A 109,654-nucleotide genomic window follows, 5' to 3' on the forward strand; every position below is an offset into this window, starting at 1 on the left:
GCGACGCGAGTACAACGAGGAGCGACCGAAGAAGGCGCTGGGCGGGCTGACACCTGCCGCCTATGCGAAGCAGTTACAGTGAACCCGGACTCTAAACCGTCCCGCTACTCAAAGCGGGGGGACGTCGCAAGGAAACCAACGAGCGAAATTTGGTTGGTGTGGCGCTGAACGTCAAGGCCACGCGGATACTGCCCAAGCGTTACAAGAAGTAGTGACGCACGCCCGAGGTTGAACAGGATGAGCGACCAAATGATGTAGTACGCGATGAACTTGGCGACAGAGACGAAGCCCTTAGCGATTTCTTCTTGCTTGGGGTACGGTGCCTAACGCTGGAGTTAAGCGGCGGCGAAGCCGTCCGCCTTGAACGAATTGTTAGGCACCAACTTACAGACCAAGCTCTAGCTTCGCTGTTCGCGTGTTGTCGTTAACAAGCACGAAAAAAACATTGCCAATGTCCGGTTTGATGCCTTCGTAGGAAACAGACCACGTACAGTCCTTGGGAATGTATTCGTAGTGTGCCTCGGGAGCATGATATTTGGACAGATCAATTCCTGAAGTCTCAGCCTTGCGGTTGGCGATAGCTAACACTTCGGTTTCAGTGAGACGTGCAGTCGGACATGCGGCATAACCAGAGCTTGCAAAGAGGATAGTGATGACAAGAGTTTGCAGGCAGGCAGCATGATTTGGAATTTTCATTGGCGCCTAACGCTTGAGTTAAGCGGCGCGCGGTACGCGCGTCCGCTTGAATGAGATGTTAGGCCCACGCAAGCTCATTGCGCACCATAGTCAGAGAGCCAAAGGGCAATCTTGTTGCTACTGAGTCGTGCCATTAGCTCGATGCTAATGGTGTACCCAGCAACGGCTACGTTAGGGCGAGAACAAAAACCTACATCCACGATCCATGTGCCCGAAGAGAAATCAAAGCCTGGGTTTGCGCGCAACCAAGCTAGAAGCCGGTCGAGCTGCCGATCTAGATCACACTCGTCTGCGGCGATGTTCACTACGGCGTCGCTGCTAGTGGCGCTACTGTTCTTTAGATACGTGCCCATCGATGCCTAACGCCCGAATTAAGCGGCGGCGGAGCCGTCCGCTTGAATGAAGAGTTAGGGGCTTGCGCCGCGCCATGCTTGGGCGACTGTGCCGGTGCAACCGCGAACCCCACCAAGCGCAACGCTAGCAGCTTTGGATGCCTGGAGCTTGCCGCAGCGCTGCAAAGGCGATGGCCAAGTGCGGAGGACTGAGCACTGGCGAAGGCTTGGCAAGCACACGCTGCGGGAGAACAACCAAGCAAGGGCCTAACGCTGGAGTTAAGCGGCGCGCGGTACGCGCGTCCGCTTGGACGAGTGGTTAGGCCCAAGCCCGAAAGTTGACGGTGTTGTATTCATTGGTCTTGGACCTTGCCGAGAACGTGCTTGGGCTGCTGCGATCATAGCTACCCTTGAGCAAGAAGCCGCTGTAGCCAGACGGATGGGTGATTCTCAGCCTTGCCTGTACTTGAACAAGCACCCGGTTGGGAGCATGCGCGGCCCTGAAGATGACCCGGACCGCCCAGCAAGCCGTGGAAACGCCAAACAGCAGCGACTCTTTGCCGTGAGCAAAGGCATGAGCAGAGTAGGAGCTGTCGACCTCCAGGTCCTCCGATGCACGGACAATCTCGGGAGCAGCGGCTACTGCCAGAAGCGCTTGCAACTCGGAAACGTCGGGGATGTATTCGTCGGACGCCGTCATTGGCCTAACGCTGGAGTTAAGCGGCGCGCGGCTTTTCGCGCGTCCGCTTGGACGAGGTGTTAGACGGCAGCACGCTGCGCCGCCGCTGGAAGGAACCATAGCGCTGCCCAGGAAGCGCCACAACGACCGGAGAGGCGAGGGCCTGCGTGCCGCATGCGAACCGCCTGCGAGAAACGCCGTGCGACCCGCGAACCGCGCGCCCGGGTAGCAGAGGAAGCGCGACGGGCAACTGCGCGCGCCCGTTGCCAAAGCCGAGCCAAGCGCCGGCGAGGTTGGAACGCAGGCCGGCGTGATGCGAAACGAAGTGCGACGCGCATGAGCGGAGCCAGCCGCCGAACGCAAACCGGGAAATGCCTTGCCGCCTAACGCTGGAGTTAAGCGGCGCGCGGCACGCGCGTCCGCTTGGACGAGTGGTTAGGCATCAGTCAAGAGCGGGCGAAGGGAAGCTTCTGCTTCTTTGTATGCCCGCAACAAGTGGCGCCTAAAATACAAACGTTGAGGGCCGAAGAAAAAAGCAATGTCGTCTCCGTACTCGGACCCGATGCGAACGCCGTTTATTTCGGCCAGGCAAGCTTTGCCGAAGACGACATTGAAGCTAACCCTCGCTTGTACTTCGTCGTGATCGTGTTTGCCGGAATCAATGTGGCAGACAGCATCTCGAACGAACGCTACCAAGCCGGTGACATCGTTGACCTTACCTTTGACAGTGACGTCGTCCGTGAAAGAAACACGCTGGGCGTGCTTCTCCGCTTTCGCTAGTAGATCGCGAACACGAATCAATATTTCCGTTAGCGCCGACAGAAATAGGGGGTCGGACGCTCTTCCTGCATCAAATATCCCGGATCTCAGGACGGTTTCCACGCGATGTATGTCGGAGCGGATTTCTGATTGGGCTGTATGGTCGATGGACATAGGCCTAACGCCGGAGTTAAGCGGCGGCGAAGCCGTCCGCCTTGAACGAGTTGTTAGGCATGCGCCAACGCTAGCGCGATGCCGAAAGGAACAAGAATCAGTAGGGCGACCACGCCCAAGCAGCCTGAGTTACGAGACCTGGACGAAGTGACTTGCTCTTGCGAGGGCCGCGACTGCAACCATTTGGCATGGCAGGTCTGACAGAAGAACGTGGTCTTGCCGTTGCGCCAAGCCTCGATCGTGCGGCTCGTGTGCCGAGCGGTTGTGTTGCAGCGAGCACACTTGAAGAACTGGATGGGAGGCTGGCGCTTTGAGCCCAACTTGGTGAGTAGCGAGAGCACGACAGCCAAGATTACGGCCGCACCGAAAAGCACCTCCAATGTCATGAGACTTTCCCTGTTGCCTAACACCTGAATTAAGCCGAGCCGCGAAGCGGCTTCGGCTTGAATGAATTGTTAGGCCGCGGCCCGCAGCAACGCAAACGTGCAAACGGGCAGGGATACGAGAAATAGCAGCCAAGACACAAAATATATGACAACGAGAGCTCTGTCCGCTGGAGAAGCTAGCGGGACAAGAACTGCGCGTGCGGGGAGAGCGTCGGCCATGAAGAGCGTCCGAGGCGCTCCCAGAGAGTTGAACTTGCCGATCCGGTGAAGCAACGAAATTACCAAGGGGCGGGCAGCGAAGTTGACGCCGCCGGCCACAAGACAATTGCAGCTGAGACATCAAGCAAGTCCAACGATCATCTCCATCAGCGGCCTAACGCCCGAATTAAGCGGCGGCGGAGCCGTCCGCTTGAATGAAGAGTTAGGGGCTTGCGCTGCGCCATGCTAGGCCTGGACCGGCACAAGCGCGAACCCCCACCAACCGCAACGCTGCAGCTTTGGATGCCTGGAGCTTGCCCCGGTGCTGCAAGGGCAGCGACCAAGTGCGGGGGGCCGCAAGCTGGCGAAGCTTGGCCGAAGCCACGCTGCGAGAGAACAACCCAGCAAGGGCCTAACGCTGGAATTAAGCGGCGGCGAAGCCGTCCGCTTGGATGACTGGTTAGGGCTCAAGTGCCTTGAGCCTGCTGGTGATGCTTTGCTTGTTGATATGTGGGCTGAGCACGGGCCAACCCTTGGCAGCGGATGCTCGAAGCCAAGTGTATGAGCACAAGAAGCCAAAAAGTACGAAAGAAAAGGCTGATGCGAATTGGCCGATGAGCGGGCCTATTGAAAGTAGGAGCAATGCCAAGACAACCAAGCCAAGCCACGCAAGTGGAAGGAACCAGCGGGACGAGAAAACTGGAACCACTGGGCTGTTTGCGCGCCTCAAAGTATGGGTTAAGAATTTTCTTTCTGCGCGTGAATCCATGGCCATGTCCAATTGAGCCCTAACGCTTGAGTTAAGCGGCGGCGAAGCCGTCCGCCTTGAACGCACTGTTAGGCGCGTGGAGCACGGTCACGGGGTCTGTAGCTTTACGGCAGACTCCCTTTGCGTGACGCCAAAGAAGTTGCCCGAATTTAGGTACGTAACGTTGACCACGACGCCGCCTTTAACGATGTAGGTGTACTCGATGACGCCGCTGCCGCTCTTAGGCTCGATGTTATAGGTAAGGTAGTCCTGGCCAGCAATGCTCATGGATTTATCTGGCGTGCCGACGTACTGAACAATCTCGTCTACGGCCACCTTGTTGAGTGGAAATTTCTTGAGATACGACTTTGCGCGAGTGGCTAGCGTCGGGCGATAGACACCGTTCGGACTCTTGTCCGCTGCGCTCGCGTTGCCTATGCCGACGAAAATTAGCGCGAAAAGTAGTACGGCCTTCTTCATGGATGTCCCCTGTTTGATGCCTAACGCTTGAGTTAAGCGGCGGCGAAGCCGTCCGCCTTGAACGAGTTGTTAGCCGCCACCGAGCACCTGGCAGGAGCCGCTGCCAACCGAAGTAGCAACCCAGGAACCGCCGCCAGATGTGGAGAGCGAGGCGTGGAAGACGATGTTTGGTGCGACCGTGAAAGAGACTTGGCAACCCGACTCCGACGAAGCAACGTGCGCCCGGAACTCTACGCGTCTGAAGTCTTGCAGGAAGCTGGTGACGGGCGAGGCCCCTAACATTGGTAGAGCCATGAACAAGACGTCTCGCTCACCTGCGCTAGCTACGCTCTCGTCCCCGGCGAGGAGCAAGAAACCGACATCTTGGTGTTCGTGGTCACGTAAAACGATGGTCGGCATAGAAGGCTAACGCTGGAGTTAAGCGGCGCGCGGCTTTTCGCGCGTCCGCTTGGACGAGTAGTTAGAGCACACCTTATGGCTCCCGAGCGCGCTTGTCGCTGACCTTGAGAACTTGACTGACCGTTAGGAGGAACTTTGAGGCCCCCATGTTGCAGTAGTGGCCCGGAGGGCTGAGCGTGCCACGCACGACGACGTGCGCCGTGCCCCATGAGCCGCTTGCGCCTTTTGCTGGCAACTCTGCCTCTTCCATGTTGCCACTGAGGCACCAAGCTCCGTCGCCGCCGTCGGGCGTGAACGACGACGACTCGAAATTGTAGAAATAGGTGCCGCTGTACACCTTGCCTGGATCGGGACGCTTGGCCGTAGCGCAACCACCGCACAAGAGAACGGTCGCGATACCGATTACGAAGAGGAGTTTCATGCGCTCTAACGCTAGAGTTAAGCGGCGGCGAAGCCGTCCGCCTTGAACGGGTTGTTAGCTGTTGTGGCTAGAGGTTGCAACAATGACCAGCCACACGAAGCCTGCCAAGTGCAGTGGAAGCCACACGCGCATCACGTTGACCTGGAACAGTAGAGAGGAATCGTTGAGCGTCTCAGGTGCTCTAGTGAACAGAAACTTGAGCAAGGCCCAATTTGTACGAGCTGTGTTGTTGGAAAACAACGAAGGCTCGCCCATCTCCTCGTACTTCTGAGAGTGGTTTTCTTCGAGCGATTCGAATAGGGAGCGCACCATGGCCAGCCAGCCAAGCGACATTGCGAACAGTATGAAGAAGAGGACGCTTGTGTAGGGCGGATTCATAGGCTAACGCTGGAGTTAAGCGGCGGCGTAGCCGTCCGCCTTGAACGAGATGTTAGGCAACAACCCAGCGTCCTGCCACCTAGGAAATGGAAACGTCTGGAGTTGACCCGCACGAGTTGCACTTTGCCGAGCTGATGGTTGGACCGATTGCGCCGTCCGGCCCCCAAGTTACGCTGAACTGGTTGAAAGGTTTGCCGGCTTGCCATGAGCCGCCGTACGCGGAGCCGTGCTGAAGAATTTTTACGGATTCCGTAGCGCCACATGTACAAGTGAGCGTATGCGTTGCCTCGTCTATGACTCCCACGGACTTCTCCCTTGTTGCCTAACGCTGGAGTTAAGCGGCGCGCGGTACGCGCGTCCGCTTGGACGAGTGGTTAGGCCCAAGCCCGAAAGTTGACGGTGTTGTATTCATTGGTCTTGGACCTTGCCGAGAACGTGCTTGGGCTGCTGCGATCATAGCTACCCTTGAGCAAGAAGCCGCTGTAGCCAGACGGATGGGTGATTCTCAGCCTTGCCTGTACTTGAACAAGCACCCGGTTGGGAGCATGCGCGGCCCTGAAGATGACCCGGACCGCCCAGCAAGCCGTGGAAACGCCAAACAGCAGCGACTCTTTGCCGTGAGCAAAGGCATGAGCAGAGTAGGAGCTGTCGACCTCCAGGTCCTCCGATGCACGGACAATCTCGGGAGCAGCGGCTACTGCCAGAAGCGCTTGCAACTCGGAAACGTCGGGGATGTATTCGTCGGACGCCGTCATTGGCCTAACGCTGGAGTTAAGCGGCGCGCGGCTTTTCGCGCGTCCGCTTGGACGAGGTGTTAGACGGCAGCACGCTGCGCCGCCGCTGGAAGGAACCATAGCGCTGCCCAGGAAGCGCCACAACGACCGGAGAGGCGAGGGCCTGCGTGCCGCATGCGAACCGCCTGCGAGAAACGCCGTGCGACCCGCGAACCGCGCGCCCGGGTAGCAGAGGAAGCGCGACGGGCAACTGCGCGCGCCCGTTGCCAAAGCCGAGCCAAGCGCCGGCGAGGTTGGAACGCAGGCCGGCGTGATGCGAAACGAAGTGCGACGCGCATGAGCGGAGCCAGCCGCCGAACGCAAACCGGGAAATGCCTTGCCGCCTAACGCCCGAATTAAGCGGCGGCGAAGCCGTCCGCTTGAATGAAGAGTTAGGGGCTTGCGCCGCGCCATGCTTGGACGACTGTGCCGGCGCAACCGCGAACCCCACCAAGCGCAACGCTAGCAGCTTTGGGTGCCTGGAGCTTGCCGCAGCGCTGCGAGGGCAGCGACCAAGTGCGGCGAGCTGTAAGCCGCGCCGACCTACCCGTTGGGCATGTTGCGAGAGAACAACCAAGCAAGGGCCTAACGCTGGAGTTAAGCGGCGGCGGTACGCCGTCCGCTTGGACGAGTTGTTAGGGGACAACAGCCGCGCCCTCGAAGTATTGACGAGTCTTGGAGCTGAGCAGCGCCCATAGATTGATTGTGAGCTCGAATGAAGCACGTACAGCGTTTGCGACGACCTTGGGAGCTGTACCTTGACCAAGCGCACTATTGGCACTGCCGATGAGCTGGACATTTTGAATGATGAGCGTGCCAAAGAAGACAAGTGCAGCCAGAAGCATGAGATACCGTCCGTAAGGCTTGCCAAGCAGGGCGATGACGGACGCAACGATGAGAAAGCCCGGAGCGCCGAGTGCTGAGACGGCCGCCACACCGCTAGGGCGAAGTGCGACTGGCACCCGCGCGGATGCTAGAAGGAACACGATCAGACCAATGGCGAGGACACCAGCCAGCATGTTCAGGACAGCCGCGACCCAAAGGCGCTTTGGCCGCTTGCGCACACTAGTGTCCATCATTGCCGCCTAACGCTCAAGTTAACCGGCCGAAAGTGAGCCAGGATAAATGGTTGTCGCAGGAGCCTATCCGAACGAGGTCCGGTTGAACGCGTGGTTCGGGAGCGAGAGGGGCGGACGGCGCGCTCATTGCTCAGAGCGCGCAGCTTTTGAAAGCGGGCCGACGCGACGAGGCGTCGTGACCGAAACCAGCAAAGCGCCCGCGGCGCCCGGATCAACACAGTTATCCGGGCGCCGCGGGCGCTTTGCTGAGTATCCGTGGCCACGATGGCTCGTCAATCAGGGTGCTCCGCTTACTTACGTAGGGACTTCCCATCGAGCCAGGTCCGCCGCTCTCGATGCCGAACGCTTAGTAGACCCCGGATCGGGGCATATGCACCGATCGTGACCTCGCAGGTGTGCTCGGTCAAGTCGGGGGAATCCTACGTAGGATCAAGAGCCTGGCTGCTGCCGGGCGATCGGGCGACCCGCCAGCATGTCGGTGCATATTTGCGTATCCGGGGCGCTATGACTTATTCGGGCGGAAGCGGGGAAATAAACCGTATGGTGGGCGCAGCACGGGCGCCGCGGTTGCTGGATGAGGTGCGGCGGGTGTTGCGGGTCAAGCACTACAGCTTGCGTACCGAGCACGCCTACGTGGGGTGGATACGGCGGTTCATTCTGGCGAATGGTAAGCGCCACCCGCGAGACATGGGGGCGGCGGAGGTGGAGGCGTTTCTTTCCGCCTTGGCCGTGCAGGGCGGGGTGTCGCCCAATACCCAGAACCAGGCGCTTTCGGCGTTGCTGTTTCTCTATCGCGAGGTGCTCGCGGTGGAATTGCCCTGGCTGGATGGGGTCGTGCGGGCGAAACGCCCGCAGCGGGTGCCGACGGTGCTCTCGCGGGAAGAGACGGTCCGGTTGCTGGCCCACATGGATGGGCGTCCCTGGCTGTTGGCGAGCCTGCTGTATGGGACCGGGATGCGCTTGATGGAGGCGCGCTGCGGTTGCGGGTGAAGGACGTTGATTTCGACCGTCGCGAAATCACGGTCCGCGATGGCAAGGGCGGCAAGGATCGCCACACCATGCTTCCTGGCACGCTGATCGATCCGATGCGGCGCGAGATCGAACGCGCGACGCAGATGCATGCGCTTGATCTGGCGGAGGGCTTTGGCGCGGTGTGGTTGCCCCATGCGCTGGCGCGAAAGTATCCGCGGGCGGCGCGGGAGGCTGGGTGGCAGTACGTGTTCCCGTCGACGAAGCGTACGCGCGATCCGCGGGACGGAACCGAGCGGCGCCACCATTTCGACGATGCGATGCTCAGCCGCGCCTTGAAGCGTGCCTGTCGCCAGGCGGGCATCCTCAAGCCGGTCAGTGCGCATACGTTGCGCCACTCATTTGCCACACATCTGCTGGAGGCGGGGCAGGATATCCGCACGGTGCAGGAGCTGCTCGGCCACAAGGATGTGGCGACGACGCAGATCTATACGCATGTGCTCAACCGGGGCGGGCTGGGGGTGGTCAGTCCGTTGGATCGTGGGAGTTGAGTAGGAGTTTTCCGCAAGCCCCGGCCCCTCACCCCAGCCCTCTCCCCGGCGGGTAGAGGGCGCGGATCAGGCGGTTTGGACACTCGCTCAGGCGGGCCGGCGGGCGCCGAGCTGGACGAGCACTTCCTGGGCCGCGCGGATGCGTTCGGCGGCGCCGGGGAGGTCGAGGGTGATCTTCAGTTTGTCCTGGCCGTCGAGCTTGTAGACGCGCGGTTGGCTCTGGATCAGGCGGATGATGGCCATCGGCTCGATCTCGGGCTTGTCGCGGAAGGTGATGCGCCCGCCGTTGGCGCCAAGGTCGAGCTTGCGGATGCCGAGCGGAGTGGCCATCAGCTTGAGGCTGGACAGCGCGAACAGCGTCTTGGTCGGTTCGGGCAGCAGGCCGAAACGGTCGATCATTTCCACTTGCAGGTCGCGCAGGTGATCCTCGTTCTTCGCGCTGGCGATGCGCTTATAGAGGGTCAGGCGTGTGTGGACGTCGGGCAGGTAGTCGTCCGGGATCAGTGCGGGCAGGTGCAGTTCGACTTCCGTCTCGTGTTCGGAGGAGAGGTCGAAGTCGGGCACCTTGCCGCTCCTCAAGGCGCGCACAGCGCGATCGAGCAGTTCGGTGTAGAGGCCGAAGCCGATCTCCTGGATCTGGCCGGACTGCTCCTCGCCGAGCAGCTCGCCGGCGCCGCGGATTTCCAGGTCGTGGGTCGCCAGGGTGAAGCCGGCGCCCAGTTCTTCCAGCGAGGCGAGTGCTTCGAGCCGCTTTTCTGCATCGGCCGTAATCGCCTTGCGGTCGGGCACGATCAGGTAGGCGTAGGCGCGGTGGTGCGAGCGGCCGACGCGGCCGCGCAACTGGTGTAACTGGGCCAGGCCGAAGCGGTCCGCGCGGTTGATGATGATCGTGTTGGCGGTCGGAATGTCGATGCCGGTTTCGATGATGGTGGTGCACACCAGCACGTTGAAGCGCTGGCGGTGGAAGTCGGCCATCACCCGCTCGAGTTCGCGCTCGGGCATCTGGCCGTGGGCGATGCCGATGCGGGCTTCGGGGATGAGTTCTTCCAACTCGCGCGCGGTGCGTTCGATCGAGTCGACTTCGTTGTGCAGGAAATACACCTGGCCGCCGCGCGAAAGCTCGCGCTGGAAGGCTTCGCGGATGGTCGCCGGGTCCCAGGTGCTGATGAAGGTGCGCACGGCCATGCGATGCGCCGGCGGGGTCGTGATCAGCGAGAGGTCACGCAGGCCGGACATCGCCATGTTGAGCGTGCGCGGAATCGGCGTGGCAGTCATCGTGAGCAGGTCGACTTCGGCGCGCAGCTTCTTGAGCTGCTCCTTCTGGCGCACGCCGAACCGTTGTTCCTCGTCGACGATGACCAGGCCCAGGTTCTTGAACTTGATGTCCGGCTGCAGCAGCTTGTGGGTGCCGACGATGACGTCGATCTGGCCGTCCGCCAGGCGCTTGAGCGCCTCGGTCACCTCCTTGGACGACTTGAAGCGCGAGAGCACGTCGACCTTGACCGGCCAGTCGGCGAAGCGGTCGGCGAAGTTGCGGTAGTGCTGCTGGGCGAGCAGGGTGGTGGGCACCAGCACGGCCACCTGTTTGCCTGCGGTGGCCGCCGCGAAGGCGGCGCGCAGCGCGACCTCGGTCTTGCCGAAGCCGACGTCGCCGCAGATCACGCGGTCCATCGCGCGCGGCGCGGCCAGGTCCTGCAGCACCGCGTCGATTGCCTGTTCCTGGTCGGGCGTTTCCTCGAACGGGAAGCTGGTGCCGAATTCCTCGACCATGCCGCGGTCGATGTTGATCGATTCGCCGCCGCGCGCTTCGCGCTGAGCGTAGATGGCAAGCAGTTCGGCGGCGACGTCGCGCACCTTCTCGGCGGCTTTCTTGCGGGCGCGCTCCCACGCGTCGCCGCCGAGCGAATGCAACGGTGCCAGCTCCGGCGCGGTGCCGGAGTAGCGGCTGACCAGGCCCAGTTGCGCCACCGGCACGTAGAGCTTGTCGCCCTTGGCGTACTCGATGACCAGGAACTCGCCTTCCATGCCGCCCAGTTCCATCGACACCAGGCCCTGGTAGCGGCCCACGCCGTGGTCGACGTGCACGATCGGCGCGCCGACCGAGAGTTCGGTGAGGTCGCGGATGATTGCGTCGGGGTCGCGTGCGGCGCCACGGCGGCGCTTGCGGTCGGTACGCACGCGCTCGCCGTAGAGCTCGCGCTCGGTGAGTACGGTGATCGTGGGCTGCTTGAGGGCGAAGCCCTGTTCGAGCGGGGCGACCGTGATGGCCAGGCGCGTTGCGCTGGTCTTGAGGAAGCCGTTCCAGCCATCGACCGCGTCGGGTTTGACGCCCGCGGCGGCCAGCGTTTCGGCCAGGGCTTCGCGACGACCGGCCGAGTCTGCCGCGATCAGCACGCGGCCGGGATAGCTTTCCAGGAAATGGCGCAGCGAGGTGCCCGGCTCCTCGCCCTTGCGGTTGAGCGGTACTTCGGGCGCGGGCAGGGTGCCGGAGTCGACCGCGTGTTCGTGGCCGGAGGCGACCACTTCCACGCGCAGGCGGCGGTTGAGCTGTTCGCGCAATTGCTCGGGCGAGAGGTAGAGCTCGGCCGGCGGCAGCACCGGTCGCTCGATGTCGTGCGCGCGCTGGTCGTAGCGCTCGGCGGTGTGGGTCCAGAACTGGTCGGAGGCCTCGCCGGCGCCTTCGCCCAGCACGAACAGCGCACCCTCGCCCAGGTAGTCGAACAGCGTGGCGGTCTGCTTGAAGAACAGCGGCAGGTAGTACTCGATGCCGCCGGGCGTCACGCCTTCCTTCATGTCCTGGTAGAGCGGGCAGCGACGGATGTCGATCGGGAAGCGCTCGCGCAGGGCGGTGCGGAAATCCTTGGCCGCCTCCTCGGTGAGCGGGAACTCGCGCGCGGGCAGCAGTTCCACTTTGTCCACCGGCTGCTGCGAGCGCTGGGTTTCCGGGTCGAAGCTGCGAATGGAGTCGACCTCGTCGTCGAACAGTTCGACGCGGTACGGCTCGGCGGTGCCCATCGGGAAGATGTCGATCAGTGCGCCGCGCACGGCGTAGTCGCCAGGCTCGGCCACCTGTGGCACGTGGCGGTAGCCGGCCGCCTCCAGGCGCCGCTGCTCGGCGGCGAGGTCCAGCTTCTGGCCCTTGGATACGACCAGGCCGGAGCCGGTGATGTGCGAGCGCGGCGCGATGCGCTGCATAAGCGTCGCCACCGGCACCACGAGCACGCCGCGGGTGACGCCCGGCAGGCGATAGAGCGTGGCGATGCGCTGGGAGACGATCTCCGGATGCGGGCTGAAGATGTCGTAGGGCAGCGTTTCCCAGTCGGGGAAATGCAGCACCGGCAGGTCACCGGCGAACATGCGCAGCTCGTCCTCCAGCGCCGAGGCGCGTTGGGTGTCGCGCGTGACGGCCACCAGCAAGCCGTCGTGGTCGCGCGCGGCTTCGGCGATCAGCAGGGCGCGCGAGGAGCCGTGTGGCGGAGTCCAGAAGCGGCGCTGCTTCGGGGTGGTGGGGAGGGGCGGGTGGGGAATCTGGGGCATCGGGGTCGCTTGTCGCGCGGCGTCTGGCTGCGCGGGGAAAGCGGAGGAGTTTAACGCGGCGGGGAGTGAGCGCTCCGGGTGGCCCCCATCCGCCCTTCGGGCACCTTCTCCCGTGGAGCGGGGGAAGGCTTACTCGGTGACTTCACGCAAGATCCGTTCCCCGCGAGCGGCCGAAGCCGGGCGGGGGAAGGCGTGCCTCAGCGCCCCATCACAGGCGCAACGTGATCTGCGCCACGCCCGGTTCGTCCGGCACCATGCGCGAGGTGAAGCCCAGTTCGCTGCACAGACGCAGCATCGGGCGGTTTTCCACCAGCACGTAGCCCCAGAGCTCAGCCAGCCCGCGCTCGCGGCAGGCGGCGACCAGCCGGCGCATCAGCTCAGCGCCCAGGCCCAGGCGCGTCCATTCGCGTTCGACCAGCACCGAGAACTCCGCGGTGTCCGTCGCCGCGTCGATGAACACGCGGCCGACGCCGCGTAGTTCCGCCGGCGACACGTTGTCGTCGACCAGCACGAACGCCGCTTCGGTTTCCTCGTCGATGTGGCACAACCGGCGCGCCATCGGTTCGGGGAGTTCGGTCAGCGTGTGCATGAAGCGTCGGCGGATGTCTTCGGCCGGCAGGCGCGTGAAGCAACGGCGCAGGGCGGCCACGTCGCCCGGCTCGATCGGACGCAGGTGCAGCACACGGCCGTCGCGCGTGACGACTGGCTCGCCGGTGGTCGGCAAGGCCTCGGCGCGGGCGAAACGCTGGCTGGCGGGTGGGGGCAGCGGGGTGCTGCGGGTGGGGCTGGCGAAGTCGATGGCGGGTTGGATGGTCATGTCCATACTGTAGCGTATTTTTGCGCCGCAGCATGTCCTGCGCAGCGCCCGGAAGGCGCTGTTATGGGCCAAACAGTGCGCAGCCGGCGTGAACAGACAGGCGGGTGCCTAGGTGCTGCTTGCGGCGTTGCGACAGGGGTGCAGACGGCTCCTGTGCGCGACCGCGGGGGGCGTGATGCCTTCGCGATCGCGCACAGGGTGCGCTCCTACAGGGGCCGGGCGGTGGGTACGCCGCCGGTCGTCAAAGTGCTTCGGAAGCGAAATCGGCGAGCCGTGAGCGCTCGCCACGTCGAAGCGTGATGTGCGCCGAGTGTTCCCAGTTCTTGAAGCGATCGACCGCGTAGGTCAGACCCGAGGTGGTCTCGGTGAGGTAGGGCGTGTCGATCTGTTCGACGTTGCCGAGGCAGACGATCTTGGTGCCGGGGCCGGCTCGGGTGATCAGCGTCTTCATCTGCTTGGGCGTGAGGTTCTGCGCCTCGTCGATGATCAGGTAGCGCGACAGGAAGGTGCGCCCGCGCATGAAGTTGAGCGAGCGGATCTTGATGCGCGAGGCGAGCAGGTCGTTGGTCGCCTGGCGACCCCACGAGCCACCTTCCTCGGGATTGGCGAGCACCTCCAGGTTGTCGGTGAGCGCGCCCATCCACGGCGTCATCTTCTCTTCCTCCGTGCCGGGCAGGAAGCCGATGTCCTCGCCGACCGAGACCGTGGCGCGGGTCATGATGATTTCCCGGTAGCGCTGCTGGTCCATCACCTGCGCCAGACCGGCGGCGAGTGCGAGCAGCGTCTTGCCGGTGCCGGCCGTGCCGAGCAGGGTGACGAAGTCGACGTCCGGATCCATCAGCACGTTGAGCGCGAAGTTCTGTTCGCGGTTGCGCGCGGCGATGCCCCAGACGCTGTGGTTGGGATGGCTGTGGTCGTCCAGCAACACCAGCGTGGCGTGCTGCTCGTCGACCTGCAGCACGCGCAGTTCCACGCTGTTGTCGCCCGGCAGGAACAGGCACTGGTTGGGATGCCAGTCCTCGTCCTCGCGACGGTCGACCTTGTAGAAAGTACGGCCGCGCTCGGACCAGGATTGCACCTCCGGATGGCGATCCCAGAAATCTTCCGTCAGCCCGGTCGAGCCGGTGTAGAGCAGCGCGAAGTCGTCGAGCGCGCGATCGTTCTCGTAATCCTCCGCATCGATGCCGTAGATCTTGGCCTTGATGCGAAGGTTGATGTCCTTGGTGACCAGGATCACCGGGCGGTCCGGGTTCTGGTCGCGCAGCTCGATCACCGCCGCGAGAATCAGGTTGTCCGCCTTGCCGTGCCCGTTGGTGGCGCGCTGCTGGAAGTACAGCTTGCCCACCGCCTGGCCGCGCTTGAGGCTCACCCCCTGGGGGTTGGACAGGTCCAGCCCGTTGCTGATGCCGTGCCCGTTGCCGCGCTCGATCAGTTCGTTGATGAAGCGGCTGACCTGGCGACCGTTGCGCGAAACTTCCGACCCACCCTTTTTCTTTTCGTCCAGCTCCTCCAGCACGGTCATGGGAATGAACACGTCGTGTTCCTCGAAGCGGAACAGCGAGGTGGGGTCGTGCAGCAGCACATTGGTGTCGAGTGCGTAGATACGCTTGCTTCCGGTCATGCGGAAGGGGCCTCGCTTATGGTCGGACCAAAGAAAAGCGGCCTGGACCGAAGGGTCACAGGCCGCCGGATGACACGGTTCAGCACCGTGCAAAGGGAACGCTCGAAGGTCTGGAGGGGCTTCACTTGGCGGGAATGGCGTCCAGTACAGCCTGGGCATGGCCCGGGACTTTCACGCCGCGCCATTCCTGCGCGAGATGGCCTTTGGGATCGATCAGGAAGGTGCTGCGCACGATGCCCAGGTGGGTCTTGCCGTAGAGCATCTTCTCGTGGATCACGTCGAATGCCTTGCACCAGGTTTCATCGGTGTCGGCGATCAGCGGGAAGGGCAGGGCCTGCTTGTCGGCGAAGTTGGCGTGCGAGGTCACCGAGTCGCGCGAGACGCCGACGATCTCGGCGTTGCGTTTCCTGAAGTCGTCGTAGAGGTCGCGGAAGTCCTGCGCCTCGGTGGTGCAGCCGGGAGTGGAATCCTTCGGGTAGAAGTAGATCACCACCCAGCGGCCTTTGAGTTCGGAAAGCGCGAGCTCGGTGTCGTCGCCGGTGGTGCCGATCAGTGGGGGAATCGGTTTGCCGATTTCGGGCATGGGGTCTCCGCGAGGTCGGTCGAAGAACAGGCGCACCGCGCGCCTTGTGGCGAAGACTAGCGCGCCCGCGCTGGCATGCAACAGGGTTGTCGACGAAGGCATCTCGCGCGATGCTTGGCGCTTCCCGCGACGACACGGCTGCGCGCGATCGGGCGGGTCATCCACCCCGGGGTGGCGTACAGTTTTCGTAGGGTGGGCTTCAGCCTACCGGCGCTCCGCGAAACGTTGAAATGGTGGGCTGAAGCCCACCCTACGCGCGATCGTCGCGGTTGCGCAGACTGCTCGACGCAAGCGAGCTACCGGCGAGCCTAGAACTTGACCGGGTCCATGATCGCGTCGAGGTTGAGCCCGTCGCACAGCTCCAGGAAATCGTCGCGCAAGGTGGCGAGGTGGATCTGGGAGGGAATGCCGATGGTGATCTGCGCCTGGAACATCTGCGCCCCGGTCTGCATGGCCTGGTAGCGCATCGAGCTCAGCTGTTCGACGCGGATGTCGTGACGGCTGAAGAACTCCACCACCTTCACCAGGATGCCGGGGCGGTCGGCCGCCACCACTTCGACCAGGTAGGGAAGCAGCGAAGCGTTCTGCTCGCGCGGGCCGGTGCGGTAGTGCGACAGGCGCAGTTCCTCGTCGCGGCCGAGCTTGGCCAATGCGGTTTCCAGCTTCGCGATAGCGTCCCACGCGCCAGCGGCGAGCATCAGCAGCGAGGTGTCGTTGCCGATGGTCGACACGCGTGCGTCGGCCAGGCTGCAGCCGGCGTCGGCGATGCGCTTGGTCAGCGTGAGCAGCGGCGCGCGCGACGCCGGAGTAAGCGTGTGGATCAGCAGCTGGTTGTCGTTGCCGGCGCGCGCGGAGGGACGGTTCAAGGGAGGGCTACCTGTCAGGGGTTTCCGCCATGCGGAACCCGATCAGCTTAGCTCAGGACATCTCAGAAAACGCAGGGGGGCCGGTGGCTCGCGGCCTGTCCCTTCCCCTGCGCACGGGCCGCCGGTACCATCCCCTGCTTGCCTTCAAGCCGGAGTCGCGTCTTGGATATTCGTGGAAGCATCTGCGCGCTGGCGACACCGTTTGCCGCCGATGGCTCGCTCGATCTGACGGCCTTCGGGCGGCTGCTCGACTACCAGCTCGCCGGGGGCACCCAGGCGGTGGTGGTGGCCGGCTCGACCGGTGAAGCGCACATGCTCCAGCACGACGAATTCGACCGCTTGCTGGCGTTCGTCGTCGAGCGGGTCGCCGGCCGCGTGCCGGTCATCGCCGGCACCGGTGAGGCCGCCACCGCAAGCACCGTGGCGCAGACGCGCAGGGCCGCTTCGCTGGGTGCCGACGCGGCGCTGGTGGTCACGCCCTACTACGTGCGCCCGACCCAGGAAGGGCTGCGCCGGCACTTCCTGGAAGTGGCCGAGCACGGCGGCCTGCCGGTAGTGCTTTACAACGTGCCCACGCGCACCGGTTGCGACTTGCTGCCGGAAACCGTGGCGCAGTTGCGCGACCATCCGGCCATTGTGGGCATCAAGGAGGCGGTCGCCAGCGACGAGCGCATCCACGCGCTTGCGGAACTTGCGCGCACGGATTTCGTCTACCTGTCGGGCGACGACGGCACGGCAGGCAAGGCCATGCTCGCCGGCGCGGCCGGTACCGTTTCGGTGGTGGTCAACCTGGTGCCGCAGGCGTTCCGAGCGCTGTGCGATGCGGCCACGGCAGGCGATCGCGAAGCGACCGGGAGCGCACACGACCGGCTCGATCCGCTGGTGCAGGCGCTCAACTGCGCGCCCAACCCGATCGCGGTGAAGGCCATGCTGCCGGCGCTGGGGCTCGGTTCGGCGCGGCCACGGCTGCCGCTGGTCGAACTGGCCGATGGTGCGGACCGCAGGCGCCTGCACGAAGCGCTGTCCGCTCTGGCATCCTTGGTGGCCGCCGCCTGATCCTCCGGCTGCCGCTTGATCCCTCTACGGAAAAACATTCCATGAAGAAAAGTTCGCTCGTCGTCACCCTGCCGGCCCTGGTCCTGAGCGGCCTGCTGCTTTCCGGTTGCGGCATGCTCCGCTCGCACAAGGCCTGGGAGACGGCGCGTCAGGAATCGCCGCTGGAAATCCCGCCGGGCCTCGACACACCGCCGGCAAGCGATGCCCTGGTGATCCCGCCGCAGGGTGCGAACAACCCGACCTCCGAGGGCGTCACCGCTGACGTCGGTGGCATCGGCGGCACGATCGCCGATGGCTTCGTGATGCCTGACAGTGCCGACAACGCCTATCGCCGGGTCGGCGAAGTGCTGGGTAGCCTGGGGCAGGTCACCGCGAAGGACGATGCCGCGCACACGTACACGGTCAACGTGACCGCGGCGCCGGCCAAGAAGCGCGGCTTCTTCAGCCGCCTGTTCCATCGCAACGGCAAGGGCGACGCCGCGACGGCCGGCAAGGCCTCGCGCCAGGTGCAGGTGAGCGTCACTGCCAGCGGCGGAAACGCCAGCGAAGTGCGTGCGCAGGGGCAGGCCGCCGCCGTGGCAAAGGTGGTCGATACGTTGAAGGCGAAACTCGGCGGTTGATCGCCGGTTCATCCGCTCCGACACAGACGCCGCCCCAGGGCGGCGTTTTTACGTGCGAGCCCTGCTCCTGCAAGGCGAGCGCGACCGGCACGAAAACGCCGCCCGAAGGCGGCGTTGATGGACACGCTTGCGAGCAGCTCAGCGCTCCAGCAGCTTGAGCTTGTCCGGCTTGGCTTCCCACTCCTTGGCGTCAGGAAGGCCGTCCTTGCGTTCGGTGATCACCGGCCAGTCGCGCGACAGCTCGGCATTGATCGCCACGAACTGCTCCTGCCCGGCCGGCACGTCGTCTTCCGGATAGATCGCGTTGATCGGGCACTCCGGCTCGCACAGGGTGCAGTCGATGCACTCGTCCGGATTGATCACCAGGAAATTCGGGCCTTCGTGGAAGGCGTCGACCGGGCAGACCTCGACGCAATCGGTGTACTTGCACTTGATGCAGTTGTCGGTAACGACGAAGGTCATGGGAGCGGCTTTGGTCGGCTTGTAGAGAAGTACGCCAGGCGGCTCTGAGAGTACCAGCCAGGGCGCGGCTCTTGTGAAGAGTGCGGCCATGGATGGCCGCTTCTGATCTGGCCGGAGATGGCCAAACTACAAGTTACCGCTCGCTGGCCCGACTGCGGCAATCATGGACGATTGCATGAATTAATGGCGCTCCCTACGAGGTTCGAACTCGTGTTCCCGCCTTGAGAGGGCGGTGTCCTAGGCCACTAGACGAAGGGAGCGCAGAGCTGCGAGGCGCGCTAGTATAGCGGAATTGTTTCGCCCGGCAATGCCTCGTGAAGAGTTCTTCGCGCGCCGTCCGGAACAGCCGCGCCGGCACCCGAAGCCGCCGCGCGGACGGACCGCAGCGCGTTGCGCGGCGATTTGTGCATCGGCGCCGTGCGCCGCCAAGGACCCAGACCGCTTGAACCCAGAAGCAAGGACTTCCGTCACGCCCGTGCCCGCGATCGTTCCCCGCGAGCAGCACGTGATTTCCCGCAAGAACATCAGCAAGGCCGCGCTGCGCGTGCTCTACAGGCTGCACGACGCCGGCTATGACGCCTTCCTGGTCGGCGGCGCCGTGCGCGACCTGCTGCTCGGTGGCCATCCAAAGGATTTCGACGTGGCCACCAATGCCACGCCGGACGAGGTAAAGAAGCTCTTCCGCAATTGCCGCCTGATCGGTCGCCGCTTCCGCCTGGCACACGTGGTGTTCGGACCGGAAATCATCGAAGTGGCTACCTTTCGTGGCACCGGCGAGGACGATGCGTCCGAAGGCGACCGCCACATCGTGGATGGACTGATCGTACGTGACAACGTGTGGGGCAGCATCGAGGAGGACGCGGTGCGCCGCGATTTCCGAGTCAACGCGCTGTACTACGACATCAGCGACTTCTCGGTGCGCGACTACGTCGGCGGCATGCAGGATCTGCAGAACCGCGTGCTGCACCTGATCGGCGACCCGGCCACGCGTTATCGCGAAGACCCGGTTCGCATGCTTCGCGCAGCGAGGTTGGCGGCCAAGCTCGGTTTCACCATCGACCCGAAGGCGTCCGCACCGTTCGAGGAGTTGGGCCCGCTGCTGTGCGACGCGGCGCCGGCACGCCTGTTCGACGAGTCACTCAAGATGTTCCTGGCCGGCAACGGCTTGAAGAGCTTCCGCATGCTGGAAAAGTGCGGCCTGCTGAAGTTCCTTTTTCCGGCCACCGCGCGCGCGCTCAGGCGCGGCGACGAGGCGTTGCGTTCGCTGATCGAGCAGGGGCTGGCCAATACCGACCAGCGCATCGCCGAAGGCAAGTCGGTGACGCCGGCGTTCCTGTTCGCGGTGCTGCTGTGGGGCGAGGTGCGCGACCTTGCGCACGCCTGGATGGCCAAGGGCGCCGATGGCAGCGAGGCCTGGTCGCGCGCTGCCGCTCAGGTAGTGGGCGAACAGTGCCAGCGCGTGGCGATTCCGCGCCGTTTCACCATCACCATGGAAGAGATCTGGTCGTTGCAGCCGCGCTTCGAAGAAGTCCACCGCAAGCGCGTGTTCAGGCTGATGGCGCACCCGCGTTTCCGGGCCGCGTTCGACTTCCTGCTGTTGCGTGCGTCCGAATCCCCCGCACTGCGCGAGCTGGGTCAATGGTGGGCGCACGCGCAGCAGTTGCCGCAGGACATGTTGGCGGCCGCCCTGCCGGCCAGCAACGGCAAGGCGGCCAGTGTGCCTGGCGCCGCGCCGCGCAAGCGTCGGCGGCGCAAGCCGTCGGGCAAGTCGGGCTCGGCCTGATCCGACGCGCATGACGCGGGCTTTCGTCGCGCTCGGCGGCAATTTGGGCGACACACGTGCTGCCTTGCGCAAGGCGCTCGATGCGCTGGACGCGCTGCCGCACACGCGGCTGGTGGCGTATTCGCGCTTTTACCGCACGCCGCCGTGGGGGCTGCGCGAGCAGCCAACGTTCCTCAATGCCGCGGCGGAGCTGGAAACGGGGCTTGCGCCGCACGCGCTGCTCGATGCACTGCTGGAGATCGAGCGCGGCGCCGGCCGCGTGCGCGATGGCGAGCGTTGGGGGCCGCGTACGCTGGACCTGGACCTGTTGTACATGGAAGGCGCGGCGGTGGACGACGAGCGCCTGACCCTGCCGCATCCCCGGATCGCCGAACGCGCCTTCGTGCTGTTGCCGTTGGCCGACCTGGCGCCCGGCCTGGAATTGCCGGGGCAGGGCAGGGTGGAAGCCCTGCTGGCCGCCATCGACGGGTCCGGCTGCACCGTCGACCCGTAGGATGGGCTTGAACCGAGCCTTCCACAGTGGAAAACCAACCCGCGCCGGTGGCGCGGTTCCGCTGGTGGGCCGAAGCCCACCCCGCCGTTTCCGGTGCCCGTGCTTGGCCTGCCGGACCGGGGGCCGGATAATCGCCTGCTCGCCCATCCCAAAGGAACTGCCGTGTACGTGGACAACGCCAGCGTGCCCGCTCGCAAGCCGGTGACCGTGCCGGGCCTGCGCGCGATGAAGGCGCAGGGACGCAGGATCGTGATGCTGACCGCCTACGATGCCAGTTTAGCCTGGCAGATCGAAGCTGCAGGCGTGGATATCGCGCTGGTCGGCGATTCGCTGGGCATGGTGGTGCAGGGTCACCGCAGCACGCTGCCGGTGACGCTCGATGACATCGCCTATCACACCCGCTCGGTGGCGCGCGGCCTGCAGTCCACGTTGTTGATTGCCGACCTGCCATTCATGGCCGACCGCGACGTGGCGCATGCGCTGGAAGCGGCCGCACGGCTGGTTGGCGAGGCGGGCGCGGCGGCGGTGAAGATCGAAGGCGCGGCACCGCATGTCCTCGATGCCATCGCCACCCTGGGTGCGCGCGCCGTTCCGGTGTGCGCGCACCTGGGCCTGACGCCGCAGTCGGTGCACAAATTCGGCGGCTTCCGCATCCAGGGTCGCGAGCAGGAGGCCGCCGATCGCGTGCTTGCCGAGGCGCTCGCCGTGCAATCGGCCGGTGCCGACCTGCTGGTGCTCGAGGGCGTGCCCAGCGCGTTGGGTGAACGGGTCACCCGTGCCGTGGACATTCCCGTCATTGGTATCGGCGCCGGTCCGCACTGCGACGGCCAGGTGCTGGTGATCTACGACATGCTCGGCATCACGCCAGGCAAACGACCCAAGTTCAGCAAGGATTTTCTCGCCGGCCGCAATTCTGTGGCCGACGCCATCACGGCCTTCGCGGCGGATGTGCGCAGCGGTGCCTTCCCGGCGCCGGAACACTGCTTCGATTGATCCTTTCGGGAGCGCACGCCATGCAGACAGTGCAAGACGCCGCCGGTTTGCGCGCGACCATCCGCGGCTGGCGAGGCCAGGGCCAGACCGTAGGCTTCGTGCCCACCATGGGCAACCTGCACGAAGGGCACCATTCGCTGATCAAGCTGGCGCGGGCTCGCGCCGATCGCGTGGTGGCGAGCGTGTTCGTCAACCCGACCCAGTTCGGACCCGGCGAGGATTTCGAGCGCTACCCGCGCACCCTGGCGCAGGACCAGGCCGGCCTGGCCGAGATGGAATGCGACCTGCTGTTTGCGCCGGATGTCACCACCCTCTACCCGTTCGGTGCGGAGCAAAGCGTGCGCGTGCACGTGCCCGGTGTCACCGACACCCTGGAAGGGGCGCACCGGCCCGGCCATTTCGACGGCGTGGCCACCGTGGTATGCAAGCTGTTCAACCTGGTGCAGCCGGACGTGGCCGTGTTCGGCCAGAAGGATTTCCAGCAGCTGAAGGTGATCGAGCGGATGGTGCGGGACCTGGCGTTGCCGCTGAAGGTGGTGGGCGCGCCCACGCTTCGTGCGGACGACGGCCTGGCGCTCAGCTCGCGCAACCAGTACCTGTCCGTGGGCGAGCGCGCGCTGGCACCGCAGATCCACCAGACGCTGCTGAAGATGCGCGAGCTGCTGGAGAAGGGCCACGCGCGCAAGGTGATCGAGCAGGTCGCCACCTCCACGCTGGAGCGTGCGGGGTTCGACCCGGACTACGCGATGATCCGCCGCGCCGAGGACCTTTCCGAACCGGGCGACGACGAGCGGCAGGGCCTGGTGGCGCTGATCGCAGCGCGCCTGGGCAACACGCGGCTGATCGACAACCTGCTGTTTGATTGACATGCCATGTCACGTGTAGGAGCCCGCTTGCGGGCGACGCGCTTCTCGCGGGCGTGCCAAGGGCATCGTCCGCAAGCGGGCTCCTACCGGTTGCGACCTTACTCCTGCCGCTCCCACACCTGGCTGCGGCCGAGCAGGGCGAAGCCGATGTAGCCGTGCACGTCGAGCTTCTGCCCGCCGTCGAGCATGCTCAGCTTGACCTTGTATGTCTTGCCGTTGTGCGGATCGAGGATCTTGCCGCCGTCCCACACATCGCCGTCGCGGGTGACGCCCCACATGATCACCATGCCTTCGACCGGCTTGTCCTTGCGCTCGCCGTCGCACTTGCGGCAGGTCGGGTTCGGGCCCTCGTCCGACTGGAGCACCTTGAGCACCTTGGCCTGCAGCTCACCGTTCTGCTCGGTGATTTCCACGATGGATTTGGCCTTGCCCGTTTCGTCGTCGATGGTTTTCCAGGTGCCGACCGGGGTGTCGTTGGCGGCGTAGACGGCGGCGCTGCCGAACAGCAGGCCGGCGGCCAGCGCAAGGCGGAACAGTTGCTTCATGGTTGCCCTCCCGTACGAAAGCGTACGGTGCGCAGACTGGCGAGCCGCCGCGGGGCCGTCAAGCTGCGTTGCGCAACGCCTGCCGGCTGACCTGCATCAGCCGGGGCAGGGGCCGCGGCTGGCATAATGGGCGGCCTGCGAATCCTAGAAGTTTTCCCCATGAACGAAGTGAACGAGACGCGCGTGCGCCAGTTGCTGGGCGACCTGGTCGACCCACATACCGGCGCACCCGTGGCCGATGCGGTGCGAGCGGTGGGCATCGACGGTGCACGGGTGTCGGTGGACATCCAGCTGGGCTACCCGGCCGCCTCGGTGGTCGACGAACTGGCCGCGCGCGTGCGCCAGGCGCTGGAAGCCGACCCGGCGATCGAGGCGGCCAGCGTGTCGATCGCCAGTCGCATCCACCCACACAAGGTGCAGGGCGTGCTGGCGCCGCTGGCGAACGTCAAGAACATCATCGTGGTCGCCTCCGGCAAGGGCGGCGTGGGCAAGTCGACGGTATCGGCGAATCTCGCGCTGGCGCTCAAGGCCGAGGGCGCGCGGGTCGGTGTGCTGGACGCGGACATCTACGGGCCAAGCCAGCCGCGCATGCTGGGCATCGAGGGCAAGCCGCAGTCGCCCGATGGCAAGAGCATCACGCCGATGGAAGCGCACGGCTTGCAGGCGATGTCGATCGGCTTCCTGGTCGATCCGGAGACGCCGATGATCTGGCGTGGACCGATGGTCACCCAGGCGATGATGCAACTGCTCAACGACACCCGCTGGGACATGCTCGATTACCTGGTGATCGACCTGCCGCCCGGCACCGGCGACATCCAGCTCACGCTCTCGCAGAAGGTGCCGGTGGCCGGCGCGGTGATCGTCACCACGCCGCAGGACATCGCGCTGCTCGACGCGATCAAGGCGCTGAAGATGTTCGAGAAGGTCGAAGTGCCGGTTCTGGGCCTGGTCGAGAACATGTCCACCCACGTGTGCTCGCACTGCGGCCACGAGGAGCACGTGTTCGGCGCAGGCGGTGGCGCGCGCATGGCCGACACCTATGCGGTGCCGTACCTCGGCTCGTTGCCGCTGGACATCCGTATCCGCGAACAGGCCGACGGCGGCACGCCGACCGTGGCGGCCATGCCCGACTCGGACCTGGCCGCGCGCTACCGCGAGATCGCGCGCAACGCCGCCGGCCGGCTTTCGCGCCAGCCGCGCAACAAGTCGCTGGGGCTGGGCAAGATTGTGGTGCAGAACGCGCCGTCGGCATGAACACACCCCGCAGGCGGGTGCTGTGTTTTTCGGGAAGCCTGCGCCGGCGCTCGACCAACACCGCGGCGTTGCAGGCGGCGCAGGTGCTGGCGCCGGCCGGGCTCGAGCTGGTGTTCTACGGCGGCCTGGGCGGTTTGCCACTGTTCAATCCGGATGTCGAGGCGCTTGCCCTGCCGCCCGAAGTGCTGGCGCTGCGTGAAGCGGTCGGGCAGGCCGACGCGCTGCTGATCGCCTGCCCGGAATACGCCCATGGCGTCCCCGGCGCCTTCAAGAACCTGCTCGACTGGCTGGTCGGTAGCCTGGAATTCCCCGGCAAGCCGGTGGCACTGCTCAATGCGTCCGGGCGCGGTTCGCACCATGCGCAGGATGCGCTGGAGGAAATCCTGCGCACGATGTCGGCGCGCGTGCTTGGCGGCGCGTGCGGCACGGTGGCGCTGCCGGGCGCCGGTTGCAATCGTGGCGATGTATTGGCAAGCCCGGAGCGCTGCGCCGAGTTGCGTTCGCTTCTGCTGGCACTGGAGCACGCGCTCGCCGTCGGAGCGCCCAGGTAGCGCCGGGGTTGGCGGTCGCGCACAGGTGCGCTCCTGCAAATGGCTTCCGCTGGTCGTGGGTTCCCTGTAGGACCGCAGCTGTGCGCGACCGCCATGTCCAGGCTGGCACCGGCCCTGCCAACCGCCGGGGCAGGCTGGCGCCCGCGCCGTCCAACCGTGTATTTTCCCCGCTTTGCGCCCGGCAGCCGGGCGACCGATGGAGCGCCGCGTGAGCATCAAGTCCGACAAGTGGATCCGCCGCATGGCCGAAGGGCACGGCATGATCGAGCCGTTCGAGCCAGGCCAGGTGAAGGTGCGCGAGGGCAACAAGCTGGTGTCCTACGGCACGTCCAGTTACGGCTACGACGTGCGCTGCGCGCGCGAGTTCAAGATCTTCACGAACATCAACTCGACCATCGTCGACCCGAAGGCGTTCGATCCGACCAGTTTCGTGGACATTGAGGCGGACGTGTGCATCATCCCGCCCAACTCATTCGCGCTGGCGCGCACGGTCGAATATTTCCGCATCCCGCGCAAAGTGCTCACCATCTGCCTGGGCAAAAGCACCTACGCGCGCTGCGGCATCATCGTCAACGTGACGCCGCTGGAGCCGGAATGGGAGGGCCACGTGACGCTCGAGTTCTCCAACACCACGCCGTTGCCGGCCAAGATCTACGCCAATGAAGGTGTTGCGCAGATGCTGTTCCTCGAGTCCGACGAGGAGTGCGAAACCAGCTACAAGGACCGCGGCGGCAAGTACCAGGGCCAGCAGGGCGTGACCCTGCCGCGTACCTGAGCGGCCGCCTGAATCGCGCCGGCCAGGAGCGGCCGGGGCCTCTTTGCCCGGCGCTACACTGCGCCTGTTCCCAGGTTCGACCCAGGAGATCCCCATGACCCGCTTTACCACGATGTTCCACCGCGCTGGCGCCGCGCTCCTGCTGGGCAGCCTGCTGGTGCTGGGCGGCTGCCACGGCAACAGCGTCAAGGAACAGGCCGCCATGGCCAAGGCGCAGAACGAGTTCGATACCACCCTCAAGGCTTACAAGAGCGGCCAGTTCCTGGTTGACGGCGCGGTGCTTTCCGCGCTCGATACCGGCAGCCACTTCGCCTACCTGAAGGATGTCGGCAAGCTGCCCAAAACCGTGCTGCTGCTGCCGAGCGACGATTCGAAGATCCGCAAGGCGCACCTGCAGTTCATGGCGCGCATGGTGCTCGACTACGGTTTCGCCGTTTATTACGACGACGATGGCGAGCTGAAGAAGATCAATCCGGTCGAGACCAAGGCCCGTGCGCTTGAGGACTACCACGCCCCCGTCAAGATGAACGACGAACTTCAGGGCAAGGACGCGTCCGGTCGTACCGACCAGCAGTACTGAAGCCACGTGCCGGCTTTGCCTGTAGAGGCCCGTAAGTGGGCTTCTACAGGCCTGTCGGGGTCAGCAGGACAGTGTCTCGCGCAGGCGGTCGAGCAGGGCGTCCCGCCTGTCCTCTGCATAGGGAACGGCGGGGCCGCTGCCCCACACCGGCCCTGGCCACGCGGCATCGCCTTCGCAACGCGCCACCACATGCACATGCAACTGGCGCACGATGTTGCCCAGTGCGCCCAGGTTGAGCTTGTCGCACGGAGCCACCACACGCAGGGCAGCACCCGCGCGGTCGGCTTCATGCCACAGCAGTGTCCGTTCCGATGGCGTGAGATCGGCGATTTCCACCAGCCCCGCGCGCTGCGGTACCAGTACCAGCCAGGCGAAGCGAGCGTCGTTCACCAGCCGCACCTCGCACAGGTCCAGTCGAGCCACCGGGACGGTGTCGGCCGCAAGGCGCGGGTCGAGCTCGAATCCGATGCTCATGCGCCTGCCAGTTCCTTGTCGAAGAAGGCCATCGTGCGCTGCCAGGCCAGCTTGGCGCTGGCTTCTTCGTAGTGCGGATCATGGTCACGGTTGAACGCGTGCCCTGCCGGGTAGGTAAAGACGTCCATCTGCGGCAACCGTTCGCGGTGCTTGGCCACGGCTTCGGGCGGAATGCTCCTGTCGCGCTCGCCGAAGTGGAACATCACCGGTGCTTTGGGCGTTTCGCCCAGGAAGGGCAGGTTGCGCGCGCCGTAATAGCTCACCGAGGGCAACCCCAGCCGCAGCGCCGACAGCAGCGCCACGGTGCCGCCCCAGCAGAAGCCGACGGTGCCGATACGCCCGGCCGAGGCGATCGCCTCGGCGGCGCTGGCGACATCCTCGACCGCACGCTCCAGCCCCAGTTCGGTGACCAGCGCCTTGCCGCGCTGCATGCCGCTGTCGTCGTAGGCAAGCTCCAGGCCGCTTTCCAGGTGATCGAAGAACGCCGGCGCGATCGCCGTGTAGCCGGCCGCCGCGAAGCGATCCGCCAAGTCGCGGATGTGCGCGGTGACGCCGAAGATCTCCTGGATCACCACCACGCCGCCCTTGGGCTTGCCCTCCGGCTTGGCCAGATAGCCGCCGATGCATTGCGTGCCGCTGGTAGGGATGTTGATGGACTGGCCCATGGTGGTGCTCCTGTGGGGCGGCGGCGAGTGGGTGGGGCCGAATTGTATCGGGCAGGGAACGGAGAACAGGGAACATGTAGATTGCCGCGGGGCTGGTCGTCGTCGTGTTGAAGGGGCATGGCGGCTGTTTCGATCCTTCCCCGTCCACGGGGGAAGGATCGAGTGCGTGATGCCACCCGACGAGTCGGGCCTTTCCTCGGCGTCTGCGGTGCATCGTGATCCCTCCCCCGTTGACGGGGGAAGGTGCCCGCAGGGCGGATGGGGAGGTCTTGCGAAAGGCTCATCCTGTGCATCGCGCCCAAAAGCGCCCCCATCCGCCTGTCGGCACCTTCCCCCGCGTTCGCGGGGGAAGGCTCGGGTGTGCGATGCACGCGACGTGTCGGGCATTTCATCTGCGTCTGCGAGCGCCGTGATCCTTCCCCCGTTGACGGGGGAAGGTGCCCGAAGGGCGGATGGGGGAAGCCTTGCGGGAAATCACCCGGATATCACGCCCAAAAGCGCCCCCATCCGCCTGTCGGAACCTTCCCCCGCATTCGCGGGGGAAGGTTCGGGGACGTGGCATCCCGCCGTTCCCGTTCCCCTATAATTGCCTGTTTACCCAGCACTCTCCCGGTAGCACTCCATGTCGCAGGCTTCTCCCAAGATCGGTTTCGTCAGCCTCGGCTGCCCCAAGGCGCTGGTCGATTCCGAGCGCATCCTCACCCAGCTGAAGGTCGAGGGCTACGAGATCGTGCCCAGCTACCAGGCGGCCGACGCAGTGGTGGTCAACACCTGCGGCTTCATCGACGCGGCGGTGCAGGAGTCGCTGGATGCCATCGGCGAGGCGCTGCACGAGAACGGCAAGGTGATCGTCACCGGTTGCCTGGGCAAGCGCTCGGAGCTGATCCGCGAGGCCTATCCGGAAGTGCTCTCGATCAGCGGCCCGCAGGACTACGCCAGCGTGATGAGCGCAGTGCACACGGCGCTGCCGCCGCAGCGCAATCCGTTGCTGGACATCATTCCGGACACCGGCATCAAACTGACGCCCAAGCACTACGCGTATCTGAAGATTTCCGAAGGCTGCAATCACCGCTGCAGCTTCTGCATCATCCCCTCGATGCGCGGCGATCTCGTCTCGCGCCCGGTCGACCAGGTATTGCTCGAAGCAGAGAAACTCGTCAAGGGCGGCGTGAAGGAACTGCTGGTCATCTCGCAGGACACCAGCGCCTACGGCGTGGACCTCAAGTACGCCGAACGCGAGTGGCGCGGCAAGGCCTACCGTACCCGGATGACCGAGCTGTGCCAGGGATTGTCCGAGCTCGGCGTGTGGACGCGCCTGCACTATGTCTACCCGTACCCGCACGTGGACGAGGTGATGCCGCTGATGGCCGAGGGAATGATCCTTCCCTACCTGGACATCCCGTTCCAGCACGCCAGCCCGCGCATCCTCAAGCTGATGAAGCGGCCCGGCAACATCGACAAGACGCTCGAGCGCATCCGCAACTGGCGCGCGGCGGTGCCGGACATCACCCTGCGCAGCACCTTCATCGTCGGCTTCCCCGGCGAGACCGACGCCGAGTTCGAGGAACTGCTCGACTTCCTGCGCGAGGCCGAGCTCGATCGCGTGGGCGCGTTCGCCTACTCGCCGGTCGAGGGCGCCCGGGCAAACGAATTGCCCGACCCGGTGTCCGAGGAACTCAAGGAAGACCGCCTCGAGCGCTTCATGGCCGTCCAGGCGGAGATCTCCGCGGCCAAGCTGCAACGCAAGCTCGGCCGCACGCTGACCGTGCTGGTCGACGAGGCCGGCGCCGAGGGCGCGGTGGCGCGCTCGGCGGCCGATGCGCCGGAAATCGACGGCGTGGTGCACATCGCCGACGGCCAGGCGCTCAAGCCGGGCCAGTTCGTGCAGGTGGTGGTCGAGGGGGCGGACGAGCACGACCTGCACGCGCGCCTGGCGCAGCCACTGCTGAAGGTCGTGTAGCCGTCCATGCGCTACGTTGCGCCGGCGCGCGAGGCGGTCGACCCGGCCGTGTTCGGGCGGCCGCCGTTGACCGGATGGGCCGAGTTCGCAGAGCTGCTCCATGGAACAGACTGGCCCACGCTCGACGCCTTGAATGCGCGCTGGCCCGCCAGCTCGCGCGAGCGCTTCGTGGCGCAGACACACGAGTTGCTGGCCGATGGCCGTCACTACGAGCAGCGCATTGCCGAAACCGGCGTCATCGCCACCCGCGAGCGCAACTGGCACGACCTGTTCAATGCACTGGCGTGGCTTCACCACGCCCCGCTCAAGCGGGCGCTCAACGCGCAGCAGGTGATCGAGATCGCGCGGGTCGGCCCAAAGAGCCGCACCCGTCCGCAGTGCGCGCTGACGCATTTCGATGAGGCGGGCGTGATCCTTGCGCTGCGCGATCCCACGCTGTTGGCCTTGTGGGATGCGCACGACTGGCACGGCCTGTTCTGGCGCCGTCGCGACGCGTGGCTGGACGGTTCGCTGGAGCTTGTGGTGTTCGGGCATGCGTTGCTCGAACACGCGCTGACGCCGGACCGCCTGCTGGTCGGCAAGGCGATCGCGGTGATCGGGCAAGGGCCGTCCTGCGAGCGGGTGGCGCAAGCGATCGCGCAGGGGCGCCTGTTGCGCGATCCGCAGGAGCTGCGGCCGTTGCCGTTGTCGGGGATTCCGGGCTGGCACGAGGGGAACGCGAGCGAGGCGTTTCATCGGGAAGCAGCCTGTTACCGGCCCTTGCGCGTGGGACGGGTGTATCCAGAGCCGCTGAGGGAATAGGAGCATGGACTACCATCGCGCGGCCCACTCCCACGCGACTCGTGCCCCACGGCCCCTTGACGCCCCTGCCGGCACAGTGGCGCTCCCGCACGGTGGAGCGCCCGCGTGATCCCACGCTTCAACGACCACGCCGCCAACGAACGCACCTACCTGGCATGGGTACGCACGGCGATCGCGGTGATGGCGTTCGGCTTCCTGGTCGAACGCTTCGATCTGTTCATCACCTACGCCTCGCAGAACGCCTCGCGTGCGGCGCACAAGCTGCATCTGCACCTGCGCCTGACCGAGTGGGTCGGCCTGCTGCTGATCGTGTTCGGCGCGCTGATCATCCTGCTCGCCTCGGCGCGCTTCCTGCGGAACCGCCGCGACATCGCGCACGAGCGCATGGAGGATTACGCCGGCCCGGTGGGCGAGAAGCTGCTGGCGGCGATCCTGGTGCTGCTCGGCCTGTTCCTGGTGGTCTACGTGGGGCAGGAACTGGCGGCGCTCAGCTCTCAGCCGGACGTGTAATCCACCGCGACGACGGCGAAGCGCGTGGGGCCTGCAGGCAACTCGGCCTCGAACTCGTCGTCGAGCTTTTTCTTGATCAGCGCGCGGGCCAGCGGTGAATCGATACTGATCCATCCGCGCTTGGCGTCCGTCTCGTCCGGCCCGACGATGCGGTAACGGACGGTATCGCCGCTGTCGATATTTTCAAGCTCGACGCACGCGCCGAAGAACACGGTTTGCCGATCGGCCGGCGCGCCCTCGGCGACCTTGAGTTGCGGGATGCGCTTGCTGAGGTAGCGCACGCGCCGGTCGATCTCGCCCAGTTGCTTCTTGCGATAGGTGTACTCGGCGTTTTCCGAGCGGTCGCCCTCGGCCGCGGCGGCCGCCAGCGCCTTGACCACTTCAGGCCGCAGCGTGTGCCACAGGTGATCGAGTTCGGCCTTGAGCCGCTCGAAGCCTTCGCGGGTCACGATCGCCGTGGAAGACGGCGCGGGTGGACGCCAGCGGCTCATGCCGCGCCCGCCGTCTGGCGCAGTTGTGCGGTGAGCGTTTCCACGTCCGGTCGGAGCGGATGGTTGTCCGGAAGTTCGCCCAGGCGACCAAGCAGAACCAGCGCTTCCACCGGTTGGCCGAGCGGGCCGGCGAGCAGTCGGGCACCCAGCAGGGCGCAGGCCGCCCCGCGGACGTCGCGCGGCCAGGCCTTGAGGAAGCCGCGGCACAGTTGCACGGCCATCCGGTTCAGTCCGTGCCGGGCGGCCGCTTCGGCGAGCGCGCCGGCATTGGCCGGGTCATCGGGCAGGAACGCCGGATCGAGCTCGCTGCATTCCTGCACCAGACGCAGCGCCTTGCGCGCGTCGCCGCCGGCCACCAGCGCGGCGATCCAGACCTGTCCATGCACCAGCAGACCCTCGCGCATGCCCTGCTGCCGCATCAGGTCCCGATAGGTTTCGTGCAGCACCGGCGGCGCGACGCGGTCCTGCAGCCGGCCGGCGAGCAGCCGCAAGGCAGCTTGCGGGTCGGTGGCGGCCAGCTCGCGGGCGTGCACGGCGAGCCGGCTGTCGTCGTCCTGTCCGGCCTCGTTGGCCAGCGCCTCGGCATGCGCCTCGATGCCGAAGTGCTCGCTGCGCTGGTGCAACATGCCCCCCATCAGATGGAACGCCAGCACGACCAGATAGGTGCAGGCGAAGGCGAACAGCGGCACCGCCAATACCCGCGGCAGCATCGCCGTGGTCACCGATGCCACCACCACCAGCACGCCCAGCAACAGGTTGATCGCCACCGGCACCAGGTAGGCACTGCCAAAGCCAGCCACGACGCGAGCCAGATGCAGCGGGTTGAGCGCCAGCGCGAGGTTGGCGTCGAAGGCGAGGGTCATGTCCACCGCGGGCAGGATCAGCGCAAACACCACCACCACCGGCCACAACATCGACGGGAAGAACACGCCCGCCACCACGCCGCAGGCGACGGCGAACAGGTGGATCGCCGTCAGCGCCCAGCCGGCGGTGTCGCTGCCGTCGATGCCGACGTCCGGCGGATCGGCGTAGCCGTGTGCCGTGTGCTGCATGCAGTCGGCCGCGTAGCGCCAGGTGGCCGTCCATACCAATGCGCCACCCAGCAGGCCGACGAAGGCGGGCAGCAACGCCACGTAGTGGGCCAGCGCCAGTGCCACGCAGGTGGCGAGCGCGGCGCCGCGCAGCGGGTAGCCGAAGCCCTGGCGCAGCCGCTCGCCGAACGGAGTGTCGACTGCGACGGTGGCGACGCGTGGCATCAGCGCTTGCCGCCGAAGATGCCGCCCAGCACACCGCGCAGGATCTGCCGGCCGATCTGGCTGCCCATCGTGCGCACGACCTGCTTGCCCATCGTCTCGATCATGCCCTGGCGGCGCCTGGTGCCGAACAGCGCGTCGTGCACGGCACCACCCCAGGCGCCATCCTTCTGCTCCGGCGACGGTGCGTTGGCGACCGTGTCGGCGTCCACCGCCTTTTTGTCGGCACGACGCGCGAGCATTTCTGCGGCCGAGTCGCGGTTGACCGCCGTGTCGTACTTGCCGCCCACCGGCGAGCGCTGGCGTACCGCCGCGCGCTCGGCGTCGGTGATGGCGCCGATGCGGCAGCGTGGCGTGGTGACCAGCACCCGCTCGACCGGGCTGGGCACGCCGCCCTCGCGCAAGGTCGAGGCCAGCGCTTCGCCCACGCCGAGCTGGCCGATCGCGTCGGCCACGTCGAGTTTCGGGTTGGGCGCGAAGGTCTCGGCGGCCGCGCGCACGGCCTTCTGGTCGCGCGGGGTAAAGGCGCGCAGTGCGTGCTGGATGCGGTTGCCGAGCTGGCCGAGGATGTCTTCCGGGACGTCGTCCGGGTTCTGCGAACAGAAGTACACGCCCACGCCCTTGGAGCGGATCAGGCGCACCACCTGTTCCACGCGCTGGCGCAGCGCGGGTGGGCAGTCGTCGAACAGCAGGTGGGCCTCGTCGAAGAAGAACACCAGCTTGGGCAGGTCCTGGTCGCCCACTTCCGGCAACTGCTCGAACAACTCGGATAGCAGCCACAGCAGGAAGGTGGTGTAGAGGCGCGGCTTGAGGATCAGCTGGTCTGCGGCAAGCACGTTGATTACGCCGCGGCCGCTCATGTCCTGGCGCATCAGGTCGGCCAGTTCCAGCGCCGGTTCACCGAAGAAGTTCTCTCCGCCGGCCTGCTCCAGCGCCAGCAGTGCGCGCTGGATGGCGCCGATGCTGGTCTTGGCGACCAGGCCGTACTGGGTGGCGATGTCCTTGGTGTTGTCCGCGGCGAAGGCGAGCAGCGCACGCAGGTCGGCCAGGTCAAGCAGCAGCCAGCCCTGGTCGTCGGCCAGCTTGAATACGATTTCCAGCACGCCCTGCTGGGTGTCGTTGAGCTCCAGCACGCGGCCGAGCAGGGTGGGTCCCATTTCGCTGACGGTCGTGCGCAGCGGGTGGCCCTGCTTGCCGTAGAGGTCCCAGAAAATCACCGGGTCGGCCTGCGGTTGCCAGTCGGTGAGCCGGAGTTTCGACAGGCGCGCCTTGATCTTGTCGCCGGGCTCGCTTGCGGCCATGGCCAAGCCGGCCAGATCGCCCTTCACGTCGGCCAGCACGCACGGCACGCCCAGCCGCGAGAAACCCTCGGCCAGCACCATCAGCGAGACCGACTTGCCGGTGCCGGTGGCGCCGGCAACCATGCCGTGGCGGTTGCCGTAGCGCGATTCGAGGGCGACCTCGGAGGTGTCGTTGCGGCCAATCAGGATGTCGGTCATGCAGGCACTCCGCAGGTCGGATGCGCGATTGTAGCCAAGCGGATGCAGGTCGCAGTTCGGGGATTCTGGCGGGCGCCGCGGTTTTGGCATCAGGGCTGCATGCGCTAAGGTGAATGTGTCCACTTCGTCAAGCTTTCGTCATGCCGCTGTCTACTCTTGCTCATCGTTTCCGCCTGGCGCCACTGGCTGCCGGGCTTGTCCTGCTCGCTGCCTGCGCCAGCGGAGGCGGCAGTCGCGCCTCCGGCGACGTCAACGCGCTGTATACACAGCTCGACCAGGCCAGCAAGGGTTACGAGACCGCGCTGCAACAGGCGCGCGAGGGCGACGACCAGGCGTCGGAGCAGAGCCTGAAGGATGCGTTGGACAGCCTGAAGCAGGCGGCGGCGCGCTGCGGCGTCACGCCCGGCTGCGACTCGCAGCGCTTCTACTCGGTGTTCGATCGCCTGCTGCGTCTGAAGGACGGCAGCTTCTTCGCCGGTGATGACCTGGAAACGGTCGGCGAGGAAGCCCCCGAAGAAGCCGTGGCCGGGCGACCCGGTGGCGCCTCCGCGTTGCCGCAGGCGCAGCGCGCGGTGACACTGCTGCGCGGGCACAAGCTCTCCGAGCTGATCGCCATGAATGGCCCGGTCAAGGCCGCGCTGGAAATGTGGCTGACGCAGTGGCGCTCGAACCTGGTCGATACGTGGATCAACTACCAGTACATGCGCTACGAGATGTGGCCGCAGTACGACAAGGCCGACCTGCCCGAGGCGCTGCTGTTCGGCATCATGGCCAAGGAGTCCCACGGCAAGGTGCACGCGGTGTCCCGCTCGGGCGCTGCCGGCCCGCTGCAGTTCATGTACGCGACCGGCCTGCGCTTCGGCCTGAACAGCCAGAGCGGGTTCGACACGCGATTCGATCCGTCCGAGGCGGCGCGCGCCAATGCGGCCTACATGGACGAGCAGCTGAAGGCGTTCAACGACAACCTCGAACTTTCGCTGGCCGCCTATAACGGCGGCGAGGGGCGCATGCGCCGGCTGGTGAACGGCAACACCGGCGTGAGCTTCTACGACCCGGCGATCTACAACCAGCTGTCGGCGGAAACCCGCGAATACGTGCCGGCGGTGTTGGCCGCGGCGTGGCTGTTCCTGCATCCGGACAGCTACAACCTGAACTTCCCGAAGATCGATGGTGCGCCGGGGCGCATCACGCTCAAGCGTCCGGCCTCGCTGTCCGAGCTGACCATCTGCATGGGCTCGGCGCAGGGCATGAACGATGGCTGGTTTCGCACGCTGCGCAATCTCAACCCGCGCCTCAACCCGCAGGACGAACAGCCGGTCGGCAGCCAACTGCAGGTTCCGAAGGAACTGGAGTCCGTTTACGCCTCGCGCTGCGTCGATGGCCCATGGCCGATCCTGGCGAACGACCTGCATTCGGCCGTGGTCCCGGAAGTGGTCAAGCCCGAGCCGAAGCGGACGGTGCATCCGCACTCGCGCTACATCGTGCGCCGCGGCGACACACTGCTCGGCATCGTGCACAAGCTGGGCTGTTCGGACGTGCGCGAGGTGTCGGACCTCAACGACCTCAAGCACCACCGCATCCGCGCAGGGCAGGTGTTGCGGCTGCCCGCCTGTCGGCGCTGAAGAGTAGGCTCCATCCAATGTAGGAGCCCGCTTGCGGGCGATGTTCCTTGCGACCTGCGCACAGGAACATCACCCGCAAGCGGGCTCCCGCTCAGGCCTCGGCTCAGGCCGCAGCGCCGGACTGCATCCAGCTCTCGACCACGCCTTCGCGCTCATGGGCGCCGCGCCGTGCAACTCCTTCAACTCGCGGACCACGCGCAACAGTTGCCGATGGCGCGAGCGAAGGAATGCGTAGGGCGAATCCTTGGTCTCGTGGTAGGCCACCGCCAGCCATAACGCCATGCCGCGCAGCGCGACTTCGGGATTGTCCGAACAGGCACGGGCAAAGCCGGTAGCGGTACCGCGGCCCCAGGGCAGGTAGCGGTCCTGCGGCGGGGTGCCGTACAAATGCGGGAACTCGCTGCGTGCGGCCTGGCCGATCTCGCGCAGCGTGAGCAGACTCAGCCGTGCACGAGACGCGGCGGGCAGGGAATCCATGCTCTTGCCGATGCGGCGAAATTGCCGTTCCAGTTGCTGGCCGCGCACGAAGGCAATGAGCGGAACGATCGATCGCATGGGTTCTCCCCCGAGCCGTTTGACGGCGGGAGCATAGCCAAGCGACACGGTCGAGTACGCCTAAAACGTCACAGAATGACGTTCCGCGTCAGTTGCCCGGCAGTGGCCGGCGGCCGAGGCGCTGGCCCAGCTTCACCGTCTGCTGGGGTTGCGCGTCCAGTTCGATCATCCCGGGCGGCAGCAGCAGGATCACCGTCGAGCCCATGTTGAAGCGCGCCATCTCGGCGAACCGGGCGAGCGTGATGCCCTGGCCGGCGAACGACTTGCGACGGATGTCCGAGGCATAGGGCGGAATCACCAGCCCATCCCACACCGTGGCTACGGACGACACCAGCACGGCGCCGACCATCACCGCCGCGAAGGGGCCGTTCGGGCTGTCGAAATGGCAGACCAGACGCTCGTTGCGCGCGAACAGGCGCGGAATCGCCTCCACCGCGAAGGGCGCCACGCTGAAGATGCGGCCGGGAATGTGCACTGTTTCCCGCAACGTCCCGCCCAGCGGCATGTGCACGCGGTGGTAGTCGCGCGGGGAGAGGTAGATCGTGACGAATTCGCCGTTGCGGTACGGCGCGGCCGCTTCCGCGTCGCCGAGCAGCTCGGCCGCAGTGTAATCCTGCCCCTTGGCCTGGAAGATGCGCCCGTCCACGATGCGCCCGGCCTGGCTGATGCGACCATCGGCGGGCGAGATCAGGGCGGTCGGGTCGCCATCCTCGTGCCGCGCATTCGGCTTCAGCTTGCGGGTGAAGAACGCATTGAAGTGCTGGTAGGCGAACGGATCGCTCTGTGCCGCCTCGGCCATGTCGACCTTGTAGCGCTCGACGATCTGGCCGATCAGGAAATTCTTCCACGGCCGCCAGGTCCAGCGCGTGGCCCAGTAGACCACCCGGGACAGGGCGCGGTGGGGGAGGAGGTATTGGACGAGGACGGCGAAAGTCATCCAGCCAGTATAAGCGCCAAGCCGGTCGCCCTGAGCGCGGTGGTGATGGATAATCGCCGATCCTCCACGCCGCGCCCGCCAGGAAAGGCCCCGTGACCGCCGAACTTGCCAGCATCATCGACTTCATCCGCTACGGCGCCAGCCGCTTTTCCGCTGCCGGGTTGACCTTCGGGCACAGCCACGACAACCCGATCGACGAGGCGACGCACCTGGTGCTGGCCAGCCTGCACCTGCCGCCGGATATCCCGCCGGCCTACGGCGCCGGCAAGCTCACCGCCGAGGAGCGTCAGCGCGTGCTGGAACTGATCGAGCGGCGCGTCAACGAGCGGTTGCCGGTGGCCTACCTGGTCGGCGAGACCTGGTTTGCGGGCCTCAAGTTCAAGAGCGACCGCCGCGCGCTGGTGCCGCGTTCGCCCATCGCCGAGTTGATCGAATCGGGCTTTGTGCCGTGGCTGGACGGCCGCCAGGTCGAGCGCGCGCTGGACCTGTGCACCGGTTCGGGCTGCATCGGCATCGCCATGGCCGAGTACAACCCGGACTGGCAGGTGGACATCGCCGACATCAGTGACGAGGCGCTGTCGCTGGCGCGCGAGAACATCGTGTTCCAGCACGTCGAGGGTCGCGTGGAGGCGGTGAAGTCCGATCTGTTCGCCGGCGTGAAGGGGCGACGCTACGACCTGATCGTGTCCAACCCGCCCTACGTGACCGAGAACGAATACGCCGCGCTGCCGGGCGAGTACAGCCACGAGCCGAAGCTGGGGCTGACCTCGGGCGAGGACGGCCTGGACATCTGCCTGCGCATCCTGGACGAGGCGGCCGATCACCTGAGCGACGACGGCCTGCTGATCGTCGAGGTGGGCGAGAGCGAGCACGCGCTGGCCGCGCTGCTGCCCGAAGTCCCCTTCGTGTGGATCGAGTTCAAGGTCGGGCCGATGGGCGTGTTCGCGCTCGAGCGCCGCGACCTGGTCGAGCACGCGGCAGCGATCCGCGCCGCCGCCGCCGCACGCCGCTGAGCATCATCAGGAGGCGGCCGCATGGAACTGACCACCGACCGTCTGCTGCTCGATCGCCTGCATCCGGATGACGCCCAAGCCCTGTACGCCTGCCGGGCCGATCCGGCGGTGGCACGCTTCCAGGGATGGCGTCCGGCAAGTGTCGCGGAGGCGCGCGCCTTCATCGATACGCAGGCTGAGCCGGCGGCGGGCCTCTGGTTCCAGCGCGCCATCCGCCTGCGTGACAGCCATGCGCTGATCGGCGACCTGGGCGTGTGCCTGCCGGACACGCCGGGCGACTCGGTGGAGTTCGGCATCAGCCTGGCGCCCGCGCACCAGGGCCACGGCTACGCGCGAGAGGCGCTGCATGCCGTGTTCCATCAGGGGTTCGACGTGCTGGGCTGGCGCCGCATCCACGCCTCCGTCGATCCGCGCAACACCGCCTGCATGGCCCTGTTGCAGACGCTCGGCATGCACCAGGAGGCGCATTTCCGCGAGAGCCTGTGGCTGCACGGCGAGTGGGTGGACGACGTGGTGTTCGCCATCCTTGCCCGCGAGTGGCAGGCGGCCAGGCCCTTGTAGGAGCCCACCCGTGCGCGACCGCGAGCTCCGCCCGCACCGCAAGGCTTGGCATCGCGGTCGCGCACGGGTGCGCTCCTACAGAGAGGTCTGGCGAGCGGCTATGCTTCGGCTTCCTCGTAGCGGACGCCTGGCATGTCCAGCAACTCCTTCGGCAAGCTCTTCACCGTCACCACCTTCGGCGAAAGCCACGGGCCGGCGATCGGCTGCGTCATCGACGGCTGCCCGCCGGGGCTGGCGATCGCGCCGGAGGACTTCCGCCACGACCTCGAGCGACGCGCGACCGGGCGTAGCCGGCACACCTCGCAGCGCCACGAGGCGGACGAGGTGGAGATCCTCTCGGGCGTCTACCAAGGCCGTACCACCGGTACCCCGATCGCGCTGCTGATCCGCAACACCGATCAGCGCAGCAAGGACTACGGCGACGTCGCGCAGACGTTCCGTCCGGGCCACGCCGACTACACCTACTGGCAGAAATACGGCATCCGCGACCCGCGCGGCGGCGGCCGCGCCTCGGCGCGCGAGACCACCATGCGCGTGGCCGCGGCGGTGATCGCCAGAAAGTGGCTGGCCGAGCGGCATGGCGTGCGCGTGCGTGGCCACCTGGCTCAGTTGGGCGAGGTCGTTCCGCGCGGCTTCGACTGGGAAGCGGTGGAAGCCAACCCGTTCTTCTGGCCGGACGCGGGACAGGTGGCCGAGCTGGAAAAAACCATGGACGCGCTGCGCAAGTCCGGCGATTCGGTCGGCGCGCGCGTCAACGCCGTCGCGGAGAACGTGCCGCCCGGCTGGGGCGAGCCGGTCTACGGCAAGCTCGATGGCGACCTGGCGGCGGCGATGATGTCGATCAACGCGGTCAAGGGCGTGGAGATCGGTGCCGGTTTCGCGGCCGTCGCCCAGCGTGGCACGCAGCACCGCGATGAAATGCATTTGGACGGCTTTACGTCCAACCATGCCGGTGGCATCCTTGGCGGGATCAGCACCGGCCAGCCGGTGACGGTGTCGGTGGCGTTCAAGCCCACCTCCAGCATCCTGGTGCCGGGGCAGAGCGTGAACCTGGCCGGCGAGCCGGTGCAGGTGGTCACCAAAGGTCGGCACGACCCCTGCGTGGGCATCCGCGCCACGCCCATCGTGGAGGCCATGCTGGCGCTGGTGCTGATGGACCACGCGCTGCGCCATCGCGCGCAATGTGGGGACGTGGGGCCGGTCGCCCCACGCATCGCCTGACGTTTTCGCCTATGGAATTCCCATGACCGGCAAGCCGCGGGTGTGGATCTCGCGTCCCACCTTTCCCGACATCGTCGCCCGCCTGGAACCCCACTTCGAGGTGGCGGCCGGGACGGAGGAACGCATGTTCGCGCCGGCGGACCTGGCTTCCGGCTGGCGTCACTCGACGCCGCCATCGTGGGGTTGAACCAGCGCGTCGGGGCGGCCGAAGTGGCGAGCGCGTCACGCCTGCGCATCGTCGCCAACCTCGCCGTGGGCCATGACAACCTGGACATCCCCGCGCTCACCGCCGCAGGCATCGCGGCGTCCAATACGCCGGACGTGCTCAGCGAAAGCGTCGCCGATTACACATGGGCGTTGCTGCTGGGCGCGGCACGCCACATGGGTAACGCCGAGCGCTGGTTGCGGGCAGGGCACTGGCGCGCCAACGGCTTCAAGGACTGGCTGGGGCTGGACACGCGCGGCCGCACGCTGGGCATCCTGGGCCTGGGGCGTATCGGACAGGCGATCGCGCGTCGCGCCGCGGGCTTCGGCATGCACGTCATCTATCACAATCGCTCCCGGTTGCCGGCCGCCGTCGAGGCCGGATGCGCCGCGCGTTACGCCGGCAAGCCCACACTGCTGGCTGAATCGGACTTCCTCGTGCTGGCGGTGCCGTTGACCGGTGAGAGCCGTCATGCGATCGGCGCGGCCGAGCTGGCTGCGATGAAACCCTCGGCCGTGCTGGTCAACATCGCCCGCGGCGGGATCGTCGATGACGCTGCGCTGGCCGCCGCCCTGGCGGACGGGCGCCTGGCCGCCGCCGCGCTGGACGTGTTCGAAGGGGAGCCTGCCGTCCATCCGGCGCTGCTCGCGCTCGACAACGTCATCCTGAGCCCGCACATTGCCAGCGCCACCTGGGACACTCGCCGCGCGATGACCGCGCTGGCGGTGGATAACGTGCTGGCGCTGTTCGGGCATGGCCCGCACGCCGGGCATCCGCCTTCCCTCATCAACCCGGGGGTGCTGGCCGGGCGGCCGGCATCCTGATCACCTCCCACAAGGCAGAAAGACATCCCATGAGCAAGAAGAGCAGCTACAAGGTCGCCATGGTCGGCGCCACCGGCGCGGTCGGCGAAACCCTGCTGGGCATCCTGGCCGAGCGCGATTTCCCCGTCGGCGAGCTGGTGCCGCTGGCCAGCGAGCGCTCCGCTGGCGAGAAGATTTCCTTCGGCGGCAGGCAGGTCACGGTGAAAAACCTGGCCGATTACGATTTCGACGGCGTGGACATCGCCTTCTTTTCCGCCGGCGGCTCGGTCAGCCGCGTGCATGCGCCGCGTGCGGCGGCGGCCGGCGCCGTGGTGATCGACAACACCTCGGAGTTCCGCTACCAGGACGACATCCCGCTGGTGGTCGCTGAGGTCAACCCGCACGCCATCGCCGACTACACCACGCGCGGCATCATCGCCAATCCCAACTGCTCGACCATGCAAATGCTGGTGGCGCTGGCGCCGATCCATCGGGCGGTGGGCATCGAGCGGATCAACGTGGCGACCTACCAGTCCGTTTCGGGCGCCGGGCGCAGCGGAATGGAGGAGCTCGGCCGGGAAACGGCGGCGCTTCTGAGTTTCCAGGATGTGGAACCGGGCAAGAAATTCCCGAAGCAGATCGCTTTCAATGTGATCCCGCACATCGACGAGTTCCAGCCAAACGGCTACACCAAAGAAGAAATGAAGATGGTGTGGGAGACGCGCAAGATCCTGGAGGACGACTCCATTGCGGTGAACCCCACCGCCGTGCGGGTGCCGGTGTTCTACGGCCACGCCGAGGCGGTGCACGTGGAAACCCGCGACAAGATCGACGCCGACGAGGCCCGCGCGCTGCTGGAGCAGGCCGAGGGTGTGGTGGTCATGGACGAGCGCAAGCCGGGCGGCTATCCGACCCCGGTGGGCGATGCCGCCGGCAAGGATCCGGTGTTCGTGGGCCGCATCCGCGAGGACATCTCGCACGAGCGTGGCCTGGATCTGTGGATCGTGGCCGACAACATCCGCAAGGGCGCCGCGCTCAATGCGGTACAGATCGCCGAACGGCTGATCGAGGATTATCTCTAATGCGAAAACCCTGGCTCCTGCTACCGCTGCTGACCCTCGCCGCGCTGCCGGCCCTTGCCGACGGCGGCCCGGAGCAGGCCGCGGTGGCAGGGCAGCGGGTGCCCCCCAAGGTGCAGTTGCAGCAACAGCTGCGGACACGCGGCGCGGAGCTGGCGCAATTGCAGCGCCAGCTTGACGAGCAGGAGTCGCACAGCCGCCAGGCCAACGATCGCCTGAATGAGCAGGACCGGGAAATCGCCCGGCTGCGCCGTCAGCTGCAGGCCGTGGACGACCATCGCCAGGGAGGCAACGCGGGTCGCTGACCTGTTGCCGGAACGAGAACACGCCGCAGCAATATGCGCTAAGCGGTCGCCGCAGCTATTGTTGATTGGCATTTATATAACTAAAGTGACGCGCGTTCCGGTGTCGCCGCAGCCCGCGGCGATGGCATGAAGCGTCTCGGGCGTTTGGGGGAATCGAAGCGATGAATCGTTCGTTGAAACTGTCGATGCTGCTGGCGTTGGCCTTGGGCAGCACCCAGGCCGCCGCACTCGAGCTGGGCCAGATCCAGGTCAAATCGGCCCTTGGTCAGCCGCTGCTGGCGGAAATTCCGCTGACGCCGGACAGCCCGGCCGAGCTGCGCAACCTCACCGCGCGCCTGGCTTCGCCGGAGGATTTCGCCCGCGCCGGCCTTTCCGGCAACCGGCCTGACCTGCCGCTGCAGTTCAGCATCGTGGACGTGGGCGGTCGCAAGGTGATCCGCATCACCAGCGCCGTCGCGGTCAACGATCCTTACCTCGACCTGCTGGTGGAAGTGGACAACGCATCGGGCCGCAGCCTGCGCGAATTCCCGGTCCTGCTCGACCCGCCGGGCACCGCGCCGATGACGCCCAGCGCACGCGCGCCACGTGGCACCGCACCCCGCACCGCCGCGCGTCCGGCCACGACCGGCTCGACCGCCGCCCCGCCGGCCACCGGTCGCGTGGCCGCCGGCGGGCAGCTCCAGGTCGAGCGCGGCCAGACGCTGTCGGGCATCGCCCGCCAGGTTGCGCCGGCCGGCGTGGACGCCAGCCAGATGATGCTGGCCCTCAAGCAGGCCAACCCGGACGCGTTCTACCAGGACAACATCAACGCGCTGAAGAGCGGCGCGGTGCTGCGCGTGCCGACCAGCCAGGAAGCGCAGGCCATGGACGTGGCCGCCGCCATGGCCGAAGTCCGCCGCCAGAACGGTGGCTGGCGCGCCCAGTCGACCGGTGCGACCACCACCGTGGCCGATGCCGCCACGCGTACGGAAGCCCCCAATGCGCCGGCCAATGCGTCCGCCGACCGGCTGGCGCTGGTGCCTGCGAAGGAAGGCGGCAAGGGCGCCGGCGCCCAGGGCGGCAAGGGCGATGCAGCCTTGCGCCAGGATCTGATGCGCAGCCAGGAAACCCTCACCACCCTGCAGCAGCAGAGCGCCGAACTGAAGTCGCGCCTGAAGGATCTGCAGGACATCAACGACAAGAACACCCGCCTGCTTGCGCTCAAGGACAACGAGATCGCGGAGCTGCAGCACAAGCTCGCCGAAGCCCGCAAGAAGGCCGGCTTGCCGGCCATCGCGTCGACCGCTGCTGCGCCCACCGCCGCGGCGGTCCCCGAATCCACTGCCAAGCCCGCGGCTTCCGCTTCGGTAGCGGCCACGCCGGCCAAGCCCGGCAGCGTGGGCACGGTGGCTGCAGCCGGCTCCGTCGCGTCGGCGCATAGTGCCGCGGCGCCGGTCGTCAGCAAGCCGGAAGCCAAGCCGGTCGCCAAGCCGGTGAACAAACCCAGGCCGGTGACACACAAGCCCACGGCGCCCGCCGAAGAGCCCTGGTTCATGCAGCCGTGGGCGTGGGCCGCCGCGGGTGGTGCTGTCCTGCTGCTGATCCTGCTTGCGCTGCTGGGTCGTCGCCGCAAGCCGGCCGCTTCCCGCGCCGTGTCCACGGCGCCGTCGCTGGCCGATCGTTTCGGCGCGGCGCCGGATGCGTCCGCCCCGGCGAGCGCGGATCCGGACCAGGACGAGCTGCTCGACCAGTTGGCCGAGCATCCGGACGACATCGGCCTGCACCTGGAGCTGGTGAGCCTGTACTACTCCCGCCGCGACGTGGAGCACTTCGAGGCCGCGGCCGAAGCGATGCACGCCCACATCGTCGACCCGCAGCAGGACGAGTGGCAGGACGTGCTCGCCATGGGCGAGGACCTGGTGCCCGGTCATCCGCTGTTTGCCGGCCAGGGCGCGCAGGACGCGTTCGATTCCCGCGAGGACGAGCGCCAGCACGCAGGCGAGGCGATGGAGCCGTTCGACCTCGACAGCTACGCCAGCCACGCCGAGGAAACGGCCATCGACGACGAGTCGGCCGGTGGTCAGCGCCCCAAGGTCAGCGAGTACCACTTCGATTTCGATCTCACGCCGCCACGCCCGGCCCAGGCCCCGGTCGCCGACAGCTCGATGCGCGAGGAGGATGGGGACGAGGATCGGGACGAGGACCTGACGGTGATGCGGGACGTCGAGCCCGCACCGGTGGAACACGCGACGCCCTCGACGTGGAACTTCGAAGAGCCGGTGAACGACACCACCGCCTCGGCGGCGGCGGCCGAACCGCAGGAGATGGTCCAGAACCAGTTCAGCGACGATCCGATCGACACCAAGCTCGACCTGGCCCGCGCCTACATGGACATGGGCGACGCCGATGGTGCCCGCGCCATGCTCGAGGAAGTGATGAACGAGGGCACGCAGATGCAGAAGGATGCGGCCCAGCGTCTGATCGATTCGCTGTCCTGAGGTCTCCTCCGTTGCTCGCGCGAAGGGCCGGCCATGCCGGCCCTTCGCATGTCTGGCCGCGTAGACTGGACTCAGGTTTCTCCGTTCCCCGCGCCAGATCGGTTGCGGTGGGCTGAAGCCCACCCTACGCTTCCCGGTTGTTCCGCAGGACCTCCCGCATGCGCATCGCCCTGGGTGTCGAATACGACGGCACCGATTTCCTCGGTTGGCAGCGCCTGACCCACGGCGCCACTGTGCAAGGCGCGCTGGAGCAGGCGCTCTCGCGCGTGGCCGCGCAGCCGGTCGCGGTGACCTGTGCCGGCCGCACCGATGCCGGCGTGCATGGGCGTTGCCAGGTAGTCCACTTCGATACCGAGGTCGAGCGCGACATGCGCGGCTGGGTGCTTGGATCTTGCTCCAACTTGCCCACCTCCGTGGCGGTGTTGTGGGCGAAACCGGTGCTCGAGACCTTCCACGCCCGCTTCTGCGCGCGCAGCCGACGCTACCGCTACACCATCCTCAACCGCCCGGTACGGGCCGCGCTGGACGCCCGCTACGTCACCTGGGAGCGGCTGCCGCTGGATGCTGCGGCGATGCACGAGGCGGGACAGGCGCTGCTCGGCGAACACGACTTCTCGGCGTTCCGCGCGGTGTCCTGCCAGGCCGCGCATGCGCGACGCTGCGTGCTGGGCCTGCACGTACGACGCGAGGGCGAGCAGGTGATCGTCCAGATCGAGGCCAATGCCTTCCTGCACCACATGGTGCGCAACATCGTCGGCTCGTTGCTGATGGTCGGACGCGGACAGCAGCCAGTCGCGTGGCCGGCCGAACTGCTGGCCGGAAGGAACCGCGAAGTCGCCGGTCCGACCGCACCCGCCTCCGGCCTGACGTTCATCGGGCCGCGTTACGAAGCCCACTGGGGCCTGCCGGCAGAGGTGAGCGCATGATCCGCATCAAGTGCTGCGGCATGACGCGCGTCGAGGACGGCGTGCGGGCCGCCGAACTGGGTGCGGATGCGATCGGCCTGATCTTCACCGCGCGCAGCCGCCGGCGAGTGGACATCGACCGGGCACGTGCGATCGTCCGCGCGCTGCCGCCGATGGTCACGCCCGTGGCGTTGTTCATGGACGAGGATGCGGCTTTCGTCGATGAGGTGATTGCCGCCGTACAGCCGGCGCTGCTGCAGTTCCACGGTGCCGAGCGTGACGAGTGGTGCGCGCAGTTCGGGCGGCCCTACCTTAAGGCCATCGCGATGGGCGAGGGCGCCGATGCGCTGCCGCGCCTGCGCGCGTATCCCGGCGCCGCGGGCCTGGTACTGGACGGGCACGGCCTGGGCGAGGCGGGCGGCAGCGGCCAGGCGTTCGACTGGTCACTGATGCCGCGCGAGCTGGGACAGCCGGTGATCCTCGCTGGTGGCCTGCATCCCGGCAACGTCGCCGAAGCCATCCGCGTCGCACGCCCGTGGGGCGTGGATGTGTCCAGCGGCATCGAATCGGCACCCGGCATCAAGGACCCGGAACGGTTGGCGGCCTTCATCGCTGCGGCGCGTGCCGCAGATGGGTATGGCCGGGGCGTTTGATTACGCCGGCGCCACGGAAGTTCGATCGCCCGCGGTCGCCCGCACAGGATGTTGCCCGCGTCTCAGTGTCCGGCCAGTTCGTCGCGCGTCCACGCGGCCAGGGCTTCCAGGCGGGCATCGGCCGCGTGTGCGGTCGCGAGGATCCAGCGACCGCCCGTCTCGCGGAAGCCCCAGGGCGCCAGCAGCCGGCCGCTGGCCAGGTCGTCGGCCACCAGCGGCTGCGGCGCGATCGCCACACCCAATCCCGCGGCGGCGGCTTCGAGCAGGAAATAGAGGTGCGGCAGCGCCTGGGCCTGCTGCATGGAATCCGGCGCCAGCCCCATCGCGCGCGCCCAGTCCGGCCAGGCCTGCGGGCGCGAAGCCGTATACAGCAGCGGCTCGTCACACAAGGCGGAGGCGGGCAGGGCGCACAGGCGCTCGACATCGGGATGGCGGGGGCTGAGCACAGGGCCGATGCGTTCGGCTCCCAGGTCGTACACCTGCCAGGACGCGGGCCAGGGTGGCGCTTCCAGCAGCAGGGCGGCGTCCACCCCAGCCAGGGATGCCGGTTCCTCCTGCGCGGCCAGGTGCAAGGTCAGTGTGGGCAGTTCGTGCCTCAAACGTTCCAGTCGCGGGATCACCCAGCGCGCCAGCACGCTGCCCGAGCAGCCCAGCACCAGGGGGGCGCCTGCCTGCTCGCGCCGAAGCCGCGTCCAGCTCTCACGCAGTTGACCGAAAGCGGCGTGGCAGCTTTCCTGCAGGCTCCGCCCGGCGGAGGTCACCTGGATACCCCGGCCCTGACGGACGAACAGCGGTTGGCCCAGTGCTTCTTCCAGCGAGCGTACCTGGCGGCTCACGGCGCCGTGGGTAACGTGCAGTTCCTGTGCTGCCAGGCTCATGCTGCCCAGTCGTGCGGCCGCCTCAAAAGCGCGCAGGGCATGCAGCGAGGGCAGGTCACGCTCGGACATGTTGTGAGTCTAACTCACAAGAAGACGCGAAATTTTCGCTTTTTCGCGAGCCTGGACGGCACTAAGGTGTGAGCCTTGCGCGGCGCCCCGTCGCTGCCGATTGGAGTATTCCCATGCCCGCAAACCAGGATTTCCACTGTTGGCCGGACGCGCACGGCCGCTTCGGTGCTTACGGCGGCAGCTATGTCGCCGAGACGCTGATGGCGCCGCTCGCTGAGCTGACCGAGGCCTACCAGCGCCTGCGCCGGGACCCCGATTTTCTGGCCGAACTGGACCGGGACCTGAAGTACTACGTCGGCCGTCCCAGCCCGATCTACCATGCCGATCGGCTCTCCCGGCACGTCGGCGGGGCGCAGATCCTGCTCAAGCGCGAGGACCTCAACCACACCGGCGCGCACAAGATCAACAACACCATCGGCCAGGCCCTGGTCGCGCGGCGCATGGGCAAGCAGCGTGTGATTGCCGAGACCGGCGCCGGCCAGCACGGCGTGGCCAGCGCCACCGTGGCCGCCCGCTTCGGCATGAAGTGCGTGGTCTACATGGGCGCGGTCGATATCGAGCGGCAGAAGATCAATGTCTACCGCATGAAGCTGCTGGGCGCCGAGGTGGTGCCGGTGACCTCGGGCTCGAAAACGCTCAAGGACGCGCTCAACGAGGCCATGCGCGACTGGGTCACCAACGTGGCCGACACCTTCTACATCATCGGCACCGTGGCCGGCCCGCACCCATACCCGCAGATGGTGCGCGACTTCAACGCGATCGTCGGGCGCGAGGCACGCGAGCAGATGCTCCAAGGTTACGGTCGCCTGCCGGACGCGATCACCGCCTGCGTCGGTGGCGGCTCCAACGCGATCGGCCTGTTCCATGCCTTTCTCAATGACGCGGACGTGCGCATTGTCGGCGCCGAGGCAGCGGGCGAGGGCATCGCCACCGGCCACCATGCTGCCTCGCTGGCGGCCGGTCGCCCCGGCGTGCTGCACGGCAACCGCACCTACGTGCTGTGCGACGACAACGGCCAGATCACCGAGACGCACTCGGTTTCGGCGGGCCTGGACTACCCGGGCGTCGGCCCCGAGCACGCCTTCCTCAAGGACGCCGGGCGCGCCGACTACGTCGGCGTGACCGACGACGAAGCCCTCGAGGCCTTCCACCTGCTCGCGTGCACCGAGGGTATCCTCGCTGCGCTCGAATCGAGCCACGCCGTGGCACAGGCGATGAAGCTCGCGCGCGAATATCCGAAAGATGCGCTGGTGCTGTGCAACCTTTCCGGTCGCGGCGACAAGGACGTGCACACCATCGCCGCACGCGAGGGCATTGCCTTGTGATGCAACGGCTCGCACGCGTCGGGATTTTGCTCGTGTTGGCATGGGCCTGGGCTCCTGCCAGCGCCATGCGCCCCCTGATTCCAACGTGCGACATGCGCTATCCGGCGCATCGGAACCTCTCCTTGCAGGCGCTGCTCCACATCCTGCGTGCAGGCTCTACCGAGGAGGCTCAATGCGCGACGGGGCATCTGTCCCGCTTTGGCGCGCGCGCAGTCCCTGGGTTGGAGGCGATGCTGCACTCCAGTCGCGAGAGCGCCCGCGAGATGGCTGTGGCTGGAATCTCCGCGCTAGGTGACCAGGGACTTCCTGCGGTACCGCAGTTGCGGTCGTTGCTCGACGATCCGAGCATGCAGGTACGCAGGAGGGTGCTGCAGTCGTTAGCGGCGCTGCGGCCGCGCTCGCAGGCGGTGACGGCGGATTTGCTGGGGCGCCTGGCTCGTTCGCTAGATCGCGAAGGGGACGACTCGGACCTGATCGTCGCACTTGCGAACGCGGGCGAACTGCCCCCGGAGGCACTTGGGCCGCTCACCGCGGCTTTGAACGAGGTGCCCTCATACGACGCGCCCGCGCTCGCTGCGGCCACGGAGGCCATGGGTCACGTGAGGTCGCCGCAGGCTTTACCTGCACTGGTGGGATTGATCGGCCGTGGCCCCGAGGGGCGCAACTCGCGTGCACCTGTGGTTGTTGGTCATTTCGGCGCCCGTGCACTGCCACTGCTGATGAGGAGGCTCGCTCTGGCGGGAAGCGGGCGCGAGCGCCAGGACATCCGCTTCGCACTCCGCATCGCGTATCAGGTCATGGAGAGTCCCGGGCTCACCGAGTTCTACCAGACCGATCAGGTACTACTGCTGCGAGAGCTCGAAAATGCCGATCCTTCCATCCGCAATCGAGCACTCGACACACTCAGCCGCCTCGCGCCTGCATTCTCGGCCTTTGCCCGCATCGATCCCGTTTTTCCGGAGGATGTCTCCGTGCTCGCCAGGGCCCGGTGTGACGCTTTGCTCGCGCTGGAAGATGAAGCGCTGCCCATGACGGCGGGCGCCGAGCGTGATCGGGTTGCGAAAACGGCGGCGGCACTGCGGGCAACCCAGAGCTTTGCCGCCGCCTGTTCTGTTCCCATCTATTGAGGCTTGCGATGAACCGCATCGAATCGCGCTTTGCCCGTTTGCGACAGGCGGGTCGCACCGGCCTGATCCCCTTTGTTACTGCCGGTGACCCAGCCCCCGAGCATGCGGTGGCGCTGATGCATGCGCTGGTCGCCGCCGGTGCGGACCTGATCGAGTTGGGCGTGCCATTTTCCGATCCGATGGCCGACGGCCCGGTGATCCAGCACGCGAGTGAGCGAGCCATCGCCCGGGGCGTGGGCCTCGATGACGTGCTGCGCTGGGTCGGTGAGTTTCGCCAGCACGACGCGGACACGCCCGTGGTGTTGATGGGTTACCTCAACCCGATCGAAATGCACGGCTATGCGCGCTTTGCGCAGGATGCCGCACAGGTGGGCGTCGACGGCTTGCTGATCGTGGATTGCCCGCTGGAGGAGTCCGCCGTGCTGGAGCCGCTGCGTGCCGCCGGGCTGCAGCAGATCCTGCTGGCAGCCCCGACCACCGCACCCGCGCGTATGGTGAAGTTGTGCGAGGCGGCCCGGGGCTTCCTGTACTATGTGTCGTTCGCCGGCATCACCGGCGCGGCACGGCTGAGCACGGCGGACATTGCCGCGCGGGTGGCGGAAGTGCGCGCCGGGGCGAAGGCGCCGGTAGCCGTCGGCTTCGGCGTCCGCGATGCGGCAAGCGCGAAAGCGATTGCCGGTTTCGCCGACGCCGTGGTCATAGGCAGTGCGCTGGTCGAGCGCCTGGCCGGCGCCACGGCAGCGGACGAAATCGCCACGCGGGCGCGCGAGTTTCTCGCACCCATCCGCGCGGCCCTGGACGCGCCGTAACCTGTGCCCGCTCCCTTTCGGAGAGGGGCGGGTTTAGGAGCCGGGGCCCGCGACAAGTGACAGACGGTGCCGTCACAAGCGGCACATGGTTCCAACGAGGTCCCCATGAACTGGCTCCAGAAAATCATGACCCCGCGTGCACGCACGCACAGCGCTCCGGCCAACAAGGGCAAGGTGCCCGAGGGCGTGTGGGACAAGTGCGGCGGCTGCGGCACCGTGCTGTACCGGCCGGAGCTGGAGCGCAACCTGATGGTTTGCCCCAAGTGCGGCCACCACCACCCGATCGGCGCGCGTGAGCGGCTGCTGTCGTTGTTCGACGAGGGCTCGACGAAGGAGCTGTGGGCCAGCCTGGAGCCGACCGATCCGCTCAAATTCCGCGACTCCAAGAAATACCGCGACCGCATCGTCGCCTCGCAGAAGAAAACCGGCGAGAAAGACGCCCTGATCACCATGAGCGGCTGCCTGAAGGGCCGTCCGCTGGTCGCCGCCGCGTTCGAGTTCTCCTACATGGGCGGCTCGATGGGTTCGGTGGTAGGCGAGAAGTTCACCCGTGCGGCGGAAAAGGCGCTGGCGGAGAAGAGTGCGCTGGTGTGCTTCTCGGCCACCGGCGGCGCGCGCATGCAGGAGGCGTTGTTCTCGCTGATGCAGATGGCCAAGACCTCCGCCGCGCTTGCACGCATGCGTGATGCCGGCGTGCCGTACATCAGCGTGATGACCAATCCGACCACGGGCGGCGTGTCGGCCAGCCTGGCGATGCTCGGCGACATCAACATCGGCGAGCCGAAGGCGCTTATCGGCTTCGCCGGTCCGCGCGTGATCGAGCAGACGGTGCGCGAGACATTGCCCGAGGGCTTCCAGCGTTCGGAGTTCCTGCTCGAGCACGGCGCGATCGATCTGATCGTCGACCGCCGCGAGATGCGCGAGAAGCTCGCCGAGCTGTTCGGTATGTTGATGAAGGCGCCGCGCGCGGCCTGATCCTCCGCGTCGCCGAACGATACGATGCCGCCGAAAGGCGGCATCGTCGTTTGTGCGACGCGTGTTTTCCACAGTCGATGTGGATGCCTTCCGGAAAACCCTGTGGACAAACCGCAGAGGCAGCTTTGCCGTCAGTCACTTGGCACACGCTGATCAGTTTTTACGCATCGGCAACTTCGTGTTCGCAGGTTGTCCACAATGCTTGTGGAGTTGACTGGGGTAAGCCTGTGGATAGGTGACCTATCTGCTTGATGGGCAAGCACACCGCGACGCGGTGCGCAGGAAATGACCAGTCGCCATGCATGACGTGTGCAGGTGCTGCCGGCATACTGGACTGCCATGTTCTCCAGGAGATCCCACGCATGAAACGGATGCTGTTTGCTGCCGCACTTGCCACGGCCTGCGCCACCTCCTTCGCGCAGGTGCCTGCGCTCCCGACCACCAAGGCGCCCGCCGGCGCAGAGGCCTACATCATTTCGCCCGCCGATGGCGCCACCGTGGGTCGCGAGGTCACGGTGCGCTTCGGCCTCAAGGGCATGGGCGTGGCACCGGCCGGCGTCGGCAAGGAACACACCGGACACCACCATTTGCTGGTCGATGCCACCGACCTGCCGCTTGCCGGCCAGCCAATCCCCAACGACGAACACCACATGCACTTTGGTGGCGGCCAGACCCAGACCACGCTCAAGCTTGCTCCCGGCACCCACACGCTGCAGCTGGAATTGGGCGACGCCAACCATGTGCCGTTCGATCCGCCGGTGGTATCCAAAAGGATTACCATCCACGTGAAGTGAGCGAACACCGCCGGAGGTGCCGCATGAAGCTGTTGTCCTTCGTGGCCGCCGTGGCCATGGCATCGCCGATTTGCGCAGCGGCCACCGTCTCCATGGAGGCACAGCAATCCGTCGATTCGGGGGACGCCATCCAGGCGCCCCCGAGCGACCTCAAGGCGCGCCGCCCGTTGTTCATCGTGAAATTCGTTTTGCGGCGAGCGGCGGCCGACGCACCGCCGATCGTGATCGACGATGCCAGCCCGCGGCTCACGCCGCCGGGGAATGATTTTCCTGCGACGAGGCTGGGAGCCCTGGAGCGCGATCCCAACACGCTCGTGTGCTACGGCTGGGGTTGCCAGCGCAAGCCCTGACTTGCCCGCGCCCCCGCCGGCACAGCTCGAGCCCGGCAATGGGCTAAAATCCTGCGTTTGCCCTTTCGCAGCCGCAGAATCCCATGACCGTCCGCACCCGCTTCGCCCCCAGCCCCACCGGTTTTCTCCATATCGGCGGCGCTCGCACCGCGCTCTACTGCTGGCTGGAAGCGCGTCGTCGCGGCGGCGAATTCCTGTTGCGCATCGAAGACACCGACCGCGAGCGCTCTACCGACGAGGCAGTGCAGGCGATCCTGGACGCGATGGCATGGCTCGACCTATCGGCCGACCAGCCGGCGATCTACCAGACCCATCGACTGGCGCGCTACAAGGAAGTGGCCGACCGCCTGCTCGCTGAAGGCAAGGCGTACTACGCCTACGAGAGCAAGGAAGAAATCGAGGCCATGCGCGAAGCGGCGATGGCCAAGGGCGAGAAGCCCCGCTACAACGGCTACTACCGCGACCGCAACGAAGCGTTTCGCGAGGACCCCAACCGTGTCATCCGCTTCCGCAACCCGACCGAGGGTTCGGTGGTGTTCGAGGACAAGGTCAAGGGGCGCGTGGAGTGGGCCAACGCCGAACTGGACGATCTGGTGATCTTCCGCTCGGACGGCTGGCCGACCTACAACTTCGCGGTGGTTGTCGATGACATCGACATGGGCATCACCGAGGTGATCCGCGGCGACGACCACGTCAACAACACCCCGCGCCAGATCAACATCTACCAGGCGCTCGGCGCGCCGGTGCCGGAGTTCGCGCACCTGCCGATGATCCTGGACAAGGAAGGCAAGAAGCTCTCCAAGCGCACCAACTCGGTCAGCGTGATGGAGTACCGCGATGCCGGCTTCCTGCCGCACGCGATCCTCAACTACCTGGTACGACTGGGCTGGTCGCACGGCGACCAGGAGATCTTCTCGCGCGAGGAGATGATCCGCCTGTTCGACATCTCCGACGTCAACAAGGCCGCGTCGCGTTTCGACACCGAAAAGCTCGCCTGGCTCAACCAGCATTACCTCAAGATCGACGAGCCGCAGGCACTCGCTCCCGAATTCGAATGGCACCTGGCGCGCGCCGGCGTGGACACGGCAACGGGCCCGGCACCCGCGGACGTGATCGTGGCCTTGCGTGACCGCGTGCACACGCTGAAGGAAATGGCCGAGCGCGCGAAGATCTGGTACGCGCCGATCGCCGAATGGGACGACAAGGCCGTCGCCAAACACCTGAAGAACGACAGCGCCCTCGCCGTGCTCGACCAGGCCAAGGCGCTGCTCGCTGACGTTGAATGGAAGCCCGAGCCGATCCACCAGGCGATCGAACAGATCGCGGCCAGGCTCGAACTGGGCATGGGCAAGATCGCCCAGCCCCTGCGCGTGGCGATGACCGGCACCCAGGTGTCGCCTTCGATCGACCACACCATCTACCTGGCCGGCCGCACCGAGGCGCTCAAGCGCATCGACGACGCGATCGCGCGCGCGCGGGGCTGACCGAAGGGGCGCGCGGCATGGACGAGCTCCTTGCCCGCGCCATGCAGGGCGTCGACCCCGACGCCCCCGACGCGTTCCTGCGCGTTTTCTTGAACCTGGTGGCGCTGGTTCCCTGGGCCGCGCTCTTCTGGTGGAACCTCCTGTTCCTCGCCATCGGTGCGCTGCTGGGCTGGTGGCGCGGTCGCACCGCCGAGGGCATCGCCTGGGCGCTCGTGCTCGGCCCGATCGGGTGGCTGATCGTCCTGCGCAAACCGCGGCGACTTATGCCGCCGCCCTTGCCGGCCGGACGTCATCGTCGTCGTTAGGCGCAAGCTAACTTAAGAAGCCACCTAATCGTCTGTAGGAATGCTCCGATAGTCGCGGCCGCGCCCGCAAGGCATCATTCGGTCTGCTTTCACGAGGCTAGTGACCCTTGACTCCCCGGCAACCGGGACGCGGGGATTGCGGACATGGAGAAACCACATGAGCGAACAGTCGGGTGTCTTTGATTGGATCGAGTTCCCGGAAGGGCGTGCACGCTTCTGCGGCGGCGTGAGGGGAGCAGATCAAGCCGGACACGAAACGTTTGCGGTGGAAATAGCGGGCGAGAGCTACTACGGGGAAATTTCTTCCGTCTGGCCTGACGACTCTCACTTCAACCTGCGAATCGATTCCTTTGGTCATTCCAGAATGGAAAACGTCGGCATGCCCGTTAGGGAGGGCAACCCTTTCATCGAAAAATTCCTATCGGCTGACGTGGAGCTCATCAAATCGCTCGTTTTGAAATTGGTCCAGTCTTTCTGGAGGCGAGCGGAACGGCCTTTTGTCATGGAAATGGATGACGTCGATGAGTTTCTTGGAAAGGTCGAATTTGCACAAGGATGGGTGCTGGTGGCATGCAGGAAAGCAAACGCCTGATAGGTATCCCTGGAATCTACAGTAATGGATGCACATGCGATGTCTGATTAAATCGGTCCTCCCGGGGGAGTGGCGCAATCGTACCGTGTAGAGAAAGACCGAAAGTGAGCTCTTCGCGTTAATGGAAGATGTCTGATTGGAGATGTCGACGTTGAACAAAGGACCGCGAGCCCCCTATGGAAGATCACCAGCACCCATTCGAATGGATCAAGTTTCCGGAGGGGCGTGCACGTTTTGCGGGGGGTGTCCGCGGGTGGGACGAGGCTGGACACGACACCTTTGCGATAGAAATCGAAGGGCGCGAGTGGTTTGGCGAACTTAGAAGCTCGTTTCTAGCAAACGGCAACGATTTCAATATCGAGATTGTCTCCTTTGGTTATTCCTACAGGGATAGCGTCGGGATGCCACTTCCCTGCTTGGGGTCGCGGGCGTTCAATCGGGGCGAGCTTGAACACGTCAGAGCGCTGATCCTCAGCCTCGTTGAGGCAGGAATGGAGTTTTCGATCAGGCCGAATGTACTGCTGGAGTACCCGGGCGCGCACTTCTTGGGGAGTGTTTTTTTTCGAGAAGGATGGGCAGCGGAGTCGGCCGTGCCCTAAAGAATCGTCGTGAAAGCCCGTTGGGTGAAATCGAATGGATGTTTCAGGCCTACTTTGAAGAATCCGGGAATTAGTGGTTGCACTCCCGACTTGGTTTTACTCCCGGCTGTCTTGTAGAAAAGTGATTGCGGTTACTTACTGGAGGACGTGACGGGATTTTTCTGTTTCGTCAAAATTAAGTACATGCCATGGCGTCGAAATTGTTTCGTTCGGTTTTTCCCGACAAGGAATGCGTCGGCGAAGCACCATTCGAAACGCGTCAACCCATGGTCTCGATGTGTGCCGGTGACATTGGCGCGAAAACAGATATTCCTCGGGTATATGGAAATGAATACACATGCCATGTTCGATTGGATCGATTTTCCCGAAGGCCGGGCACGTTTTGTTGGATTGGTTCGAGGGGCGGATGAGCGGGGGCATGAGGTCTTTGCGCTGAAGCTTGACTCTGGACTTCTCTATGGAGAGATCGAACCTCGCTTTCTCGCAAATCAAAACGACTTCGATGTCGAGATAGTTTCGTTCGGTGTAAAGGACGAGTGCTCCTTTGGAGAAGCTCCTTTCGATCCACGCGAGTTTTTGCCCCGCACTCATGTCGACAAGGTTAGGGCCCTCATCCTGCGTTTGATCGCTGCAGGTGCGGCAATGGAGGACAGGCCGAGTTTTCTACGCGAAACCGAAAATTCGCACTTCATGGGTCGTGTACTCTTTCGGCAAGGTTGGGTGCGGCTCGCCGCAGGAGAGGAGCGTGCATGACCGGCCTTTCCCTGGATGGAAATCGTCTCGAAAGCGCAACTTCACTTGAACAAATAAGACAGATCGTCCAGCGGTTTTCCGCAAGCGCCCAAGGCGAGGGCGGAGTTCTCTATAGCGGGTGGATCGGAAACGTGCGAGCAGAGGCGATTGCGTTAGAGATTGCCCATAAAGGCGGGTTGCCAATCGTCAACGACACGCCACGGGCTCGGTTTTTGGCTGGCAACAATTCAAGCATCATCCGTGATTCGGCAGAAAGGATATTCCTTGCACAAGGAGAGAGTAGGGCTGCGGCCAGAAAACTTTCTTTGGATTTTCTTTACGGGGACGCGAAAGCTCCGAACGCAAGCCCTACGTCGATCATGAACTGCCTTTGGTGCGAGACCTCGCGGGAGTTCGCCTCCTCCTTGCGCGGCAACGTCGTGGTCGTGGCATCTGCCGCTGATGCCAATAGGGTTCTCGGTCGAGTCGAGGTTCTTACGGCTCTGCGGTTAGACCAATTGAATACGTTGGGAGGCCAGCCGCTTTCGCACTTACGTGGGCTGGAAGCTGAGGGCGGGATAGGTGCCGTGTTGCCTGTTATAGAACGCCAGTTCATCGAGGCAGCGAATGAGGGCATCTTCACGCTACCTGACCATCCCGGGACGGAGATCACGCAGGTATCTGTCTCAAGCGAAGTCGCGAAGGGGCTCGGGATCAACCCGGAGCGTTTCGTTGGCGGTGCCTATCTGCAAGCGTCAGGCTTAATACCTGCACCGATCGATTTGCCCTCCGCAGCCGGGCTTGTTCAAGCCGCGCCGAGTGACGTGTCCGCGCCCACTTCCATGGACCAGGCGGTCGCGCGCGATGGAGGGCATTCGCGTTTCGTCCGGGGGGCAGGGATGCTGGCAGCCGCCACGGTTGCCTATGACCTGGTATCCAGCGCGAACAGCGCGTCGGCCATGTTGGAGCAAGGCAACCGCACCGGTGCCGCGTCGGAGGTCGTCCACTTCGGCACCCGCAACCTCGGCACGTGGGGTGGGGCGGTGCTCGGCGCCGAAGTGTTCGGTACGGCGGGAGCGGAGACAGGTCCGCTCGATGTCGTGATCGGGGGTGCAGGGGCGCTGGTGGGCGCGATCGCCGGCGACAAGCTGGCCGATGCGATGGACCGGCAGCGCATCTATCACCAGCGCGATCCCGACGGGCGTGCCTGGTTTTTCGACCCGCAGCATCCCGCGCGCGGTTGGACGCACACCGCCAGCGAGCTGGATACTGGCGCGATGCGGTTGAACGACGGTTTCCCCGTCTACCGCGAACAAAGCCAGACGGCCGGAGCGGCCTTGACCGATCGGTTGAATTACCAGGCGTCCAACGCGGCCATCGAACTGGCGCTGGCTCACCCGCATCGTCCAACGGACCCCTACACGCAGCCGGCGAGTACCGGCGACACGCACAGTATCCGTGACGCGCCCTGGAGGCGTGACCCGCAAACCCACGTCTGGACGCGCCGGGTGGTTATCGGTCTGCTCGAGCACGGCATGGTCAACGCGCACGTCGAGCGGGCGCCGGCGGCACGCGCGGCCGAACTGGACCATGCGGCCGAAAGAACGGTTGCCGAAAATGCGGCCCAGTCGCCCCGGGCGATCGCGAAGCGCTATGAGGCCGCCTATCACGCATACGGTTGGCAAAAGTACGGGGTGTTGCCGGACGTTGTGGCAACGACGCTTCGTGGGGTTGAGACGGTGCCCGAGCAGCTGGCGCAGTCGGGACGTGCGCCACCGCTTTCACGCAAGGACCAGCCGATGTCGTCTCCCGCATCAGTTCCCGAGCACCTGCTCGACTTTCGCCAGATCGGCCACCCCTTGCACGCGTTCTACGAACGGGCGCTGGCCAAAGTGCACGACATGGAAGACCGCGACCAGATGCCATACGGAATGCACAGCGAGCGACTGGCGGCGGCCCTGACCGATGCGGTGGCCACTTACAACACCGGCAAGGACCCGCGCGCACGCTTCGGCACGCCGGAACGTGTCGAGCTTCGCGGCGAGGGCGCCGAACGCCAGGCGGTGGCGATCGACCAACGCGTCAACTACCACCTCCCTGAAGTGCAGGTCGGCATACCGGTGGACAAGGCGCTTGCGCGCAGTGTCGAGCAAAGCTCCCAGGATTGGGCGCGCCGCCACATGCCACACCTGCACGAAGAAAGTCCGGTCGCGCAGGCGCGCGTGGCCATATCCCGAACCGGGGCATGGCCTGCCCATGATCCTCGCCGCCCGGACGATCCCGCGCACGTGCAGTTCGAGACGCTGCGCGGAAAAGTGGCTGCGGCCTATGCCCAGGCCGGCATCGTGCGCAGCCCGCATCAACTCGACGATGCAGCTGCGGCCGTCCTGTCGCAAGCGCCGCATGGACGCGCGGAAAGTAGCCGAATGCAGATAAGCCTGTTGGCCGATCCACGAACCGGCGTGATCGGCCCGGACAGCGACCTGCTGGTGCAGCAGAGCCATGGAACCCTCACGTTGCGCACCCGGATTCCGTCGGTGGAACTGCAAGCCTCGCCGGACGAGGGTTTCGTACAGAGGGTCCAGGGCGCCCAGCATGGCCAGCCGGAGCAGGCGCCGCAGCAGGCCCAGGTCAGATAACGCTGGGTGGTCACCCACCCGGCTGCCGGGCAAGCGGTATCATCGCCGCATCAACCGGATAGGCCGAACGTGTCAGCCAAGCTCCACTCACACCACGTCGAAGACGCCGCCAGTTTCATCGCGGCGGTCGAACAGGCCAGCGAGGAGCGCGGCCTGCGGCTCACGCCGTTGCGCAAGGAAGTGCTGGAACTGGTCGCCGCAGCGGGTAAGCCGGTCAAGGCCTACGATCTGCTGGACCAGCTGCGCGAGCGCCATGGGAATGCGGCGCCGCCTACGGTTTATCGCGCCCTCGATTTCCTTCTCGAACAAGGTTTCATCCACAAGCTGGAGTCGATCAACGCCTACGTGTCGTGCCACCACCCGGCCGAGGCGCACCAGGTGCCTTTCCTGATCTGCGACAGCTGCGCGAGTGCGCAGGAAGTCTGCGATGCACGCGTCGCGGAGTTGATCGAGGCGCAGGCGCAGGCGTTCGGTTTCCGGCCGCAGGCGCAGACACTGGAAGTCCACGGCCTCTGCAAGCAGTGCCGCAAGGGCTGAGACGAAATAGCGCACTGAGCCGGCGAGGACGTATCGAGGGGCACGCCAGCTGATCTGCCTGCTGCCAGCAAGCTGCACCGCGGCCGCGCGCCAGCATGGCCGTACTTGCAGGAGCAGCATGCGTGAAGCCGGGCACTTCACCCGCAAAGAACAGTCGTTGACGCGACGCTTCGGCGTGAAGCCGAACCGGTGGCACCGTGCGAAACCCATAAAAGTTGCGGGGCGCGATACATCCCGTATCGCGCCCCGCTTTTCCCGGTGTTGGCGGGGAGGGAACGTTGCCGCACCGGAAAACCTCTGACTCGAACCGCGGCCCGTATGGCGCGCGTTCAGTCATTGTAGAACGTGGCGGCGACAGCTTGGTTGACGGGGGATTGCAGAACCGTGGCACCGACTTGCGTTATAAAGTAACATTGCGGGCAAGCTCCCCACCGAAGCCACGATGGCCCGACCGCCGACATCACGCGCATGGCAGATCGCCGACCGCTTCGGTGCGCTCGCCTCGTTCCTGTGCGCGATCCACTGCGCGGCGCTGCCGTTCGTGCTCGCCGCGCTGCCGCTGGTGGGGCTCGAATTCCTGGCCGATCATCGGTTCGAGCGCGCGTTCGTCATGTTCGCCTGCGCACTGGCGTTGCTGACGCTGGTCAATGGCTACCGCCGGCATCGGCGGCCGGTTTCGCTGATGCTGGCGTTTCCCGGCCTGGCGCTCCTGCTGCTGGGCGTGACCGTCGCCGAGCAGTACCCGATTACCCTGCACAGCGTGCTGGTCACTTGTGGTGGCCTGCTGCTGGCGAGCGCGCACTTCGTCAATCTGCGGCTGGATCACCGACAGGCGCACGTACACGATGCCGGTTGCGCGCATTGATCAGGCGGTGATTGTGTAACGCGCGGGGGCATTCCTACGATGGCCCGATGAGCAAACCGCACGATCACGAACACGACCACCACGATCACGGGCATGACCAGGATCACGGGCATGACCACGATCACTCGAGCGTGCGTGGGCGCAAGCTGCTGGCCGCCTTCCTGCTGACCCTGCTGATGCTCCTGGCCGAGGCCGTCGGCGGCCTGTGGTCGGGATCGCTCGCGTTGCTTGCGGATGCGGGTCACATGATGGTCGATGCCTTGGCGCTCGCGCTCGCCTTCATCGGCGCGCGACTGGCGCTGCGTCCGGCCGATGCCCGTCGCAGCTATGGCTACGGTCGACTGGAGGTGCTGGCCGGCTTCGTCAACGCGCTGACCCAGTTCGTGCTGGTGGGCTTCATCGCCTTCGAGGCGATCACCCGCCTGATGCATCCGGGCGCGATTCTTTCCGGTGTGATGCTGGCGGTAGCGGTGCTGGGCCTGCTGGTCAACCTGCTTGTGCTGCGCGTGCTGCACGGACACGCCCACGACGACGTCAACATGGCCGGCGCAAGCCTGCACGTGCTGGGCGATCTGCTCGGCTCGCTCGGCGCCGTGCTGGCCGCGCTGGCGGTGCGTTTCATGGGCTGGAACTGGGCCGATCCGGTGCTCTCGCTGCTGGTGTCGCTGCTGATCCTTGGCGGCGCCTGGCGCCTGCTGCGCAAGTCGGCGCATATCCTGCTCGAAGGCGTGCCTGAGGATCTGGATGTCGCCGAGGTCGAGCAGGCGCTGCGCCAGGCCGATGCCTCCATCCGTGACGTCCATCACCTGCACGTGTGGCAGCTCGCCTCCGGATCGCGCATGGCGACGGTGCATACACAGGTGGAGGGCGATGGCGCCGAGGCGGTGGCGGCAATCCATCGCCTGTTGCGCAAGCAGTTCGGCATCCTGCACGCGACCGTCCAGGTGGACGCCGGCCCGTGCACGGACCATGCGCGCGACTGCCTCGGACACGGCCATCGCTGAGTGCGCGAAGGGGCGGCAGCCCGCCTTTCCGTACCCGCCTCGGCGCTCTTGCGCTTTGCCTCTTCGCTGCTACGATGGCTGGCCGTTCACGCATACGAATCAAGGAGTTCCCATGGGTAAGGGCGATCGCAAGACCCGTCGCGGCAAGACCTACCGCGGCAGCTACGGCAACAGCCGCGCGCACGATGCGCAGCCGGCCGTGGTCGGCGCCAAGACCACAGTCACCAAACCGGCCGCCGCCAAGAAGGCCGCGCCCAAGAAGAAGTCCGCCTGAGCTTTCCGCTCGACGGATCGAAGGAGCCCCGCCATGCGCGGGGCTTTTTTTTGGCGTTCCGCGACGATTAACCGGGGAAGACACGCGCTTCACCGTGCGCATGGAAACGTGCGGCTGGCAGGGGTGGCAGTGGAGTCGGCATGAACGCAATCGAGCTTTTGACCCAGGACCACAAGAACATGAGGGCGCTGCTGGAGGAGCTGGCCGGCACCACCGCGCGCGGCGTGAAGAAACGCCAGGAGCTGTTGGACAAGATCGAAACCAACCTGCGCGCCCACAACACCATCGAAGAAGAAATCTTCTATCCGGCGTTCAAGAAGGCCGGCGATGGCAAGGACGACGCGAAGATGTATTTCGAGGCGCTGGAAGAACACCGCGCCGCCGGCGACCTGGTGTTGCCGGACCTGCTCAAGACCGAGGTCGACAGCGAAAAATTCTCCGGTCGCGCCAAGGTGCTCAAGGAGTTGTTCGAGCACCACGCCGATGAGGAGGAGAAGGAGATGTTCAAGCGCGCCAAGGCGCTGCTGAGCAAGAAGACGCTGGAAGAGCTGGGCGAGCAGATGGCGCAGCGCAAGGTGGAGCTGAAGAAGCGCCAGGCAGCGGCCTGAGGTGGCGTCGCACATCATGGCAAACACCGACCAGCACGAACACGAGGCCTCCTTCGACCCGCGGCACAGCGCGTTGCTGATCATCGACATGCTCAACGACCTTGAATTCGAGGGCGGCGAGGCGTTGCTGGAGCAGGCCATGCCGGCCGCGACGACGATCGGGCATTTGCGCGACTGGTATCACGCGCACGGCCTGCCGGTGATCTACGCCAACGACAACTTCGGGCGCTGGCACGCCGATTTCGCCAAGGTCATCGAGCACTGCCGTCGGGTCGGTTCCCGCGGCGCCCGGCTCAGCGACGGCCTGCTGCCGGGCGTGGAAGACTATTTCATCCTCAAGCCGCGTCATTCGGCGTTCTATGAGACGCCGTTGTGCACGCTGCTGGAGAAACTCCAGATCAAGGCGCTGGCGCTGGTCGGCATTGCCGGTGACGACTGCGTGCTGCGCACCGCGATGGACGCGCAGATGCGCCAGTACCCGTTGTGGGTGCCGGCCGACGGCATCGCCTCGCAGACCACCCTGCGCAACCAGCGTGCGCTGGCGTGCATGCAGGAAGTCGCCAAGGCCGACATCACCCGCATCGACGCGCGCCTGCCGGAATGGGACAACACTCAGCGGAGCCAGAAAATGAGCAGCCACGACCGCAAAGACTCGCAGCATCCCGATTGCAACAAGCCCCAGCGCCCGGAAACCGAGAACGAGCGGCAGGGCCGCAAGGCGCATGAGAGCGACCTCACCGACGAAGCCGTCGAGGAGACTTTCCCGGCGAGCGATCCGGTGTCGCCGTTCATTCCGGCGAAAACACCGGAGGATTGATTTTCGCGATGGTGAGAGCCGAGGCCGGGGCCTTGGATGGTTTCTCGCAAGACTTCCGCCCTTCGGGCACCTTCCCCCGCAAGCGGGGGAAGGATTCAGGCGGTCGCTTGCGTCATGCGCCATTCCCTGCAAGCGGAAAGGGGCTCGGGCTGCAGTCTGCATCAACGAGCCTTCCCCGAGGCACCGCGAAGGTGCCGACAGACCGATGGGGCGCTCGGAGCGCGGTCTCCGGTCAGGCTTGCGGCAAAGGTTCTCCGCCCGCCCAGACCGAACGCTGCAGATCGCCGCCGATCCAGTAGCAAAGCTCGGCGGGCATCCGTGCGTTCCACACCACCAGATCCGCGCGCTGGCCAACCGCAAGCGTGCCGCGATCCGCCAGTCCGAGGGCGCGCGCCGCGTTCAGGGTGATCCCGCGCAACGCTTCTTCGGGCGTCAGCCGGAACAGCGTGCATGCCATGTTCGCTGCCAGTCGCAGCGAAAGCAGCGGCGAGGTTCCCGGGTTGCAGTCGGTGGCGATCGCCATCGGCACGCCGTGCGCACGCAAGGCGTCGATCGGCGGGAGACGGGTTTCGCGTAACGCGTAGAACGCGCCGGGCAACAGCACTGCTACGGTGCCTGCGGTGGCCATCGCGCGGATGCCCGATTCGCTCAGATGCTCCAGGTGGTCGGCGGACAACCCGCGGTGCTCGGCGACGAGCGCCGCGCCGTCGAGATCGGACAGCTGCTCGGCATGCAATTTCACCGGGAGGCCAAGCGCGCGGGCGCGCTCGAACACGCGTGCGGTCTCCTCGCGGCTGAAGCCGATGCCTTCGCAGAACGCGTCCACCGCGTCGACCAGGCCTTCGGCGGTCAGCGCCGGCAGCATCACGTCGCACACCAGGGTCACGTAATCGGCACGCCGCTCGCGGTACTCCGGCGGCAGGGCATGCAGGCCGAGGAAACTGGTACGCACGCCGATGCCCAGCGCTCCGCCGATGCGCCGCGCCACGCGCAACATGCGGCGTTCGGTGTCGAGGTCGAGCCCGTAGCCCGATTTGATCTCCAGCGTGGTCACACCATCGCGAAGCAGCGCGCGCGCGCGCGGAAGGCTCTGCCGAAGGAGTTCGTCACCGTCCGCGGCGCGCGTGGCGCCGACGGTCGAAGCGATGCCCCCGCCGGCGCGCGCGATCTCCTCGTAGCTCGCGCCGTTCAGGCGCATGTCGAACTCGTGCGCGCGATCGCCGCCGAATACCAGGTGCGTGTGGCAATCGACCAGGCCTGGCGTCACCAGCGCACCGTCGAGGTTTTCGACGGTATCGGCCAGGGCGTCGGCCGCGCCCGGAAGCTCTGCCACGGGGCCGACCCATGCGATGGTTCCATCCTTGATCGCCAGCGCACCGCGCTCGATCAATCCGAACGGCCGCTCCCCGGTGAACGTGGCCAGCGTTGCGCCGATCAACAGATGGTCCCAACGCGGCTTGGTCATGGCGTTTCCCGGCGAAGCTTGCGGAGAGGGTTGGAGGCGGGCATCGCGCGATTATCGCAAACAGGCGCCGCCGCCGTGGACCTCAAGAAGGGCCCCACCCGCAAGCGGGGCCCTGTAACGCCTTACAACGGCTGCGGGCGCCAGCGCATTTCGTACAGGTCGAAGCGCCGGTCCTTGAGGTTGGTCACCGCACCGGCGTTGCGCGCGCGGGCGAGGCTTTCCAGGCGCAGGTCGGCGAACAGCACCGTCTCGATATTCGGCGTCGAATCGGCGGCCACGCCATCGCGCGCGAAGGGGAAGTCGCTGGGGGTGAGGATGCAGCTCTGGCCGTACTGGATGTCGAAGTTGTTGACGCCCGGCAGGTTGCCGACGTTGCCCGACAGCACCACGTAGCACTGGTTTTCGATCGCCCGTGCCTGCGAGCAGTAGCGCACCCGCAGGTAGCCTTCGCGCACGTCGGTGCAGAAGGGCACGAACAGGATCAGCGCGCCCTGGTCGGCCAGGTGCCTGGCCACCTCGGGAAACTCGGAGTCGTAGCAGATCATCACGCCGATCGGGCCGCAGTCGGTCTGGATCGTGGCTGCGCTCTCGCCACCGGTGATGTTCCACACGTTGCGCTCGCTGGGCGTGGGATGCAGCTTCTCGCGTTCGTGCAGCGAGCCGTCGCGCAGGCACACGTAGCAGACGTTGTGGATGTCGCCGTTGGGTTGTTCGGTCGGGTGCGAGCCAGCGATGATATTGATGTTGTAGCGCACCGCCAGGCGGCTGAAGAGCTCCTTCACCTGCGGCGTGTGCTGGCTGAGCTTGCGGATCGCCTCGACCGGCGACAATTCCTCGTTCTCGATCGACAGCAGCTGCAGCGTGATCAGCTCGGGGAAGGTCACGAAATCAGCGTTGTAGTCGGCGGCGATGTCGGTGAAGTACTCCACCTGTGTCGCGAACTCGTCGAACGAGCGGATGCGCCGCTGGAAGTACTGCACCGAGGCCACGCGCACCGAATCGGGCAAGTGCTTCGGGGACGGAATCGAGGGAATGTCCGGATGGTCGAGCAGGCTGGGGTTGCGCCATGCCAGATGCACCGCCCAGCCCAGCGACTCGTGGTCCGACGGCACGTAGGCGCGCAGCAGTCCGATCACCTCGAAGCCGTTGGCGAGCTGGAAGCTAAGCGTGGCGTCGCGCCGTTCACCGGCGACCACCGCCTGTACGTACGCCTCGGCACTGCCGTAGCGGCCGATGGTCTTGGCCAGGCCGGGAATGCGCCCGCCGAATACGATGCCGCGCAGCTTCAGGTCGACGCACAGTCGCTTGCGTGCGTGGTAGAGCCGCTGGCCGATGCGCATGCCGCGGTAATCCGGGTGCACCACTACTTCCATGCCATACAGCCAATCGCCGTCGGCCTTGTGCCGCGAGCCCATGCCGCCGCCGGTGATCTGCGCCCAGGTATGCGGCTTGAGCGCGGTCGCCTCGTCGATGCGGAACGTCGCGCAGTAACCGACCACCTTGCCGGCGTACTCGACGACGAACTGGCCCTCGGGAAAATGCGTCTGCTGGGAGCGCAGCATCTCCGCCGAATGGCCCCATTCGGGCGAGTAGACGCGGCCGGTGAGGTCCACGAGCGCCGGCACATCATCGGGACGGGCCTGGCGCAGCAGCAGTTTGGCGGTTTGCTCGGGCGTCTTCTTGGGCATGCGGCCAGTATCCGAAAGGGTGTGTGGTGGAACCGTTGCCGGGGCGGTCGTCCGTCGGGCGCTACACTTGGCCGTCTGCCCCGGAGAGCCCCATGACCTCATCCAACCGCCCCCGTCGATGCCATGCCGGTTACCTGTGGCAGGGCGACGGCTGGACCCGCGACGGCATTTTCGGCATCGGCGCCGACGGCATGTTGCAGGCGGTGGAGGATGGCCCTGCCGAAACGTTGGGGACCTGGGTGCTGCCCGGCATGCCGAACCTGCATTCGCACGCCTTCCAGCGCGCGATGGCCGGCCTGGCCGAGCGGCGGGGCAGGGCGGATGACAGCTTCTGGAGCTGGCGCGAAACGATGTACGCCTTCGCCGCCTCGGTCGGTCCGGACGACCTGAAGGCGATTGCCGCGCAGCTCTACGTGGAGATGCTCAAGGCCGGCTACACCCAGGTCTGCGAGTTCCACTACCTGCACCACCGTCCCGATGGCACGCCCTACGCACCGCCCGAGGCGATGTCGCTGGCGCTGGTCGAGGCGGCGCGCGAGGCCGGCATCGCATTGACCCTGCTGCCGGTGCTGTACATGCGTGGCGGTTTCGACGGGCGCCCGCTGGGCGTGCGGCAGCGCCGCTTCGGCCACGAGGTCGAGGCCTACCTGCGCCTGCTCGAAACCTTGAGCGCGCAACAGGGCGCAGATCTGAAGGTGGGCATCGCGCTGCACTCGCTGCGCGCGGTACCGGAAGATGCGCTGCAGGCCGTGCTCGCCAGCGGCCTGGCGCAGTCCACGCCGATCCACATCCACATCGCCGAGCAGATCGGCGAAGTGCAGGACTGCCTGGCGATCCGCGGCGCGCGCCCGGTCGAATGGCTGCTCGACCACGCCCAGATCGACGCGCGCTGGTGCCTGGTGCATGCCACGCACCTGAACGATTCGGAGACCGCGCGCCTGGCGCGCAGCGGGGCGGTCGCCGGCCTGTGCCCGACCACCGAGGCCAACCTGGGCGACGGCCTGTTCCCGCTGGCCGATTACATGGACGCGGGCGGCAGGCTCGGCATCGGGTCGGACTCGCACATTTCGGTTTCGCCAGTGGAGGAATTGCGTTGGCTGGAATACGGCCAGCGCCTGGCTACGCGCCACCGCAACATCGCCGCGCGCCACGAAGGCGCGAGCGTTGGCCAGACGCTGTGGCGCGCCGCGCTGAAAGGTGGCGCGCAGGCCTCGGGGCTCGCGATCGGGGCGTTGCAGCCGGATCATCGCGCGGATTTGCTGGTGCTCGACGACGGCTCGCCGCTGCTGGCCGCGCGCGAGGAACCTGCGCTGCTGGACAGCTTCATCTTCGCCGGCAACACGCCACTGGTAAGGCACGTGATGAGCGGCGGGCGTTGGGTAGTGCGGGATTTCCAGCACCACGACGAGGCGCGTATCGCGCAGCGTTATCGTGAGACAGTACAGCGGCTCAGGCAAATCTCGCCGGGCTGAGCGCAGCGACAGGCGGGGAAGGGGGCGCCTCGCACCTCGGCGTTCGCTGAGCGGTGGCAGCGTTACAGGAAGCGGAAGCCTGCCAGCGCATCGTGCAGGTGTTGCCTGGCGTCATCCTGTCGGAAAGGCGGCGAGGCTGGCGGGTCATAGACCTCCGGCCGCGTGCCGGCAACCAGCAGGTCGATCGCGTAGCAACGACCATCGTGGACGGCCCGATGGGCCTCCACGTCGAGGTAGTGGCTCATCGCCGCGTCGGCGGTATGGAAGCGGGTGAATGGAACGCCGGCGAGGGTGACGTGCGAGACCCGTGCAGGCACGCCGCTGGTCGGTACGTCCAGGCAATGCATGCGGGCCGCCGCATCGTCGCCGACACCGATGCGCAGTTCCGCCGCCGTGACGGCGTTGGAGCCGTCCAGCACCAATGCCAGGACCGGTTTGCCGTGGGCATCTTCTCCTGCGAACGATTTCCACGCGGTGCTGCCCAGGTAACTGCGCCGGAAATGGTGGCGCACGTACATGCCGGGCGGTACCGCGATCGCAAAGCCGTGCGCGGAGTCGACGATTTCGGGCGCGGGTTGGTGGGCCGTGGAGGTCGGCGTCTGCGCGGTGCACGAGGCCAACCACGTCAGCAACAGCAGCAGTAGCCAGGTCGGCCTGGGCGTACCCGATGCCATGCACCTGGCTCGCTCTGCCCTTTGGGCAAAGGAGGAGGGTGAGGGGCGGGGCTCGCGGCGATCCATCATGGGTACGCGGGTGGTTGTGGGCTGGGGGCCAGCGTGCCACACAAGGGCTAAAGCCGATGTTGCATGGCTTCGCGCGAGCCCCGGCCGCTCATCCCGATCCTCTCCCCGGAGGAGCGGGGGAGTTCGCTTTCGCTCCGCATTCCAGCCCGGCCGTGGACGATCGAGGAAGCCGGGTGGCTTTGCGGCCATTCCGCAGAGGAGGACAATGGCGCTCCCCACCCGCCACGGCCCGCCAAGGGCAGCCGATGAATGACCACCCCGTGCCGGTCGCCGGCACCGCCGACGGATCGCTGATCCGACACGGCACTCCGCTGTTTCGCCAGGCCAACCTGGCCCTCTTCGCCGCCGGCATCGCGACCTTTGGACTGCTGTATTGCGTGCAGCCGCTGATGCCCGAATTCAGCAACGACTACGGCGTCAGCGCCGCAACCAGCGCGCTGTCCCTCTCGTTGACCACCGGCGTGCTGGCCTTTGCCATGCTGTTTGCCGGTGCGGTGTCTGACGCCTACGGGCGCAAGTCGGTCATGACCGTATCGCTGATCGCTTCGGCCCTGCTGGTGCTGCTCACCGCGATCGTGCCCGGCTGGACCGGTCTGCTGGTCCTGCGCACCCTGCTTGGCATCTCCTTGAGCGGCCTGCCTGCGGTAGCGATGACCTGGCTGAGCGAGGAGATGCACCCCGACTCGATCGGCCTGGGCATGGGCCTCTATATCAGCGGCAACGCCATCGGCGGCATGGGCGGGCGCCTGGTGACCGGCGTGCTGGCGGACTTCTTCGACTGGCGTGTGGGCGTCATGGTGGTGGCCGGCATCGGTCTGGCCTCCGGCCTGATGTTCTGGCGTCTGCTGCCGCCTTCGCACCACTTCGAGCGCCAGCCACTGCGCCCGCGCACGTTGGTGGCCCGCTTCGCCGGAGTGTTCCGCGACGCCGGCCTGCCGTGGATGTTTGTCGAGGGTTTCCTGCTGCTGGGCGCCTTCGTCACCGTCTACAACTACATCGGCTACCGGCTGCTCGCGCCGCCGTACAGCTTGAGCCAGGCGGTGGTCGGGCTGATCTTCAGCGTGTACCTGATCGGCACCTTCAGCTCGGCCTGGATGGGCCACCTGGCTGGCAGGCTCGGACGGCGGCGCGTGTTGTGGACGACCTTCGCGCTGATGCTGGCGGGCGTGGGGATGACCGTGTTCCGGCCGTTGGTGCTGGTGATCGCTGGCGTGGTGGCGGTGACGTTCGGCTTCTTCGGTGGGCACTCGATCGTGAGCAGCTGGGTCGGCCGGCGCGCCGGCAACGCCAAGGCGCAGGCGTCGTCGCTGTACCTGTTCGCGTACTACATGGGCTCCAGCCTGGCAGGCGCGGGCGGCGGCCTGTTCTACACGGCGCACGGCTGGAACGGCGTGGCCGCGTTCATCGGCGCGATGGTGCTGGCCGGGCTGCTGATCGCCTGGCGGCTGTACTTCCTGCGGCCGCTGCCCGGGCCGCCATCGCCGGGGACGGAGCCACCGTTGCCATGACCGTCACCCGGATGAAGATCGATTCCATCGACCACGTCGTACTCACCGTCGCGGACGTCGAGGCCACCTGCGCGTTCTATGCACGCGTGCTGGGCATGGACGTGGTGACCTTCGGCGCAGGTCGCCGCGCACTCGCTTTCGGCTCGCAGAAGATCAACCTGCACGCGGTGGGCGCGGAGCTGGAGCCGAAGGCGCCCAATGCGATGCCGGGCACCGGCGATCTGTGTCTGGTCACCGCCGTGCCGATGCCGCAGGTGCTCGCGCACCTGGCGGCATGTGGGGTGGATGTGCTGCAGGGGCCAGTGCCGCGCACCGGCGCGTGCGGTTCCATCCTGTCGGTGTATTTCCGCGACCCGGACGGCAACCTGGTCGAGGTGGGCAATTACGCAGAGGCCGGAGCATGAGCCCGGATCAGCGCACCCCGGGTTCGAGCATCGCCTTGACTGCGCCGTAGTCGCCATCGCTGGGCTGCGGCGGCAGGCCGAGCAGGTGCACCATCAGCGGATAGACGTCCACGTTGGGAAAGGGCGGCACGGTCGCGCCGTCACGGAAGGCGGGCCCGTGCGCCACGAACAGCGCCCGCATCTGCGGCGCCGCGTTGTCATAGCCGTGTTCGCCCACGCTGATGCGGCCCTTGTGCGAGGCCAGCCAGTCGGCCGTGGTGATGCGCCAGCCGACGTCGGCCAGGCATAGCAGCTGCGGCACGCGCGGGTTGTGGCCGTAAGCCAGGCGTGCCGGCACGCGGGTCTTGTCCCAGCACTGCATGTGCGGGTGCGGGCGTTCCATCCGCGCTTCGATCGCCGCAAAGTCGTGCCCGGGCTTGGGATTGAAGCCGGCCAGCACGCCCAGGCTCACCACCTGCACGTCGTCGAGGTCCAGCTGCTGCTCGATCAGCACGCTGTGGTCCAGCGGCACCGCGGCCATGCCGTGGTCGGCCAGCACGATCAGGTTGATGGCATCGAGCAGCCCGCGCTGCTTGAGGCCCTCGACCAGTCGTGCCATCGCCTGGTCGGTTTCGCGCAACGCCTGGTTCACCTCCGGCGAATCCGGCCCGTGCAGGTGGCCGGCGTGGTCGACGGCATCGAAGTACAGGGTGAGGAAACTCGGCCGCTGGGCGGATGGAAGATCCAGCCAGGCCAGCACCTGGTCGACCCGCTGCGCCGGCGTCACGTTGCCGTCGTAGGGTTGCCAGTGGTCAGGGTGGCGGCCATGGATATCGGCCTCGGTACCGGGCCAGAACATGGTCGCGGTACGCAGGCCGTAGCGGTCCGCGGTCTCCCACAGCGGCGTGCCCTCGGCCCACCAGCGCCCGTCGCTTACCGCCTTGCGGTTGTGCAGCGAGAACTTGCCCAGCTGCGCGTCGTACATCGTGTTGTTGACGATGCCGTGGTGGTCCGGGCGCAGACCGGTCACGATCGTGTAGTGGTTCGGGAACGTGAGCGAGGGGAAGGACGGCTGCATGGCACTGTGGATGCCATCGCGCGCGAGCATCGCCACCGTGGGCGTCAGGCCGCGGTCGAGGTAATCGGCACGGTAGCCGTCGATCGAAACCAGCAGCAGGGGCGTCGGTTTGTTATCGGCGGTGCGTGGCGAGGTGGCGCAACCGGCGCTGAATGCCAGCACCAGGCAGCACAAGAGGCGAAACAGGTTTTTCATAGGTGACTTCGTACGATGCAACGACTCCCCATCATCGCACCGCCTCCATGTCGTTCAAAACCCGCGCGCCGTTACGCTTTTGGCCCCTTGCCTTCGCGCTGGCGCTGCCTGGGGCAGCGTGCGCCTGGCAATCGCAACCGGCGGCGCCCCGCCCCGTGATCGTGGTGCAGCCACTTTCGAACGCGCGCTTCCAGCAGACCGTGCGGGAGAACCAGGTGCGCGACCAGCTGCAGAAGAACCGGGTCGAAGAACAACTGCGGCAGGGTCGCGCGGATGCCATGCGCCGGCCTTATACCGCCAGCACCATCCACGCCACGCGGCTGGACCAGGGAGACCAGGCACAGCGGGAGCTCTACCGCGCCCGCCAGCAGGATCTGCTGGACCGCTACCAGAGCGCCGTCGCGCCGCCGCTGGTGCGTTCGGGCAAGGCGCCGGCGTCCTCGCGCAGCACGGATTGACCCTGGCCGTTGCGCGGGCGTGGCACGCGCGCAACAGCGGAACTCAGTTCACCAGGCCGAACAGGTCTCCGCGCGCCACGCCTTCTTCATGGGCCAGCAGGAACCGCTTCGTCGGCAGGCCGCCGCCGAAGCCGGTGAGGCTACCGTTGGCGCCGATCACGCGATGGCACGGCAGCACGATGGGCAAGGGATTGCGACCGTTGGCGGCGCCTACCGCGCGCATCGCCTGCGGCTGGCCGATGCGTCGCGCCAGCTCGCCGTAGCTGATGGTCGCGCCGTAGGGAATGCGCGCCAGTTCCTGCCACACGGTCCGCTGGAACGGCGTGCCGTGCGGATGCAGCGGCAGGTCGAACACTTGCCGCGTGCCGGCGAAATATTGCTCCAGTTGCTCGCGGGCAAAGGCGAGCGCGAGTGGCGAGCGCTCCCAGGAAGGATCCGGTTCGCGCTGGTGGCGGCCGGTTTCGAACCACACCTCGCGCAGGCCCTGTTCGTCGGCGACGAGGCGAAGCTGGCCGATCGGGCTGGGCAGATTGTCGTACCAGACGGGGGTCAAGGGTCGTGCTCGTTCAGGGAGCGGTGGATGGAGCGGTGCTGAGCGTATCGCAGCGAAGTCGAAGGGCCCGGCATGCACACTCACGCGCGCTTCTTTGCGGGTGATACCTGATCCGCCACGCTGCGCCACAGATGCATGACCGCGTAGGCGCGCCAGGGCCGCCACGCCTCGGCCATCGTCGAGAGGGCGCGCGTGCTCAGTTCGCCACGATCGCCAGCTGCCGCACGACGCAGGATCAGGTCGGCCGCGGGGAAGGCATCCGGATGGCTCAACGCGCGCATCGCCATGTACTGGGCGGTCCATTGGCCAATGCCGGGCAGCGCAGTCCAGCTCGCCACGAACGCTTCCAGCGACTGCCCGGCGCGGAAATCCGCGCGACCGTCGAGCAGGGCGCGCGCGATGCCGCGGATGGTCTGCGCACGCGCAGTGATCACGCCCACCTCGCGCAGGTCGGCGTCGACCAGCCGTTCCGGCGTCGGGAATAACCGCGCCAGCCCAGGCAGCGCGGGCGCGGCCAACGGCTCGCCCCAGCGTTCGACAATACGGGCGGCGAGCGTGCGCGCCGCGGCCACGCTGACCTGCTGGCCCAGCACCGCGCGCACGGCGATCTCGAAACCGTCCCATCCACCGGGCAGGCGCAGGCCCGGCCGTCGGCGCAGCAGCGGCGCGAGCACGCCGCCGGCACCCAATGCCGCGCCGATCGCCTGGGGTGCGGCGTCCAGGTCGAACATGCGCCGCAGCCGGGTCACCACCGCCAGCATGCGGTCTGGCTGCGGACAATGCAGTTCCAGCCTGAGCGCATGCTCGCCGCCCGGCCACGCCGACAGTCGCAACCAGCCGGGTGCTTCGGTGGGGCCGAACACGCGTACGTAGGCATGCGCATCCACCTGCTCGATGCCGGGCAGGGCGCGCGTGCGTAGAAAGTCCAGCACGCCCTCGAAGTCGTAGGGCGGCCGATAACCCAGCCGCAGCACCAGCGCGCCGGCATCCAGCGCGCGGGGCTGACGACGAAGCTCGCTGGGTGCGATGCGATTGGCCTGCGCGAACGCCGCGTTGAAGCGGCGCAGGCTGCCGAAGCCGGCGGCCAGCGCTACTTCGGTGACCGGCAAGGCGGTCTCGGTCAGCAACTGCTTGGCGAACAGCAGCCGGCGTGTGGTATGCACGCTGAGCGGCGGTGCGCCCAGGTGTTCGACGAACAACCTGCGCAGTTGCCGGCCACCGACGCCTACGCGGGACGCCACCGCATCGAGCGATCCCTCCGACAACGCCCCCTCGTCGATGATCTCCAGCGCGCGCGCCACCACGTGTTCGCCACGACGCCAGGCCGGGTGGCCCGGTGCGAGCTCGGGCCGACAGCGCAGACAGGGACGGAAACCATCCGCTTCGGCCGCCGCCGCGTTGGCGTAATAGCGCACGTTCGACGGCTTGGGCGGCGGCGCGGGGCAAACCGGGCGGCAGTAGATGCGCGTGCTGGTGACCGCGGTGAAGAACAAACCGTCGAAGCGCGCATCGCGGCTCAGGCGTGCCTGTTCGCAGACGTGGTGGTCGGGAAGGCTGGCTTGCGGTGTGGACATGCGATGCAGGCTAGCACCGGCCTTGGCGCAACACTCGCCGCTTTCGGACATCTATGGATGACCTCAGCGAGACCGGTGCGTGCTAATCCAGCAGGAACGGCTTCAGCGTGCCCCAGGCGTTTTCCAGCATGCGCTCACCGGCGGCGGCCGTGGGGTGAACGCCATCGTCGAGCAGCAGCGACGGCTGGTCGGACACGCCCGCCATCAGCGAGGGAAGCAGCACGACGTGCTTTTCGCTGGCCACCTGCCGATAGACCGCGTTCAACCGCGCACCGCAATGATCGCGGTCCAGCTTGGGCGGAATCTCGAAACCGAGCACGGCCACCCGCGCACCGGCCTTCCTGGCCATATCGATCAGACGGGCAAGGTCCCGGTGCAGTTGCTCTTCGCTGGCGCCGAGGAAGGCATCGTTGCCGCCAAGCTCGAGGATGACCGCATCGGGACGATGCTTCGCCAGCAAGCCAGGCAGTTCCACGAGCGCGTCGGCCATCGACTTGCCGGCACGGCTGGCATTGATGACCGCCGGTGGCGTCGCACTGGCGAGCTTCAACCGTTCCTGCAGGCGGTGGACCCAGCCCGATTCGACCGGTATGCGATGGGCCGAGCTGAGACTGTCGCCCACCAGCAACACGGTTCGCGGCGGGGCCGCGGCCAGCGCCATGGACGCTGGCAGCAAGGCAACGAGAAGGGCGGCAAGCAGGATCCTGATCAGTCGCATGGGCATACCTCGGGCATGAGGGGGAGTGCGGCGGCCGGTTAGGCCTCCGGGGGAGAGTGGTGCGATGGAAGCGGGGCAGGCCCGCGCGGGTCAGCTTGCGGCTTGCCGCGGCCAGCGCCAGGCGTACCAGGCGATGCCCAATTGCAGCGCGATCTCGACGCAGCTCATGAACACGTAGAAGGCCCAGGCGCCCGGGAGCGTGGCGAGAATGATCGCGGTCAGCGCGATGCTGATCAGCAGGTTGAGCCAGCGCGCGAACGACGCCGGCAAGGCCAGCGACAGGAAAATCATCAACGCCGGTACGGCCACCAGCACGGACACGGCCACCAGCGAGCCCTGGCTCGTGGGGCCCAGCGGGCCGATGCCCTCGAGGATGTCCTTGAGGTTGCCGGGCCGGTACAGGCCCCAGAAGTCGCCGTAGATGTAACAGGACATGATGGCCGCCCACAGCGCGGACAGCTTGAATCTCACATGGACCTTGAGCTCTTCCAAACGGGTACGGGCCATCGGTTGCTCCGTGTCGATGGGTGGGCCTGACGGCCCGGTCGGGTGTGGCTCAGACGTGCCGGACAGCAGTGATGGGCGTCCTGGTGGGGGCGCCGGCCAGCAGCCACAGGCAGGTTCCCAGCTCGCCGACGGATGCCGGCAGCAGGATGTAATCGGCCAGGGCCGATGCCGCATACGAGGGCAGCAGGAGCGTGGCGAGGAAATCGACCAGGTAGCCCAGGCCTCCCAGGATCAGGAACATCCCCAGCAACCGGGGCAGCAAGCCGCATTTGCCCATCAGGTAGCCCAGCGGCAGCAGCCACGCGCCCCAGAAGACCTCGAGCATGAGCAGGCCTTGCCGGTAGGCATCCAGGTGCAACATCACCTGGCCCTGCAACTGCCGGGCGTCGAACACCTGGCGGTAGTCCGCGTTGCCCAGCAGCGACAAGACCTCCAGACGATGTCCCACGTTGGCGAGGGCGACCGGCACGCTCGCGGCGGCGAACGCGACCATCAGCGCCGCAGCCGTCCTGCCGGCACCGCCCAGCAGCCGATACAGCGCCAGCGGAAGCAGCAGGAACGCGGCCTGGCAGGCCAGCTCGGCAACGATGCCAAGCCGGAACAGCGTGTCCATCTGCAGGACCCGCGCGACCTTCGCGGCGGCGTCGCCATGCGTCGCCAACTGCGAGGGCACGTAGCCCAGGTAGAACATGCCAGTGACTACCGTGATCAGGTAGAGCAGCCCGGCGACCCGCGCGTTTCCTTTCATGCAGCCTCCATCGCCGCTGTGGTGCCGTTGGTACGGGCTGGTCAGGAGTCGTCGGCGCAGTCGGAGTCGTCGCCGTCGATGATCCCGGCGAACGGCTTGAATGCGGGCAGCGAGCTGGCGAGACGGTTCTGCGCGTCGCGGATCTGGCCGATGTCCAGGCAGATCTTGTTGGCCTCGTTGTCGACGCGTTGGGTCGCGGTGTCGAGCTTCGCGTCGGCCTGCTCGCTGTCGCTGCCGGTGACGTGCTCCGCCGCGTTCTTCAGCGATTGCACCGCCACTGCGGCGCCTGCCTTGCCGGTGGCCACGCCGTGTTCGCGGACGGCGCGTGCACCCTGGTAATACTGCTGGAGCAGCTGCCGCTGCGTGGCATCGACCGCCACGTCATGGCCGTCGATCACCAGGCGGCCGGTGGCATCGAGGAGAGCCTCGCTGCTGCCGATGCCGTGGAGCGTGACCTGGTCACCGAGGACCACGATGCCGCCGTTGGCGATCGTGGTGGTATCGAGCCCATTGCCGCAGCCGGCCAGAACCAGGCCGGCTGCGAGGGCGAGGGCGAAGCGGGTGTGATGAGAGAACATTCCTTGGCCTCCTGGAGAAACCGGTCAGTTTTCGTCGCGTCCGCAGTCGTCGACATCCTTCTGCGTCATGGTCGCGTAGGGGCGGAACTGCGGCATTGCTGCGGCCAGCTTCTGCTGCGAGGCCAGCAGGCCCGGCAGGTCGTGGCAGAGCTTCATGGCGACGACTTTGATCTGCTCGGCCTGCGGCTTGATGCTTGCCTCGATCTCCTTGTCGCTTTTCCCGGTGAGCGCGCCCCAGATCGCTTCCTTGGCGGCCCGGGTGCCCAGGTTGGCGCCGTGCTCGCCGATGTCCATGCCTGCCTCGGCAATGCCCACGACCTGCTGGCGGTAATCGAGCAGCAGGGCGTGCTGCTCCGGCGTGGCGTCGACCGTCTTGCCGGCGATCACCAGATCCCCTTGCGGCGTGATCGCCGCATGGGGGAGGGAATCGCGAGCATCCTGCTGTCCATGACCGACGTGGATGTTGCCGATGTCGATGTCCTTGGTCGCCAGCTCGCGCTTGGCCTGTTCGATCCCCTTGTGAATCTCGGCCGAGATCAACGATGGGGAGGTCTGTTGGTCGACCTCTTTCATGGCCTCGGTCACGTTGTCGCCAGTGTTCGAGCCGGAAGAGCCGCATCCGGCCAGGAGCAGAACCAGGGCAACGGCGCCGGGGGTGATCGTGCGGATCTTCATGGATCGTCCTTTGGTCGGATGTGGCATTCGGACTTGCAGTGCAGGTGCGGATTTCCTGCGATCAGCCTTCGTCGCGCCAGCGGCGGAACCAGATGGCCGCCGCGATAAGCGCCGCACCCGCCGCCACGCCGACCCAGAGATTGACCGAGCCGAGCAGGTGGTAGGTATTGCCCAGGTTCATGAAGTCGAGGTTGTTGTTGCCTGTGTGGATCAGGTCGTCACTGGCGATCAGGCTGGCACCGGGGAAGGCGCTGAACAGGGCGCGGGCCACGATGTTCTGCCAGAACCAGCCGGCGGACAGGTTGAACAGACCCATGATGCCGAACCAGGTGACCAGCAGGCCGGTGGCGACCGGCAGGGCGATGGCCCACAGGAACGGCTTGGTGCGGGCCCAGGCCGAGCACGCCATCAGCCAGCCGACCGAGGGCAGGGCCCACAGCAGGTACAGCGGGATGTGGCCGATCATGTTGAGCGTGACGCGGACCGGATGGGCGAGCATCAGCAACTGCCACACGTGGATGCCGTGGAAGGACAACGTCGTTGCCACGATCAACAGTTGCAGGATGCCTGCGGCGATGCCGGCCACGGTCGCAATCACCGGGGCCACGAGTGTGGCGCTGACGACCTTGGACAGCACGGTCTCGGTATCCGATAGCGGCAGCGACTTCCAGAACAGGATGCTGCGGTCGCGCCGTTCATCATGGATGGCGCCCAGGCAGTAGAAGAACACCACGAAGCCCAGCACCACGAAGATCAGCGCCATGGAAGAGTACATGGCCATGTCCAGCGCCATGCCCACCTGGCTCATGTCGCCCGCGTCCATCTGCGAGATGACGCTCTGCAGGTTGCCGCCGCCGAAATGTTGCTTCGCTGCCCCTAGCTCACCGATGTGGATGCCGTGGCGGGCGCCGATCACCTCGGCGGTGATGATGCCCATGATGTTGAGCAGCAGGAAGATGCCGCCGGTCACCAGCGGCGCCCACAGGAAGCCGCCGCGGTGTTCCCAGAACTCGCGCTTGACGAGCCAGTACAGTTGGTTGCCAGCAAGGGTTTTCATGCGTAGGTCCCTTTCATGGTGGCGACGAAGAGGTCGCTGACGGAAGGCCGGCGGATCTCGCCCAGAGCCTCCAGCGTCGGGCGGTCGGCGCCGTCGAACAGGAAGATGCTCTTGCCGAAGACCTGGCGTTCGTCGATCGGCTTGAGTGCGCGTGCGGCGGCGGCCTGGTCAGCGCTGACCATGACTTCGGCGAAGCGGTCGCCGACGGCGTCCATGTCGGTGTCCAGCACGATCTTGCCGTCGCGGATGAACATCAGGTCGGTAAGGATGTGCTCGATCTCTTCGACCTGGTGGGTGGTGACGATGATCGTCTTGTTCTCGTCGAAGTAGTCCTCCAGCAGGCTCTGGTAGAACTGCTTGCGGTAGAGGATGTCCAGGCCCAGCGTCGGCTCGTCCAGCACCAGCAGGCGGGCGTCGATGGCCATCACCAGAGCAAGGTGCAACTGCACGATCATGCCCTTGGACATCTGGCGCACGCGCTGGTCGGGGGTGAGCTTGGTGCGCTTGAGGAAGCCCTCGCACTTGGCGCGGTCGAAGCGCGGATGCACGTGGGCGACGAAATCGACCGCCTCGCGCACGCGGATCCAGCGCGGCAGCACCGCCACGTCGGCGATGAAGCAGACCTGTTCCATCAGCTTGTCGCGCTGGGTGCGCGGGTCGAAGCCCAGCACGTTCAGTTCGCCGTCGAAGGGCGTCAGGCCCAGGATGGCCTTGAGCGCGGTGGTCTTGCCGGCGCCGTTGGGGCCGATCAGGCCCACGATGCGGCCGGGCTGGATCTCGAAGTTCACACTGTCCAGTGCGGTCGCGTTCTTGTAGCGCTTGCTCAGGTTGCGAGCAGTAACGATGGCGCTCATGGCTTCGATTCCGTGGTGGCCGGCGCTTCGCGCATCAGCGTTTTGAGATCCAGCCCCAGGCGCTGCAGGCGCGCAAACAGGGCCGGCCATTCCTCGCGCAGGAAGCGCTCGCGTTCGGATTTCAACAAGGCCTCGCGGGCCCCATCAGTAACGAACATGCCCAGTCCTCTCCTTTTCTCGACCAGTTGATCGTCGACCAGCTCCTGGTACGCCTTCGAAACGGTCAGCGGATTGATCTGAAAATCCGCCGCCACCTGGCGTACCGACGGCAGCGGGTCGCCTTCGTTCAAGGCGCCATCCAGGATCATCGCCACCACGCGTTCGCGGAGCTGGCGGTAGATCGGGACGCTGTCGTTCCAGGTGATGGTCATACGTTATTCCTTGCTGGCACGGGCGATCTGGGTGCCGAACGAATAGTAGGGCATGGCCAACTGCGCCCCGAGCAGGGTGGCGCCCGCTTCGGCGCGCGTGCCCAGCGTCGGCGCCAGGGTGGCGCTGGTGATGTCCGAGCCTTCCAGCAGTGCGGCGGCGCGCAGGTCGCTGGCGGTCGGGCTGACCTCGACCGGGGCCAGGTTGACCACCCGGACGCCGTTGATTTCGGAAACCGGCGCGGTGCGCACCGGGGTATTGAGGGCAACCAGGCCCGTCGCGGTAAACAGCGTGGCGGCGGCCAGGGCGATCAGGTTCTGCGCTTTCATGGCGGGTCTCCTTAGTGACCTCGTGGACCGGTGTTGTAGTGAACTATAACACCATCCTCGAAAGCGTCAACAGGCAACAGGCCATGACTGATGGCCTATGCCGAAATTCATTGCTTGTCAGTGTGTTAGAGGCTCCTTACGGGCCGGGTCGCCCCCAGCGTGGGGTGGGCTTCAGCCCACCAGCCCCTTCCGCCGCGCACGCCGAAGGTGGGCTGAAGCCCACCCTGCGGTTCACTTCTCGGCCGAATACACCTGCTTGCCGCCGACCCAGGTGCCTAGCACCTGAGTCTTCCAGAGGTCCTGCAGGTTGATGCTGAAGATGTCCCGGTCGACCAGGATGAAGTCGGCGTACTTGCCCGGCTCCAGCGTGCCCTGCGTCTTCTCCGCGTGGCCGGCGTAGGCCGCGCTCAGGGTGAACGCGCGAAGCGCCTCGACCAGGCTCAGTTTCTGGTCGGGGTACCAGCCGCCGGGTGGCTGGTTCTGGTGGTTCTGCCGGGTCACCGCCGCATGCAGGCCGAAGAACGGGTTGGGCGACTCGACAGGGAAGTCCGAGCCGAAGGCGACCACCGTGCCCTGCTTGAGGAGACGCCGCCACGCGTAGGCGCCCTCGATGCGATCGTGGCCCACGCGGTCCTCGGCCATGTTCATGTCGGAGGTGGCGTGCGTGGGCTGCATCGAGGCGATGAGGTTCAACGGCACGAAGCGCGGGATGTCTTCGAGCGAAACGATCTGCGCGTGCTCCACGCGATTGCGGAAGGCTTTGGCGTCGGGATGGACCTTGTAGGCGGCGGCGAAGCTGTCCAGCACCTCGCGGTTGGCCGCATCGCCGATCGCGTGGATGTTGACCTGGTAACCCTTGGCGAACGCCTTCTCGATCTTCGACTGCATCGTGCCCGGGCTCATGAAGAGCAGCCCATGGTTGTGCGGGTCGTCGGAGTAGGGCGAGAGCATGGCCGCACCACGGCTGCCCAGCGCGCCGTCGGCGAACAGCTTGACCGAGTGCACCGTGAGGTAGCCATTCCCGTAGCCGTCCAGCGGCGTGCCGGCGGTGATCGTGTCGAAGGCGTCGCCGGTGTCGCGGATCATCGCGTAGATGCGCGCGGTGAGCTTGTGCTCGTCGGCGTAGCGCTTGTAGAGGCGGTAGTTGGGCAGGTCGATGCCGGCGTCGTCCACGCCCGTCAGGCCCACGCGGGCCATCTCCGCCAGCGCGGTGTCGAGCGCGATGGCACGCTCCTTGTCGGTGGGCTCGGGCACGACCGCACCGACCAGCGCCGTGGCGCCGTCGACGAACACGCCAGTGGGGTTGCCCTGGGCGTCGCGCTCGATGCGTCCGCCAGGCGGATCCCTGGTGTCGCGAGTGATGCCGGCGAGCTTCATCGCCGCGGTGTTCGCCCAGGCGGCGTGGCCATCGACGCGGCTCAGCCACACGGGCCGGTCCGATACCACGGCGTCCAGTTCTTTGGCGGTCGGGAAGCGGCCGAGCTTCCAGATCACCTGGTTCCAGCCGCCGCCGATGATCCAGCGCGCATCCGGGTGGGCCTTGGCGTATTCCCTGACGCGGGAAAGCGCTTCGTCGAGCGACTGCGTACCGGTCAGGTCGGCCTGGGTGAGCGCGTAGCCCAGCTCCAGCACGTGGCCGTGCGCGTCGATCAGGCCCGGCAGCAGGGTCTTGCCGTGGCCGTCGACCACCTTGGCGTCACCCGCGCGGTTGGCAAGCGTGTCGTCGGCACCGGTAGCGACGACCTTGCCGTCGTCCACCAGCAGGGCGTCGAAGCGCTGCAGCTTGCCTTGGCTGTCCAGGGTGTAGCCGTTGATGTTGTGCACGTACAGATCGGCGGCCTGCAGCGCCGGCGCGGTGGCCAGCAGGGCGAGCAGGGAAAGACGCAGGGTGCGGTTCATGCGCGCGGATTCCTGTGCGGGAAAGCCGCAGTGTGTCGGGGTGGGACGGGTTTTTCCACTTGCCGAAACGCGAAAGCCCCTCTCCCGGCGGGAGAGGGGCTGGGGAGACCTGGCGGGCACCCTCTGCCGGAGACAGAGGAGAGGGTCACGCCGCCTTGGGCAGGAGCGTCCCGATGGCCTCCTTGGCCGCCGTCAGCGCCTGTTCCTTGTGCTCCGCACTGACCGCTACGCCTTCGGCGCGCACGAATTCCACGTTGGTGATGCCCAGGAAACCGAGCACCGCGCGCAGGTAGTTTTCCTGGAAATCCATCGCCGCGCCGCCGGTGCCTTCGCCGTAGAACCCGCCGCGGCTGGAGGCCACGATCACCCGCTTGCCGCCAGCCAGGCCCTCGGGGCCGTTGGCGGTGTAGCGGAAGGTCTTGCCGGCCACCGCGATGCGGTCGATCCACGCCTTGAGCGTGCTGGGAATGCCGAAGTTGTACATGGGCGCGCCAATCACGATGACATCGGCGGCGAGGAACTCGTCCATCACCTCGTTGCCCAGCAGCGCGGCCGGCTCGCTGGCATCGGCGACTGGCGTCCAGTGCGGCAGCGGCTGTGCCGCCAGGTCGCGATAGTGGATGGAGGCGTCGGGGCGATCGCGCCTGACCTGAGCCACGATGTCCGCGGTGAGGCCACGCGAGACCGAATGCTGGCCCAGGGCGCTCGAATCGATGTGCAGCAGTTTCATGGCGTAACTCCAGTCGAGGGCCGGCGTGCCGGCGATGGAGTAACGATACTTTCGCAACAATGGCCTGATAAGTCGGCTAATATCGAACTTATCGTTTCTCAAAGGAAACAGACGGCATGACCCTCGACGGCACGCTGCAGGACCTCAACGACCTCTATTTCTTCGCCATGGTGGTCGAGCACAACGGCTTTTCCGCCGCCGGGCGGGCGCTGGGTATTCCCAAATCGCGCCTGAGCAAGCGGGTGTCGCAACTGGAGGAGCGCCTGGGCGTGCGCCTGCTGCAGCGGACCACCCGTCGTTTCGTGGTCACCGAAGTGGGCGAGCGCTTCTACGCCCATTGCCGCGCGGTGCTGGAAGAGGCCCGGGCGGCGCAGGAGGCGGTCGACGAATTGCGGGCCGAGCCGCGCGGCGTGGTGCGGCTGAGCTGTCCCGTGTCGCTGGCGCAGACGGTGGTGGCGCACGTGCTGCCGGACTTCCTGGCGCAGTACCCGAAAGTGCAGGTGCGCGTGCTTTCCAGCAACCGGCGCGTGGACGTGGTGGGTGAGGGCTACGACATCGCCATCCGTGTGCGCAGCAAGCTCGATAGCGACGCCAACCTGGTGATGCGCACGTTCGGCCTCTCGCGCGTGCTGGCGGTGGCCAGCCCTGCGTTGCTCGATCGCGTGGGCCGGCCCACGGCGCCGGCGGGGCTGTCCGCGTTGCCTGCGCTGACCATGCTGGAACACGAAGGCGCGCAGGTGTGGGAACTGATCGACGCGCACGGCGAACGTGTCTCGGTGGAGATGAGCGCGCGGCTGGTCACTGGCGAGTTCGCCTTGCTGCTGGAAGCGGCGCGTCGAGGCCTGGGTGTGGCGTTGCTGCCCGAGTTCGTCTGCGCCCCGGCGGTCACGCGTGGCGAGCTCGAGGTCGTACTGCCGGACTGGAGTGCGCCGGAAGGGACGATGCACTTCGTCTACCCCAGCCGCCGCGGCATGCTGCCTGGCGTGCGGGCGCTGGTCGACTTTCTCGCCGAGCGCCTGCCCGAGGCGACCCGCCAGAAGCACGAGCAGTGCCGCCAGCGCCCGCTGGAACCGCTCGACCGGCCGCGCACATGAGCCGTGCTAGGCTTGCCGTTTGGCCTTCCAGACATCCGCGCGCATGAACATCGATACCAAGCTGCCCAAGGTCGGAACCACCATCTTCAGCGTGATGAGCCAACTGGCGCTCGATCACCAGGCGGTGAACCTCGGCCAGGGTTTCCCGGATTTCGAGCCGCCGCAACCGCTGCGTGAGGCGCTCACCCGCGCGATGGCCGAAGGCAAGAACCAGTACGCCCCCGGCATCGGCACGGCGGCGCTGCGCGAGCAGATCGCGATCAAGACCCAGCGCCTGTACGGGCGTCGCGTGGATTCGGCCACCGAGATCACGGTGACATCCGGTGCGACCGAAGCGCTGTTCGCGGCGATCGCGGCGACCGTGCGCGCCGGCGAGGAAGTGATCGTGTTCGACCCGGCCTACGATTCCTACGAGCCGGCCATCGAACTGCAGGGCGCGCGCGCGGTGCACATACCGCTGACCGTGCCCAGCTTCGCCATCGACTGGCAGCGCGTGCGCGACGCGATCACGCCGAAGACGCGGATGATCCTGATCAACAGCCCGCACAATCCTTCCGGCGCGGTGCTGTCGGCGGACGACCTGGAGACGCTCGCGGAGATCACCCGCGACACGAACATCGTCGTGCTGTCGGACGAGGTCTACGAGCACATCGTGTATGACGGCGCGCGGCACGAGAGCGTGTTGCGGCATCCGGAACTCGCCGCGCGCAGCATCGTGGTGTCGAGCTTCGGCAAAACCTACCACTGCACCGGCTGGAAGGTCGGCTACGCGGTAGCACCGGCGGCGCTGTCCGCCGAGTTCCGCAAGGTGCACCAGTATCTGACCTTCTGCACCTTCCACCCGGCGCAGGTCGCGTTTGCCGAGATCATGGCGAACGACCCCGCGCATTACCTGGAACTGCCGGACTTCTACCAGGCCAAGCGCGACCGCTTCCGCGCGCTGCTGGCGCCCTCGCGCTTCAAGCTGCTGGACGTGCCGGGCGGCTATTTCCAGCTGGTGGACTATTCGGCCATCCGCGACGAGGACGACCTTGCGTTCGCGCGCTGGCTGGTGGAGCAGGGTGGCGTGGCTGGCATCCCGTTGACGCCGTTCTACGAGAAGCCGCCGGGCACGCGCCTGCTGCGCCTGTGCTTCGCCAAGAGCGATGCCACCATGACTGCCGCCGCGGAGCGTCTATGCCGTCTGTGAGTCTGCAGCCGCTGATCGTCAGCCTGGTACAGGGCGCCACGCGCTGGCACGATGCGCCGGCCAATCGCGAGTACTACGGTGCCCTGGTGCGCCAGGCGCGGGGCAGCGACCTGGTCGTGCTGCCGGAGACGTTTTTGTCCGGCTTCAGCAACGACACCCGCGCCAGCGCGGGCACCATGGACGGCGAGGGCGTGGCCTGGCTGCGCGAGCTGGCGCGCGAGGTAAACGCGGTGATCTGCGGCAGTCTTGCCATCATCGAAGACGGCACGGTCTACAACCGTCTGTTCTGGATGCGTCCGGACGGTAGCCATGCGCAGTACGACAAGCGCCACCTGTTCCGCATGGCGGGCGAACACACCCGCTACGGCGGCGGTCGCGAGCGGCTGGTGGTGGAACTGAAGGGTTGGCGCATCCTGCCGCAAGTCTGCTACGACCTGCGCTTCCCCGTGTGGCTGCGCAACCGCCGGCTGGAGAGCGCGGCCGGCGGCATGGACTACGACCTGGCGCTGTTCGTCGCCAACTGGCCGGCGCCGCGCCGGCAGCCCTGGCGCACGCTGCTGCGCGCGCGGGCGATTGAGAACCTGGCCTGCGTGGTGGGCGTCAATCGCGTGGGCGTGGACGGCAACGATCTGCCGTACGCGGGCGACAGCGCGGTGATCGACCCGATCGGCGAAACCATGATCGAGCTTGGCGCGCAGGAGCAGGTTGCCACCGTGCGCCTGGATCCAACGCCGCTGCTGGCACATCGCGAACGGTTCCCCGCCTGGATGGATGCCGACGAGTTCACGCTCGGGCCGATGTGACCGAGCCGCTCGCGGGTGCGGAGAGCGCCTGCTTTCGTTCCACTGGATGCGTGCCGTCTTCGGATTACGCTTCCGGCAACGTAGGCGTCGCTTTCCCGTCGCATAGGCGAATTCTGATTTTCAGGCGAGCCGCGTCCCGCCACTGACAGGGTCGGTATCCCGCCTTGGCGAGGGCGATGCCTGCGCCTTTTCCTTTTTGCCCGGCAAAACAAGGCTTTTTCCCGGCTTCCCCATGGAACGCCCAGCAATCGCTGGGCCGTTGACCGGTGCTCTGCCCTCGCGTCTCCCCCGATTGACCCGTCGCCATTTACACGTAGCCTTGACGCCGCTCCCGAGGCTTTCCGCGTTAGGCGGACTACCCACGACACGGGGCATCCTGGCAAGCGGAAGGGCTCCGGAACAGGGACCGGCTGCCGGCTTCACCGACTCGCACACTCGCCCGATCCGCCCTTGCCGGCGGCGCGACCGCGTGCGCAGAAAACGGGAATTCGTGCCGCTTTACCGCTCACCTGCAGCGCAACCCCCTCCCCTCGGGCGGCTTGCGCTGCGACTACCTGCAAACGGAATGGAATCGCGATGAGAACTGAATCGATGAAGCGTGGCGTCCTCGCACTGGGCATCGGCACGACCATGCTCCTCAGTGGTTGCGCCAGCCTGGCCGCCACCAAGAAGGACCCGATCGGCGGATCGGCCGCAGGTTCGACCAGCGCCAATGCCACCAAGACGCTGGAGCATTGCAACAAGCCGCTCGGCACGCTGGCGGTCGAGGAGGACACCAACCAGGACTGGTTCGCCATCCTGACCACCCAGTACCACCTGCCGGCCACCACGCCGCTGATTCGCCTGATGATCCAGCAGAGCAACTGTTTTGTGGTGGTGGACCGCGGCCGCGCGATGAGCTCGCTGATGCAGGAGCGCGGGCTGGCCGACTCGGGCGAGTTGCGGGGCCGCAGCAACATGGGCAAGGGCCAGATGGTAGCGGCCGACTACGTGGTCACGCCCACCATCCAGTTCGCCGAGAACACCGGAGGTGGCGGCGCCGCACTCGCCGGCGTCCTGCCTTACGGGGCGCTCATCGGAGCCATTGCCGGCTCCATCAAGCATCGCGAGGCTTCGACCACGCTGATGCTTACGGACGTGCGCTCGGGCGTGCAGGTTGCCGTGGCACAGGGGAGCGCCAGCAAGAACGACTTCGGCTTCGGCGGGCTGGGCATCGGCGGCTCCGCCGGCGGGGGCGTGGGTGGATACAGCAAGACGCCACAGGGCCGGCTCATTGCCAGCGCGTTCCTGGATTCCTACAACCAGATGGTGCGTGCCGTGCGCCACTACGCGCCGCAGAAGGTGGCCGGCGGTCTGGGTACCGGGGGCAGCCTGGGTGTCGATGGCGCATCGCGCCCGCAGGCCGAAGGCTTCTCGCTGGCCGACGCCCAGCGACGGCTTGCGGGCCTGGGTCTCTATACGAGCAAGGTCGACGGCTTGCCGGGGCCGGGTACTACCAGGGCCATCAGTCGCTTCCAGCAGATTCGCGGTCTGACGGTGACCGGCCAGCTCGACGACGCGACGGCCGAGGCGCTGAGGAACTGACGCTCCCGCGTGGGATGTGGCATCACGACGAAGCCGCCCTTGGGGCGGCTTCTGTTTGCGGGCTGGCATCCGCTTGGCGCGTAGGGTGGGCTTCAGCCCACCTTGGCGAGACAGTGGGTTGAAGTCCGCCCTGCGGTTTAGGGCAGGATGGCCAGGATGGCTTCCGGCGGGCGGCCGATGGCGGCCTTGCCGTTGGCCACCACAATGGGACGCTCGATCAGCTTCGGATGCGCGACCATTGCCTGCAGGATGGCTTCGTCGCCCAACGCGGCGTCATCCAGGCCCAGCTCCTTGTAGTCCGCCTCGCCCGTGCGCAGGAGCTGGCGGGGCGTCATGCCGAGCATGCGCAGCAGGGTCTGGAGCTCGTCCATGCTGGGCGGCGTATCCAGGTAATTCACGACCTCGGGTTCGATGCCGCGCGCCTGCAACAGTTCCAGCGTGCCACGCGATTTCGAGCAGCGGTTGTTGTGATAGATGCGCACGCTCATCAGCGATTGCCGTGCCGGTTGCCGCCGCGACCGCCCGACGGGCGACTGCCGCCGCTGTGGCCCTGCGGACGGTTGCCGCGGTTCTGCGGCCGGCCGCCCTGGCCAGGCGCGCCACCCTGGCGGTTGCCGCGATTGGCGCCACCGCCACCGCCACCGCCGCCACCGCCGAAGCCCGCGTAAGGACTAGCGTTGCGTGCATCACCGCCGCGGCCAGCGCCGGGCTTGCCGCCACGGCGATTGCCGCCGGCCGGATTGCCGCCAGCCCGGTTGCCCGACGGGCCGCGGGCGCCGCCCTCGCGGCTTTCGCCGGCGAACCAGGTACGCACCGAGGGCAGCTCCTGGCCCGGCGCCACGCCGCGCTTGTTCTTGCGGCGGCCGGGGTTGGCCGGGCGCTCCGGCCGGGCGACGTTGCCGTTCACTTCCTTGCCGGGGCGGCGGCGCTGCTGCTTGCCGCGCACCGGTTCCTCGCGGATGCGGTCGAATGCGCGCAGTTCGCGCGCCTCGTCGTGGTAGGCACCGCTCCAGCCGGTCGGCGCACCGCGCTCGGGGCGGTATTCGGTGACGCTGCGGCTGGCGCGACGCTGGTGAAGCACGGGGCTGAGCGTCAGCACCGGCTGGGCCGGGCCCAGGCCGGCCGACTTGCGCAAGTCCTTGATCGCGTCCTCGGAAAGCGACTCGCTCTCGCCGCGGCGCAGCGTGCGCGGCAGCTCCACGCTGCCGTAGCGGATGCGCTTGAGGCGGCTGACCAGGAAGCCCTGGGAGTCCCACAGGCGGCGCACTTCGCGGTTGCGGCCCTCGCGGATCACCACGCGGAACCAGCTGTGGCTGCCGCCGCGACTGATGATGGCGATCTCGTCGAAGCGGGCGGGACCATCTTCCAGCTCCACGCCGGCCTTGAGCTTCTCGATCACCTCGTCAGGCACTTCACCGTGCACGCGGCAGAGGTACTCGCGGCCAAGGCCGCTCTTCGGGTGCATCAACGCATTGGCCAGCTCGCCGTCGGTGGTGAGCAGCAGCAGGCCGGTGGTGTTGATGTCCAGGCGACCCACAGCGACCCAGCGCGCGCCCTTCAGGCGCGGCAACTGCTCGAACACGGTGGGACGGCCTTCGGGATCTTCGCGGGTGGTCACCACGCCCTCGGGCTTGTGGTACAGCAGCACCTCGGTGTCGTCGCGGTTGTCGGTGGCGACAACGAACTGCTTGCCGTCGAGCACCACGCGGTCGCCGGCGTGCACGCTGGCTCCGATCCCGGCTGGCTCGCCGTTGAGTTCGACCTCGCCACCCTGGATGCGCTGCTCCAGCATGCGGCGCGAGCCGAGGCCCGCGTTGGCCAGCACCTTGTGCAGGCGCTCTTCAAGGGCGGGGTTGTTGGCCTCTTCGCGGGGTTCGCGCTTGAGGGTCAAAACGGATTTCTGCGGCGCAGTCATGCGCGGTACTCCTCGGTGTCCTGCTCGGCGGCGTCTTCGTCGACGTCCGCAGGGGCTGCTGCCTCGTCGGCAGTGGCGGATGGGGTGGGCGTCTCGTCGTCGGACGCGGCGGTGGTTTCGATGGCGTCGGCCGGTTCGGCCTCGGCGTCGGCGGGCGTTGGCGCGTCGCCGGTGGCTGCTTCGTCCGGGCTGGACTCGGCGGTGATCTGATCGGCTTCGGTGGCTTCTTCCGACGTGGCGTCAGCGTTTTCCTCGTCCGGATCGATCGGCAGGTCCTTGATCACCCGCGGCGGCAGCGGCTCCTGGTCGAGCCGCAGCTGCGGGTCTTCCATGTCGCGGATCTCCGACAAGGGCGGCAGTTCGTCCAGCGACTTGAGGTTGAAGTAGTCGAGGAAGGCGCGGGTGGTGCCGAACAGCGCCGGCCGGCCGGGCACGTCGCGGTGGCCAACCACGCGGACCCACTCGCGCTCTTCCAGCGTCTTGATGATGTTGGAAGAGACCACCACGCCGCGGATCTGCTCGATCTCCGGCCGGGTGATCGGCTGGCGGTAGGCGATCAACGCGAGGGTTTCCAGCAGCGCACGCGAGTAGCGGCTGGGCTTCTCGGTCCACATGCGCGACACCCACGGGTGCACGTCCTGGCGGACCTGGTAGCGGAAGCCGGAAGCGACTTCCTTCAGCTCCACACCGCGCCCGTTGCAGTCTTCGCCCAGCGCCTCGAGCGCGCGCGCGATGGCCTCGCGGTCGACCTGGTCCTCTTCGACGAACAGCTCGCCCAGCTGCGCCACGGTGAGCGGCTGGCTGGCGGCGAGCAGGGCTGCCTCGATGATCGGTTTGAGTTGCTCGATCTGCATGGCCTGATGATTTTCGGGAAGCCGGCGCCTACTCGGCGGCGGCGGACACCGGCACGTCGTCCGGCAGTTCGGCGCTTTCCTCGGCAAGCGAGGCCTTCGCCTTGATATAGATCGGCGCCAGCGGTTCTTCCTGCACGACTTCCACCAGCATTTCCTTGGCCAGCTCGAGCATCGAAAGGAACGTCACCACGACGCCCAGGCGGCCTTCGTTGATGTCGAAAAGGCTTTCGAACCGGTGGAAGACGCCATCTTCGAGCCGGCTCAGCAGTTCGCCCATGCGCTGGCGCACGCTCAGCGCCTCGCGCTTGATCGCGTGGTGGCCGAACAGTTCGGCGCGGTGCATCACATCCTTGAGCGCCAGCAGCATTTCCTTCAGGTCCAGCGGTGGCGGCAGCTTGACCACGTTGCGCTCGCCGACTTCGGCGTGCACTGCGACCGTGTCGCGTTCGACGCGGGGCAGGGTGTCGATATCCTCGGCCGCCTTCTTGAAACGTTCGTATTCCTGCAGGCGGCGCACCAGTTCGGCGCGCGGGTCGTCCTCGATGCCTTCCTCGGCGGGCGGCCGCGGAAGCAGCAGGCGCGACTTGATCTCGCCCAGGATCGCGGCCATCAGCAGGTACTCGGCCGCCAGCTCCAGGCGCATCACGTCCCGCATCATGTCGATGTATTCCATGTATTGCCGGGTGATCTCGGCAATCGGAATGTCCAGGATGTCTAGATTCTGGCGACGGATCAGGTAGAGCAGCAGGTCCAGCGGCCCCTCGAACGCCTCGAGAAAAACTTCCAACGCGTCCGGCGGGATGTACAGGTCCTGCGGCATCTGCAACAACGGTTCGCCGCGCACGACCGCCAGCGGCATTTCCTGCTGCTGGGGGATCGACGCGAAGGCGTCCTGCGACGGTGCGGCCGGCTGCTGCGGTTCTGTGCTCATCAATGCATGTCGTGAGGCCGCTCACGCGGCCGGCAATGCGTTCAAACCTTTCGTCCTGGCCGGGCGTCGCCCTGCGGACGGTATCCCCTCGTGACCGCGGCTTCAGGCCGACGGCCGGTCAAGCTGGCTTGCCGCTTTCGGCGCAGCCGTCGCCGCGGTATCGCATGACGAAGCCGCGCCACGGCGGTTCGGTCAGGCGGCTCAGGCGACCACCAAGGCGCCCGTGCTGGGCATCAGGCCCCGAAGCGGACGCAAGACAGGATGGCGACGCGGCGCCACGGACGGTTCAAATCGATCTGCCGGGAACCTGGGAAGCATGCCGCGATGGCCGGTATCGACCGGCACGGCGCACGCTGGAACCGGGCATGGCGACAGGTTAGCGGTAGCGTTGCGGCAAGTCCAGTATATGCCCGCGGGTGGGGCAGCATGTGACACGTTGTGTCGTGCTTGCAGCCGAGCGCGGCAGTTCGGGCGCTCGGCCGATGGAGCGTCGGATGATGTCGCCCCGATCCATGAATGGCATGATGCTTGCTTTTACCGGTGTGAGGGCGATCGCGTTCGCGCTACGCGCGCGGGCCGCTGAATGCCGGCGGCTGTGGGCGGCAACAAGGTTGTCGATGGGGCGCAGGATGCGTCGTACGATCACAGGGACGTCACGGGGGCGCGGGTGCGCTTCGACTTGGGGAGCTAGATGACGATCGAAGACAACGTGGCGGATGAATCGGGCCCCAAGTTCCTGCGGCCCGCGCGCATGCGCATCGAAACGACCGTGCTGATGAGCCATGGGGTGCAGTCCCATCCGACCGAACTGGTCGACATTTCCGCCACGGGCGCGCTGTTGCGCCGACCGCTGGGTTGGCAGGGCGAGCTGGGGCAGGCGTGGGTGCTCGACATGATTTTCGGCCGCGACCTGCACATCCACCTGGAGGCGGTGGTCGCGCGCATTTCCGACCGCCACATCGGTTTCGCCTATTCGCGCATTCCGGAAGACAAGCAGGTACCGCTGTGGAACCTGCTCGGTGGTTACGCCGACATCCTGGAGCATTGGCGGGAGGAGTGAACCCGCCTTGCGAGCCCGAGGAGCCCGCTAGCGGGCGATGCTCCTGCTGAACGGTACGAAGAGCCTTGCCCGCACGCCGGCTCTACAAGAAGTGTCTGTCAAGCGGGAGTTTTCTTCTGCTCGTTGCGCAGCTCGCGACGAAGAATCTTGCCCACGTTGGACTTGGGCAGCGCATCGCGGAATTCGATCTGGCGCGGGCGTTTGTAACCGGTCAGGTTGTCGTGGCAAAACTGCTTGAGCACGTCGGCGGTCAGCGCCGGGTCCTTGCGCACCACGAAAAGCTTCACCACCTCGCCGGAGTGCTCGTCCGGCACGCCCACGGCGGCGACCTCGGCCACGCCCGGATGCTGCATCACGACGTCCTCGACCTCGTTCGGATACACGTTGAAGCCCGAGACCAGGATCATGTCCTTCTTGCGATCGACGATGTAGACGTAGCCGTTCTCGTCCATGCGGGCGATGTCGCCGGTGTGCAGCCACCCATCGGTGCCCAGCACCTTGGCGGTCTCCTCGGGTCGCTGCCAGTAGCCCTGCATCACCTGCGGGCCGCGCACCATCAGCTCCCCGGTTTCGCCGATCGCGAGCGGCTGGTTTTCTTCGGACCAGATCGCGACATCGGTGGAAGGCACCGGCAGGCCGATCGAGCCGTTGTACTCCCGCAGGTCCAGCGGGTTGATGCACACCGCCGGGGAGGTTTCGGTCAGGCCGTAGGCCTCGGCCAGGGTGCAACCCGTGGTCTTTTTCCAGCGCTCGGCGACCGCGCGCTGCACCGCCATGCCGCCGCCCAGGGTCAGGTGCAGGCGGGAGAAGTCCAGCTCCGCGAAACCTGGCGTGTTGAGCAGGCCGTTGAACAGGGTGTTGACGCCGGTGAGCGCCGTGAAACCGGATTTCTTCAGTTCCTTGACGAAGCCCGGCATGTCGCGCGGATTGGTGATCAGCCAATTCAGACCACCAAGGCGCATGAACACCAGGCCGTTCGCCGTCAGCGAGAAGATGTGGTACAGCGGCAGCGCCGTGATGATCACCTCTTCGCCGGGCTTGGCCAGATCGCCGATCCAGGCGCTGGCCTGCAGCATGTTGGCGACCATGTTGCCGTGGCTGAGCATCGCGCCCTTGGCGACGCCCGTGGTGCCGCCGGTGTACTGCAGGAAGGCGAGGTCGGCGTGGCCCAGCTGCACCTTGGGCATCGGATGTGATGCGCCCTGTGCCAGTGCGTCGCGGAAGCGCACTGCCTTCGGCAGCGAGTAGGCCGGCACCATCTTCTTGACGTGCTTGAGCACGAAGTTGACCAGCGCGCCCTTGGGGAAGCCCAACAGGTCGCCGATGCCGGTGGTGACCACGTGCTCGACGTGGGTCTGGTCGATGACCTCCTGCAACGTGGAGGCGAAGTTGTCCAGCACCACGATGGCCTTGGCGCCGGAATCCTCCAACTGGTGCTTCAGCTCGCGGGCCGTATAGAGCGGGTTGGTGTTGACCACCACGACGCCCGCTCGCAGCGCGCCGAACAGCGCGATCGGATACTGCAGCACGTTGGGCAGCATGATGGCGAGGCGGTCGCCCTTCTTCAGGCCCAGCACACCGGTGAGGTAGCCGGCGAACTGGCGGCTCAGGATCTCGATCTCGCCATAGCTCAGTTGCTTGCCGAAGCTTGCGAAAGCCGGTTTGTCGCGGAACTTGCCGAAGGCTTCTTCCACCACCTCCGCCACCGACGCGTAGGCGTTGACGTCGATCTGGGCGGGTACGTCATGCGGATAGTGGGCAAGCCACGGACGCTCGTTGCTCATGTACTGTTCCTGTTCCCCGTTCGGCCTTGCGGCCGAGGCATTGGAGCATACGCCCGCGCACGGCGGCAAGCCGCGTTGCGGCGAGGATCGGAGGGTTCATGCAAGTGCGAAAAATGCTGTCTTCCGTTGGTTTTGCGCTGGTGCTCGCGGTAAGCGCCGGATGCCGGCACGCGCCTGACGAAACACGCATTCGCGAGGCGATCGCATCCGCCGAACAGGCTGCCGAACAGGCCGATGCCGGCGGCGTGGTCGAGCCACTCAGCGAGGACTTCGACGGCAATGGCGGCCGGCTCGGGCGGAAAGAGATCGCGAACCTGATCCGGCTGGCGCGTCTGCGTGGTGAGCACGTCGGGGTGACGCTCGGGCCGATTTCGGTGGAGCGGCGCGGCGAGCGGCTGGTGGCGGACTTCACCGTGACGCTCACCCAGGGCAGCCGCCTGCTACCGGATGCGGCGGGCGTGTACCAAGTGGAAACGGCGTGGCGCAGGGATGGGGACGAGTGGCGCTGCTACAGCGCGACGTGGAAGCGGCAGCTTTAGCCCGTTGGCCTGTCGCTCACAGTTCCCGTGCGCCTCCTACCGAGCCTTCCCCCGCTTGCGGGGGAAGGTGCCGACAGGCGGATGGGGGAAGCCTGGCGAAAGGCTTCCCCTCACGAAGCGGACCCTTGATAGGGGAGTCTGAGGCAAGACCTCCCCCATCCGCCCTCCGGGCACCTTCCCCCGCAGGCGGGGGAAGGAACATCCGGATGCAGGGGACTACGGAAACGAAAAGGCCGCCCGGAGGCGGCCTTTCGCTGGATCCAGGCGCTAGCCTCAGGCCGCCTTGCGGCCGGCCAGCTGGCGCAGCACGTACTGCAGGATGCCGCCGTGGCGGAAGAAGTCGCGCTCCTTCGGCGTGAGCAGCATGACGTGCACGGCGAACTCCTTCTTCGTGCCGTCGGCCGCGGTGGCGATCACCTTGGCTTCCTTCGACTCGCCGCCTTCCAGGCCCAGGATCTCGATCGACTCCTTGCCGGTCAGCCCCAGCGACTGCGCGTTCTCGCCGTGCTTGAACTGCAGCGGCAGCACGCCCATGCCGACCAGGTTCGAGCGGTGGATGCGCTCGAAGCTCTCGGCGATCACCGCCTTGATGCCCAGGAGCAGGGTGCCCTTGGCCGCCCAGTCGCGCGAGGAGCCGGTGCCGTATTCCTTGCCGGCGATGACCACCAGCGGCGTGCCTTCGGCCTTGTACTTCATGGCCGCGTCGTAGATGGACATCTCCTCGCCCGAAGGCACGTGCACGGTATAGCCGCCCTCGACGCCGTCCAGCATCAGGTTCTTGATGCGGATGTTGGCGAAGGTGCCGCGCACCATCACGTCGTCGTTGCCGCGGCGTGAACCGTAGGAGTTGAAGTCCTTCGGCTCGACGCCCTTGGAGATCAGGAAGCGGCCCGCCGGGCTGTCCTTCTTGATCGAGCCGGCCGGCGAGATGTGGTCGGTGGTGATCGAATCGCCGAACAGGCCCAGCACACGCGCGCCGTGCAGGTCGTCGACCTTGGACAGATCCATCGTCATGCCGTCGAAATACGGCGGGTTCTTGATGTAGGTCGAATCGTCCCAGCCGTACAGCGCGCCCTCGGCCGAACGGATCTGGTTCCAGCGGCTGTCGCCCTTGAACACGTCCGCGTAGTTCTTCTCGAACATCTGCGGGTTGATCGCGCCGGCGATGGCGTCGGAAATCTCCTGGTTGGTCGGCCAGATGTCCTTCAGGTACACCGGCTGGCCGTCGCTGCCCAGGCCGATGGGGTCGGACGTCAGGTCGATGTCCAGCGTACCGGCCAGCGCGTAAGCGACCACCAGCGGCGGCGAGGCCAGGTAGTTCATCTTCACTTCGGCGTGCACGCGGCCTTCGAAGTTGCGGTTGCCCGAGAGCACCGAGGCCACCGCCAGGTCACCGGCGCCGATGCCCTGGCTGATCTCGGCCGGCAGCGGGCCGGAGTTGCCGATGCAGGTGGTGCAGCCGTAGCCGACGATGTAGAAGCCGACCTTCTCCAGCTCCTTCAGCAGGCCGGTCTTCTCCAGGTAATCGCTGACCACCAGCGAGCCCGGGCCGATCGAGGTCTTCACCCACGGCTTGGCCTTCAGGCCCTTGGCGGCGGCCTTCTTGGCGACCAGGCCGGCACCCAGCATCACCGCCGGGTTGGAGGTGTTGGTGCAGGAGGTGATCGCGGCAATCACCACCGAGCCGTCCTTCAGGGTGAAATTCTCACCGTCCTTGGTGACGCCGACGCTGCCGCTGCCGGACTTGCGGCTGGCGGTGAGCGGGCCGACCACGTCGTGGAAGCTCTGCTTGACGCCCTCGAGCAGCACGCGGTCCTGCGGGCGCTTGGGGCCGGCCATGGACGGACGCACGTCAGCGAGGTTGAGCTCCAGCGTCGTGGTGAACTCGGGGGTGACACTGTTCTCGTCGTGCCACATGCCCTGCGCGCGGGCATAAGCCTCGACCAGCTTGATCTGCTCTTCGCTGCGGCCGGAGAGGCGCAGGTAGTTCAGCGCCTCCTGGTCGATCGGGAAAATGCCGCAGGTCGCGCCGTACTCCGGCGCCATGTTGCCGATGGTGGCGCGGTCGGCCAGCGGCAGGTGCTTGAGGCCGTCGCCGAAGAATTCGACGAACTTCCCCACCACGCCGAGCTTGCGCAGCATCTGGGTGACGGTCAGCACCAGGTCGGTGGCGGTCACGCCTTCGGAAAGCTTGCCGGTCAGCTTGAAGCCGACCACCTGCGGGACCAGCATCGACGAGGGCTGGCCCAGCATGGCCGCCTCGGCCTCGATGCCACCCACGCCCCAGCCCAGCACGCCCACGCCATTGATCATGGTGGTGTGCGAGTCGGTGCCGAACACGGTGTCCGGGTAGGCCCACAGCTGGCCGTCCTTCTCCGCGGTGAACACCACGCGGGCCAGGTGCTCCAGGTTCACTTGGTGCACGATGCCGGTGCGTGGCGGCACCACCTTGAAGTTGTTGAACGCCTTCTGGCCCCAGCGCAGGAAGGCATAGCGCTCCTGGTTGCGCTCGAATTCGATCTCGACGTTCTTCTCCAGCGCCGATTCCGAGCCGTAGGCGTCGACCTGCACCGAGTGGTCGATCACCAGCTCGGCCGGCGCCAGCGGGTTGATCTGGGTGGCGTCGCCGCCGAGCTTGACCACCGCATCGCGCATCGCCGCCAGGTCGACCACGCAGGGCACGCCGGTGAAGTCCTGCAGCACCACGCGCGCGGGCATGAAGGAGATTTCGGTGTCGGGCTCGGCCTTGGCCTGCCACTTGGCGACCGCCTCGATTTCCTTGGTGGTGACGTTGATGCCGTCCTCGTGCCGCAGCAGGTTCTCAAGCAGGATCTTCAGCGAGTACGGCAGCCGCTTGAGGTCGAAGCGCTCGCCGAACTTGGCGAGGTTGGCGTACGCATAGCGCTTGCCGTTGACCTCGAGGGTGTCGCGGATGGAAAACGAGTCTTTCATGACGGAACTCCTGGCTTGAGCTTTGAAGCGGCTGGGGAGACAGCATTGCGGCGGCCAAGCGCGCGCAAAGGCCCGTGATTATCGCAAATACCGCGCCATGCGTCCTCGCGGCGCTCGAGGTTTGGCGGGTTGGCTGGGTAGTGCGTTCGCGCGGCGCGGGCGAGCGGGGCGGCTAGAATGGTCGGGATGAGCCGACCTTCCCGCCGTTGGCCGCCAAGCATGCGACGGCCCGTCCTTCCGCACAAACGCTTTTGGTGACATGCAGCATTCGATGATTTCGACGGCGCTCTCTGCGGTATCGCTGCGCGACCTGGCGCTGGTCCAGGCCGTGCATCGGCACGGCAGCTTCAACAGCGCCGCGCGGGCCATGCACATCAGTCCGTCGGGCTTGTCCCATCAGGTGCAGAAGGTCGAACAGGCGCTGGGCGCGCCGCTGTTCGAGCGCGGCGGTCGGCGCATCGTGCCGACCGCGGGCGGGCAGCGGCTGCTGGAGCGGATCGACGCGGTGCTGGATGCGGCCGAGCATCTGCAGCAGGCGGCCCGCGCCGGCACGGTCGCCTTTGGCGGCGAGCTGCGCCTGGGCGTGCCGGCCTCGCTCGGCCCCTACCTGCTTCCGCATCTGGTCGAACCGTTCCCGCTGCATTTCCCGGCGGCCCGGCTGAGCCTGTCCGAAGGCAAGCCGCGCGGGTTGCTGCGCCGCCTGCACGAGGGCGAGCTGGATGCCGTGCTGGCGCCGCCGGCCAACGCCCCCAGCGGTATTGCCACCCGGCCGTTGTTCGCCGAACCGTGGCAGGTGCTGTTCCGGGCCGACCACCCGCTGGCTGGCCGCGCCAGCGTGTCGCTGGACGAGCTGGACGAGGCCGAGGCCACGCTGATGGCCGAGAGCCACCCGGATGGCATCGACGGGCAGGGTGGCCACGGTGGACACGTGCAGGACGTGAGCCTGGAGAGCCTGGCTGCACTGGTCGGCCTGCGTGGCGGCTATGCGCTGGTGCCTGCGCTGGCGCGCGAGCGGCTGGCTTCCAAGCCCGAACTCACGGTGGTGCCGCTGGAAGGCGCGGTGCCGGGCCGGCAAATCGCGCTGTACTGGCGAGAGGCGTCTCCCTGGCATGCGGACATCCAGGCGTTCGCCGAGCTGCTCTGCAAGGTGGCGCAGCAGCGCCCCGGATTGGCCGTGAACCTGTAGGAGCCCGCTTGCGGGCGATGCTCTTGCGAATGCCTGGCCAGGAGCATCGCCCGCAAGCGGGCTCCTACAGGGACTTTCCGGCTCAGCCGTTGTCCAGCGTCACTCCGGTCAGCAGCCCCCGCGCCAGCATGCTGCACTGGCGGCGGTTGAGGACGATCTGCCACTGCCGCCCGCCGACCTGCCGCCACAGCACGGCGGACCGTACGGCCGCCAGCAGGTTGGCGCGCACCTTTTCCACCACCGCCGGCTGCTGCAGGAACTGCGGATTGCCGCTGACCATCACGCGCGGGCTCAGCGTCGACAGGGTGGAGGCGTAGAGATCGGCCAGGCGTCGGACCACTTGCGGGGAGTCCTGCCCGAAATGGTCGACCTGCCGCTTCGCCGCAACGATGCCCTCCTGCAGTTTGGCGGTGAGCTCGGGACGGCGGGCCAGGCTGCGTTCCAGCCGCATGACGGTGACCGCCATCCGGGTCAGCCCCATGTCGCGACTGCTGTCATCGAGCTGGCCGATCAGGTTGCGCAGACCCAGCCGTACGCCGCCTACGCCTCCGTAGACGGCAGCCACCGAGGGCGCGTCGATACGGAACACACTGGCCACGCTCGACTCCATCGCGCCCTCGTCGCAGCGTCCCTGGTTGGCCAGCTGCTGTGCCAGCCCTGCCGCCTGGAACAGGCCGGCCAGCGCGAGCACGCGAGGTTCATTCATGGCGAGGGTGTCGAGCACGTCTGAAGGTCCTGCGGGAAGGGGGAAAGACCACCGTACGGCGCGTCGGTGGCCGCGATCACGGCGCCGCCCAGGCAGGCCTCGCCGTCGTAGAACACCACCGACTGGCCCGGGGTGACCGCACGCTGGGGTTCGTCGAAGTACACCTCCAGGCCGGCGCCTGACACCTGGACCTCGCATGCCTGGTCCGCTTGCCGGTAGCGGGTCTTGGCGGTGCAGCGGAACGAGGTCGCCGGAGCCATGCCGGCGACCCAGGTCGGCGCTTCGGCCCGCAGCTTTTTCGATTGCAGCCAGTGGTTCTCGCCGCCCTGCGCCACGTAGAGCACGTTTGCCGCCACGTCTTTTCCAACCACGTACCACGGCTCGCTGCGCATGCCCTGGCGCCCGCCGATGCCCAGTCCATTCCGCTGGCCCAGCGTGTAATACATGGTGCCCTGGTGTTCGCCCACCAAGGTCCCTTCCGGGGTGCGCATCTCGCCGGGACGGGCTGGAATGTACTGCGCCAGGAAGCTGCGGAAGTCGCGCTCGCCAATGAAGCAGATGCCGGTCGAATCCTTCTTGGCGTGCGTGGGCAGGTCGGCGGCACGGGCCAACTCGCGCACCTGCGATTTCTCGATCTCGCCGACGGGGAACAGCGTGGACGCCAGTTGCCGCTGGCCCAGCGCGTGCAGGAAGTAGGTCTGGTCCTTGCCCGCGTCCACCGCACGCAGCAGGCGGTACTGGCCGTCGCGCTCGTCGACGCGCGCGTAGTGCCCGGTGGCAATCTTCTCTGCGCCCAGCGCGCGCGCCTCGTCCAGGAACGTCTTGAACTTGATCTCGCGGTTGCACAGCACGTCCGGGTTGGGCGTGCGCCCGGCGCGGTACTCGGCCAGGAAGTGCTCGAAGACGCCTTCCCAGTACTCGCCGGCGAAGTTGCGTGCGTGAAAGGGGATACCCAGGCGCCCGCAGACGGCCAGGGCGTCCTTGCGGTCGGCGTCGGCGCTGCACGGCCCGTCGCGGTCGTCTTCTTCCCAGTTCTGCATGAACAGGCCTTCGACCTCGTGGCCGGCCTGCTGGAGCAGCAGCGCGGCGACCGACGAGTCGACCCCGCCGGAGACGCCCAACATCACCTTCATGGCAGGTCTGGCTCCCCAAGCAGACTGGACAGTACGTCCAGCGGCAGGCGCCGCCCCGCCAGCCAGGCGTCGATGCTGAGCAGCACCATCGGGCTGCGCAGGCGGTCGCCGAGCGCAGCGATCTCCGCGCGGGTCAGCCAGACGGCGCGACGGATCCCCGCGTCCAGCGGCCGGTGCGCATCGTGCGCCACCGCGCGCGCGGCAAAACTGAAGCGCACCACGCCCTCGCCATGCTCGGTACTGCGCCACTGGTGCACGCCCAGGAAGTGTTCCACCTGGATCGTCCAGCCGGTCTCCTCCAGCGTCTCGCGTACGGCGGCCCGCAGCAGGCTCTCGCCGTCGTCCAGGTGGCCGGCCGGCTGGTTGTAGACGAGGCGACCGCCGACTTCCTCCTCGACCATCAGGTAATGCTCGCCGCGCGCCACCACGCAGGCGACGGTGACGTGGGGGCGCCAGACGGACGAGGCGGGGGAGGTGACGGACATCGGGGAGGGGAGGGCTGGAAATGCGCCATTGTGCCATCACCTAAACGGGTCGCGTCCTGCACGACGGCGCGACTTAGGCTGCATCCATCGCGGCGTATACTCCGTACCAGTACAAAGTCCCCACGAGCAATGGCCCACGAACCCGAACACGACCCCGGCAGCGGACACGGCCTGGCCGTCGAGACCAGCCGTCCGGAACTGGCACGGCCGCCACTTTTTCAAGTTGTGCTGCTGAATGACGATTTCACTCCCATGGACTTCGTGGTCGAGGTGCTGCGCGGCTTTTTTGCCATGGACCAGGAGCGCGCGGTGCAGGTGATGCTGCACGTGCATACCCGCGGCAAGGGCGTGTGCGGCGTCTTCACCCGCGAGGTGGCGGAGACGAAAGTGACGCAGGTGAACGAGTACTCACGGACTCATCAGCATCCCTTGTTGTGCACTATGGAAAAGCTATGAGCGGCCCCATCTTGTAGCCATCGCGGCTAGGCCGCCCTGTCATTCCCCAGCGGAGAAGGTCCGGATGTTCAGCAAGGATCTCGAAGTCACCATCGGCCACTGCTACAAGCAGGCCCGTGAGCAGCGCCACGAGTTCATGACCGTGGAGCACCTGTTGCTCGCCCTCACCGAAAACCAGTCCGCGCTGGGCGCCTTGCGCGCCTGCGGCGTGGACCTGCCGCGGCTGTCGGCCGAGCTCGAGCGGATCATCGCCGAGACCGTGCCGGTGCTGCCCCACGGGGACGAGCGCGACACCCAGCCGACGCTCGGCTTCCAGCGCGTGCTCCAGCGCGCGGTCTACCACGTGCAATCCTCCGGCCGAAAGGAGGTCACCGGCGCCAACGTGCTGGTGGCGATCTTCGGCGAGAAGGATTCCCACGCCGTCTACTTCCTGCATCAGCAGGAGATCACCCGGCTGGACGTGGTCAACTACATCTCGCACGGCATCGCCAAGATCGGCGACGAGCCGAGCACCGGCATGCCCGGCAGCGAGCGCGAGGGCGAGGAGGGTGCCGACAGCAAGGGCAACCCCCTCAGCGAGTACGCCACCAACCTCAACGACCTGGCGCTGGAAGGCAAGATCGATCCGCTGATCGGCCGCCAGGACGAGATCGAGCGCACCATCCAGGTGCTCTGCCGCCGGCGCAAGAACAACCCGCTTTACGTGGGTGACGCGGGCGTCGGCAAGACCGCGTTGGCGGAGGGCCTGGCCAAGCGCATCGTCGAGGGCGAAGTCCCGGAGGTGTTGGAGAGCGCGGTGATCTGGTCGCTCGACCTGGGCGCCCTGGTCGCCGGCACCAAGTACCGCGGTGACTTCGAAAAGCGCCTCAAGGCGGTGATCACCCAGCTCAAGAAGCAGCCGGGCGCGATCCTGTTCATCGACGAGATCCACACCATCATCGGTGCGGGCTCCGCCTCTGGCGGCACGATGGACGCGTCCAACCTGATCAAGCCGATGCTGGCGTCGGGCGAGCTGCGCTGCATCGGTTCGACCACGTTCCAGGAATTCCGCGGGATCTTCGAGAAGGATCGCGCGCTGGCCCGCCGCTTCCAGAAGATCGACGTGGTCGAGCCCACCGTGGCCGACAGCATCGAGATCCTCAAGGGCCTGAAGACGCGCTTCGAGGAGCACCACAACGTCGCCTACACCAACGAGGCGCTGAAGGCCGCGGTGGACCTGTCGGTCAAGCACATCCCCGACCGCCTGCTGCCGGACAAGGCCATCGACGTCATCGACGAGGCCGGCGCACGCCAGCGCCTGCTGCCCGAGGACCAGCGCACCGGCACCATCGACGTGCCGGAGGTCGAGTACATCGTCGCCAAGATGGCGCGCATCCCTGCCAAGCAGGTGTCGGCCTCGGACCGCGACGTGCTGAAGAACCTCGAGCGCAACCTCAAGATGGTGGTGTTCGGGCAGGACCAGGCGATCGAGGCGCTGGCCGCGTCGATCAAGATGGCCCGCTCGGGCCTGGCCGACCCGACCAAGCCGATCGGCAGCTTCCTGCTGGCCGGTCCCACCGGTGTCGGCAAGACCGAGGTGACCAAGCAGCTCGCGTTGCAGCTCGGCATCGAGATGATCCGCTTCGACATGTCCGAGTACATGGAAGCGCATTCGGTGTCGCGCCTAGTCGGTGCACCTCCGGGCTACGTCGGCTTTGACCAGGGCGGCCTGCTGACCGAAGCGGTGACCAAGCACCCGCACGCCGTGCTGCTGCTGGACGAGATCGAGAAAGCGCACCCGGACGTGTTCAACATCCTGCTGCAGGTGATGGACCGTGGCGTGCTGACCGACACCAACGGCCGCGAGGCGAACTTCAAGAACGTGATCCTGGTGATGACCACCAATGCCGGCGCGCAGCAGGCGTCGCGCCGCAGCATCGGCTTCGTCAAGCAGGATCATGCGACCGACTCGCTGGAAACCATCCGCAAGATGTTCACGCCCGAGTTCCGCAACCGCCTGGACGCCGTCATCCAGTTCCATGCGCTGGACTTCGAGCACATTCTGCGCGTGGTCGACAAGTTCCTGATCGAGCTGGAAGCGCAGCTGGCCGACAAGCACGTCAGCCTGGATGTCGATGCCGACGCCCGCCGCTGGCTGGCCGAGCACGGCTTCGACCCGCAGATGGGCGCGCGTCCGATGGCGCGTGTCATCCAGGAGAAGGTCAAGCGGGCGCTGGCGGACGAGCTGCTGTTCGGCAAGTTGTCCGAGGGCGGCAAGGTGCTGCTGAGCGTGCGCGACGGCGAGCTGCACGTTGAGACCGAAACGGCGGAGAAGATGCCGGTCGTGGTGGAGTGAACTTGGCTTCCCCCCTTCACGGGGGAGCTGGCCCGGTCGCGCTTCATGCCTTGTAGGAGCGCCCTTGGGCGCGACCGCGTGGGTCGATGCGACGTGCGGTCGCGCCCAAGGGCGCTCCTACGGCAAGCCGTCTGCCCACGAAAAAGGCCGCGCGATGCGCGGCCTTTCCGTTTGTCCCGGTGGCGCCTACTTCATTCGGTAGGTGATCCGCCCCTTGGTCAGGTCATAGGGAGTCATCTCGACCTTGACCTTGTCGCCCGTGAGGATGCGGATGTAGTGCTTGCGCATGCGGCCGGAAATGTGGGCGGTGATCACGTGCCCGTTTTCCAGCTGCACACGGAACATGGTGTTGGGCAGGGTCTCCTGGACCGTGCCTTCCATTTCGATGACGTCGTCTTTGGCCATGCGTTCCGGTGTGTAGGGCCCGGCCGTGGCGGCCGCGTAAGCGGGCAAGTATGCCACGTCCGGGCGCCTGATCAAAGGAAGCTCAGGCGGCGCCCCCGAAGTACTCGTCCAGCTTGCGCCGGATTTCCTGCTCCACCATGCCCTTGAGGGGCGAGAGCATCAGGCCGAGCTCGGCGGTGACGTGCACCGATTCGGGCGCCACCGCGATGCCGCCGCTCACGCCCGAGCGCGAGAACCGCAGGGTGTCGCCCTGCCACTGGCTCTGCATGTCGAACTTCTCGCGCATGCGCGCGGCGACCTTGTCGACCACGGCGCGGGCCTGGTCCAGCGGGAGGTTGTGCGGGCGGCGGATGTCGATCTTGGGCATGGAAAAGGCCTCCGTGTGGATCGCCCATCTTACGCGGCGTGCGCGAAGGAGAGGCCATGCATCTGCTAGAGTCCCGGCCATCTTTGGATCGGTCTTTAGATGCGCATCGAGTTTCCCAATTCGGCTCGCGAGGAGTTCCGCTGGGCGCAGGTCGCTTTGCGCATCGGCAGCGCGCCGGACAACGACCTGGTGGTCTCGGCCCAGCAGGGCGCGGCGCACCACCTGCGCATCCTGCAGGACCGCCGCGGCTGGGTGCTCGAAGTGCTTTCGGGCGCGGGCCGCGTCTACGTCAACGCACGCCCCGTGCGCGAACGTGCGTTGCTGCGCGCCGGCGACATCCTGAGCCTCGGCGATTGCCGCATGCTGCTGTGCGCGGACGAGGCGCCAGCCACGCGCAAGCCGGTCACGCTTTCCGAGCAGGGCCGTTGTACCGCCGCCCTGCGCGCGGTCGCCGGGCCGTTGTCCGGGCGCGTGTTCCCCTTGCAGGAGCGGCTGGAGCTCGGCCCGCAGGGCGACCAGCCGCTCGAGTTGCCGCAAGCCGCGACGGCCACGCTGGCGCTGTTCTGGAAGGAAGGCGAGCTGCGCGTGGCCGCCGGGCCGACGCCGCCGCGCTACCCCCTGCGGCTCAACGGCATGGCGGTGGAACAGGCGGCGTTGCACCCGGGTGACCAACTCGGCATCGCCATGCACCGTTTCGTGGTCGACGCGCCCGGGTTGTTGCCCGCGCCGGCCGGTACGCCACCGGAACCGGCCGTCGAGCATCTGCCCGAGGACGAGGCCGGCCCCCGCGGCGAGGTGTGGTGGCTGATCGCCACGGCGGCGGTGCTGGCGTTCCTGATCGCGCTCATCCTGCTGGTGCGGTTCTGACCGCGGCATATCTGTAGGAGCGCACCTGTGCGCGACCGGGAGGCCCGCGGTCGCGCACAGGTGCGCTCCTACAGTGGGACTCAGCCTTCCGCCATGCGCTTCAGGTCTTCCAGCTGGTCGGCATCGCGGATCGACAGGTCCGACCGCCACCGCAGGATGCGCGGGAAGCGCACGGCAACCCCCGACTTGTGCCGGCCCGAGCGCTGGATCGCCTCGTAGGCCAGCTCGAACACATGCTCCGGTTCGACCGAACGCACTGGCCCGAAGCGCTCGAGCGTGTGCGCACGGATCCAGGCATCCAGCCGTGCGATCTCGGCGTCGTCCAGGCCCGAGTAGGCCTTCGCCACCGGCACCAGGTGGCCGCGGTCCCACACGCCGAAGGTGTAATCGGTGAACAGGCCCGCGCGCCTGCCGTGGCCGGACTGGGCGTAGATCAGCACCGCGTCCAGCGTGTAGGGATCGACCTTCCACTTCCACCAGTCGCCGCGCTTGCGGCCGACGCGGTAGGGCGAGTCCAGGCGCTTGAGCATCAGCCCCTCGGTGCGCCGCTCGCGCGATTGCTCGCGCAGCTGCGCCAGCGCGGTCCAGTCGTCCGTATCGGCCGCCGGCGAGAGCAGCAGGGTCGAGGGCATGCCTTCGAGCACCGCGGCGAGCCGCTCGCGTCGTTCACGTAGCGGCGTCTCGCGCAGATCCGCGCCATCGAGTTCCAGCAGGTCGTACGCCATGAAGCGCACCGGCGTCTCGGCCAGCAGCTTCGCGCCGGGCTTGAGCTTGCCGATGCGCTTCTGCAGGGCGGTGAACGGCCGTGGCGCTGCCGCATCGCTGTCCCAGGCCAGGATCTCGCCATCGAGCACGCAGCCGGCGGGCAGGGCGCGGGCAGCCTGCTCGATTTCCGGAAAGCGGCCATCCAGCCGTTCCTCACCGCGCGACCACAGCCGAGCCTCGTCTCCGCGACGCATGAGCTGGGCACGGATGCCGTCCCATTTCCATTCGGCCAGCCATTCGTCGCGACCGCCGAGGCTTTCCACGGGCGACTCCAGCGGCGAAGCGAGAAAGAAGGGGTACGGCGGATGCTCGCGGTGGGCGTCGTCACCGGCCGGCTGTGCGAGCGCGGCCAGCGAGGTGGCATCGGGCCTCCAGTCGCCACTGAGCCGGTGGGCGATCAGGTCGGTCGGCAACTGCGACCAAAGCGCCAGCGCCTGCACCACCAGCCGCTGCGACACGCCCACCCGCAACGCGCCGGTGATCAGCTTGTTGAGCAGGAAGACCTCCTCCGATGGAAGGGTCGCCCACCAGGCCTGCAACTGGGCCACGCGAGCGCTCGGATCGAGCCGGCTCAGGGACGGCAGACGCTGCTCCATCCACACGTGCAACGGCGTGTCGTCGGACCGCTCGCCGGGCGGCAAAAGCAAGGCGATGGCCTCGGCCAGGTCGCCCACATGCGCGTAGCTTTCGTCGATGAGCCAGTCGGGGTACCCGGTCGCCGCGCCGGTCGCCTGGCGCAACTCGGTGACGCTGGCCAGCCGGCGGAGCTTGCCGCCACCGAGCACGTACACCGCCCACGCGGCGTCCGCCGGCGGCGCGTCGTGCAGGAAGGCGGCGATGGCATCGCGCTTGGCGGTCGTGGACCCGGTGCGGTCGAGCGCGGCGTAGAGCTGCACGAAGCGGCGCATCGCTCAGGCTCCCAAGGCCGACAGCGGCAACGCATCGTGACCCTGCTCGCGCAGGTAACGCACCAGCGCGTCGCCGTCGCCATGGGTGACGTAGATGCGGCGGGCCCCGCTGTCTCGCACGCTGCGCAGCAGGCCATCCCAGTCCGCGTGATCCGACACCACGAAGCCGCGGTCATAGCCGCGTCGGCGGCGGTTGCCACGAACCTGCATCCAGCCCGACGCGAAGGCGGTCGAGGCGTTTGGAAATCGCCGCATCCAGGGCGAACCGGCCGCCGAGGGCGGCGCGAGGACCAGCTCGCCGGCGAGCGCGGCGCCGCGCGCGTTCTCCTCCAGCGGCTGCGTGGGAGGCATCGCCACGCCAGCATGGCGATAGAGCTGGGTCAGGCGCAGCAGCGCGCCGTGCAGGTGCACCACGCGATCGACCCGGGGAGCCAACTCCGCCAGCAGCCTCTGCGCCTTGCCCAGCGCGTAGCAGAACAGCACGGCCGACACCTTGCGGCGGGCGCAGTCGTCCCACCACGCGAGCAGCTCATCGACCACCTGCGTCATCGGCGGCCAGCGATACACCGGCAGGGCGAACGTCGATTCGGTGACGAACGTGTCGCAGGCGACGGGCTCGAACGGCGCGCAGGTCGGGTCCGGCTCGCGCTTGTAGTCGCCTGAAACGACCACGACGCGCCCGGCGTGTTCCATCCGCACCTGCGCTGCGCCCAGCATGTGACCCGACGGATGCAGCGAGACCCGCACTTCGCCCAGGGTGAACGGTTCGCCGTAGTCGTAGGCCTCGATCCGTGCCGGCTCGCCCAATCGCTCGCGCATCAGCCCGAGTCCGGCGCGTGCCACGTGGTAACAGGCATTGCCCTGGCGTGCATGGTCGCCGTGAGCGTGCGTCACCACGGCCTGCGCCACCGGCTCGGCCGGATCGATGTAGAAGCCGCCGGCGGGGCAGTAGAGGCCCTCGGGGCGGGGCTCGAGAAGGATGTCAGGCACGAGACGACGCTAGGGACGATGGCGTCAATGTTGCGCCAATAGTCCGGTTTGGGCGATGGGAGGAAGGGTGTTAAATAGGGTTTTAGCCCAAGGAAGACCACCATGAGACGAGGGACCCGTGTGGCGTGTGCCGTAGCCTTGGGCCTGGCTTTGCCGGGGCCGATGGCGATTGCGCGCGAGGCGCCCGCAGCCTGCCGGCAGGTAACGACCGGCGCCGTAGCTTCGCCTGTGCAGGCGGTAAAGGATCTGCTCCACGCTTGCGCGGTCCACCGGCTGGTGATCGTCGGGGAAGTCCACGGCTCCAACGAAGTCCCGGCACTGGTTGGCGCCCTGGTCGAGCAAGCGGCCGAGGAACGACCAGTACGCCTCGGCCTGGAGATGCCTTCGGCCATGCAGGCGACGCTGGACAGCTACCTGCGCTCAAGCGGGGGCGCGGACGACCGCGCGAACCTTTTGCGCGCTTCGTTCTGGAAAGGACGGGACGGCCGCTCGAGCAAGGCCATGTTGCAATTGATCGATCGCGTCCGTGCGTTGCGCGCGCAAGGCACCGACGTGGATGTGTTCGCCATGGTGCCGGACTATCCGGATGAGCAGACCATCAAGGCTGCCGGTGGTTTCGCTCTGTTCGATGATACGGGCATGGCAGAGCACATCCGCCACGAGCTTGATGGCCTCGCGCCTGATGGTCTGGTCATCGCGTATATGGGCAACTACCACTCGCGCTATGCGCCGCCGACCCCGGGGGCGGTCGGGCCTTCGGTGACCGGACAGCTCGTGGCCTCGTCGCCGTTCGTCCTGACGCCGGTCGCGGCGCATTTGGAGAGCTGGAACTGTACGCAGGATGGCTGTGGCGTCCACGCCTACGACCCCCGCAGCACGCCGAGCGAACGTCTTCCACGTCTTGTCGTCGAGCTGGCGGCGACCCGTGGGCCGTTCGTTGCGACGCTATGGCTGGAACGCACCACCGCATCGCGGCCGGCCACGGAATCCCTCTGAGGAAGTGATCGCATAGCGCCCGCTCAACGCCTCTTGATTTCACTTGCGGGGAGGCTCGGCTCCAGGCCTTTCTAGGAACCCTAACTGTGTGGCTTGGCAGTCGGGGCCAAGAGCAACATCCACGCGTGGCTCTTACGGGGGGCGACGCGTTTTGAGGGCCGGCGTAGCGCACAGCTGTATGCGACCGTTCGACACGACGGTCGCGCGCAGATGGGCTCCTGCAGGAAATGCATCCGTTTCAGGCCACGAATTGCAGCCGTGCCAGCTCCGCGTACAGCCCACCTTCGGCCAGCAGGCTTTCGTGGGTGCCCTGGGCGACGATGCGTCCGCCGTCCATCACCACGATGCGGTCGGCGCGTTGCACGGTAGCCAGGCGGTGGGCGATGACCAGGGTGGTGCGACCTTTCTCCAGGCGTTCGAGGGCCTGCTGGATGGCCGCTTCCGACTGCGCGTCGAGTGCCGACGTGGCTTCATCCAGCAGCAGCAGCGGGGCGTCGCGCAGGATCGCGCGCGCGATGGCGATGCGCTGGCGCTGGCCGCCGGACAGTCGCACGCCGCGTTCGCCTAGTTCCG

110 protein-coding genes, 1 tRNA gene and 2 pseudogenes (1 of these 113 cut by a window edge) are annotated in these 109,654 nt (G+C 66.7%); 59 read left to right on the plus strand and 54 right to left on the minus strand.

Going from position 1 to position 109,654, the window contains the following annotated elements:
- Positions 1-384: 384 nt before the first annotated feature.
- Positions 385-696: a hypothetical protein gene (locus ACFWZ3_RS04550; RefSeq protein ID WP_439706602.1), complete on the minus strand. Its 312-nt coding sequence runs from the start codon at positions 694-696 to the stop codon at positions 385-387.
- Between the two features lie 651 nt (positions 697-1,347).
- The gene (locus tag ACFWZ3_RS04555; RefSeq protein WP_439706603.1) at positions 1,348-1,728 is read right to left on the minus strand and encodes a hypothetical protein; all 381 of its coding nucleotides are present in this window, start codon (positions 1,726-1,728) and stop codon (positions 1,348-1,350) included.
- Positions 1,729-2,130: 402 nt separating this feature from the next.
- Here ACFWZ3_RS04555 and ACFWZ3_RS04560 point away from each other — a divergent pair, with 402 nt between their 5' ends.
- Together ACFWZ3_RS04560 and ACFWZ3_RS04565 are read left to right on the plus strand one after the other, a co-directional pair.
- Positions 2,131-2,487: a hypothetical protein gene (locus ACFWZ3_RS04560; RefSeq protein WP_439706604.1), complete on the plus strand. Its 357-nt coding sequence runs from the start codon at positions 2,131-2,133 to the stop codon at positions 2,485-2,487.
- A gap of 1,213 nt (positions 2,488-3,700) precedes the next feature.
- Entirely contained in the window at positions 3,701-4,009 is a 309-nt protein-coding gene (locus ACFWZ3_RS04565) for a hypothetical protein (protein ID WP_439706605.1), read from the plus strand.
- A gap of 71 nt (positions 4,010-4,080) precedes the next feature.
- On the opposite strand, the gene ACFWZ3_RS04570 is transcribed toward ACFWZ3_RS04565, so the two are convergent.
- The 5 genes from ACFWZ3_RS04570 to ACFWZ3_RS04590 form a co-directional block, all read right to left on the minus strand.
- Positions 4,081-4,452 (minus strand): hypothetical protein, encoded by a 372-nt coding sequence (locus ACFWZ3_RS04570; protein WP_439706606.1) that lies wholly within the window; start codon positions 4,450-4,452, stop codon positions 4,081-4,083.
- Between the two features lie 472 nt (positions 4,453-4,924).
- Complete coding sequence (locus tag ACFWZ3_RS04575) at positions 4,925-5,272, minus strand: hypothetical protein (RefSeq protein WP_439706607.1); 348 nt, start codon at positions 5,270-5,272, stop codon at positions 4,925-4,927.
- Positions 5,273-5,326: 54 nt separating this feature from the next.
- Positions 5,327-5,650 carry a hypothetical protein gene (locus ACFWZ3_RS04580; protein WP_439706608.1) on the minus strand — a complete coding sequence of 108 codons (324 nt, stop codon included), beginning with the start codon at positions 5,648-5,650 and terminating at the stop codon, positions 5,327-5,329.
- A 374-nt stretch (positions 5,651-6,024) separates the two neighbouring features.
- On the minus strand, positions 6,025-6,405 hold the full coding sequence (locus ACFWZ3_RS04585; protein WP_439706603.1) for a hypothetical protein: 381 nt from the start codon (positions 6,403-6,405) through the stop codon (positions 6,025-6,027).
- 653 nt (positions 6,406-7,058) lie between these two features.
- Positions 7,059-7,499: a hypothetical protein gene (locus ACFWZ3_RS04590; RefSeq protein WP_439706609.1), complete on the minus strand. Its 441-nt coding sequence runs from the start codon at positions 7,497-7,499 to the stop codon at positions 7,059-7,061.
- A gap of 543 nt (positions 7,500-8,042) precedes the next feature.
- Here ACFWZ3_RS04590 and ACFWZ3_RS04595 point away from each other — a divergent pair.
- Positions 8,043-9,022 (plus strand): annotated as a pseudogene (locus ACFWZ3_RS04595) (integron integrase).
- An 87-nt stretch (positions 9,023-9,109) separates the two neighbouring features.
- On the opposite strand, the gene mfd reads toward ACFWZ3_RS04595, so the two are convergent.
- The 5 genes from mfd to ACFWZ3_RS04620 form a co-directional block, all read right to left on the minus strand.
- Positions 9,110-12,559, minus strand: a complete 3,450-nt coding sequence (mfd, locus tag ACFWZ3_RS04600; RefSeq protein ID WP_439706610.1) for a transcription-repair coupling factor — start codon at positions 12,557-12,559, stop codon at positions 9,110-9,112.
- A 208-nt stretch (positions 12,560-12,767) separates the two neighbouring features.
- Positions 12,768-13,370 (minus strand): GNAT family N-acetyltransferase, encoded by a 603-nt coding sequence (locus tag ACFWZ3_RS04605; RefSeq protein WP_439706867.1) that lies wholly within the window; start codon positions 13,368-13,370, stop codon positions 12,768-12,770.
- A 247-nt stretch (positions 13,371-13,617) separates the two neighbouring features.
- Complete coding sequence (locus ACFWZ3_RS04610) at positions 13,618-14,997, minus strand: PhoH family protein (RefSeq protein WP_439706611.1); 1,380 nt, start codon at positions 14,995-14,997, stop codon at positions 13,618-13,620.
- 121 nt (positions 14,998-15,118) lie between these two features.
- The gene (locus tag ACFWZ3_RS04615) at positions 15,119-15,580 is read right to left on the minus strand and encodes a peroxiredoxin (RefSeq protein ID WP_439706612.1); all 462 of its coding nucleotides are present in this window, start codon (positions 15,578-15,580) and stop codon (positions 15,119-15,121) included.
- A 308-nt stretch (positions 15,581-15,888) separates the two neighbouring features.
- Positions 15,889-16,446 (minus strand): glycine cleavage system protein R, encoded by a 558-nt coding sequence (locus tag ACFWZ3_RS04620; RefSeq protein ID WP_439706613.1) that lies wholly within the window; start codon positions 16,444-16,446, stop codon positions 15,889-15,891.
- Positions 16,447-16,608: 162 nt separating this feature from the next.
- Here ACFWZ3_RS04620 and dapA point away from each other — a divergent pair, with 162 nt between their 5' ends.
- Together dapA and ACFWZ3_RS04630 are read left to right on the plus strand one after the other, a co-directional pair.
- Positions 16,609-17,502, plus strand: a complete 894-nt coding sequence (gene dapA / locus ACFWZ3_RS04625) for a 4-hydroxy-tetrahydrodipicolinate synthase (protein ID WP_439706614.1) — start codon at positions 16,609-16,611, stop codon at positions 17,500-17,502.
- Positions 17,503-17,543: 41 nt separating this feature from the next.
- Positions 17,544-18,122, plus strand: coding sequence for a hypothetical protein (locus tag ACFWZ3_RS04630; RefSeq protein WP_439706615.1), 579 nt, complete (start codon positions 17,544-17,546; stop codon positions 18,120-18,122).
- Between the two features lie 138 nt (positions 18,123-18,260).
- On the opposite strand, the gene fdxA is transcribed toward ACFWZ3_RS04630, so the two are convergent.
- On the minus strand, positions 18,261-18,584 hold the full coding sequence (fdxA, locus tag ACFWZ3_RS04635; protein WP_439706616.1) for a ferredoxin FdxA: 324 nt from the start codon (positions 18,582-18,584) through the stop codon (positions 18,261-18,263).
- Between the two features lie 184 nt (positions 18,585-18,768).
- Positions 18,769-18,844, minus strand: a tRNA-Glu gene (locus ACFWZ3_RS04640).
- Between the two features lie 182 nt (positions 18,845-19,026).
- On the opposite strand from ACFWZ3_RS04640, the gene pcnB reads away from it, so the two are divergent.
- The 4 genes from pcnB (at position 19,027) to panC (ending at position 22,719) form a co-directional block, all read left to right on the plus strand.
- Positions 19,027-20,367: a polynucleotide adenylyltransferase PcnB gene (gene pcnB, locus ACFWZ3_RS04645; protein WP_439706617.1), complete on the plus strand. Its 1,341-nt coding sequence runs from the start codon at positions 19,027-19,029 to the stop codon at positions 20,365-20,367.
- Positions 20,368-20,377: 10 nt separating this feature from the next.
- Positions 20,378-20,860, plus strand: a complete 483-nt coding sequence (folK, locus tag ACFWZ3_RS04650) for a 2-amino-4-hydroxy-6-hydroxymethyldihydropteridine diphosphokinase (protein ID WP_439706618.1) — start codon at positions 20,378-20,380, stop codon at positions 20,858-20,860.
- Positions 20,861-21,022: 162 nt separating this feature from the next.
- Positions 21,023-21,853, plus strand: coding sequence for a 3-methyl-2-oxobutanoate hydroxymethyltransferase (gene panB, locus ACFWZ3_RS04655; protein WP_439706619.1), 831 nt, complete (start codon positions 21,023-21,025; stop codon positions 21,851-21,853).
- A 20-nt stretch (positions 21,854-21,873) separates the two neighbouring features.
- A complete protein-coding gene (panC, locus tag ACFWZ3_RS04660; protein ID WP_439706620.1) occupies positions 21,874-22,719 on the plus strand; it encodes a pantoate--beta-alanine ligase in 846 nt (281 codons plus the stop codon).
- 98 nt (positions 22,720-22,817) lie between these two features.
- On the opposite strand, the gene ACFWZ3_RS04665 is transcribed toward panC, so the two are convergent.
- Complete coding sequence (locus tag ACFWZ3_RS04665) at positions 22,818-23,264, minus strand: DUF2147 domain-containing protein (RefSeq protein WP_439706621.1); 447 nt, start codon at positions 23,262-23,264, stop codon at positions 22,818-22,820.
- A gap of 159 nt (positions 23,265-23,423) precedes the next feature.
- On the opposite strand from ACFWZ3_RS04665, the gene apbC reads away from it, so the two are divergent.
- The 4 genes from apbC to ACFWZ3_RS04685 all read left to right on the plus strand — a co-directional run bounded on the left by apbC (position 23,424) and on the right by ACFWZ3_RS04685 (position 26,424).
- The gene (gene apbC / locus ACFWZ3_RS04670) at positions 23,424-24,518 is read left to right on the plus strand and encodes an iron-sulfur cluster carrier protein ApbC (RefSeq protein ID WP_439706622.1); all 1,095 of its coding nucleotides are present in this window, start codon (positions 23,424-23,426) and stop codon (positions 24,516-24,518) included.
- Positions 24,515-25,069: an NADPH-dependent FMN reductase gene (locus ACFWZ3_RS04675; protein ID WP_439706623.1), complete on the plus strand. Its 555-nt coding sequence runs from the start codon at positions 24,515-24,517 to the stop codon at positions 25,067-25,069. Before apbC ends, ACFWZ3_RS04675 begins: the two co-directional genes overlap by 4 nt.
- 208 nt (positions 25,070-25,277) lie before the next feature.
- Entirely contained in the window at positions 25,278-25,844 is a 567-nt protein-coding gene (dcd, locus tag ACFWZ3_RS04680) for a dCTP deaminase (RefSeq protein ID WP_439706624.1), read from the plus strand.
- 94 nt (positions 25,845-25,938) lie between these two features.
- Positions 25,939-26,424 carry a hypothetical protein gene (locus ACFWZ3_RS04685; RefSeq protein ID WP_439706625.1) on the plus strand — a complete coding sequence of 162 codons (486 nt, stop codon included), beginning with the start codon at positions 25,939-25,941 and terminating at the stop codon, positions 26,422-26,424.
- Between the two features lie 60 nt (positions 26,425-26,484).
- On the opposite strand, the gene ACFWZ3_RS04690 is transcribed toward ACFWZ3_RS04685, so the two are convergent.
- Together ACFWZ3_RS04690 and ACFWZ3_RS04695 are read right to left on the minus strand one after the other, a co-directional pair.
- Positions 26,485-26,898 carry an HIT domain-containing protein gene (locus tag ACFWZ3_RS04690; protein ID WP_439706626.1) on the minus strand — a complete coding sequence of 138 codons (414 nt, stop codon included), beginning with the start codon at positions 26,896-26,898 and terminating at the stop codon, positions 26,485-26,487.
- A complete protein-coding gene (locus ACFWZ3_RS04695) occupies positions 26,895-27,563 on the minus strand; it encodes a dienelactone hydrolase family protein (protein WP_439706627.1) in 669 nt (222 codons plus the stop codon). The genes ACFWZ3_RS04690 and ACFWZ3_RS04695 overlap by 4 nt, the downstream gene beginning before the upstream one ends.
- A gap of 622 nt (positions 27,564-28,185) precedes the next feature.
- On the opposite strand from ACFWZ3_RS04695, the gene rimO reads away from it, so the two are divergent.
- The 3 genes from rimO (at position 28,186) to ACFWZ3_RS04710 (ending at position 30,834) form a co-directional block, all read left to right on the plus strand.
- Complete coding sequence (gene rimO / locus ACFWZ3_RS04700) at positions 28,186-29,523, plus strand: 30S ribosomal protein S12 methylthiotransferase RimO (protein WP_439706628.1); 1,338 nt, start codon at positions 28,186-28,188, stop codon at positions 29,521-29,523.
- Positions 29,524-29,529: 6 nt separating this feature from the next.
- Positions 29,530-30,324: a DUF3025 domain-containing protein gene (locus tag ACFWZ3_RS04705; RefSeq protein WP_439706629.1), complete on the plus strand. Its 795-nt coding sequence runs from the start codon at positions 29,530-29,532 to the stop codon at positions 30,322-30,324.
- 105 nt (positions 30,325-30,429) lie between these two features.
- Entirely contained in the window at positions 30,430-30,834 is a 405-nt protein-coding gene (locus tag ACFWZ3_RS04710) for a YidH family protein (RefSeq protein ID WP_439706630.1), read from the plus strand.
- On the opposite strand, the gene greB is transcribed toward ACFWZ3_RS04710, so the two are convergent.
- Genes greB through ACFWZ3_RS04725 form a run of 3 tightly spaced genes read right to left on the minus strand, consistent with a single transcriptional unit; the run spans position 30,819 to position 34,077 of the window.
- Positions 30,819-31,325: a transcription elongation factor GreB gene (greB, locus tag ACFWZ3_RS04715; protein ID WP_439706631.1), complete on the minus strand. Its 507-nt coding sequence runs from the start codon at positions 31,323-31,325 to the stop codon at positions 30,819-30,821. The two genes, ACFWZ3_RS04710 and greB, sit on opposite strands and share 16 nt — an antisense overlap.
- Entirely contained in the window at positions 31,322-32,581 is a 1,260-nt protein-coding gene (locus ACFWZ3_RS04720; protein WP_439706632.1) for a hypothetical protein, read from the minus strand. Before ACFWZ3_RS04720 ends, greB begins: the two co-directional genes overlap by 4 nt.
- Positions 32,581-34,077, minus strand: a complete 1,497-nt coding sequence (locus ACFWZ3_RS04725; RefSeq protein ID WP_439706633.1) for a helicase HerA-like domain-containing protein — start codon at positions 34,075-34,077, stop codon at positions 32,581-32,583. The genes ACFWZ3_RS04720 and ACFWZ3_RS04725 overlap by 1 nt, the downstream gene beginning before the upstream one ends.
- Before the next feature lie 140 nt (positions 34,078-34,217).
- Between ACFWZ3_RS04725 and ACFWZ3_RS04730 the strand changes: the two genes are divergently transcribed.
- On the plus strand, positions 34,218-35,699 hold the full coding sequence (locus ACFWZ3_RS04730; protein WP_439706634.1) for a transglycosylase SLT domain-containing protein: 1,482 nt from the start codon (positions 34,218-34,220) through the stop codon (positions 35,697-35,699).
- A gap of 69 nt (positions 35,700-35,768) precedes the next feature.
- On the opposite strand, the gene ACFWZ3_RS04735 is transcribed toward ACFWZ3_RS04730, so the two are convergent.
- Both ACFWZ3_RS04735 and asd read right to left on the minus strand, forming a co-directional pair.
- A complete protein-coding gene (locus ACFWZ3_RS04735) occupies positions 35,769-36,254 on the minus strand; it encodes a hypothetical protein (RefSeq protein WP_439706635.1) in 486 nt (161 codons plus the stop codon).
- Positions 36,255-36,342: 88 nt separating this feature from the next.
- Positions 36,343-37,191 (minus strand): archaetidylserine decarboxylase, encoded by an 849-nt coding sequence (asd, locus tag ACFWZ3_RS04740; protein WP_439706636.1) that lies wholly within the window; start codon positions 37,189-37,191, stop codon positions 36,343-36,345.
- Positions 37,192-37,283: 92 nt separating this feature from the next.
- Between asd and prmB the strand changes: the two genes are divergently transcribed.
- The 9 genes and pseudogenes from prmB to ACFWZ3_RS04785 all read left to right on the plus strand — a co-directional run bounded on the left by prmB (position 37,284) and on the right by ACFWZ3_RS04785 (position 46,413).
- A complete protein-coding gene (prmB, locus tag ACFWZ3_RS04745) occupies positions 37,284-38,204 on the plus strand; it encodes a 50S ribosomal protein L3 N(5)-glutamine methyltransferase (RefSeq protein ID WP_439706637.1) in 921 nt (306 codons plus the stop codon).
- 21 nt (positions 38,205-38,225) lie between these two features.
- Complete coding sequence (locus tag ACFWZ3_RS04750; RefSeq protein WP_439706638.1) at positions 38,226-38,765, plus strand: GNAT family N-acetyltransferase; 540 nt, start codon at positions 38,226-38,228, stop codon at positions 38,763-38,765.
- Between the two features lie 132 nt (positions 38,766-38,897).
- On the plus strand, positions 38,898-39,986 hold the full coding sequence (gene aroC, locus ACFWZ3_RS04755) for a chorismate synthase (protein ID WP_439706639.1): 1,089 nt from the start codon (positions 38,898-38,900) through the stop codon (positions 39,984-39,986).
- A gap of 22 nt (positions 39,987-40,008) precedes the next feature.
- Positions 40,009-41,015, plus strand: a pseudogene (locus tag ACFWZ3_RS04760) (2-hydroxyacid dehydrogenase).
- 29 nt (positions 41,016-41,044) lie between these two features.
- Positions 41,045-42,076: an aspartate-semialdehyde dehydrogenase gene (locus ACFWZ3_RS04765; protein WP_439706640.1), complete on the plus strand. Its 1,032-nt coding sequence runs from the start codon at positions 41,045-41,047 to the stop codon at positions 42,074-42,076.
- Entirely contained in the window at positions 42,076-42,378 is a 303-nt protein-coding gene (locus ACFWZ3_RS04770; protein ID WP_439706641.1) for a hypothetical protein, read from the plus strand. The genes ACFWZ3_RS04765 and ACFWZ3_RS04770 overlap by 1 nt, the downstream gene beginning before the upstream one ends.
- A gap of 161 nt (positions 42,379-42,539) precedes the next feature.
- Entirely contained in the window at positions 42,540-44,855 is a 2,316-nt protein-coding gene (locus ACFWZ3_RS04775; RefSeq protein ID WP_439706642.1) for a FimV/HubP family polar landmark protein, read from the plus strand.
- A 158-nt stretch (positions 44,856-45,013) separates the two neighbouring features.
- On the plus strand, positions 45,014-45,781 hold the full coding sequence (gene truA / locus ACFWZ3_RS04780; protein ID WP_439706643.1) for a tRNA pseudouridine(38-40) synthase TruA: 768 nt from the start codon (positions 45,014-45,016) through the stop codon (positions 45,779-45,781).
- Entirely contained in the window at positions 45,778-46,413 is a 636-nt protein-coding gene (locus ACFWZ3_RS04785) for a phosphoribosylanthranilate isomerase (RefSeq protein ID WP_439706644.1), read from the plus strand. Before truA ends, ACFWZ3_RS04785 begins: the two co-directional genes overlap by 4 nt.
- 62 nt (positions 46,414-46,475) lie before the next feature.
- Here the strand turns inward: ACFWZ3_RS04785 and ACFWZ3_RS04790 are convergent, their stop codons facing one another.
- On the minus strand, positions 46,476-47,360 hold the full coding sequence (locus tag ACFWZ3_RS04790; protein ID WP_439706645.1) for a LysR family transcriptional regulator: 885 nt from the start codon (positions 47,358-47,360) through the stop codon (positions 46,476-46,478).
- A gap of 113 nt (positions 47,361-47,473) precedes the next feature.
- On the opposite strand from ACFWZ3_RS04790, the gene trpB reads away from it, so the two are divergent.
- The 18 genes from trpB (at position 47,474) to ACFWZ3_RS04880 (ending at position 63,196) form a co-directional block, all read left to right on the plus strand.
- On the plus strand, positions 47,474-48,685 hold the full coding sequence (gene trpB / locus ACFWZ3_RS04795; protein WP_439706646.1) for a tryptophan synthase subunit beta: 1,212 nt from the start codon (positions 47,474-47,476) through the stop codon (positions 48,683-48,685).
- 92 nt (positions 48,686-48,777) lie between these two features.
- The gene (locus tag ACFWZ3_RS04800; RefSeq protein WP_439706647.1) at positions 48,778-49,812 is read left to right on the plus strand and encodes a HEAT repeat domain-containing protein; all 1,035 of its coding nucleotides are present in this window, start codon (positions 48,778-48,780) and stop codon (positions 49,810-49,812) included.
- A gap of 8 nt (positions 49,813-49,820) precedes the next feature.
- Entirely contained in the window at positions 49,821-50,621 is an 801-nt protein-coding gene (gene trpA, locus ACFWZ3_RS04805) for a tryptophan synthase subunit alpha (RefSeq protein WP_439706648.1), read from the plus strand.
- 105 nt (positions 50,622-50,726) lie between these two features.
- A complete protein-coding gene (gene accD, locus ACFWZ3_RS04810; protein ID WP_439706649.1) occupies positions 50,727-51,596 on the plus strand; it encodes an acetyl-CoA carboxylase, carboxyltransferase subunit beta in 870 nt (289 codons plus the stop codon).
- 362 nt (positions 51,597-51,958) lie between these two features.
- Positions 51,959-52,390: a DUF4399 domain-containing protein gene (locus ACFWZ3_RS04815; protein ID WP_439706650.1), complete on the plus strand. Its 432-nt coding sequence runs from the start codon at positions 51,959-51,961 to the stop codon at positions 52,388-52,390.
- A gap of 23 nt (positions 52,391-52,413) precedes the next feature.
- Positions 52,414-52,740 carry a hypothetical protein gene (locus ACFWZ3_RS04820; protein ID WP_439706651.1) on the plus strand — a complete coding sequence of 109 codons (327 nt, stop codon included), beginning with the start codon at positions 52,414-52,416 and terminating at the stop codon, positions 52,738-52,740.
- Between the two features lie 83 nt (positions 52,741-52,823).
- Entirely contained in the window at positions 52,824-54,224 is a 1,401-nt protein-coding gene (gltX, locus tag ACFWZ3_RS04825) for a glutamate--tRNA ligase (protein WP_439706652.1), read from the plus strand.
- Between the two features lie 17 nt (positions 54,225-54,241).
- On the plus strand, positions 54,242-54,529 hold the full coding sequence (locus ACFWZ3_RS04830) for a hypothetical protein (protein WP_439706653.1): 288 nt from the start codon (positions 54,242-54,244) through the stop codon (positions 54,527-54,529).
- 157 nt (positions 54,530-54,686) lie between these two features.
- Positions 54,687-55,121: a hypothetical protein gene (locus tag ACFWZ3_RS04835; RefSeq protein WP_439706654.1), complete on the plus strand. Its 435-nt coding sequence runs from the start codon at positions 54,687-54,689 to the stop codon at positions 55,119-55,121.
- Between the two features lie 176 nt (positions 55,122-55,297).
- Positions 55,298-55,720, plus strand: coding sequence for a hypothetical protein (locus ACFWZ3_RS04840; RefSeq protein ID WP_439706655.1), 423 nt, complete (start codon positions 55,298-55,300; stop codon positions 55,718-55,720).
- Positions 55,721-56,062: 342 nt separating this feature from the next.
- Positions 56,063-56,473, plus strand: coding sequence for a hypothetical protein (locus ACFWZ3_RS04845; protein ID WP_439706656.1), 411 nt, complete (start codon positions 56,063-56,065; stop codon positions 56,471-56,473).
- Positions 56,470-59,091 carry an XVIPCD domain-containing protein gene (locus tag ACFWZ3_RS04850; protein WP_439706657.1) on the plus strand — a complete coding sequence of 874 codons (2,622 nt, stop codon included), beginning with the start codon at positions 56,470-56,472 and terminating at the stop codon, positions 59,089-59,091. Before ACFWZ3_RS04845 ends, ACFWZ3_RS04850 begins: the two co-directional genes overlap by 4 nt.
- Before the next feature lie 69 nt (positions 59,092-59,160).
- A complete protein-coding gene (locus ACFWZ3_RS04855; RefSeq protein ID WP_439706658.1) occupies positions 59,161-59,628 on the plus strand; it encodes a transcriptional repressor in 468 nt (155 codons plus the stop codon).
- A gap of 442 nt (positions 59,629-60,070) precedes the next feature.
- Positions 60,071-60,493 carry a MerC domain-containing protein gene (locus ACFWZ3_RS04860; RefSeq protein ID WP_439706659.1) on the plus strand — a complete coding sequence of 141 codons (423 nt, stop codon included), beginning with the start codon at positions 60,071-60,073 and terminating at the stop codon, positions 60,491-60,493.
- A 47-nt stretch (positions 60,494-60,540) separates the two neighbouring features.
- On the plus strand, positions 60,541-61,497 hold the full coding sequence (locus tag ACFWZ3_RS04865) for a cation diffusion facilitator family transporter (RefSeq protein WP_439706660.1): 957 nt from the start codon (positions 60,541-60,543) through the stop codon (positions 61,495-61,497).
- 112 nt (positions 61,498-61,609) lie between these two features.
- On the plus strand, positions 61,610-61,771 hold the full coding sequence (locus tag ACFWZ3_RS04870) for a 30S ribosomal protein THX (RefSeq protein ID WP_439706661.1): 162 nt from the start codon (positions 61,610-61,612) through the stop codon (positions 61,769-61,771).
- A 140-nt stretch (positions 61,772-61,911) separates the two neighbouring features.
- Positions 61,912-62,379: a hemerythrin domain-containing protein gene (locus tag ACFWZ3_RS04875; RefSeq protein ID WP_439706662.1), complete on the plus strand. Its 468-nt coding sequence runs from the start codon at positions 61,912-61,914 to the stop codon at positions 62,377-62,379.
- Between the two features lie 16 nt (positions 62,380-62,395).
- Positions 62,396-63,196, plus strand: a complete 801-nt coding sequence (locus ACFWZ3_RS04880) for a cysteine hydrolase family protein (RefSeq protein WP_439706663.1) — start codon at positions 62,396-62,398, stop codon at positions 63,194-63,196.
- A gap of 232 nt (positions 63,197-63,428) precedes the next feature.
- On the opposite strand, the gene hutI is transcribed toward ACFWZ3_RS04880, so the two are convergent.
- Both hutI and ACFWZ3_RS04890 read right to left on the minus strand, forming a co-directional pair.
- Positions 63,429-64,661, minus strand: coding sequence for an imidazolonepropionase (gene hutI / locus ACFWZ3_RS04885; RefSeq protein ID WP_439706664.1), 1,233 nt, complete (start codon positions 64,659-64,661; stop codon positions 63,429-63,431).
- A gap of 122 nt (positions 64,662-64,783) precedes the next feature.
- The gene (locus ACFWZ3_RS04890; protein WP_439706665.1) at positions 64,784-66,349 is read right to left on the minus strand and encodes a GNAT family N-acetyltransferase; all 1,566 of its coding nucleotides are present in this window, start codon (positions 66,347-66,349) and stop codon (positions 64,784-64,786) included.
- Positions 66,350-66,441: 92 nt separating this feature from the next.
- Here ACFWZ3_RS04890 and ACFWZ3_RS04895 point away from each other — a divergent pair, with 92 nt between their 5' ends.
- Entirely contained in the window at positions 66,442-67,821 is a 1,380-nt protein-coding gene (locus ACFWZ3_RS04895; RefSeq protein ID WP_439706666.1) for a formimidoylglutamate deiminase, read from the plus strand.
- Positions 67,822-67,883: 62 nt separating this feature from the next.
- Here ACFWZ3_RS04895 and ACFWZ3_RS04900 read toward each other — a convergent pair whose 3' ends face one another.
- On the minus strand, positions 67,884-68,495 hold the full coding sequence (locus tag ACFWZ3_RS04900) for a hypothetical protein (protein ID WP_439706667.1): 612 nt from the start codon (positions 68,493-68,495) through the stop codon (positions 67,884-67,886).
- 314 nt (positions 68,496-68,809) lie between these two features.
- Here ACFWZ3_RS04900 and ACFWZ3_RS04905 point away from each other — a divergent pair, with 314 nt between their 5' ends.
- Complete coding sequence (locus tag ACFWZ3_RS04905; RefSeq protein ID WP_439706668.1) at positions 68,810-70,072, plus strand: MFS transporter; 1,263 nt, start codon at positions 68,810-68,812, stop codon at positions 70,070-70,072.
- An 11-nt stretch (positions 70,073-70,083) separates the two neighbouring features.
- Positions 70,084-70,476 carry a VOC family protein gene (locus tag ACFWZ3_RS04910; RefSeq protein ID WP_439706868.1) on the plus strand — a complete coding sequence of 131 codons (393 nt, stop codon included), beginning with the start codon at positions 70,084-70,086 and terminating at the stop codon, positions 70,474-70,476.
- A 7-nt stretch (positions 70,477-70,483) separates the two neighbouring features.
- Here the strand turns inward: ACFWZ3_RS04910 and ACFWZ3_RS04915 are convergent, their stop codons facing one another.
- Positions 70,484-71,728 (minus strand): ectonucleotide pyrophosphatase/phosphodiesterase, encoded by a 1,245-nt coding sequence (locus tag ACFWZ3_RS04915; protein WP_439706669.1) that lies wholly within the window; start codon positions 71,726-71,728, stop codon positions 70,484-70,486.
- Between the two features lie 164 nt (positions 71,729-71,892).
- Here ACFWZ3_RS04915 and ACFWZ3_RS04920 point away from each other — a divergent pair, with 164 nt between their 5' ends.
- A complete protein-coding gene (locus tag ACFWZ3_RS04920) occupies positions 71,893-72,186 on the plus strand; it encodes a hypothetical protein (RefSeq protein WP_439706670.1) in 294 nt (97 codons plus the stop codon).
- A gap of 43 nt (positions 72,187-72,229) precedes the next feature.
- On the opposite strand, the gene ACFWZ3_RS04925 is transcribed toward ACFWZ3_RS04920, so the two are convergent.
- The 13 genes from ACFWZ3_RS04925 to ACFWZ3_RS04985 form a co-directional block, all read right to left on the minus strand.
- Positions 72,230-72,739, minus strand: coding sequence for a methylated-DNA--[protein]-cysteine S-methyltransferase (locus ACFWZ3_RS04925; RefSeq protein ID WP_439706671.1), 510 nt, complete (start codon positions 72,737-72,739; stop codon positions 72,230-72,232).
- A gap of 80 nt (positions 72,740-72,819) precedes the next feature.
- Positions 72,820-74,313, minus strand: a complete 1,494-nt coding sequence (locus ACFWZ3_RS04930; protein ID WP_439706672.1) for an AlkA N-terminal domain-containing protein — start codon at positions 74,311-74,313, stop codon at positions 72,820-72,822.
- 82 nt (positions 74,314-74,395) lie between these two features.
- Positions 74,396-75,031 carry a GDSL-type esterase/lipase family protein gene (locus ACFWZ3_RS04935; protein WP_439706673.1) on the minus strand — a complete coding sequence of 212 codons (636 nt, stop codon included), beginning with the start codon at positions 75,029-75,031 and terminating at the stop codon, positions 74,396-74,398.
- 90 nt (positions 75,032-75,121) lie between these two features.
- Complete coding sequence (locus ACFWZ3_RS04940; RefSeq protein ID WP_439706674.1) at positions 75,122-75,538, minus strand: DUF6326 family protein; 417 nt, start codon at positions 75,536-75,538, stop codon at positions 75,122-75,124.
- 49 nt (positions 75,539-75,587) lie between these two features.
- A complete protein-coding gene (locus tag ACFWZ3_RS04945) occupies positions 75,588-76,286 on the minus strand; it encodes a DUF4386 domain-containing protein (RefSeq protein ID WP_439706675.1) in 699 nt (232 codons plus the stop codon).
- Between the two features lie 41 nt (positions 76,287-76,327).
- Positions 76,328-76,864: a DUF2884 family protein gene (locus ACFWZ3_RS04950; protein ID WP_439706676.1), complete on the minus strand. Its 537-nt coding sequence runs from the start codon at positions 76,862-76,864 to the stop codon at positions 76,328-76,330.
- Between the two features lie 24 nt (positions 76,865-76,888).
- Positions 76,889-77,539, minus strand: a complete 651-nt coding sequence (locus ACFWZ3_RS04955; protein ID WP_439706677.1) for a hypothetical protein — start codon at positions 77,537-77,539, stop codon at positions 76,889-76,891.
- 61 nt (positions 77,540-77,600) lie between these two features.
- A complete protein-coding gene (locus tag ACFWZ3_RS04960; protein ID WP_439706678.1) occupies positions 77,601-78,596 on the minus strand; it encodes a hypothetical protein in 996 nt (331 codons plus the stop codon).
- Positions 78,593-79,450, minus strand: a complete 858-nt coding sequence (locus tag ACFWZ3_RS04965; protein WP_439706679.1) for an ABC transporter ATP-binding protein — start codon at positions 79,448-79,450, stop codon at positions 78,593-78,595. The genes ACFWZ3_RS04960 and ACFWZ3_RS04965 overlap by 4 nt, the downstream gene beginning before the upstream one ends.
- Positions 79,447-79,821, minus strand: a complete 375-nt coding sequence (locus ACFWZ3_RS04970) for a GntR family transcriptional regulator (protein WP_439706680.1) — start codon at positions 79,819-79,821, stop codon at positions 79,447-79,449. The genes ACFWZ3_RS04965 and ACFWZ3_RS04970 overlap by 4 nt, the downstream gene beginning before the upstream one ends.
- 3 nt (positions 79,822-79,824) lie before the next feature.
- Positions 79,825-80,148: a hypothetical protein gene (locus ACFWZ3_RS04975; protein ID WP_439706681.1), complete on the minus strand. Its 324-nt coding sequence runs from the start codon at positions 80,146-80,148 to the stop codon at positions 79,825-79,827.
- A 231-nt stretch (positions 80,149-80,379) separates the two neighbouring features.
- Positions 80,380-82,047, minus strand: coding sequence for an amidohydrolase (locus ACFWZ3_RS04980; RefSeq protein WP_439706682.1), 1,668 nt, complete (start codon positions 82,045-82,047; stop codon positions 80,380-80,382).
- Positions 82,048-82,192: 145 nt separating this feature from the next.
- Positions 82,193-82,777 (minus strand): FMN-dependent NADH-azoreductase, encoded by a 585-nt coding sequence (locus ACFWZ3_RS04985; protein ID WP_439706683.1) that lies wholly within the window; start codon positions 82,775-82,777, stop codon positions 82,193-82,195.
- A gap of 116 nt (positions 82,778-82,893) precedes the next feature.
- Here ACFWZ3_RS04985 and ACFWZ3_RS04990 point away from each other — a divergent pair, with 116 nt between their 5' ends.
- The 4 genes from ACFWZ3_RS04990 to ACFWZ3_RS05005 all read left to right on the plus strand — a co-directional run bounded on the left by ACFWZ3_RS04990 (position 82,894) and on the right by ACFWZ3_RS05005 (position 87,447).
- Entirely contained in the window at positions 82,894-83,871 is a 978-nt protein-coding gene (locus tag ACFWZ3_RS04990) for a LysR substrate-binding domain-containing protein (RefSeq protein WP_439706684.1), read from the plus strand.
- 43 nt (positions 83,872-83,914) lie between these two features.
- Entirely contained in the window at positions 83,915-85,060 is a 1,146-nt protein-coding gene (locus ACFWZ3_RS04995) for a pyridoxal phosphate-dependent aminotransferase (RefSeq protein WP_439706685.1), read from the plus strand.
- On the plus strand, positions 85,048-85,863 hold the full coding sequence (locus ACFWZ3_RS05000) for an amidohydrolase (protein WP_439706686.1): 816 nt from the start codon (positions 85,048-85,050) through the stop codon (positions 85,861-85,863). Before ACFWZ3_RS04995 ends, ACFWZ3_RS05000 begins: the two co-directional genes overlap by 13 nt.
- Before the next feature lie 576 nt (positions 85,864-86,439).
- Complete coding sequence (locus ACFWZ3_RS05005) at positions 86,440-87,447, plus strand: peptidoglycan-binding protein (RefSeq protein ID WP_439706687.1); 1,008 nt, start codon at positions 86,440-86,442, stop codon at positions 87,445-87,447.
- A 137-nt stretch (positions 87,448-87,584) separates the two neighbouring features.
- Here the strand turns inward: ACFWZ3_RS05005 and arsC are convergent, their stop codons facing one another.
- Genes arsC through ACFWZ3_RS05025 form a run of 4 tightly spaced genes read right to left on the minus strand, consistent with a single transcriptional unit; the run spans position 87,585 to position 91,147 of the window.
- A complete protein-coding gene (gene arsC, locus ACFWZ3_RS05010; protein ID WP_439706688.1) occupies positions 87,585-87,935 on the minus strand; it encodes an arsenate reductase (glutaredoxin) in 351 nt (116 codons plus the stop codon).
- Positions 87,935-89,362, minus strand: a complete 1,428-nt coding sequence (locus ACFWZ3_RS05015) for a pseudouridine synthase (protein WP_439706689.1) — start codon at positions 89,360-89,362, stop codon at positions 87,935-87,937. Before ACFWZ3_RS05015 ends, arsC begins: the two co-directional genes overlap by 1 nt.
- Positions 89,359-90,216, minus strand: a complete 858-nt coding sequence (gene scpB, locus ACFWZ3_RS05020) for an SMC-Scp complex subunit ScpB (protein ID WP_439706690.1) — start codon at positions 90,214-90,216, stop codon at positions 89,359-89,361. The genes ACFWZ3_RS05015 and scpB overlap by 4 nt, the downstream gene beginning before the upstream one ends.
- Positions 90,217-90,244: 28 nt before the next feature.
- Positions 90,245-91,147: a segregation and condensation protein A gene (locus ACFWZ3_RS05025; RefSeq protein WP_439706691.1), complete on the minus strand. Its 903-nt coding sequence runs from the start codon at positions 91,145-91,147 to the stop codon at positions 90,245-90,247.
- A 691-nt stretch (positions 91,148-91,838) separates the two neighbouring features.
- On the opposite strand from ACFWZ3_RS05025, the gene ACFWZ3_RS05030 reads away from it, so the two are divergent.
- Positions 91,839-92,207: a PilZ domain-containing protein gene (locus ACFWZ3_RS05030; protein WP_424683440.1), complete on the plus strand. Its 369-nt coding sequence runs from the start codon at positions 91,839-91,841 to the stop codon at positions 92,205-92,207.
- Between the two features lie 98 nt (positions 92,208-92,305).
- On the opposite strand, the gene ACFWZ3_RS05035 is transcribed toward ACFWZ3_RS05030, so the two are convergent.
- A complete protein-coding gene (locus ACFWZ3_RS05035; RefSeq protein ID WP_439706692.1) occupies positions 92,306-93,991 on the minus strand; it encodes an AMP-binding protein in 1,686 nt (561 codons plus the stop codon).
- A 98-nt stretch (positions 93,992-94,089) separates the two neighbouring features.
- Between ACFWZ3_RS05035 and ACFWZ3_RS05040 the strand changes: the two genes are divergently transcribed.
- Positions 94,090-94,530, plus strand: coding sequence for a hypothetical protein (locus tag ACFWZ3_RS05040; protein WP_439706693.1), 441 nt, complete (start codon positions 94,090-94,092; stop codon positions 94,528-94,530).
- A gap of 273 nt (positions 94,531-94,803) precedes the next feature.
- Here the strand turns inward: ACFWZ3_RS05040 and acnA are convergent, their stop codons facing one another.
- Entirely contained in the window at positions 94,804-97,482 is a 2,679-nt protein-coding gene (gene acnA, locus ACFWZ3_RS05045; protein WP_439706694.1) for an aconitate hydratase AcnA, read from the minus strand.
- Positions 97,483-97,741: 259 nt separating this feature from the next.
- Here acnA and ACFWZ3_RS05050 point away from each other — a divergent pair, with 259 nt between their 5' ends.
- Complete coding sequence (locus tag ACFWZ3_RS05050) at positions 97,742-98,668, plus strand: LysR family transcriptional regulator (RefSeq protein ID WP_439706695.1); 927 nt, start codon at positions 97,742-97,744, stop codon at positions 98,666-98,668.
- 82 nt (positions 98,669-98,750) lie between these two features.
- Here ACFWZ3_RS05050 and hflD read toward each other — a convergent pair whose 3' ends face one another.
- Genes hflD through ACFWZ3_RS05065 form a run of 3 tightly spaced genes read right to left on the minus strand, consistent with a single transcriptional unit; the run spans position 98,751 to position 100,992 of the window.
- Positions 98,751-99,374 (minus strand): high frequency lysogenization protein HflD, encoded by a 624-nt coding sequence (gene hflD / locus ACFWZ3_RS05055; RefSeq protein WP_439706869.1) that lies wholly within the window; start codon positions 99,372-99,374, stop codon positions 98,751-98,753.
- Complete coding sequence (mnmA, locus tag ACFWZ3_RS05060) at positions 99,371-100,507, minus strand: tRNA 2-thiouridine(34) synthase MnmA (protein WP_439706696.1); 1,137 nt, start codon at positions 100,505-100,507, stop codon at positions 99,371-99,373. The genes hflD and mnmA overlap by 4 nt, the downstream gene beginning before the upstream one ends.
- Positions 100,504-100,992 (minus strand): NUDIX hydrolase, encoded by a 489-nt coding sequence (locus ACFWZ3_RS05065; RefSeq protein WP_439706697.1) that lies wholly within the window; start codon positions 100,990-100,992, stop codon positions 100,504-100,506. Before ACFWZ3_RS05065 ends, mnmA begins: the two co-directional genes overlap by 4 nt.
- A gap of 129 nt (positions 100,993-101,121) precedes the next feature.
- Between ACFWZ3_RS05065 and clpS the strand changes: the two genes are divergently transcribed.
- Positions 101,122-101,448, plus strand: coding sequence for an ATP-dependent Clp protease adapter ClpS (clpS, locus tag ACFWZ3_RS05070; RefSeq protein ID WP_091332759.1), 327 nt, complete (start codon positions 101,122-101,124; stop codon positions 101,446-101,448).
- Positions 101,449-101,512: 64 nt separating this feature from the next.
- The gene (clpA, locus tag ACFWZ3_RS05075; protein ID WP_439706698.1) at positions 101,513-103,783 is read left to right on the plus strand and encodes an ATP-dependent Clp protease ATP-binding subunit ClpA; all 2,271 of its coding nucleotides are present in this window, start codon (positions 101,513-101,515) and stop codon (positions 103,781-103,783) included.
- 186 nt (positions 103,784-103,969) lie between these two features.
- On the opposite strand, the gene infA is transcribed toward clpA, so the two are convergent.
- Positions 103,970-104,188, minus strand: a complete 219-nt coding sequence (infA, locus tag ACFWZ3_RS05080) for a translation initiation factor IF-1 (RefSeq protein WP_019466733.1) — start codon at positions 104,186-104,188, stop codon at positions 103,970-103,972.
- Between the two features lie 82 nt (positions 104,189-104,270).
- The gene (locus ACFWZ3_RS05085) at positions 104,271-104,555 is read right to left on the minus strand and encodes a polyhydroxyalkanoic acid system family protein (protein ID WP_209622850.1); all 285 of its coding nucleotides are present in this window, start codon (positions 104,553-104,555) and stop codon (positions 104,271-104,273) included.
- Between the two features lie 99 nt (positions 104,556-104,654).
- On the opposite strand from ACFWZ3_RS05085, the gene ACFWZ3_RS05090 reads away from it, so the two are divergent.
- Entirely contained in the window at positions 104,655-105,422 is a 768-nt protein-coding gene (locus ACFWZ3_RS05090) for an FHA domain-containing protein (protein ID WP_439706699.1), read from the plus strand.
- Positions 105,423-105,502: 80 nt separating this feature from the next.
- Here ACFWZ3_RS05090 and ACFWZ3_RS05095 read toward each other — a convergent pair whose 3' ends face one another.
- Positions 105,503-107,095, minus strand: coding sequence for an ATP-dependent DNA ligase (locus ACFWZ3_RS05095; protein ID WP_439706700.1), 1,593 nt, complete (start codon positions 107,093-107,095; stop codon positions 105,503-105,505).
- A 3-nt stretch (positions 107,096-107,098) separates the two neighbouring features.
- Positions 107,099-108,085, minus strand: a complete 987-nt coding sequence (locus ACFWZ3_RS05100) for a ligase-associated DNA damage response exonuclease (protein WP_439706701.1) — start codon at positions 108,083-108,085, stop codon at positions 107,099-107,101.
- A gap of 162 nt (positions 108,086-108,247) precedes the next feature.
- Between ACFWZ3_RS05100 and ACFWZ3_RS05105 the strand changes: the two genes are divergently transcribed.
- Positions 108,248-109,081 carry a hypothetical protein gene (locus ACFWZ3_RS05105; protein WP_439706702.1) on the plus strand — a complete coding sequence of 278 codons (834 nt, stop codon included), beginning with the start codon at positions 108,248-108,250 and terminating at the stop codon, positions 109,079-109,081.
- A gap of 238 nt (positions 109,082-109,319) precedes the next feature.
- On the opposite strand, the gene ACFWZ3_RS05110 is transcribed toward ACFWZ3_RS05105, so the two are convergent.
- Positions 109,320-109,654, minus strand: the 3' portion of a protein-coding gene (locus ACFWZ3_RS05110) for an ABC transporter transmembrane domain-containing protein (protein WP_439706703.1). The gene runs 1,435 nt beyond the window's last position; the window shows 335 of its 1,770 coding nt (coding positions 1,436-1,770); the start codon falls outside the window, past its right edge; it ends in the stop codon at positions 109,320-109,322.

It is taken from the genome of Frateuria sp. GZRR35, assembly GCF_051900415.1.
GTDB lineage: Bacteria > Pseudomonadota > Gammaproteobacteria > Xanthomonadales > Rhodanobacteraceae > Frateuria_A.

Bases quoted from the DNA above. Each gene is read 5' to 3' on its own strand.
- ACFWZ3_RS04550 (WP_439706602.1), bottom strand. From the start codon at position 696: ATGAAAATTCCAAATCATGCTGCCTGCCTGCAAACTCTTGTCATCACT.
- ACFWZ3_RS04555 (WP_439706603.1), bottom strand. From the start codon at position 1,728: ATGACGGCGTCCGACGAATACATCCCCGACGTTTCCGAGTTGCAAGCG.
- ACFWZ3_RS04570 (WP_439706606.1), bottom strand. From the start codon at position 4,452: ATGAAGAAGGCCGTACTACTTTTCGCGCTAATTTTCGTCGGCATAGGC.
- ACFWZ3_RS04575 (WP_439706607.1), bottom strand. From the start codon at position 5,272: ATGAAACTCCTCTTCGTAATCGGTATCGCGACCGTTCTCTTGTGCGGT.
- ACFWZ3_RS04580 (WP_439706608.1), bottom strand. From the start codon at position 5,650: ATGAATCCGCCCTACACAAGCGTCCTCTTCTTCATACTGTTCGCAATG.
- ACFWZ3_RS04585 (WP_439706603.1), bottom strand. From the start codon at position 6,405: ATGACGGCGTCCGACGAATACATCCCCGACGTTTCCGAGTTGCAAGCG.
- ACFWZ3_RS04590 (WP_439706609.1), bottom strand. From the start codon at position 7,499: ATGGACACTAGTGTGCGCAAGCGGCCAAAGCGCCTTTGGGTCGCGGCT.
- mfd (WP_439706610.1), bottom strand. From the start codon at position 12,559: ATGCCCCAGATTCCCCACCCGCCCCTCCCCACCACCCCGAAGCAGCGC.
- ACFWZ3_RS04610 (WP_439706611.1), bottom strand. From the start codon at position 14,997: ATGACCGGAAGCAAGCGTATCTACGCACTCGACACCAATGTGCTGCTG.
- ACFWZ3_RS04615 (WP_439706612.1), bottom strand. From the start codon at position 15,580: ATGCCCGAAATCGGCAAACCGATTCCCCCACTGATCGGCACCACCGGC.
- ACFWZ3_RS04630 (WP_439706615.1), top strand. From the start codon at position 17,544: ATGAAGAAAAGTTCGCTCGTCGTCACCCTGCCGGCCCTGGTCCTGAGC.
- fdxA (WP_439706616.1), bottom strand. From the start codon at position 18,584: ATGACCTTCGTCGTTACCGACAACTGCATCAAGTGCAAGTACACCGAT.
- folK (WP_439706618.1), top strand. From the start codon at position 20,378: ATGACGCGGGCTTTCGTCGCGCTCGGCGGCAATTTGGGCGACACACGT.
- panC (WP_439706620.1), top strand. From the start codon at position 21,874: ATGCAGACAGTGCAAGACGCCGCCGGTTTGCGCGCGACCATCCGCGGC.
- ACFWZ3_RS04665 (WP_439706621.1), bottom strand. From the start codon at position 23,264: ATGAAGCAACTGTTCCGCCTTGCGCTGGCCGCCGGCCTGCTGTTCGGC.
- apbC (WP_439706622.1), top strand. From the start codon at position 23,424: ATGAACGAAGTGAACGAGACGCGCGTGCGCCAGTTGCTGGGCGACCTG.
- ACFWZ3_RS04675 (WP_439706623.1), top strand. From the start codon at position 24,515: ATGAACACACCCCGCAGGCGGGTGCTGTGTTTTTCGGGAAGCCTGCGC.
- ACFWZ3_RS04685 (WP_439706625.1), top strand. From the start codon at position 25,939: ATGACCCGCTTTACCACGATGTTCCACCGCGCTGGCGCCGCGCTCCTG.
- ACFWZ3_RS04690 (WP_439706626.1), bottom strand. From the start codon at position 26,898: ATGAGCATCGGATTCGAGCTCGACCCGCGCCTTGCGGCCGACACCGTC.
- ACFWZ3_RS04695 (WP_439706627.1), bottom strand. From the start codon at position 27,563: ATGGGCCAGTCCATCAACATCCCTACCAGCGGCACGCAATGCATCGGC.
- rimO (WP_439706628.1), top strand. From the start codon at position 28,186: ATGTCGCAGGCTTCTCCCAAGATCGGTTTCGTCAGCCTCGGCTGCCCC.
- ACFWZ3_RS04705 (WP_439706629.1), top strand. From the start codon at position 29,530: ATGCGCTACGTTGCGCCGGCGCGCGAGGCGGTCGACCCGGCCGTGTTC.
- greB (WP_439706631.1), bottom strand. From the start codon at position 31,325: ATGAGCCGCTGGCGTCCACCCGCGCCGTCTTCCACGGCGATCGTGACC.
- ACFWZ3_RS04720 (WP_439706632.1), bottom strand. From the start codon at position 32,581: ATGCCACGCGTCGCCACCGTCGCAGTCGACACTCCGTTCGGCGAGCGG.
- ACFWZ3_RS04725 (WP_439706633.1), bottom strand. From the start codon at position 34,077: ATGACCGACATCCTGATTGGCCGCAACGACACCTCCGAGGTCGCCCTC.
- ACFWZ3_RS04730 (WP_439706634.1), top strand. From the start codon at position 34,218: ATGCCGCTGTCTACTCTTGCTCATCGTTTCCGCCTGGCGCCACTGGCT.
- ACFWZ3_RS04735 (WP_439706635.1), bottom strand. From the start codon at position 36,254: ATGCGATCGATCGTTCCGCTCATTGCCTTCGTGCGCGGCCAGCAACTG.
- asd (WP_439706636.1), bottom strand. From the start codon at position 37,191: ATGACTTTCGCCGTCCTCGTCCAATACCTCCTCCCCCACCGCGCCCTG.
- ACFWZ3_RS04750 (WP_439706638.1), top strand. From the start codon at position 38,226: ATGGAACTGACCACCGACCGTCTGCTGCTCGATCGCCTGCATCCGGAT.
- aroC (WP_439706639.1), top strand. From the start codon at position 38,898: ATGTCCAGCAACTCCTTCGGCAAGCTCTTCACCGTCACCACCTTCGGC.
- ACFWZ3_RS04765 (WP_439706640.1), top strand. From the start codon at position 41,045: ATGAGCAAGAAGAGCAGCTACAAGGTCGCCATGGTCGGCGCCACCGGC.
- ACFWZ3_RS04770 (WP_439706641.1), top strand. From the start codon at position 42,076: ATGCGAAAACCCTGGCTCCTGCTACCGCTGCTGACCCTCGCCGCGCTG.
- ACFWZ3_RS04775 (WP_439706642.1), top strand. From the start codon at position 42,540: ATGAATCGTTCGTTGAAACTGTCGATGCTGCTGGCGTTGGCCTTGGGC.
- truA (WP_439706643.1), top strand. From the start codon at position 45,014: ATGCGCATCGCCCTGGGTGTCGAATACGACGGCACCGATTTCCTCGGT.
- ACFWZ3_RS04785 (WP_439706644.1), top strand. From the start codon at position 45,778: ATGATCCGCATCAAGTGCTGCGGCATGACGCGCGTCGAGGACGGCGTG.
- ACFWZ3_RS04790 (WP_439706645.1), bottom strand. From the start codon at position 47,360: ATGTCCGAGCGTGACCTGCCCTCGCTGCATGCCCTGCGCGCTTTTGAG.
- trpB (WP_439706646.1), top strand. From the start codon at position 47,474: ATGCCCGCAAACCAGGATTTCCACTGTTGGCCGGACGCGCACGGCCGC.
- ACFWZ3_RS04800 (WP_439706647.1), top strand. From the start codon at position 48,778: ATGCGCTATCCGGCGCATCGGAACCTCTCCTTGCAGGCGCTGCTCCAC.
- trpA (WP_439706648.1), top strand. From the start codon at position 49,821: ATGAACCGCATCGAATCGCGCTTTGCCCGTTTGCGACAGGCGGGTCGC.
- accD (WP_439706649.1), top strand. From the start codon at position 50,727: ATGAACTGGCTCCAGAAAATCATGACCCCGCGTGCACGCACGCACAGC.
- ACFWZ3_RS04815 (WP_439706650.1), top strand. From the start codon at position 51,959: ATGAAACGGATGCTGTTTGCTGCCGCACTTGCCACGGCCTGCGCCACC.
- ACFWZ3_RS04820 (WP_439706651.1), top strand. From the start codon at position 52,414: ATGAAGCTGTTGTCCTTCGTGGCCGCCGTGGCCATGGCATCGCCGATT.
- gltX (WP_439706652.1), top strand. From the start codon at position 52,824: ATGACCGTCCGCACCCGCTTCGCCCCCAGCCCCACCGGTTTTCTCCAT.
- ACFWZ3_RS04830 (WP_439706653.1), top strand. From the start codon at position 54,242: ATGGACGAGCTCCTTGCCCGCGCCATGCAGGGCGTCGACCCCGACGCC.
- ACFWZ3_RS04835 (WP_439706654.1), top strand. From the start codon at position 54,687: ATGAGCGAACAGTCGGGTGTCTTTGATTGGATCGAGTTCCCGGAAGGG.
- ACFWZ3_RS04840 (WP_439706655.1), top strand. From the start codon at position 55,298: ATGGAAGATCACCAGCACCCATTCGAATGGATCAAGTTTCCGGAGGGG.
- ACFWZ3_RS04845 (WP_439706656.1), top strand. From the start codon at position 56,063: ATGTTCGATTGGATCGATTTTCCCGAAGGCCGGGCACGTTTTGTTGGA.
- ACFWZ3_RS04850 (WP_439706657.1), top strand. From the start codon at position 56,470: ATGACCGGCCTTTCCCTGGATGGAAATCGTCTCGAAAGCGCAACTTCA.
- ACFWZ3_RS04860 (WP_439706659.1), top strand. From the start codon at position 60,071: ATGGCCCGACCGCCGACATCACGCGCATGGCAGATCGCCGACCGCTTC.
- ACFWZ3_RS04865 (WP_439706660.1), top strand. From the start codon at position 60,541: ATGAGCAAACCGCACGATCACGAACACGACCACCACGATCACGGGCAT.
- ACFWZ3_RS04870 (WP_439706661.1), top strand. From the start codon at position 61,610: ATGGGTAAGGGCGATCGCAAGACCCGTCGCGGCAAGACCTACCGCGGC.
- ACFWZ3_RS04875 (WP_439706662.1), top strand. From the start codon at position 61,912: ATGAACGCAATCGAGCTTTTGACCCAGGACCACAAGAACATGAGGGCG.
- ACFWZ3_RS04880 (WP_439706663.1), top strand. From the start codon at position 62,396: ATGGCAAACACCGACCAGCACGAACACGAGGCCTCCTTCGACCCGCGG.
- hutI (WP_439706664.1), bottom strand. From the start codon at position 64,661: ATGACCAAGCCGCGTTGGGACCATCTGTTGATCGGCGCAACGCTGGCC.
- ACFWZ3_RS04890 (WP_439706665.1), bottom strand. From the start codon at position 66,349: ATGCCCAAGAAGACGCCCGAGCAAACCGCCAAACTGCTGCTGCGCCAG.
- ACFWZ3_RS04895 (WP_439706666.1), top strand. From the start codon at position 66,442: ATGACCTCATCCAACCGCCCCCGTCGATGCCATGCCGGTTACCTGTGG.
- ACFWZ3_RS04900 (WP_439706667.1), bottom strand. From the start codon at position 68,495: ATGGCATCGGGTACGCCCAGGCCGACCTGGCTACTGCTGCTGTTGCTG.
- ACFWZ3_RS04905 (WP_439706668.1), top strand. From the start codon at position 68,810: ATGAATGACCACCCCGTGCCGGTCGCCGGCACCGCCGACGGATCGCTG.
- ACFWZ3_RS04910 (WP_439706868.1), top strand. From the start codon at position 70,084: ATGAAGATCGATTCCATCGACCACGTCGTACTCACCGTCGCGGACGTC.
- ACFWZ3_RS04915 (WP_439706669.1), bottom strand. From the start codon at position 71,728: ATGAAAAACCTGTTTCGCCTCTTGTGCTGCCTGGTGCTGGCATTCAGC.
- ACFWZ3_RS04930 (WP_439706672.1), bottom strand. From the start codon at position 74,313: ATGTCCACACCGCAAGCCAGCCTTCCCGACCACCACGTCTGCGAACAG.
- ACFWZ3_RS04935 (WP_439706673.1), bottom strand. From the start codon at position 75,031: ATGCGACTGATCAGGATCCTGCTTGCCGCCCTTCTCGTTGCCTTGCTG.
- ACFWZ3_RS04940 (WP_439706674.1), bottom strand. From the start codon at position 75,538: ATGGCCCGTACCCGTTTGGAAGAGCTCAAGGTCCATGTGAGATTCAAG.
- ACFWZ3_RS04945 (WP_439706675.1), bottom strand. From the start codon at position 76,286: ATGAAAGGAAACGCGCGGGTCGCCGGGCTGCTCTACCTGATCACGGTA.
- ACFWZ3_RS04950 (WP_439706676.1), bottom strand. From the start codon at position 76,864: ATGTTCTCTCATCACACCCGCTTCGCCCTCGCCCTCGCAGCCGGCCTG.
- ACFWZ3_RS04955 (WP_439706677.1), bottom strand. From the start codon at position 77,539: ATGAAGATCCGCACGATCACCCCCGGCGCCGTTGCCCTGGTTCTGCTC.
- ACFWZ3_RS04960 (WP_439706678.1), bottom strand. From the start codon at position 78,596: ATGAAAACCCTTGCTGGCAACCAACTGTACTGGCTCGTCAAGCGCGAG.
- ACFWZ3_RS04965 (WP_439706679.1), bottom strand. From the start codon at position 79,450: ATGAGCGCCATCGTTACTGCTCGCAACCTGAGCAAGCGCTACAAGAAC.
- ACFWZ3_RS04970 (WP_439706680.1), bottom strand. From the start codon at position 79,821: ATGACCATCACCTGGAACGACAGCGTCCCGATCTACCGCCAGCTCCGC.
- ACFWZ3_RS04975 (WP_439706681.1), bottom strand. From the start codon at position 80,148: ATGAAAGCGCAGAACCTGATCGCCCTGGCCGCCGCCACGCTGTTTACC.
- ACFWZ3_RS04980 (WP_439706682.1), bottom strand. From the start codon at position 82,047: ATGAACCGCACCCTGCGTCTTTCCCTGCTCGCCCTGCTGGCCACCGCG.
- ACFWZ3_RS04985 (WP_439706683.1), bottom strand. From the start codon at position 82,777: ATGAAACTGCTGCACATCGATTCGAGCGCCCTGGGCCAGCATTCGGTC.
- ACFWZ3_RS04990 (WP_439706684.1), top strand. From the start codon at position 82,894: ATGACCCTCGACGGCACGCTGCAGGACCTCAACGACCTCTATTTCTTC.
- ACFWZ3_RS04995 (WP_439706685.1), top strand. From the start codon at position 83,915: ATGAACATCGATACCAAGCTGCCCAAGGTCGGAACCACCATCTTCAGC.
- ACFWZ3_RS05000 (WP_439706686.1), top strand. From the start codon at position 85,048: ATGCCGTCTGTGAGTCTGCAGCCGCTGATCGTCAGCCTGGTACAGGGC.
- ACFWZ3_RS05005 (WP_439706687.1), top strand. From the start codon at position 86,440: ATGAGAACTGAATCGATGAAGCGTGGCGTCCTCGCACTGGGCATCGGC.
- arsC (WP_439706688.1), bottom strand. From the start codon at position 87,935: ATGAGCGTGCGCATCTATCACAACAACCGCTGCTCGAAATCGCGTGGC.
- ACFWZ3_RS05015 (WP_439706689.1), bottom strand. From the start codon at position 89,362: ATGACTGCGCCGCAGAAATCCGTTTTGACCCTCAAGCGCGAACCCCGC.
- scpB (WP_439706690.1), bottom strand. From the start codon at position 90,216: ATGCAGATCGAGCAACTCAAACCGATCATCGAGGCAGCCCTGCTCGCC.
- ACFWZ3_RS05025 (WP_439706691.1), bottom strand. From the start codon at position 91,147: ATGAGCACAGAACCGCAGCAGCCGGCCGCACCGTCGCAGGACGCCTTC.
- ACFWZ3_RS05030 (WP_424683440.1), top strand. From the start codon at position 91,839: ATGACGATCGAAGACAACGTGGCGGATGAATCGGGCCCCAAGTTCCTG.
- ACFWZ3_RS05035 (WP_439706692.1), bottom strand. From the start codon at position 93,991: ATGAGCAACGAGCGTCCGTGGCTTGCCCACTATCCGCATGACGTACCC.
- ACFWZ3_RS05040 (WP_439706693.1), top strand. From the start codon at position 94,090: ATGCAAGTGCGAAAAATGCTGTCTTCCGTTGGTTTTGCGCTGGTGCTC.
- acnA (WP_439706694.1), bottom strand. From the start codon at position 97,482: ATGAAAGACTCGTTTTCCATCCGCGACACCCTCGAGGTCAACGGCAAG.
- ACFWZ3_RS05050 (WP_439706695.1), top strand. From the start codon at position 97,742: ATGCAGCATTCGATGATTTCGACGGCGCTCTCTGCGGTATCGCTGCGC.
- hflD (WP_439706869.1), bottom strand. From the start codon at position 99,374: ATGAATGAACCTCGCGTGCTCGCGCTGGCCGGCCTGTTCCAGGCGGCA.
- mnmA (WP_439706696.1), bottom strand. From the start codon at position 100,507: ATGAAGGTGATGTTGGGCGTCTCCGGCGGGGTCGACTCGTCGGTCGCC.
- ACFWZ3_RS05065 (WP_439706697.1), bottom strand. From the start codon at position 100,992: ATGTCCGTCACCTCCCCCGCCTCGTCCGTCTGGCGCCCCCACGTCACC.
- clpS (WP_091332759.1), top strand. From the start codon at position 101,122: ATGGCCCACGAACCCGAACACGACCCCGGCAGCGGACACGGCCTGGCC.
- clpA (WP_439706698.1), top strand. From the start codon at position 101,513: ATGTTCAGCAAGGATCTCGAAGTCACCATCGGCCACTGCTACAAGCAG.
- infA (WP_019466733.1), bottom strand. From the start codon at position 104,188: ATGGCCAAAGACGACGTCATCGAAATGGAAGGCACGGTCCAGGAGACC.
- ACFWZ3_RS05085 (WP_209622850.1), bottom strand. From the start codon at position 104,555: ATGCCCAAGATCGACATCCGCCGCCCGCACAACCTCCCGCTGGACCAG.
- ACFWZ3_RS05090 (WP_439706699.1), top strand. From the start codon at position 104,655: ATGCGCATCGAGTTTCCCAATTCGGCTCGCGAGGAGTTCCGCTGGGCG.
- ACFWZ3_RS05095 (WP_439706700.1), bottom strand. From the start codon at position 107,095: ATGCGCCGCTTCGTGCAGCTCTACGCCGCGCTCGACCGCACCGGGTCC.
- ACFWZ3_RS05105 (WP_439706702.1), top strand. From the start codon at position 108,248: ATGGCGATTGCGCGCGAGGCGCCCGCAGCCTGCCGGCAGGTAACGACC.